Origin of the sequence: Parasphingopyxis sp. CP4, assembly GCF_013378055.1 — a bacterium.
Classification (GTDB): Bacteria; Pseudomonadota; Alphaproteobacteria; order Sphingomonadales; family Sphingomonadaceae; genus Parasphingopyxis.
This window is the reverse complement of the sequence record NZ_CP051130.1, coordinates 1135909-1248052: the sequence shown is the minus strand read 5'-3', so window position 1 is coordinate 1248052 and position 112144 is coordinate 1135909. Positions and strand designations below refer to the sequence as shown.

General features: G+C 58.8%; 117 protein-coding genes, 3 tRNA genes, 1 other RNA gene and 1 pseudogene (1 of these 122 cut by a window edge). 59 read left to right on the top strand and 63 right to left on the bottom strand.

The annotated features are described in order from the left end of the window. Positions 1-189: the final stretch of an aminomethyl-transferring glycine dehydrogenase subunit GcvPB gene (gene gcvPB / locus HFP51_RS06030; protein ID WP_176874828.1), read on the top strand. 1374 nt of this gene lie to the left of the window's left edge; 189 of the gene's 1563 nt are visible here — the last part of the coding sequence; the start codon falls outside the window, past its left edge; the stop codon is at positions 187-189. Here gcvPB and HFP51_RS06025 read toward each other — a convergent pair whose 3' ends face one another. Next, positions 190-669, bottom strand: coding sequence for an isoprenylcysteine carboxylmethyltransferase family protein (locus tag HFP51_RS06025; protein ID WP_176874827.1), 480 nt, complete (start codon positions 667-669; stop codon positions 190-192). Positions 670-832: 163 nt separating this feature from the next. On the opposite strand from HFP51_RS06025, the gene HFP51_RS06020 reads away from it, so the two are divergent. Beyond that, the gene (locus HFP51_RS06020; protein WP_176874826.1) at positions 833-1840 is read left to right on the top strand and encodes a bile acid:sodium symporter family protein; all 1008 of its coding nucleotides are present in this window, start codon (positions 833-835) and stop codon (positions 1838-1840) included. Further along, positions 1837-2454, top strand: coding sequence for a DUF938 domain-containing protein (locus tag HFP51_RS06015; protein ID WP_176874825.1), 618 nt, complete (start codon positions 1837-1839; stop codon positions 2452-2454). The genes HFP51_RS06020 and HFP51_RS06015 overlap by 4 nt, the downstream gene beginning before the upstream one ends. A 55-nt stretch (positions 2455-2509) precedes the next feature. On the opposite strand, the gene HFP51_RS06010 is transcribed toward HFP51_RS06015, so the two are convergent. Continuing rightward, positions 2510-2585 (bottom strand) — tRNA-Lys (locus tag HFP51_RS06010). 16 nt (positions 2586-2601) lie between these two features. After that, positions 2602-3105, bottom strand: a complete 504-nt coding sequence (folK, locus tag HFP51_RS06005) for a 2-amino-4-hydroxy-6-hydroxymethyldihydropteridine diphosphokinase (RefSeq protein ID WP_176874824.1) — start codon at positions 3103-3105, stop codon at positions 2602-2604. A gap of 23 nt (positions 3106-3128) precedes the next feature. Here folK and HFP51_RS06000 point away from each other — a divergent pair, with 23 nt between their 5' ends. Continuing rightward, complete coding sequence (locus HFP51_RS06000; protein WP_176874823.1) at positions 3129-3770, top strand: uracil-DNA glycosylase; 642 nt, start codon at positions 3129-3131, stop codon at positions 3768-3770. Here HFP51_RS06000 and HFP51_RS05995 read toward each other — a convergent pair. From HFP51_RS05995 to HFP51_RS05980, 4 genes are all read right to left on the bottom strand, one after another. Next, entirely contained in the window at positions 3767-4702 is a 936-nt protein-coding gene (locus HFP51_RS05995; RefSeq protein WP_176874822.1) for a class I SAM-dependent methyltransferase, read from the bottom strand. The two genes, HFP51_RS06000 and HFP51_RS05995, sit on opposite strands and share 4 nt — an antisense overlap. Positions 4703-4728: 26 nt before the next feature. Next, positions 4729-6372: a M28 family metallopeptidase gene (locus tag HFP51_RS05990; RefSeq protein ID WP_370462953.1), complete on the bottom strand. Its 1644-nt coding sequence runs from the start codon at positions 6370-6372 to the stop codon at positions 4729-4731. Positions 6373-6464: 92 nt separating this feature from the next. After that, complete coding sequence (locus HFP51_RS05985) at positions 6465-7274, bottom strand: universal stress protein (protein WP_176874821.1); 810 nt, start codon at positions 7272-7274, stop codon at positions 6465-6467. Positions 7275-7463: 189 nt separating this feature from the next. Further along, the gene (locus HFP51_RS05980; RefSeq protein ID WP_218135327.1) at positions 7464-7841 is read right to left on the bottom strand and encodes a YbaN family protein; all 378 of its coding nucleotides are present in this window, start codon (positions 7839-7841) and stop codon (positions 7464-7466) included. Between the two features lie 117 nt (positions 7842-7958). Here HFP51_RS05980 and HFP51_RS05975 point away from each other — a divergent pair, with 117 nt between their 5' ends. Together HFP51_RS05975 and HFP51_RS05970 are read left to right on the top strand one after the other, a co-directional pair. Beyond that, a complete protein-coding gene (locus HFP51_RS05975) occupies positions 7959-9938 on the top strand; it encodes a S9 family peptidase (RefSeq protein WP_176874820.1) in 1980 nt (659 codons plus the stop codon). A gap of 2 nt (positions 9939-9940) precedes the next feature. Beyond that, positions 9941-10399: a YaiI/YqxD family protein gene (locus HFP51_RS05970; protein WP_176874819.1), complete on the top strand. Its 459-nt coding sequence runs from the start codon at positions 9941-9943 to the stop codon at positions 10397-10399. On the opposite strand, the gene HFP51_RS05965 is transcribed toward HFP51_RS05970, so the two are convergent. The 9 genes from HFP51_RS05965 to rpsD all read right to left on the bottom strand — a co-directional run bounded on the left by HFP51_RS05965 (position 10396) and on the right by rpsD (position 17221). Continuing rightward, the gene (locus HFP51_RS05965; protein ID WP_176874818.1) at positions 10396-12534 is read right to left on the bottom strand and encodes an acylase; all 2139 of its coding nucleotides are present in this window, start codon (positions 12532-12534) and stop codon (positions 10396-10398) included. The two genes, HFP51_RS05970 and HFP51_RS05965, sit on opposite strands and share 4 nt — an antisense overlap. 74 nt (positions 12535-12608) lie before the next feature. Next, positions 12609-13496, bottom strand: coding sequence for a fatty acid desaturase (locus tag HFP51_RS05960; RefSeq protein WP_176874817.1), 888 nt, complete (start codon positions 13494-13496; stop codon positions 12609-12611). Then, on the bottom strand, positions 13484-13693 hold the full coding sequence (locus HFP51_RS05955) for a hypothetical protein (RefSeq protein WP_176874816.1): 210 nt from the start codon (positions 13691-13693) through the stop codon (positions 13484-13486). Before HFP51_RS05955 ends, HFP51_RS05960 begins: the two co-directional genes overlap by 13 nt. A gap of 19 nt (positions 13694-13712) precedes the next feature. Beyond that, positions 13713-14390 (bottom strand): TetR/AcrR family transcriptional regulator, encoded by a 678-nt coding sequence (locus tag HFP51_RS05950; protein ID WP_176874815.1) that lies wholly within the window; start codon positions 14388-14390, stop codon positions 13713-13715. Positions 14391-14460: 70 nt separating this feature from the next. Continuing rightward, positions 14461-15345 (bottom strand): fatty acid desaturase, encoded by an 885-nt coding sequence (locus HFP51_RS05945; protein WP_176874814.1) that lies wholly within the window; start codon positions 15343-15345, stop codon positions 14461-14463. Next, positions 15333-15590 carry a hypothetical protein gene (locus HFP51_RS05940; protein ID WP_255454913.1) on the bottom strand — a complete coding sequence of 86 codons (258 nt, stop codon included), beginning with the start codon at positions 15588-15590 and terminating at the stop codon, positions 15333-15335. Before HFP51_RS05940 ends, HFP51_RS05945 begins: the two co-directional genes overlap by 13 nt. A 59-nt stretch (positions 15591-15649) precedes the next feature. Continuing rightward, entirely contained in the window at positions 15650-16129 is a 480-nt protein-coding gene (locus tag HFP51_RS05935) for an acyl-CoA thioesterase II (RefSeq protein ID WP_255454912.1), read from the bottom strand. Continuing rightward, positions 16062-16457 (bottom strand): acyl-CoA thioesterase domain-containing protein, encoded by a 396-nt coding sequence (locus HFP51_RS05930; RefSeq protein ID WP_176874813.1) that lies wholly within the window; start codon positions 16455-16457, stop codon positions 16062-16064. Before HFP51_RS05930 ends, HFP51_RS05935 begins: the two co-directional genes overlap by 68 nt. Before the next feature lie 149 nt (positions 16458-16606). After that, a complete protein-coding gene (gene rpsD / locus HFP51_RS05925) occupies positions 16607-17221 on the bottom strand; it encodes a 30S ribosomal protein S4 (protein ID WP_176874812.1) in 615 nt (204 codons plus the stop codon). 265 nt (positions 17222-17486) lie between these two features. Here rpsD and HFP51_RS05920 point away from each other — a divergent pair, with 265 nt between their 5' ends. Both HFP51_RS05920 and HFP51_RS05915 read left to right on the top strand, forming a co-directional pair. Continuing rightward, positions 17487-19268: a hypothetical protein gene (locus HFP51_RS05920; protein WP_176874811.1), complete on the top strand. Its 1782-nt coding sequence runs from the start codon at positions 17487-17489 to the stop codon at positions 19266-19268. 62 nt (positions 19269-19330) lie between these two features. Further along, entirely contained in the window at positions 19331-19657 is a 327-nt protein-coding gene (locus tag HFP51_RS05915) for a chorismate mutase (protein ID WP_255454911.1), read from the top strand. Here HFP51_RS05915 and HFP51_RS05910 read toward each other — a convergent pair. From HFP51_RS05910 to murI, 7 genes are all read right to left on the bottom strand, one after another. After that, positions 19654-20715, bottom strand: coding sequence for a TrmJ/YjtD family RNA methyltransferase (locus HFP51_RS05910; protein ID WP_176874810.1), 1062 nt, complete (start codon positions 20713-20715; stop codon positions 19654-19656). The two genes, HFP51_RS05915 and HFP51_RS05910, sit on opposite strands and share 4 nt — an antisense overlap. Before the next feature lie 205 nt (positions 20716-20920). Then, positions 20921-21382 carry a transcriptional regulator NrdR gene (gene nrdR / locus HFP51_RS05905; protein ID WP_176874809.1) on the bottom strand — a complete coding sequence of 154 codons (462 nt, stop codon included), beginning with the start codon at positions 21380-21382 and terminating at the stop codon, positions 20921-20923. A gap of 9 nt (positions 21383-21391) precedes the next feature. Then, complete coding sequence (glyA, locus tag HFP51_RS05900) at positions 21392-22705, bottom strand: serine hydroxymethyltransferase (RefSeq protein WP_176874808.1); 1314 nt, start codon at positions 22703-22705, stop codon at positions 21392-21394. Further along, positions 22702-23172, bottom strand: a complete 471-nt coding sequence (gene rpiB, locus HFP51_RS05895) for a ribose 5-phosphate isomerase B (protein WP_176874807.1) — start codon at positions 23170-23172, stop codon at positions 22702-22704. Before rpiB ends, glyA begins: the two co-directional genes overlap by 4 nt. Before the next feature lie 104 nt (positions 23173-23276). Continuing rightward, positions 23277-23954, bottom strand: a complete 678-nt coding sequence (locus HFP51_RS05890; RefSeq protein ID WP_176874806.1) for a nitroreductase — start codon at positions 23952-23954, stop codon at positions 23277-23279. Positions 23955-24054: 100 nt separating this feature from the next. Next, a complete protein-coding gene (hemA, locus tag HFP51_RS05885) occupies positions 24055-25269 on the bottom strand; it encodes a 5-aminolevulinate synthase (RefSeq protein ID WP_176874805.1) in 1215 nt (404 codons plus the stop codon). Positions 25270-25349: 80 nt separating this feature from the next. Next, positions 25350-26147, bottom strand: a complete 798-nt coding sequence (gene murI / locus HFP51_RS05880; RefSeq protein ID WP_176876567.1) for a glutamate racemase — start codon at positions 26145-26147, stop codon at positions 25350-25352. A 194-nt stretch (positions 26148-26341) separates the two neighbouring features. Here murI and plsY point away from each other — a divergent pair, with 194 nt between their 5' ends. From plsY to topA, 4 genes are all read left to right on the top strand, one after another. Then, entirely contained in the window at positions 26342-26881 is a 540-nt protein-coding gene (gene plsY / locus HFP51_RS05875) for a glycerol-3-phosphate 1-O-acyltransferase PlsY (protein WP_370462952.1), read from the top strand. Beyond that, positions 26874-27968, top strand: coding sequence for a DNA-processing protein DprA (gene dprA / locus HFP51_RS05870; RefSeq protein ID WP_176874804.1), 1095 nt, complete (start codon positions 26874-26876; stop codon positions 27966-27968). Before plsY ends, dprA begins: the two co-directional genes overlap by 8 nt. Continuing rightward, the gene (locus tag HFP51_RS05865) at positions 27952-28650 is read left to right on the top strand and encodes a hypothetical protein (RefSeq protein ID WP_176874803.1); all 699 of its coding nucleotides are present in this window, start codon (positions 27952-27954) and stop codon (positions 28648-28650) included. The genes dprA and HFP51_RS05865 overlap by 17 nt, the downstream gene beginning before the upstream one ends. 71 nt (positions 28651-28721) lie before the next feature. Beyond that, entirely contained in the window at positions 28722-31277 is a 2556-nt protein-coding gene (topA, locus tag HFP51_RS05860) for a type I DNA topoisomerase (RefSeq protein WP_176874802.1), read from the top strand. Here topA and HFP51_RS05855 read toward each other — a convergent pair. The 8 genes from HFP51_RS05855 to HFP51_RS05820 are packed head-to-tail and all read right to left on the bottom strand — an operon-like array spanning position 31274 to position 37574. Then, a complete protein-coding gene (locus HFP51_RS05855) occupies positions 31274-31687 on the bottom strand; it encodes an MAPEG family protein (protein ID WP_176874801.1) in 414 nt (137 codons plus the stop codon). The two genes, topA and HFP51_RS05855, sit on opposite strands and share 4 nt — an antisense overlap. Before the next feature lie 12 nt (positions 31688-31699). Continuing rightward, a complete protein-coding gene (locus HFP51_RS05850; protein ID WP_176874800.1) occupies positions 31700-32062 on the bottom strand; it encodes a DsrE family protein in 363 nt (120 codons plus the stop codon). Beyond that, positions 32050-32802 (bottom strand): HesA/MoeB/ThiF family protein, encoded by a 753-nt coding sequence (locus tag HFP51_RS05845; RefSeq protein ID WP_176874799.1) that lies wholly within the window; start codon positions 32800-32802, stop codon positions 32050-32052. The genes HFP51_RS05850 and HFP51_RS05845 overlap by 13 nt, the downstream gene beginning before the upstream one ends. After that, positions 32799-33248: a dUTP diphosphatase gene (gene dut / locus HFP51_RS05840; RefSeq protein WP_176874798.1), complete on the bottom strand. Its 450-nt coding sequence runs from the start codon at positions 33246-33248 to the stop codon at positions 32799-32801. Before dut ends, HFP51_RS05845 begins: the two co-directional genes overlap by 4 nt. Then, positions 33235-34434 (bottom strand): bifunctional phosphopantothenoylcysteine decarboxylase/phosphopantothenate--cysteine ligase CoaBC, encoded by a 1200-nt coding sequence (gene coaBC / locus HFP51_RS05835; protein ID WP_218135326.1) that lies wholly within the window; start codon positions 34432-34434, stop codon positions 33235-33237. The genes dut and coaBC overlap by 14 nt, the downstream gene beginning before the upstream one ends. Before the next feature lie 37 nt (positions 34435-34471). Further along, on the bottom strand, positions 34472-35320 hold the full coding sequence (locus HFP51_RS05830) for a class I SAM-dependent methyltransferase (protein ID WP_176874796.1): 849 nt from the start codon (positions 35318-35320) through the stop codon (positions 34472-34474). Further along, positions 35311-36843, bottom strand: a complete 1533-nt coding sequence (gene ubiB, locus HFP51_RS05825; protein WP_176874795.1) for a 2-polyprenylphenol 6-hydroxylase — start codon at positions 36841-36843, stop codon at positions 35311-35313. Before ubiB ends, HFP51_RS05830 begins: the two co-directional genes overlap by 10 nt. Beyond that, on the bottom strand, positions 36840-37574 hold the full coding sequence (locus tag HFP51_RS05820) for a class I SAM-dependent methyltransferase (protein WP_176874794.1): 735 nt from the start codon (positions 37572-37574) through the stop codon (positions 36840-36842). The genes ubiB and HFP51_RS05820 overlap by 4 nt, the downstream gene beginning before the upstream one ends. Before the next feature lie 77 nt (positions 37575-37651). Here HFP51_RS05820 and mutM point away from each other — a divergent pair, with 77 nt between their 5' ends. The 3 genes from mutM to dnaA all read left to right on the top strand — a co-directional run bounded on the left by mutM (position 37652) and on the right by dnaA (position 40702). Then, positions 37652-38464, top strand: a complete 813-nt coding sequence (gene mutM, locus HFP51_RS05815) for a bifunctional DNA-formamidopyrimidine glycosylase/DNA-(apurinic or apyrimidinic site) lyase (RefSeq protein ID WP_176874793.1) — start codon at positions 37652-37654, stop codon at positions 38462-38464. A 105-nt stretch (positions 38465-38569) separates the two neighbouring features. Then, positions 38570-38833, top strand: coding sequence for a 30S ribosomal protein S20 (gene rpsT / locus HFP51_RS05810; RefSeq protein ID WP_176874792.1), 264 nt, complete (start codon positions 38570-38572; stop codon positions 38831-38833). A 441-nt stretch (positions 38834-39274) separates the two neighbouring features. Continuing rightward, on the top strand, positions 39275-40702 hold the full coding sequence (gene dnaA / locus HFP51_RS05805; RefSeq protein WP_176874791.1) for a chromosomal replication initiator protein DnaA: 1428 nt from the start codon (positions 39275-39277) through the stop codon (positions 40700-40702). 42 nt (positions 40703-40744) lie between these two features. On the opposite strand, the gene HFP51_RS05800 is transcribed toward dnaA, so the two are convergent. Next, positions 40745-41419 (bottom strand): hypothetical protein, encoded by a 675-nt coding sequence (locus tag HFP51_RS05800; protein ID WP_176874790.1) that lies wholly within the window; start codon positions 41417-41419, stop codon positions 40745-40747. A 299-nt stretch (positions 41420-41718) separates the two neighbouring features. Here HFP51_RS05800 and HFP51_RS05795 point away from each other — a divergent pair, with 299 nt between their 5' ends. Then, positions 41719-42012: a hypothetical protein gene (locus HFP51_RS05795; protein WP_176874789.1), complete on the top strand. Its 294-nt coding sequence runs from the start codon at positions 41719-41721 to the stop codon at positions 42010-42012. A gap of 75 nt (positions 42013-42087) precedes the next feature. On the opposite strand, the gene HFP51_RS05790 is transcribed toward HFP51_RS05795, so the two are convergent. From HFP51_RS05790 to secB, 4 genes are all read right to left on the bottom strand, one after another. Further along, a complete protein-coding gene (locus HFP51_RS05790; protein ID WP_176874788.1) occupies positions 42088-42729 on the bottom strand; it encodes a DUF4136 domain-containing protein in 642 nt (213 codons plus the stop codon). Positions 42730-42824: 95 nt separating this feature from the next. Beyond that, a complete protein-coding gene (gene trpS, locus HFP51_RS05785) occupies positions 42825-43823 on the bottom strand; it encodes a tryptophan--tRNA ligase (protein ID WP_176874787.1) in 999 nt (332 codons plus the stop codon). Continuing rightward, complete coding sequence (gene murJ / locus HFP51_RS05780) at positions 43823-45421, bottom strand: murein biosynthesis integral membrane protein MurJ (RefSeq protein ID WP_176874786.1); 1599 nt, start codon at positions 45419-45421, stop codon at positions 43823-43825. The genes trpS and murJ overlap by 1 nt, the downstream gene beginning before the upstream one ends. Before the next feature lie 42 nt (positions 45422-45463). Continuing rightward, complete coding sequence (secB, locus tag HFP51_RS05775) at positions 45464-46012, bottom strand: protein-export chaperone SecB (protein ID WP_176874785.1); 549 nt, start codon at positions 46010-46012, stop codon at positions 45464-45466. 139 nt (positions 46013-46151) lie between these two features. Between secB and HFP51_RS05770 the strand changes: the two genes are divergently transcribed. The 4 genes from HFP51_RS05770 to HFP51_RS05755 all read left to right on the top strand — a co-directional run bounded on the left by HFP51_RS05770 (position 46152) and on the right by HFP51_RS05755 (position 50025). Then, positions 46152-47573: a serine hydrolase gene (locus HFP51_RS05770; protein WP_176874784.1), complete on the top strand. Its 1422-nt coding sequence runs from the start codon at positions 46152-46154 to the stop codon at positions 47571-47573. Between the two features lie 92 nt (positions 47574-47665). After that, entirely contained in the window at positions 47666-48322 is a 657-nt protein-coding gene (locus HFP51_RS05765) for a Tim44/TimA family putative adaptor protein (RefSeq protein WP_176876565.1), read from the top strand. A 5-nt stretch (positions 48323-48327) separates the two neighbouring features. Further along, the gene (locus tag HFP51_RS05760) at positions 48328-49485 is read left to right on the top strand and encodes a murein transglycosylase A (RefSeq protein WP_176874783.1); all 1158 of its coding nucleotides are present in this window, start codon (positions 48328-48330) and stop codon (positions 49483-49485) included. Further along, positions 49486-50025, top strand: a complete 540-nt coding sequence (locus tag HFP51_RS05755) for a Smr/MutS family protein (protein WP_176874782.1) — start codon at positions 49486-49488, stop codon at positions 50023-50025. It begins immediately after the preceding gene. On the opposite strand, the gene HFP51_RS05750 is transcribed toward HFP51_RS05755, so the two are convergent. From HFP51_RS05750 to HFP51_RS05710, 9 genes are all read right to left on the bottom strand, one after another. Beyond that, positions 49989-50864, bottom strand: coding sequence for a RimK family alpha-L-glutamate ligase (locus HFP51_RS05750; protein ID WP_176874781.1), 876 nt, complete (start codon positions 50862-50864; stop codon positions 49989-49991). The genes HFP51_RS05755 and HFP51_RS05750 overlap by 37 nt on opposite strands. A gap of 10 nt (positions 50865-50874) precedes the next feature. Continuing rightward, positions 50875-52005 carry a succinyl-diaminopimelate desuccinylase gene (gene dapE / locus HFP51_RS05745; protein WP_176874780.1) on the bottom strand — a complete coding sequence of 377 codons (1131 nt, stop codon included), beginning with the start codon at positions 52003-52005 and terminating at the stop codon, positions 50875-50877. A gap of 7 nt (positions 52006-52012) precedes the next feature. Further along, on the bottom strand, positions 52013-52672 hold the full coding sequence (locus tag HFP51_RS05740) for a glutathione S-transferase family protein (RefSeq protein WP_176874779.1): 660 nt from the start codon (positions 52670-52672) through the stop codon (positions 52013-52015). 16 nt (positions 52673-52688) lie between these two features. Beyond that, the gene (gene yihA / locus HFP51_RS05735) at positions 52689-53324 is read right to left on the bottom strand and encodes a ribosome biogenesis GTP-binding protein YihA/YsxC (protein ID WP_176874778.1); all 636 of its coding nucleotides are present in this window, start codon (positions 53322-53324) and stop codon (positions 52689-52691) included. After that, positions 53321-55057, bottom strand: a complete 1737-nt coding sequence (gene yidC / locus HFP51_RS05730; protein ID WP_176874777.1) for a membrane protein insertase YidC — start codon at positions 55055-55057, stop codon at positions 53321-53323. The genes yihA and yidC overlap by 4 nt, the downstream gene beginning before the upstream one ends. A gap of 29 nt (positions 55058-55086) precedes the next feature. Continuing rightward, a complete protein-coding gene (gene yidD, locus HFP51_RS05725; RefSeq protein ID WP_176874776.1) occupies positions 55087-55299 on the bottom strand; it encodes a membrane protein insertion efficiency factor YidD in 213 nt (70 codons plus the stop codon). After that, positions 55296-55622, bottom strand: coding sequence for a ribonuclease P protein component (rnpA, locus tag HFP51_RS05720; protein ID WP_176874775.1), 327 nt, complete (start codon positions 55620-55622; stop codon positions 55296-55298). Before rnpA ends, yidD begins: the two co-directional genes overlap by 4 nt. Before the next feature lie 20 nt (positions 55623-55642). Further along, entirely contained in the window at positions 55643-55777 is a 135-nt protein-coding gene (gene rpmH, locus HFP51_RS05715) for a 50S ribosomal protein L34 (RefSeq protein ID WP_176874774.1), read from the bottom strand. A gap of 92 nt (positions 55778-55869) precedes the next feature. After that, complete coding sequence (locus tag HFP51_RS05710) at positions 55870-56175, bottom strand: hypothetical protein (RefSeq protein ID WP_176874773.1); 306 nt, start codon at positions 56173-56175, stop codon at positions 55870-55872. A 135-nt stretch (positions 56176-56310) separates the two neighbouring features. Here HFP51_RS05710 and HFP51_RS05705 point away from each other — a divergent pair, with 135 nt between their 5' ends. From HFP51_RS05705 to HFP51_RS05690, 4 genes are all read left to right on the top strand, one after another. Further along, positions 56311-57819 carry a YifB family Mg chelatase-like AAA ATPase gene (locus HFP51_RS05705; protein WP_176874772.1) on the top strand — a complete coding sequence of 503 codons (1509 nt, stop codon included), beginning with the start codon at positions 56311-56313 and terminating at the stop codon, positions 57817-57819. A gap of 93 nt (positions 57820-57912) precedes the next feature. Continuing rightward, positions 57913-58320, top strand: a complete 408-nt coding sequence (locus HFP51_RS05700; RefSeq protein WP_176874771.1) for a DUF805 domain-containing protein — start codon at positions 57913-57915, stop codon at positions 58318-58320. A 43-nt stretch (positions 58321-58363) separates the two neighbouring features. Further along, positions 58364-58867: a DUF805 domain-containing protein gene (locus HFP51_RS05695; RefSeq protein ID WP_176874770.1), complete on the top strand. Its 504-nt coding sequence runs from the start codon at positions 58364-58366 to the stop codon at positions 58865-58867. A 61-nt stretch (positions 58868-58928) separates the two neighbouring features. Then, a tRNA-Leu gene (locus HFP51_RS05690) sits at positions 58929-59013 on the top strand. Between the two features lie 317 nt (positions 59014-59330). Here the strand turns inward: HFP51_RS05690 and HFP51_RS05685 are convergent. The 4 genes from HFP51_RS05685 to HFP51_RS05670 form a co-directional block, all read right to left on the bottom strand. Further along, positions 59331-64451, bottom strand: a complete 5121-nt coding sequence (locus HFP51_RS05685; RefSeq protein WP_255454908.1) for a hypothetical protein — start codon at positions 64449-64451, stop codon at positions 59331-59333. 50 nt (positions 64452-64501) lie between these two features. Next, a complete protein-coding gene (locus tag HFP51_RS05680) occupies positions 64502-65605 on the bottom strand; it encodes a hypothetical protein (protein WP_255454907.1) in 1104 nt (367 codons plus the stop codon). A gap of 78 nt (positions 65606-65683) precedes the next feature. Beyond that, positions 65684-66145 carry a DUF11 domain-containing protein gene (locus tag HFP51_RS05675; RefSeq protein ID WP_176874769.1) on the bottom strand — a complete coding sequence of 154 codons (462 nt, stop codon included), beginning with the start codon at positions 66143-66145 and terminating at the stop codon, positions 65684-65686. Positions 66146-66157: 12 nt separating this feature from the next. Then, complete coding sequence (locus tag HFP51_RS05670) at positions 66158-67102, bottom strand: DUF11 domain-containing protein (RefSeq protein WP_176874768.1); 945 nt, start codon at positions 67100-67102, stop codon at positions 66158-66160. A gap of 341 nt (positions 67103-67443) precedes the next feature. Here HFP51_RS05670 and HFP51_RS05665 point away from each other — a divergent pair. After that, positions 67444-67520: transfer RNA gene (locus HFP51_RS05665), tRNA-Asp, on the top strand. On the opposite strand, the gene HFP51_RS05660 is transcribed toward HFP51_RS05665, so the two are convergent. From HFP51_RS05660 to HFP51_RS05640, 5 genes are all read right to left on the bottom strand, one after another. Beyond that, a complete protein-coding gene (locus tag HFP51_RS05660) occupies positions 67509-67718 on the bottom strand; it encodes a DUF2842 domain-containing protein (RefSeq protein ID WP_176874767.1) in 210 nt (69 codons plus the stop codon). The two genes, HFP51_RS05665 and HFP51_RS05660, sit on opposite strands and share 12 nt — an antisense overlap. Continuing rightward, entirely contained in the window at positions 67715-68284 is a 570-nt protein-coding gene (locus HFP51_RS05655) for a 5-formyltetrahydrofolate cyclo-ligase (protein ID WP_176874766.1), read from the bottom strand. The genes HFP51_RS05660 and HFP51_RS05655 overlap by 4 nt, the downstream gene beginning before the upstream one ends. Positions 68285-68302: 18 nt before the next feature. After that, a non-coding RNA gene (ssrS, locus tag HFP51_RS05650) (6S RNA) lies at positions 68303-68459 on the bottom strand. 11 nt (positions 68460-68470) lie between these two features. Beyond that, positions 68471-68776, bottom strand: coding sequence for a cell division protein ZapA (locus tag HFP51_RS05645; protein WP_176874765.1), 306 nt, complete (start codon positions 68774-68776; stop codon positions 68471-68473). Further along, on the bottom strand, positions 68769-69188 hold the full coding sequence (locus HFP51_RS05640) for a hypothetical protein (RefSeq protein WP_176874764.1): 420 nt from the start codon (positions 69186-69188) through the stop codon (positions 68769-68771). The genes HFP51_RS05645 and HFP51_RS05640 overlap by 8 nt, the downstream gene beginning before the upstream one ends. Before the next feature lie 155 nt (positions 69189-69343). On the opposite strand from HFP51_RS05640, the gene tkt reads away from it, so the two are divergent. The 6 genes from tkt (at position 69344) to thiE (ending at position 75656) form a co-directional block, all read left to right on the top strand. Next, a complete protein-coding gene (gene tkt / locus HFP51_RS05635; protein WP_176874763.1) occupies positions 69344-71314 on the top strand; it encodes a transketolase in 1971 nt (656 codons plus the stop codon). 13 nt (positions 71315-71327) lie between these two features. After that, positions 71328-72335 (top strand): type I glyceraldehyde-3-phosphate dehydrogenase, encoded by a 1008-nt coding sequence (gene gap / locus HFP51_RS05630; RefSeq protein ID WP_176874762.1) that lies wholly within the window; start codon positions 71328-71330, stop codon positions 72333-72335. 36 nt (positions 72336-72371) lie between these two features. After that, complete coding sequence (gene pgk / locus HFP51_RS05625; RefSeq protein ID WP_176874761.1) at positions 72372-73556, top strand: phosphoglycerate kinase; 1185 nt, start codon at positions 72372-72374, stop codon at positions 73554-73556. Next, positions 73553-74005 carry a PaaI family thioesterase gene (locus HFP51_RS05620; protein ID WP_176874760.1) on the top strand — a complete coding sequence of 151 codons (453 nt, stop codon included), beginning with the start codon at positions 73553-73555 and terminating at the stop codon, positions 74003-74005. Before pgk ends, HFP51_RS05620 begins: the two co-directional genes overlap by 4 nt. Before the next feature lie 112 nt (positions 74006-74117). Then, positions 74118-75011 carry a fructose bisphosphate aldolase gene (locus HFP51_RS05615; protein WP_176874759.1) on the top strand — a complete coding sequence of 298 codons (894 nt, stop codon included), beginning with the start codon at positions 74118-74120 and terminating at the stop codon, positions 75009-75011. 12 nt (positions 75012-75023) lie between these two features. After that, entirely contained in the window at positions 75024-75656 is a 633-nt protein-coding gene (thiE, locus tag HFP51_RS05610) for a thiamine phosphate synthase (RefSeq protein ID WP_176874758.1), read from the top strand. On the opposite strand, the gene HFP51_RS05605 is transcribed toward thiE, so the two are convergent. After that, complete coding sequence (locus HFP51_RS05605; protein WP_176874757.1) at positions 75653-75847, bottom strand: hypothetical protein; 195 nt, start codon at positions 75845-75847, stop codon at positions 75653-75655. The two genes, thiE and HFP51_RS05605, sit on opposite strands and share 4 nt — an antisense overlap. A 145-nt stretch (positions 75848-75992) precedes the next feature. Here HFP51_RS05605 and efp point away from each other — a divergent pair, with 145 nt between their 5' ends. The 23 genes and pseudogenes from efp (at position 75993) to HFP51_RS05490 (ending at position 96470) form a co-directional block, all read left to right on the top strand. Then, positions 75993-76556 (top strand): elongation factor P, encoded by a 564-nt coding sequence (gene efp / locus HFP51_RS05600; RefSeq protein ID WP_176874756.1) that lies wholly within the window; start codon positions 75993-75995, stop codon positions 76554-76556. A 44-nt stretch (positions 76557-76600) separates the two neighbouring features. Further along, complete coding sequence (locus HFP51_RS05595; protein WP_176874755.1) at positions 76601-77419, top strand: inositol monophosphatase family protein; 819 nt, start codon at positions 76601-76603, stop codon at positions 77417-77419. 166 nt (positions 77420-77585) lie between these two features. After that, positions 77586-77903: an NADH-quinone oxidoreductase subunit A gene (gene ndhC, locus HFP51_RS05590; RefSeq protein WP_176876562.1), complete on the top strand. Its 318-nt coding sequence runs from the start codon at positions 77586-77588 to the stop codon at positions 77901-77903. Continuing rightward, complete coding sequence (locus HFP51_RS05585; protein ID WP_176874754.1) at positions 77894-78436, top strand: NADH-quinone oxidoreductase subunit B family protein; 543 nt, start codon at positions 77894-77896, stop codon at positions 78434-78436. Before ndhC ends, HFP51_RS05585 begins: the two co-directional genes overlap by 10 nt. Positions 78437-78439: 3 nt before the next feature. Continuing rightward, a pseudogene (locus tag HFP51_RS05580) lies at positions 78440-79066 on the top strand (NADH-quinone oxidoreductase subunit C); the annotation flags it as partial. A 4-nt stretch (positions 79067-79070) separates the two neighbouring features. Then, positions 79071-80303 (top strand): NADH-quinone oxidoreductase subunit D, encoded by a 1233-nt coding sequence (locus HFP51_RS05575; protein ID WP_176874752.1) that lies wholly within the window; start codon positions 79071-79073, stop codon positions 80301-80303. Between the two features lie 213 nt (positions 80304-80516). Continuing rightward, positions 80517-80897 carry a cupin domain-containing protein gene (locus HFP51_RS05570; RefSeq protein WP_176874751.1) on the top strand — a complete coding sequence of 127 codons (381 nt, stop codon included), beginning with the start codon at positions 80517-80519 and terminating at the stop codon, positions 80895-80897. Beyond that, positions 80897-81574, top strand: a complete 678-nt coding sequence (locus HFP51_RS05565) for an NAD(P)H-dependent oxidoreductase subunit E (RefSeq protein ID WP_176874750.1) — start codon at positions 80897-80899, stop codon at positions 81572-81574. The genes HFP51_RS05570 and HFP51_RS05565 overlap by 1 nt, the downstream gene beginning before the upstream one ends. Continuing rightward, positions 81574-81783, top strand: coding sequence for a hypothetical protein (locus HFP51_RS05560; protein ID WP_176874749.1), 210 nt, complete (start codon positions 81574-81576; stop codon positions 81781-81783). The genes HFP51_RS05565 and HFP51_RS05560 overlap by 1 nt, the downstream gene beginning before the upstream one ends. Next, positions 81776-83083, top strand: a complete 1308-nt coding sequence (nuoF, locus tag HFP51_RS05555; RefSeq protein ID WP_176874748.1) for an NADH-quinone oxidoreductase subunit NuoF — start codon at positions 81776-81778, stop codon at positions 83081-83083. The genes HFP51_RS05560 and nuoF overlap by 8 nt, the downstream gene beginning before the upstream one ends. Continuing rightward, positions 83080-83451 (top strand): hypothetical protein, encoded by a 372-nt coding sequence (locus tag HFP51_RS05550; protein WP_176874747.1) that lies wholly within the window; start codon positions 83080-83082, stop codon positions 83449-83451. Before nuoF ends, HFP51_RS05550 begins: the two co-directional genes overlap by 4 nt. Beyond that, a complete protein-coding gene (gene nuoG, locus HFP51_RS05545) occupies positions 83444-85459 on the top strand; it encodes an NADH-quinone oxidoreductase subunit NuoG (protein ID WP_176874746.1) in 2016 nt (671 codons plus the stop codon). Before HFP51_RS05550 ends, nuoG begins: the two co-directional genes overlap by 8 nt. Continuing rightward, on the top strand, positions 85456-86499 hold the full coding sequence (nuoH, locus tag HFP51_RS05540) for an NADH-quinone oxidoreductase subunit NuoH (RefSeq protein ID WP_176874745.1): 1044 nt from the start codon (positions 85456-85458) through the stop codon (positions 86497-86499). Before nuoG ends, nuoH begins: the two co-directional genes overlap by 4 nt. Before the next feature lie 58 nt (positions 86500-86557). After that, a complete protein-coding gene (gene nuoI / locus HFP51_RS05535; RefSeq protein ID WP_176874744.1) occupies positions 86558-87046 on the top strand; it encodes an NADH-quinone oxidoreductase subunit NuoI in 489 nt (162 codons plus the stop codon). A 35-nt stretch (positions 87047-87081) separates the two neighbouring features. Continuing rightward, complete coding sequence (locus HFP51_RS05530; protein ID WP_176874743.1) at positions 87082-87693, top strand: NADH-quinone oxidoreductase subunit J; 612 nt, start codon at positions 87082-87084, stop codon at positions 87691-87693. Then, positions 87690-87995 carry an NADH-quinone oxidoreductase subunit NuoK gene (gene nuoK / locus HFP51_RS05525; RefSeq protein WP_176874742.1) on the top strand — a complete coding sequence of 102 codons (306 nt, stop codon included), beginning with the start codon at positions 87690-87692 and terminating at the stop codon, positions 87993-87995. The genes HFP51_RS05530 and nuoK overlap by 4 nt, the downstream gene beginning before the upstream one ends. A 4-nt stretch (positions 87996-87999) precedes the next feature. Beyond that, positions 88000-90003, top strand: coding sequence for an NADH-quinone oxidoreductase subunit L (gene nuoL, locus HFP51_RS05520; RefSeq protein WP_176874741.1), 2004 nt, complete (start codon positions 88000-88002; stop codon positions 90001-90003). Positions 90004-90032: 29 nt separating this feature from the next. Then, a complete protein-coding gene (locus HFP51_RS05515) occupies positions 90033-91580 on the top strand; it encodes an NADH-quinone oxidoreductase subunit M (protein ID WP_370462951.1) in 1548 nt (515 codons plus the stop codon). Further along, the gene (nuoN, locus tag HFP51_RS05510) at positions 91580-93022 is read left to right on the top strand and encodes an NADH-quinone oxidoreductase subunit NuoN (RefSeq protein WP_176874739.1); all 1443 of its coding nucleotides are present in this window, start codon (positions 91580-91582) and stop codon (positions 93020-93022) included. The genes HFP51_RS05515 and nuoN overlap by 1 nt, the downstream gene beginning before the upstream one ends. A gap of 63 nt (positions 93023-93085) precedes the next feature. Continuing rightward, entirely contained in the window at positions 93086-93754 is a 669-nt protein-coding gene (locus HFP51_RS05505; protein ID WP_370462946.1) for a biotin--[acetyl-CoA-carboxylase] ligase, read from the top strand. An 11-nt stretch (positions 93755-93765) separates the two neighbouring features. Further along, entirely contained in the window at positions 93766-94539 is a 774-nt protein-coding gene (locus tag HFP51_RS05500) for a type III pantothenate kinase (RefSeq protein ID WP_176874738.1), read from the top strand. A gap of 6 nt (positions 94540-94545) precedes the next feature. Further along, complete coding sequence (locus HFP51_RS05495) at positions 94546-96183, top strand: ribonuclease J (RefSeq protein ID WP_176874737.1); 1638 nt, start codon at positions 94546-94548, stop codon at positions 96181-96183. After that, complete coding sequence (locus HFP51_RS05490) at positions 96135-96470, top strand: DUF1467 family protein (protein WP_370462945.1); 336 nt, start codon at positions 96135-96137, stop codon at positions 96468-96470. The genes HFP51_RS05495 and HFP51_RS05490 overlap by 49 nt, the downstream gene beginning before the upstream one ends. Here HFP51_RS05490 and HFP51_RS05485 read toward each other — a convergent pair. Further along, positions 96467-98758: a hypothetical protein gene (locus HFP51_RS05485; protein WP_176874736.1), complete on the bottom strand. Its 2292-nt coding sequence runs from the start codon at positions 98756-98758 to the stop codon at positions 96467-96469. The genes HFP51_RS05490 and HFP51_RS05485 overlap by 4 nt on opposite strands. A gap of 99 nt (positions 98759-98857) precedes the next feature. On the opposite strand from HFP51_RS05485, the gene HFP51_RS05480 reads away from it, so the two are divergent. The 4 genes from HFP51_RS05480 (at position 98858) to HFP51_RS05465 (ending at position 103087) form a co-directional block, all read left to right on the top strand. Then, positions 98858-99184, top strand: coding sequence for an Hpt domain-containing protein (locus tag HFP51_RS05480; RefSeq protein ID WP_176874735.1), 327 nt, complete (start codon positions 98858-98860; stop codon positions 99182-99184). 109 nt (positions 99185-99293) lie between these two features. Beyond that, entirely contained in the window at positions 99294-100532 is a 1239-nt protein-coding gene (locus HFP51_RS05475) for a hypothetical protein (RefSeq protein WP_176874734.1), read from the top strand. Between the two features lie 54 nt (positions 100533-100586). Continuing rightward, positions 100587-101717 carry a DUF2336 domain-containing protein gene (locus tag HFP51_RS05470; RefSeq protein WP_176874733.1) on the top strand — a complete coding sequence of 377 codons (1131 nt, stop codon included), beginning with the start codon at positions 100587-100589 and terminating at the stop codon, positions 101715-101717. Next, positions 101714-103087: a sensor histidine kinase KdpD gene (locus HFP51_RS05465; protein WP_255454905.1), complete on the top strand. Its 1374-nt coding sequence runs from the start codon at positions 101714-101716 to the stop codon at positions 103085-103087. The genes HFP51_RS05470 and HFP51_RS05465 overlap by 4 nt, the downstream gene beginning before the upstream one ends. Positions 103088-103090: 3 nt before the next feature. Here HFP51_RS05465 and HFP51_RS05460 read toward each other — a convergent pair whose 3' ends face one another. Further along, entirely contained in the window at positions 103091-104377 is a 1287-nt protein-coding gene (locus HFP51_RS05460) for a citrate synthase (RefSeq protein ID WP_176874731.1), read from the bottom strand. Positions 104378-104390: 13 nt separating this feature from the next. Continuing rightward, positions 104391-105824: a glutamate--tRNA ligase gene (gene gltX, locus HFP51_RS05455; protein WP_176874730.1), complete on the bottom strand. Its 1434-nt coding sequence runs from the start codon at positions 105822-105824 to the stop codon at positions 104391-104393. 94 nt (positions 105825-105918) lie between these two features. On the opposite strand from gltX, the gene HFP51_RS05450 reads away from it, so the two are divergent. After that, entirely contained in the window at positions 105919-107982 is a 2064-nt protein-coding gene (locus HFP51_RS05450) for a ComEC/Rec2 family competence protein (protein WP_255454904.1), read from the top strand. On the opposite strand, the gene lexA is transcribed toward HFP51_RS05450, so the two are convergent. From lexA to trpD, 5 genes are all read right to left on the bottom strand, one after another. Further along, a complete protein-coding gene (gene lexA / locus HFP51_RS05445; protein WP_176874728.1) occupies positions 107976-108632 on the bottom strand; it encodes a transcriptional repressor LexA in 657 nt (218 codons plus the stop codon). The genes HFP51_RS05450 and lexA overlap by 7 nt on opposite strands. 72 nt (positions 108633-108704) lie before the next feature. Next, positions 108705-109892 (bottom strand): molybdopterin molybdotransferase MoeA, encoded by a 1188-nt coding sequence (locus tag HFP51_RS05440; protein WP_176874727.1) that lies wholly within the window; start codon positions 109890-109892, stop codon positions 108705-108707. Beyond that, positions 109889-110359 carry a cyclic pyranopterin monophosphate synthase MoaC gene (moaC, locus tag HFP51_RS05435; RefSeq protein ID WP_176874726.1) on the bottom strand — a complete coding sequence of 157 codons (471 nt, stop codon included), beginning with the start codon at positions 110357-110359 and terminating at the stop codon, positions 109889-109891. The genes HFP51_RS05440 and moaC overlap by 4 nt, the downstream gene beginning before the upstream one ends. Further along, positions 110352-111146 (bottom strand): indole-3-glycerol phosphate synthase TrpC, encoded by a 795-nt coding sequence (trpC, locus tag HFP51_RS05430; protein ID WP_176874725.1) that lies wholly within the window; start codon positions 111144-111146, stop codon positions 110352-110354. Before trpC ends, moaC begins: the two co-directional genes overlap by 8 nt. Then, positions 111143-112129 (bottom strand): anthranilate phosphoribosyltransferase, encoded by a 987-nt coding sequence (trpD, locus tag HFP51_RS05425; protein ID WP_176874724.1) that lies wholly within the window; start codon positions 112127-112129, stop codon positions 111143-111145. The genes trpC and trpD overlap by 4 nt, the downstream gene beginning before the upstream one ends. Positions 112130-112144 lie beyond the last annotated feature (15 nt).

The following is a 112144-nucleotide window of genomic DNA, read 5'->3' as shown; positions in this document are numbered from 1 at the left end:
GAATCCCGCGAGGCTCTGGATGAGTTTATCGGGGCGCTGCGTTCGGTGGTTGAGCGTGCCAAGGCCGGCGATGAAACGCTGCACGCCGCGCCGGTTCATGCGCCGCGGCGACGGCTGGATGAAACCGGGGCCGCGCGTAAGCCAATCCTCGTATGGAAAGAGCCCGACCAGGCCGAAGCCGCCGAATAGTCAGATCCAGCGACGGACTTTCTGGCAATAGTCGTCATACGCTTCGCCAAAGGTGGACCGCAGATAGCGTTCTTCCTTGGCGATCACGGACCGGTCGATGAGGATGATCGCAACCGGTACGAGAATAAGCACCGCAATGCTTGGCCACCAGAGCCCGAAGCCGAGCTGGATGAGTGCCATGCCCAGATACATGGGATTGCGCGTGAAGCGGTAGGGGCCTGTCGCAATGATTGTGGCGCTTGGCGTCCAGGGTTCAGGATTCTCGCCAGCCTTGCGAAACAGGCCGATGGCAGAGGCGATCAGCGCTAGCCCAGCGATCACCAGCGCGAGTCCGGCCCAGCCAACCGGTTGCGGAATGACGAGGGACGGCAGCGTAACAAATCGATCTGCGGCGAGGCCCAGCAGAATGAAGCCGATAAACACAAGCGGCGGAGGAAAGCGCACATTGGGCCGTGCTTCGTCCTGATTGGTTTCCGGCATCGGTCTGACCTCCGTTTCTGCGCTCCGTCGTGTCCGTGCGGTCTATCGTCCGCCAGGCCCGGTGCCAATGGTGCCGGCACGCCCGCAATCAAGCTCGAGATCAACGGCTTGCCATTTGAGCGCCTTACCGCCAGAGCAGCGGGCGGGGGGCAGGAGGCAATATATGATCCAGCGGCTAACGAGCCTGTTCGCCCTGTGGACCGTGTTGGGTACGGCATGGGCCTGGTTTATTCCCGAACATTTTCTGTGGGTTGTCGATGGGCGCTTTCGGCCTTTCGGCCAGCCTTTGGTGAGCGTTTTGCTCGGTGTTATCATGCTCGGCATGGGGCTCACGCTCTCATTCGATGATTTCAAGCGGATCGCGAAAATCCCCAAATGCGTGGCGGCGGGTGTCGCGCTCCAATTTACGGTCATGCCGCTGGCGGGAATAGCGCTAGCATCGGGTTTCGCGTTGGAGACAGGACTGGCGGTCGGACTCATTCTGGTGGCTTGCTGTCCGGGCGGAACCGCATCCAATGTCGTCGCCTATCTCGCCCGTGCCAATCTGGCGCTCTCGGTGACGATGACGATGGCATCGACGCTGATAGCAGTGATCGCCACTCCCATACTCACCGGTTGGTTGGCCGGAAAATATGTCGAGATTGATCGCTGGAACCTGTTTGTAAACATGGTCTCGATCGTTCTGATCCCGGTCATCGTCGGCGTGTTCCTCAATCGCTATCTGCCGCGATTGACGGCCAAGGTCTCGATCGTTTCTCCGCTCGCTTCGGTGCTGGTCGTGGTGCTGATCGTCGGCGGGATCATTGCCGCGTCCAAACCGCTGATCGAAACGCATTTCGGCGTTCTGCTGCTCGCCGTGCTGTTGCTGCATGTGTTCGGCTTTGGACTCGGCTATCTGATCACCAAGGCGCTCGGTTTCGGCGCGGAGGAACGGCGCACGATCAGCATCGAAGTCGGCATGCAGAATAGCGGTCTCGGATCGAGCCTTGCCTCGACACCGGGTTTTGCCGCGCAGTTCGCAACGCCGATGCAGGCCGCTCTGGCGCCGGTCCCGAGTGCGATCTCTGCCGTCTATCATGTCGTGATCGGCAGCTTCCTTGCCGCGATCTGGCGCCGCCAGCCGACCGAGCCGGAGGATGGCAAGGCAATGCCGGCGACCGCAAATCCGTGACGAATGCTGATGCCAAACGCCATGCGCCAGCCACGCTGCGCAATCGGGCGGCAATCACTGATGTGTTGCGCGAGGTGCTTCCAGCCCAGGGGATGATCCTCGAGATTGCCAGCGGATCTGGTGAGCATGTGGTGCATTTCGCTGATCGGTTTCCGGATATCCAGTGGCAACCGAGCGATCCGGAACCGACGGCCCTGGCATCAATCGCCTCCTGGGCGGAGGATAGCGGGCTTACCAATATTGCCCCGCCATTGGCGCTCGACGCCAGCGCGACGCACTGGCCGGTCCAGTCGGTCGATGCCATATTGTGCATCAATATGATCCATATCAGCCCCTGGTCGGCCACGCAGGGATTGATGAGTGGCGCCAGCCAGCATCTGCCGGATGAAGCGCCACTGTTCGTCTATGGCCCGTTTCGCAGGGCGGGGACGCAGACCGCGCCAAGCAACGAAGCCTTTGATGAATCGCTGCGCAGCCGGAACCCGGATTGGGGTTTGCGGGACCTTGAAGCGGTCGAAGCATTGGCTAGCGAGATGGATCTTTCGCTCGAGAGGGTGGTCGAAATGCCGGCCAACAACCTGTCTGTGGTGTTTCGGAAGAGCGGCCAAAGCTGAATCAACTAACCGGACTGGCGCCGGACAAGCCACTGTATCGAGCGTATTGAAAAGGTGGTGAGCCCTGCTGGGTTCGAACCAGCGACCTACTGATTAAAAGTCAGTTGCTCTACCAACTGAGCTAAGGGCCCAACCACCGCGAGCGACCTAGGGATGGTTGGGCTTCTGGTCAACCAGCATATTGCGCTTGAGGCGGTGAAAAAGTTGCCTGAGCGTGTAGCCCAAGACCGGATGGCGCCAGTGGGGCGCGATTTCCGCCAGCGGTTCCAGGACGAATTTACGGTTGGCAAGCTCGGGATGCGGAATGGTAAGGGTCTGGTCGTCCCAGCACCCGCTAGACCAGAGCAGCAGATCGATATCGATGACCCGGTCGCCCCAGCGGCGCGTTGACCGTCGCCCCATATTCGCTTCGATCGACTGCACCAGTTCCAGGAGTTCCTGCGGGTCCAGGTCGGTCCGGGCAAGGACAGCAGCATTGGCATAATTGCGGCTGCCCGGGCCAAGGGGAGGGGTTGTGCGGATGGTTGAACTGGCGTCGATATCGACGCCAGAATCCACCAGCGCGTCGATCGCGGTCTCGATCACGCGCCGCGGTGGTCCGTGCCGGTAGCGATTGGACCCGAGGCCGATGAGATAGCTTGTCTTCGCCATGCCGGTCCGCCTATCGCAGCGCGATGAGGGAGACCAGAGCCAAACCCGGACGCGATTGCGATCTATGTCCTCGCCTGGCTGGCTTTCGGATCGAACAACGTGACGCGCAGCCCGCCTGGTTCAATGCGCCGGTGCCTGGATTTGGAGATCCCGAAGCCTGGCTGGCGGTTGTCGGCCTGGCGCCGGGCCTCACGGGGGCCAATCGGACAGGACGCCCGTTTACGGGGGATCAGGCCGGGGGGATGCTCTACAAGGCGCTGGCCAAGGTCGGTTTGATGTCAGGCGAATATGGCGGTCATGCGGATGACGGGATCGCGCTGGATGGCGTGATGATCCTCAATGCCGTGCAATGCGTGCCGCCGCAAAACAAACCCACGGCTGCCGAGATCAATATGTGCCGATCATTCCTGGTGTCCGATCTTGATCGGCTGCCCAAGCTCACGACGATTATCGCACTGGGCACCATTGCGCATGCGTCCGTCGTGCGCGCCCATGGCGCGGTGGCGGGACATTATAAATTCGGTCATTGCGCCGCGCATGATTTGCCGGGCGGTCGCCATCTTATCGATAGCTATCACTGCTCGCGCTATAACCAGAATACGGGTCGGCTGACCGACGCCATGTTCGAAGCGGTGTTCGCGCGAGCAGTGGAGCGTCGTCCTTAGTTGGCCTTGCGGAACAGCAAGGTCATCCGGTCGCTTTCGCCGATCGCGACATATTGATCGCGATTGGCGTCGCCGAGTGCGAGCACTGGCGGCAGCGTCCAGACCCCACGGTCCCAACCGGCGGTATCATTTGGGTTGGCGTTGATTTCCGATGCCTGCACCAGCTCAAAACCATTGAGCCGGAAGATGTCGATCACATCCTGTTGGCGCAGATATCCGCGAGTGCCGTTCGATCGCGCCCAGGTCTCGTTGGACGGTGCACGATGCTGGACAACGCCAACCATGCCATCATCGGCAAGCAAATCGCGCAAACGGCGCAGCTCGCTATCCGCGATATTGTTGTTGCGCATACCGTGGAGCGAGCGGAAGATCAGGATCCGATCGACCGTGCCGGCCAGCCCTTCGGGGGCTTCGTCGCTTTCAAATGCAGTGACCAAAGAGGCGGGAATACCGGTCCATTCTTCGACATTGGCGGCCATGCGCTGCGGCCAACTATCCCGGCGGGCGCTCTGCTCGGCATTCAAATCGCGGAAGGACGAGTCTGCGTTCACCGCGATGTAGCGGCCTTGCGGTGCGATATAGGGCGCTAGGACCCGCGTATACCAGCCACCGCCCGGTCCGAACTCGGCCACCGTCATGGTTGGCTCGACGCGGAAGAAGTTCAGCGTCTCGGCCGGGTTGCGATAGCGATCTCGGGCGCGGTCATCGGCGCGATAATCGGCGGCGAGAACGGCGCTAAGCCCGGTAGGTGCTGCTGGCGAAGTCGCCGTCGGTTCAGCCTGCGGCTGTTCAGCCGGACCGAGCACGCGATCCAGGACGCGATCCAGGATGGACGGTTGGGCGGCTTCTTGCTCGCCCTGCGCCTGAAAGGCGAGGACAGGTGTTGCGATTACGGCGGTGGCCGCAATCAGGAGGGCAATCTTACGGGTCATTGTCATTCTCCCCAAGGAAGTGATTGTTATTCAGATGGCGGGCGCGACGCGTCCCGAGCGGCACGAAATTCGGCGTCCGGATACCAGTTGGGCCAGGCATCCGAATTGGCCAGCTCACGGCCAATGGCATAATAGAGCTCAAGGTCCTGGATCGCGCCGTCCCAGTTCCAGTTCGGGTCATATTCGTCTTTCGGACCATGATAGCGATTGTCGCGATAATCCATCGCGGCAGCGGCGCCCGCTTCGGGCCCACCATTGATCAGATCTTCGCCACCTTCGGCATAGATCATCGGCACACCCGGGCGAGCGAGCGCGAAATGGTCGGATCGGAAGAAATAGCCGGCTTCCGGGCTCGGCTCTGGCTCAACCACGCGACCCTGCGCTGCGGAGGCTCGGGCGAGATAGTCTTCCAGCTCCGACTTGCCATAGCCAACAACCACAACATTGCGGGTTTCGCCGAGGATGTTGAGACCATCCATATTGATACCGCCTGCCGTCTGGGCGAGTGGGAAGACCGGATTGGCGCCATAATATGCAGACCCCAACAGGCCGGATTCTTCAGCCGTGACAGCGAGGAAGACCATCGAACGCTCGCTTGGCCCGGCTGCTGCATGGGCTTCGGCTAGAGCGACAAGGCCGGCGGTGCCGGTCGCATTGTCGAGCGCGCCATTGCAGATATCGTCGCCATCGGGAGCCGGAGTACAGCGTCCCAGATGATCCCAGTGGGCGGTATGGATCACATATTCATCCGCGCGTGTCGTGCCCGGCAGAATAGCGATTACGTTGCGTGAATTTTCGCGGCGGATCGTGTTTTCGACACTGGCGCTCGCGGTGATGCCGAGTGGCACCGAGGTGAAACCCTGTTCACGCGCGGCGGCGGTCAATGCATCAAGATCCTGACCGGCAGCGGCCAGCATTGCGCGTGCGGCTTCATTGGTGACCCAGCCTTCGACCGGAACCCGATCCATATGGTCATTCTCGGCCTGGATATTGAGCTGCGGGCCGGACCAGCTGCTCTCCACAACATTCCAGCCATAAGAGGCAGGCGCAGTATCATGGATTATGATCGCACCGGCAGCGCCCTGGCGTGCAGCTTCCTCATATTTATATGTCCAGCGACCATAATAGGTCATCGCCCGGCCATCGAAGATACCTTCATTGGTGGGGCTTTCAAAGTCCGGATCATTGACGAGGATCACGGCGATCCGGTTCGTCATGTCCAGGCCTTCATAGTCGTTCCAGCCGCGTTCCGGAGCGTTGATGCCATAGCCGACAAAGACAAGCTCGGCATCGGTAACGCTGATTTCAGGAACAACGCGCGGCGTACCGATCACCATGTCGCTGCCATAGGCAAGGGACACCGTGTCGCCATTTACCGTGTAGGAGAGAGCAGCGGTCTCCGGGTTGGCATCGATTTCAACAAGCGGCACTTCCTGGAACCAGCTGCCATTGTTGCCAGGCTGGAGGCCCGCGGCGGCAAAGCGCTCGGCGAGGAGCGTAACCGTCAGCTCTTCGCCCGGCGTGCCCGGCGCGCGGCCTTCAAATTCGTCTGAGGAGAGGGTTTCGGTCAGACCGCGGACAGTCTCAACAGAGATGGCAGGCGCATCGCTTGTTTGGGCGGCCAATGGCATCGTCACGGCTATCGCGGCGGTTGCAGCCAGCATTTTCATGGTTCGAATATTCAAGTGTCTCTCCAATAGTCAGTCGCACCACATCTGTGGCGGCATTGCATGCGTGTAACGGCCCGTTGAGAGAGCCGTTCTTACTTCTGTTTGCGCACCATCAGCACATCGCTGGGCGCGCCGGTCAGCATCGTGGTTGCATTGCTGCCGATTGTTGCCTGAACAAAGCCGCTATGGCCATGTGTACCCAGGACCAGCAAATTTGCATCATGCTCGCGAAGGGATCGATACACGACCGCTTCGATCTGCCCAAATCCGATATGCGGATGGAGACGGGGACGAACGGCCTCAGGCAGAGCAGGATCAGCGAGAAACTCCTCCATCGACTCTTCGGCTTCTTCACGAATTTCGCGCTCAACATCCTCCGATTTCAGCCAGCCACTATAGGGAACAGCATAGGCGTGGACGAGGTGGATATCGGCGGTCGGAAACAGGTCTGAGGCAGCGGTGATTGCGTCAATCGAGCAGCCTGAAAAATCGGTCGCGACGACAAGGCGTTCATAGCGCGCATTGGGGCGTTTCTTGACGACCAAAACCGGCACGGTGGCGCGGCGGACGATATAGTCTACGGCGGTTCCCAGTGTGATATCGCCCAGGCTGGTATGACGGGCAACACCGGTGACGATCAGGTCAGCGCCTTCGGCCGCCGCGGCAATCGTTTTGGGCGGCGAGCCGGGTTCAACGCGGATGTCGACTGCAGCGGCGCTGTCGGGCAGGTCGGCGCGAATCTGTTCGATGACTTCGTGGGTATCTCGCTCTGCTGCCGATTTTTCGAGCACATGCAGCAGCGTGACGGAGGCGCCCATCTCGCTGCCCAACATGACAGCTCTATCGAGGGCACGATCGCTGCGTGCGGAAAGATCGCTGGCGAGCAACACAGTGTGAGGCATGATAGCAAAATCCCAAAAGCGGCATTGCGGCGAGGGCGGTCTGCGCCCGCCTTGCAAAGCCACAAAACGATATCAGTACCGGCGCAAGGCGCAAGGGATACCGGTCAGGATTTCCGTGAGATTGGTCGAAATTTGGCAGATTTCTTCGCGCTCATAGATGCGAGTGCATCTCGCAATATGCCTGGTCTATCACGCCGGTCCGCTCGGACGGCTGAGGATGAAATAGGTGACACAGCTTAAGACCAGCAGCTGGATGACAATGATCGTGGTAGATACGCCCAGCGCAATGCTGACGATCGGTGCCGCGACGATAGCGACCATGGCCGCGATCTTCGCGCGTTTGCTGATCGCACCATGTTCGCGCCAATTGGCAATGAGCGGGCCGAATTGCGGATGCTCCTCGAGCCATTTCGCCAGTCGCGGTGAAGATCGCGCAAAGGCAAAGGCGGCGACGAGCAGGAAGGGTGTGGTGGGCAGCAATGGCAACACCGCGCCGATTAGACCCAGAGCAAGCGCGATGAGCCCGCAGATCAGCCAGAACAGGCGAATGCCGAGACGTTTCTCCATAGCACCGCATAGCATAGGGCGGTCATCTTACGCGCGGGAAATTGGTTGCGTTAGTTTCCACATCGCCGGTAGAAGGTTTGCGGACCTCGGGGGACTGCGAACAACAGGGGGTTTATTATGAAGATGATGACTGGCTGCTCGATCGGCCTGTTGCTTGGCGCTGCATTGACGGTACCGGCTCAGGCGCAACAGTTGGAAAATGCTGCGGAGGCCTTTGGTCAGCGCGTTGCTGTCGGCTCCATTGCGCTGTCGCCCAGCGGAAACAGGGTGGCGTATCTCGGGCCGGGGCCAGGAGAGGAAACTCGTGCCTATGTGGCCGATGTCTCAGGCGGATCTGCCAATGTCGTGACGCTAACGGATGGCGATCCGATGGAGCTGGACTGGTGTCGCTTCGTCAGTGAGCAGCGCCTTGTCTGCCAGATCTATGCGCTGACCCAGGATGTAAATCAGATCTACCCGATTACGCGCATGTTCGCGTTGAATGATGATCGGTCCGAGGTGCGGCCGCTTGGCCAGCGCGACAATCGCTTCCGCAATAATCGGCAGTTTGATGGCGTGATCATCGATTGGTTGCCGGAAGAGGAGGACATGGTTTTGATGAGCCGGGTCTACGTCCCCGAAGGCTATCGGGGCGATACCCGGATTGTCGATGACGACGAAGGGCTTGGTGTTGTTCGCATCAATACCGTGACAGGGCGCACCAATCGCCTAGAGCCGCCTATCCGGCAAAATAGCCGCTTCATCAGCGACGGCCACGGTACCGTTCGCATGAAGTCAACGCGATCCATACGCGGTGCGACGGGCATGTCAGATTCGACCCTCAACTATTATTATCGTCTCGCAGACGACAATGAATGGCGCAATTTTGGGACCTATGATTCGCTTGAGCGAACCGGCTTTTATCCTCTGGCAATCGATCGCGACCTGAATGCCGTTTATGGGCTTGAGCCCCTCGATGGTCGCGATGCGCTGTATCGCATTACATTGAACGAAACGCTCGATCGCGAGCTGGTTTTTTCGCACCCCAGAGTCGATGTTACGCGGCTTGTGCGGATTGGACGCAATCGGCGCGTCATTGGCGTGGGGTTTTCCGAAGCTACAAGCACAATTGAGTATTTCGATTCCGATTTTGATGCGCTCCACCAAGCACTAGTGAACGCATTGCCTGGTAGTCCCAGCATCACGTTTCTGGATACAAATCTTGATGAAACCAAGATTCTGGTGATGGCCGCCAGCCCCACGGAGCCGGGCCGCTATTATGTGTTCGACCGGTCAGCCGGATCTCTGAACGAGATATTGCTCGCTCGGCCTGAGCTAGAAAATACGACGCTCTCATCCGTGCGAGCCGTAGAGTTTCCGGCAGCTGATGGCACGATGATCCCGGGCTATCTGACATTGCCGCTAGATGGCCCGCAAACAGGCCTTCCCGCCATCGTAATGCCGCATGGCGGTCCAGAATCGCGGACTTACCTGCGATTTGATTGGCTCGCTCAATTCTTCGCGCATCAAGGCTATGCGGTGCTGCAGCCCAATTTCCGCGGATCAGCCGGATATGGCGACGATTGGCTCATCACCAACGGCTTTCAGGGTTGGGAGACGGCGATTGGCGATGTGAATGATGGAGCGCGGTGGCTGGTGTCCGAGGGGATTGCCAATGCCGATCAGCTCGCGGCAGTCGGCTGGTCCTATGGCGGATATGCGGCGCTGCAATCCGGCGTGCACGAACCGGGGTTGTTTCGGGCAATCGTGGCAATTGCCCCTGTCACCGATCTTCCTGCGCTGCGCCAGGATTCCATGGCATTCAGCAATGGCCGCAACGTTTCGGAGTATCTCGGCTCTGGGCCGCATATCGCAGCCGGTTCGCCAGCGCGTCATGCCGATAGGATGACAGCGCCGGTCTTGCTGTTCCATGGCGACCAGGACATCAATGTCGATATCGGCCAGTCACGGCGGATGCACGATCGTCTCAACGATGCCGGAGCGAGCACAGAATTGGTCATCTATGAAGGCGTGGATCATGGTCTTCGGGACTCCGAGGTTCGTGCACAGATGCTGGATCGTAGCGATCGCTTTTTACGCGAAGCGCTCGGCCTATAGGTTTGGCCCAAACTCCGCACATCCTTGTCGATGCCGATGCCTGTCCGGTGAAGGAGGAGATCTACAAGGTTGCCTATCGGCATGAAGTGTCGGTGACGATTGTCAGTAACAGCTTTTTGCGGGTGCCGGATCACCCGCTGATCGACCGCGAAGTGGTGAGCGACAGCTTCGATGCCGCTGACGACTGGATCGCTGAGCGGGCGGGCGCGCATACAGTTGTGATCACGGCGGATATCCTGCTCGCTGATCGCTGCATCAAGGCAGGCGCGAGCGTGATCGGGCCGAATGGCAGGCCCTTCACCGCAAATTCCATCGGCGCTGCTGTGGCGACCCGCGCGATCATGGCGGACTTGCGGGCGGGCGGAGATGCGATTGGCGGGCCACCTCCTTTCTCCAAATCTGATCGTTCGCGCTTCCTGTCTGCGCTGGACGAAGTACTCGTCAGGCTGAAGCGCGCTTAACGCGGGCAGGGGGTCCCGTCTGCCGTTTCGGCGGTCTCGCCGGGCCGGTATGTGCAGACGATATTGGCTTCCAGATCGTCAGCATCGAACCAGGTCGGTTTCATCTCCATCGCGGCAAACATCGGTACCTGATCGGCATAGTGACGGGAGTCAGGACGCGTCGTTGCAGCTCCAAACTGATGAACGCTGCGCGCGCTCACCGCGCCTTCGCTATTCCAGGTGATTTCCATTATGTAGCTGTCGCCCGCATTGCCGACAAAGACACCATCTTGCGGCTCGCCCCAATAGACGGCGCGCAGCGCGTCCGGTCCACCGGTGATCGCCACATCGGTATCGCCACGTCTCAACCGCAAAACCTCACTCAGCGGCGGATCGATCCGACCGTGATTATCCCGCAGGAAATGGACAGCGCCGGCGAAAGTGAGCTGCGGATCGGGCAGGGGATCGCCGCGATAGGCCGCCATCATCACGGACCGCAATATCGCAGCCGCCAAAGCATCCGCCCGGCCTTCGCCATCAAGGTTCCAATCCCATTCTGCGAGCAATTGCTGCGCATCAGACATCTCTCCCGGTTCGAAATTCAGTCCGGCTATCTGGCGGAGATAGGAACCGGCAGCGGATTGCTGAGAATAGCCCATGTCATATTTGATCTCGCGCAGGGCTGGCCAATCGATCGGACCGATATCGGTCATCAGCTCGACAATCCGCATCATCCGGTTGGTCTCATTGGTCTCGATACCAAGCAGCGCTGAATAATCCGCGGGGTCGAGATTGTCCTCTGCGGCGGTCGCGATCCAGGGCGTGCTGTTCGCATCGAATATATAGCCAGCCTCCGGATCGATCAGGAACGGGATCTGTTCAAACGGCGCATTCTCGGTCCATAGCGTGTCGCTCGTGTCGCCCGGCAATACACCGCGCCAATCATAGCCTTCGGCTCGATTTGGGAAACGCGCATTGTAGAAGCGCGCGATATGTCCTTCGGCATCGGCATAGATGAAGTTGGTGGCCGGGATGGCCTGCATGCGCATCACCTCCTGCCATTCTTCGAAATTCGTCGCGCGGGTTAGCCGATAATATTGCTCGACCTGGCGGATCTCTCCAATGCCGCCATAGCGGATTGCAAAGGCGCCATTATCATTGACGATCACCGGGCCGTGCACCGAGCGATAGACGGTCTCGGGAACCGGAAGGACAAGCGGCCCCATCCGGACATGCAGCCAGATGCGGCGGCTTTCGAGCGGCAGCCATTCGCCATCAAAGCGATAGGCATCACCATCCTCGTTCAGCGTCAGTTCGTAGACATCGATCAGATCCGGTCGGTTGACTGTATTCGCCCAGCCGATCGTCCGATTGTGACCGATCAGCGGGACCGGTGCGCCAGGAAACAGGCCGCCCATCACATCGAGCCCTTCATTGCTCGTCATATGGGCTTCGTACCAGGCAACCGGCCCGGTCCATGGCTGGTGAGAGTTCACGACCAACATGGTCGCGCCATCCGGATTGCGAGAAGGCGCAACGGCAAAGGCATTGGACCCGCGCTCGTTCGCGCGCTCACCGGCGCGCGGTGGGTCTTCGCTGGCGACGAGTGCGCCAAGCGTGCGATCAATTCCGAAGAAGAAGGGAGAGGTGAAGGCAAATCCGGTGGCGATATCCTGGCCAGAGACCGGGAACAGGCCGCGCAGGCGCAGTTCTTCGGGATGCTCGGAGGCATAGAGGTTGAGACCATCGGCATAGGCCTCGATCACCGCGCGGGCCTCGGGCGAAATGTCCGTCTCGTAACGAGCTTCGACATCGGCGCTCACGTCGAAAAGATGCCAGACATAATCCTGGCCTGCGCCCGGTGCGCCGGTGAGTTCTCCAGCCCTGCCGCGGGCTGTGGCAATCAGTTCCTGGATCGTCGCGAAATCATCTTCGGCATGGGCATAGGCAAGGCCGAACGATGCATCGGCATCTGTCTCACCCAATATATGCGGTACGCCCCAGCTGTCCCGGTGGATCACAACATCATATTCAGTTTCGGGAGCCGCGATGCTTTCCTGCTGCGCCCACCATTGGCTGTTGGCGGCAATATTGATCACCGCAACCACGGCGATCACCGCCGCCAATATTCCGAGAATTTTTGCCAGACGCTTCATTATGATCGCTTGCCCTCTTGTTTCAGCAGCCCCTCATCGCGGGCGGCGGGCAGGAGATCAAGCGTTGCGCAGGGTCACAAATCGCCCAGTTCGCAGCCACGGGCTTCAAGGACTGGCTTCAGCTCGCGATAGACGGCCGGGTGCCGGGTCAGCGGGATTGTCGGGTAAAGATGATGGATCAGATGAAACTCCATGCCCAGTGAACCGATCGTTCCCAATGTGCTGCGCCAGGATCGCGTGTTGCGATAGCGGCTGGTTTCCTTGGCCGGATGATGCGGAGACCAGGAGAGGAAGAAGACAATATAGACGAGCGCAAAGTGCCGCGGTAGCCACCAGAGCAGGATCGCTTCGAGCGCAAAGCCGCTCCAGGCGAGCGCGCACAATATGCCGTAAAAGATCACCTTATAGGCGAGCGCATCAACGATCACATCCGTGCGGCCGATCCGCTGCAGCACGGCTCCATAGCCATTTAGCCCTTCGGTCGCACCAGGTTGCTGGCTCAGGATCGTGCGGCGAATAGAATCGAGCGGACCTTTGGCATGGGTACCATAATCGGCATCCAGCTCTGGATCATTGGTGTGCTTGTGATGCTCATAATGGGTGAGCCGCGCGACCCGATAAGGCAGGACCAGCGGGATCAGCGAGGCGTGGCCGATGAACTCGTTCAGCCAGCGCCACTTGGTGCCCGCCCGCCCGAAAATGTCATGCTGGGCTTCATGGGATGGCAGATAGCAGAGCGTGATATTCGCACAGGCGATCAGGGCGCCGGCCCAAAGCGGGAGAATGCCAGTCATCACCAGCGGCCAGAGCGATAGCCACACGGCCAGGTTACCAAGCCCCCAGGCCACCATCAGCCAGGGCACGCCGCCCATATATTTCTTGGCGATCGCCTGCTCCTTGCGGATCAGCTCCTTCTTGCTCATGCCGTCAAGGGCGTGTGGATCGGTGGTTACAGCGTCCATGAGATCCAGCTCCCTCTAATCTGTGCGTACAGGCCCCAGACACCGCCGATAATGAACCCCGCCATCAGCGGGCTGAGCGAGAATGGCGGTGTCCAGCCGAGCAGGGTGACAATCTGAGCAAAGGCAGGCGGGATGAACAACAGGCCGAACAACAGCGGCCCCAGTCCAAATGTCAGTTTCAAGATGCGTTCGTTCATATCGCTTCCCTTGATTCTCCTAAGCAGCCTTGGCGGACGTGTCGGTCCTGCCCAGCTGTTCGATTTTTTTCACCAGTTCTGCATGGAATTCGGGCGTCGCATCGGCGGCGAGGCAGACATAGAAGCCCTGCAACGCATTGTGTCGAAACTCGGCGATCGAGATCCTTTGATGCACCCAGTCATGCAGGCACGTGCGGTAGATAGCGTACATTTGCGAACCCAGCATATCGCTGTCGATCGTTCCCCGCAGCAGACCTTCGCGTAGGCCCGCCCGGCACGCGTTCGCAGCCATCTGGGTTGAGCGTTCGTCGATCCAATGCGCGTCGAGCCGTTCGCGGCTGTGAAAACCAACCTGCTCGCCCGCAATCATTGCGGCACGATAGAAGTTTTCGTCATCGGCAAAGATGTCGGTCGACTGGATAACAACGGCTTCGGCCTGATCGATCGCCGGAGCGCTTTCGAAATCCTCGAGCTGCTCTTCGATACGAACGACTGCGCGTTCGACCAGCGCCATCAGGACCGCATCCTTGCTGCCAATCAGATTGTAGATGGTGGGGACAGTAACCGATGCGGCGTCGGCCAGGGCGCGGAGATTGAGGGCATCAAACCCTTCATCCCCGATCACACGCTGGGCTTCGCCAAGGATAGCGTCGCGGCGGCGTTGCTTGTTTATCGATCGTGTATCCGAATCGGCCATGCGCTATAATTTACACAATGCTAAAATTTAATCAACGTGCAAATTATACAGAGCTGCAGGCTGAGCCCGGTTATAGGTCTCCTAGATCACAGCCCCGTTCTTCAAGGATCGGTCGCAACTCGCGATAGGCCGCCGGTGTCCGCGTCAACGGAATGGCCGGGTGGAGATGATGGACGATGTGATATTGCATGCCCATCGAGGCGATATTTCCGAATGCGCTCCGCCAGGCCCGCGTATTGCGATACCGACCGACCGCTTTGGCCGGATGGTGCGGCGCCCAACTCAGGAAGAATTGAACATAGGCGGTGGCGATATGACGTGGCAGCCACCAGAGCAGCAGGGCTTCGATACCAAATCCGGCCCAGGCACAGGCGCACAGGATCCCGTAAAATACGACCTGATAGATTAAACCATCGCGCACGACGTCTTCACGGCCCATGCGAATGAGCGCGTCCTTATAGCCGCGTAGGCCCCGATTGGACCGCGGCTGGCGGTTTTTCAGGCTGACCCAAATCATGTGGATGGGACCGTTGGCGCGCATCGAGTAATCCGGATCGCGCTCGGGATGATTGGTGTGCCGATGATGCGCGAGGTGCGTGAGCTTGGCGACGCGATAGGGAAGGACCAGCGGGACCGTCGAGAGATGCCCGACCAGTTCGTTCAGCCAGCGCCAGCGCGTGCCGGGTCGCCCGATAATATCATGCTGTGCTTCATGCGAAGGCAGGTAGCAAAGGATCACATTGACTGTCGCAATCAGGAACCCGGCCCAGAGCGGCAGGATATCGAGCAGGACCAGCGGCCATACGGCCAACCAGATCGCAAAATTACCAAGACCCCAGGCGACTGCAAACCAGGGCACGCCGCCCAAATATTTGCGCGCGATCGCATGTTCGCGCTGCGCCAGCTGTCGATTGGCCTCGGCGGCGACGGATGTGAGTTCGTTTAGAGCTGCCATGACAGCCAGCTCCCGCGCCATTGCGCGTACAGCCCCCAAAGACCGCCCACCACAAAGCCGGCGGCCAAAGGAGTGAGGCCGAACGGCGCAGCCCAACCGACGCCGCCAAGGATCTGAGCCGTGACGGGCGGAATGAATAACAGACCAAAAAGCAGCGGGCCAAAATCAAAGCCCGTTCTCAAAATTGTAGCCACCATATTCCCCAACCGAAGTTCTGAATGAATCAGAGTCCGTTCACCACCCATTTGGGCTAGTAATGGCTATTGTTAAATAACTGCCTAACAAGGATAAAAGTTGATTGCTGCTACCGAAAAAAGGCGATCTGGTTGGTAAGCGCAATCAATGTGCCATTTGGTGACCAAATCCGCGCTTGCTGGTCGCTCATGCCGTTCCGCACCCGATCGCTGTCACTTTCGACGAGAATAGGCGCATCGCCGATCGCCGCAAGCTCGTCTTCGGTCGCAAATAGCGAGAAACTATAGGAAACCGTAGAGCTGAACCGCGGCATGTTTCCCAAAAAGAAAGTGCGCGGCATTGGCACGTCCGAAATCGTCACCAACCCCTTGATATCGAGCGGCCTCGCGTCGGATTCGCGGATCCACACGGCACTGCGCGGCACCTCCTGGGCGGTAAATGGCGCGCCATCGGCAATGCGCTGGTCGTAGTGGCCGAACCAGCGGGGTCCCATGCCAGGAGGAAAGGCGAGGGTTGTGACCTCATTTGCCGGTTTGATGTCCGGCATTGTCGGTTTGAAATCGATATCGGTCTCGACCCGTTCGGACATGACGATGTCTGCGCTGAAGAGCAGCGCGCCATCGGCCGCATCCTGATGGATATGGACCCGAAAAAAAACCGGTGCGTTTACGCTGGCTCAACACATCGACACAGACGAAAACCGTCTCGCCCTTGATTGCCGCGAGGAAAATCGCGTTGATACTGGCAAGCGTCGCATCGGGTTGCGCTTCTTGCGTCACCGCTTCGACCGCGAGTGCCAAGGCCCAGCCACCAAAGGCGCTGTCCATATTCCAAAACACATCGGTGACGGGCCTTGAATATCGGCCATCGCCATGCGCGGTCAGCATAGTCTCTTCGTCGAGCGCAAAACCCATCATGATCTCCTGAAACGGTTGGCTATTTTCATATGCAGGAGATCGGCGTTGGACAATCACCGATGCCGCGCAGCTGATCTGCAAATATGTTGATCAGATACAAAAAGGGCGACCCGCAGGCCGCCCTTCTTGATTGGGTTTTCCTCGAAACCTTAGCGCGAATAGAATTCGACGACCAAGTTCGGTTCCATCTTCACCGGATAAGGCACTTCATCGAGTGTCGGGATCCGCGTGAACACGACCTTGGATGTGCCATCGGGCACAACATATTCCGGTGTTTCGCGTTCGTTGAGGCTCTGTGCTTCAAGAACCAGGGCCATTTCCTGGGCCTTGGAACGCAGCGTGATCTCGTCGCCAGGACGGATCCGGCGCGACGGGATGTTGCACTTGCCGCCATTGACGCGGACATGGCCGTGATTGACGAGCTGGCGCGCGGCAAAAATCGTCGGTGCGAACTTGGCGCGATACACGATCATGTCGAGACGCTGTTCGAGAATGCCGATCAGGTTCTGCGAGGTATCGCCTTTCATGGCGCTCGCTTCTTTATAGGCGCGGCGGAACTGCTTTTCGGTGATGTCACCGTAATAGCCTTTCAGCTTCTGCTTGGCGCGCAGCTGCACACCGAAGTCGGAAAGCTTGCCTTTGCGGCGCTGACCGTGCTGACCAGGACCGTATTCGCGACGATTTACCGGGCTTTTCGGACGACCCCAGATGTTTTCGCCCATCCGGCGATCGAGTTTATACTTGGCGCTTTTGCGCTTTGACATTGTCTGTCTCCAATTCGCGTTTATGTCGTTCCCGGAACCGCACCGAACAGCCTGCTGCTGAACGCGGCCACCGCTTCACCGGGGTGCAGGGCCAATTGCGAAGGCGCGCATGTGGCTGCTGAACGGGGTAAAGTCAAGGCTTTTGGAGCTACCGGAACACTACGGAATTGGCGAGAAACCGGATGTAACGCTGATGGTTCAGCATGCCCAATGGAAAAAACGCCGCACATCTGGCATATAGCTGCCGAAGAATAGGGGGCTTCCAATGAAAAAGATCTTGCTTGCGACCAGCTTAGCCGGTGTTTTTGCGGTTTCACAAAGTGCAGCGATGGAGACGCGCAGTGACGGGCCATCGGCCGAAACGCTGGCGATGCTCGATCCCGTGCGCCGCGCTGTGGCGCTATGCAGCCAACGGAGCGGCATAAGCACGCTCGATACGCGTCTGAAACTCGCCACTGCGATGACCATGGCCGACGCGGGATCCGACGTGATGCCACTGTTCGATGATCTGCCCGAATTCCAACTTTCAGCAGATTCCGAGAGCGATATGGTGCGGGGCTATTTCACCCAGGGCATCATGCTCACTTACGGCTTCAACCATCACGCCGCGATCCGATCCTTCCAGGCAGGCCAGGCACTCGAACCCGACTGTGCGATGTGCTTCTGGGGCGAAGCCTTGGCACTTGGCCCGAATATCAACGCGCCGATGATGCCAGAAGCGGTGGCGCCAGCAGTTGCCGCACTAAACCGCGCTGTCGAATTGCGGGACAACGCATCTCCGGAAGGCCAGGCGCTTATTGATGCCCTGGCCCAGCGTTATTCAGACGCGCCGGACGCAGATCGCGCCGCGCTCGATCTTGCTTATGCCAATGCCATGCTCGAGGTTGCAGCACGCTTTCCAGAGAATGATGAGATCGCTGTCTTGGCGGCCGAAGCGGCGATGGATACGAGCCCCTGGGATTATTGGGAACCGGGCGGCCAGGTGAGCCGCGGACTGGTTGGCGATGGCCTGCAGCTGATCGAAACCGTGCTCGATCGCAATCTCTCGCATCCCCAGGCGGCGCATCTTTACATCCATCTTATGGAAAATAGCGGCGATCCGACCCGGGCTGAGGCGGCTGCCGATCGCCTGGCCGAATGGATTGCGCCATCCTCCGGGCATCTCAACCATATGCCGGCGCATATCTATTATCGCATCGGGCGCTATGCCGATTCCATTCGCGTCAACATTACCGCGACGCGGGCCGATGAAGATTATCTGGCGAGCGTTGGCGATGATGGCCTGTACCGTTTCGGCTATTATCCGCACAATGTGCACTTCATTGTGACGTCCGCGCAGATGGCGGGTGACATGCCCACCGCCATACGCGAGTCGGTTCGTCTGCAGCGTGTCCTGAGCGCTGACATTGCGGCCCAAATGGCCTGGGTTCAGCCGATCCATGCAGCCCCCTATATGGCCGCTGCGCAATTTGCGACACCGGAGCGGATTTTGGAGATGCGCGAAGCGGATTCGCGCCTGCCATATGTGGTAGCGATTCGGCATTATGCGCGGGCAACAGCCTATGCGCAGCTCCGCGATGCCGAAGGATTTGCCCGCGAGCTGGAGGCGCTCAACACCATTCGGGCTGAGCATGATCTGTCGCTAATGGTCGAACAGGGGGTTCCTGGCCCTGAACTCCTGACCCTGGCCGAAGCCGTGGTGCGCGCGCGGTTCGCCTATGGCAATGGTAATTATGATGAGGCAGTCACACTATATCGGGAGGCGATCGCGCTCCAGGACGCGCTGCCCTACACCGAGCCGCCCTATTGGTATTATCCAGTAGATCAGTCACTTGGCGCGGCCCTGCATCAGGCTGGGCGGCATGATGAAGCCAAGGACGCCTTCATGGCAGCACTGGTCCGCGCACCGGCCAATGGCTGGGCGCTATATGGCCTTGCAGAGACCGAACGCGCGCTCGGAAATGAAGTCGAGGCGGCTGCCGCTGATGCAGCGCTTGAACGGGTATGGCTGGGCTCGGATAACTGGCTCAATATGGATCGGCTCTAGTCGCGCGGTTCCGTTAGAATCGCTTCTCGACATTCACTCCCGACCGGTTAGAGACGCTGCCCATGACCGATGTAAAATCTGTCGACGAGACCGTCGATCCCGCCGATACGAGCACGATGGCCGAAGTCCGGGAGGGCGTGGACGCTATCGATCGCGCACTCGTCACGCTGATGGCGCGACGCTTCGGCTATATGGATGCGGCGGCACGGATCAAACCCACGCGCGATACGGTTCGCGACGAAGAGCGGAAGGCGGATGTCATCGCCAATGTGAAGGCCTATGCGGCTGAGCTCGGCGTACCGGTACCTTTGGCGGCGGCGCTATGGGAATTGCTGGTCGAGAACTCGATCGCGTACGAATTCATACGCTACGACGATATCCGGGACTAACGCTTCTTCTCGATTGCCGATAATACCCCCCGCAAGGCTTGGACGTCCGGCGCGGTCCATTCGGGCTTGGTGAGGATCGTCCGCAAATTGCGCTTGGTCGTCGGAGTCCGATCGGGCGGGAAGAAATAGCCGGTCGGTTCCAGCACTTTTTCGAGATGTTCGATCAGCGCTTCCAGATCCTTGTGCGGCGCAGGGGGAAGGCGGTCCTTCTCGGTGGGAATGGCGAGGTCGGCGCCTTTCGACCATTCATAGGCCAGCAGGATGACCGCCTGGGCCAGGTTGAGCGACCCGAATTCCGGATTGATCGGCACGGTGACGATCGTATTGGCCAGGGCGACATCTTCGGCATCGAGGCCAGAGCGTTCCGGTCCAAACAGCAGTGCTGATGGCGCGTCGAGAGACCGGATATTGGCGGCACAGATTTCAGGCGTCACGACCGGCTTGTCGAGCCCGCGTTTGCGGACCGTTGTGGCGTAGATATGGCCGCAATCGGCCACGGAATCGGCCACGGTATCAAACAGCTGCGCATTTTCGAGCACCATGTCTGCGCCAGAGGCGGCTGGAAACGCATCGGGGTTCGGCCAACCGTCCCGCGGGCTGACGATCCGCATCTCGCTCAGCCCGAAATTGAGCATCGCCCGCGCCGCCTTGCCGATATTCTCGCCAAGCTGCGGGCGGACAAGGACGATTTTGGGGAGTGGCGACCCCTTGTGACCCGCTTGTCCCGAGCGTAGTCGAGGGGCTGGGTCGAGCGAAGCCGAGACCGTCTTCTCCCTCTCTAACGGCGGTATGGCAGCACGATTCAGCGCATCCCAATCGCCATCAATCAGCGCTTCTTTTTTTGCACGCGACCATTTTTTGATCCGAGCTTCCGCGTTTTTCGCTTCATCGCGCGACGGGAAGTCTTGAGACCATACTAATTCAACGGGAAGGCGTTCGCTGGTATAGCCTTTGAACGCGCCTGATTGATGCTCGGCGATACGACGCTCAAGATTGTCGGTGTGGCCAGTGTAATAATGCTGATCGGCGCAACGCAGGATATAGGCGTAGAAGGTCATTTGGATCTCTTGAAGATCTCGGCTTCGCTCGATCTGGTCCTTCGACTACGCTCAGGATAGGCGGGGTTGGGGCGGTCAGGATAGGCGGAGTTGGGGAGTGGCGATTGCGCACCGCCCGCTTGTCCCGAGCGTAGTCGAGGGGCTGGGTCGAGCGAAGCCGAGACCCTATCCTCCCTCTCGGACGGCGGTATGGCTGTCGAGATGCTCACTCTTCGAACAGATCTTTCACCGTGCCCGCGAACTCCTCGAAATCCTTGGCCTCGCGGAAGTCCTTATAGACGCTGGCAAAACGGATATAGGCGACGCTGTCGAGCTGTTGCAGGCCTTCCATGACCATCTCGCCAATCCGGCTGGACTGGATCTCGGTGTCACCACTGGTTTCGAGCTGGCGCTGGATACCCGAGACCAGCTGGTCGATTTGCTCCAGCTCAACGCCGCGTTTGCGACAGGCGAGTGAGACCGAGAGATGGAGCTTGTCGCGATCGAAACTTTCGCGCCGGTCCTTGCTTTTGATCACGGTCAGTTCGCGCAGCTGGATCCGCTCAAAGGTCGTGAAGCGCGCCGCGCAGCTCTCGCACTGGCGACGCCGGCGGATTGTGGCGCCGTCTTCGGTGGGCCGGCTGTCCTTTACCTGGCTGCTGTCATGGGCACAGAAAGGGCAGCGCATCGATCGGCTTTAGAGTTCGGGGTAGATCGGGAAACGATCGCACAGCGCTTCGACACGCGTGCGGACTTCGGCTTCGACGGCGGGATCGCCATCTTCGCCCTTGTCGCGCAGGCCATCGAGTACATCGGCGACCATATCGGCAATTTCGCGGAACTCGGCCGGACCGAAGCCGCGTGTCGTGCCCGCAGGCGAGCCAACCCGAATGCCGCTGGTCTTTGCCGGCGGAAGCGGATCGAAGGGCACGCCATTCTTGTTGCAGGTGATCCCGGCGCGCTCCAGTGCCTCATCGGCGTCCCGGCCGGTGACGCCAAGCGGGCGCAGGTCGATGAGCGCAAGATGCGTATCTGTGCCACCGGCAATCACATCGGCACCGCGCTCTTTCAGCCGGCTCGCCAGTGCCTTGGCATTTTCGATCACGGCTGCGGAATAGCTCTTGAATTCTGGCCGCAAGGCTTCGCCAAAGGCCACGGCCTTGGCAGCGATAACATGCATAAGCGGGCCGCCCTGTAGTCCCGGGAAGACGGCGGAATTGATCTTCTTCGCGATTGCTTCGTCATCGGTCATCACCATGCCACCGCGCGGACCACGCAAGGTCTTGTGCGTTGTCGTGGTGACGATATGGGCATGACCGAACGGTGTCGGATGGACGCCTGCGGCCACGAGGCCAGCGAAATGCGCCATGTCCACCATCAGATAGGCACCCACCATATCGGCGATTTCCCGGAAACGCGCGAAATCGATGATACGCGGATAAGCCGAACCACCGGCGATAATGAGTTTCGGCTCATGTTCCTTGGCGAGGGCCTCGACCTGATCATAGTCGATCAGATGGGTATCTTCGAGCACGCCATATTGGATGGCGTTGAACCATTTGCCTGACTGGGCTGGCTTTGCGCCATGGGTGAGATGACCACCCGCATCGAGCGACATGCCGAGGATTGTGTCTCCCGGTTTGGTAAGCGCGAGCATCACGGCGCCATTCGCCTGGGCACCCGAATGCGGTTGGACATTGGCAAAGCCGCAGCCAAACAATTCCTTGGCGCGTTCGATGGCCAGCGTCTCAACAGAATCTGACGGAGCGCAGCCCTGATAATAGCGACGCCCGGGATAGCCTTCGGCATATTTGTTGGTCAGCACCGAGCCCTGCGCTTCGAGCACTGCCTTGGAGACTATATTCTCCGACGCGATCAGCTCGATCTGCTTTTGCTGGCGGGTCAGTTCGGCTTTCAACGCGCCGGCGACGTCCGGATCACTTGCCTCCACGCGATCGGTGAAGAACCCGTCCGGCTGGACATCGTTGAGATTGGCAGGGTTGGTGCTCATGCGACTTCCTTCGAAACGGCGGACGAGGGGGTTGGGTTGGACAGCTTGTCGACGCGGCGCTGATGGCGATCGCCACCAAATTCGGTCGACAGGAATGCGGCGAGGCAGTCTTTCGCGGTTTCGATCCCGATCAGCCGGGCGCCCATGGCAATGACATTGGCGTCGTTATGCTCGCGCGACAGGCGCGCTGCGAGATTGTCGGATACGAGCGCGCAACGACAGGCCGGGTTGCGATTGACGGCCATGGAGATGCCAATGCCTGAACCGCACAGCGCGACGCCGAATTGTTCGTCGCCAGCGGCGATCGCTTCAGCAAGGGCATAGCCATAATCGGGATAGTCGACAGATTGGTGATTGTGCGGACCAAGATCCGTCACATCATGGCCCTGTTCCTCGAGCCAGGCGACAAGCGCTGCCTTCAGCTCAATGGCTGCGTGATCCGATGCGATGACAATGCTGTGCGACATACGGGGCCTCCGTCGGCGGTGCGACTGCCCATTTAGTCGTGCTGGACGATCTACGCCACCACCCATTGTGGTTTTTTCCACATGAACGCGCTGTCAGGCTGGAATTAATCCTCGAACCCGACGAAGCGCACCGTCTCGTCGAGCGGCTTGCGGTGCGAATAGACGGCATTGGCCGGGAAGTCCGGATCAGGATAGCCCATCGCGACGCAAATCATGATGACCTGGTCATCGGGCACGCCGGCATGTTCGCGGACAACCGGCGACTGCATGATGCCCTGGCTGTTGATCACGCAGCCCAAGCCCCGCGACCAGGCCGCCGTGACGAGCGCGTTCGTGACCGCGCCGCAATCGAAGGGCGCGATGTCCGATCCCAGAATCACTTTATCATATGTGACAACGACAGAGACCGGTGCATCGAACTGGCGGAAGCCGCGCAATACCCAATCTTGCCGGCCTTCTTTGTCTTCGCGCTCAATACCCATTGCGCCAAACAGCTGTTTCGCAATCTCGATCTGGCGACCACGATGTTCGTCCGGCACTTTGTTGAAACTGCGGAACTCGCGAGAATCTGGTTTGCCAGCGAGAATGCCCTCGGTGTTGCCCGTGCGGATCGCATCGAGGGGATCGCCCGTCACGACGGTGAAGTTCCAGCACTGATTATTGAAGCTGGACGGCGCGCGGCAGGCGAGCTCGATAATCTCTTCCATCGTCTCGCGCGTCACGGGCTTATCGCTGAAGCCACGGATGCTTCTACGGCCTCTAACTACCTCATCATATTCCATAAATGCGCCTCTCGCTGAACCGGTTTAGATGCTCAATGTCGTTTCTTGGGGAGAATGCAAGGACGGATTGGGAATTGGGCTACGTCCGTCAGTGACCCTTTCAGGCCGCGAGGCGCAGCTCCATCCGGTCCCAAATCTCGACCAGTGCCTTGGTGAGATCGCGCATCATTGCTTCATTATGGGTTGGCCCCGGGGTGAAGCGGAGACGCTCGGTACCGCGCGGTACGGTGGGATAGTTGATCGGCTGAACATAGCAGCCATATTCGGCGAGCAGGATGTCGCTGATCCGCTTCGCCTTGATCGGATCGCCAACCATCAGCGGAACGATATGGGTTGTCGTGTCCATCACCGGCAAGCCGGCCTCAGAGAACATTGATTTGAGCATGGCGGCAGATGCCTGCTGCGCCTCACGCTCTTCGCTCGATGCTTTGAGATGTTTGACGCTGGCAAGAGCACCGGCGACAAGAACCGGTGACAGGCTCGTCGTGAAGATGAAACCGGGCGCATAGCTGCGGATTACATCGACGATCATCTTGTCGGCCGCGATATAGCCGCCCATCACGCCAACCGCCTTGGCAAGCGTACCTTCGATAATCGTTACGCGGTCAGCGACACCGTCGCGATCCGTGATGCCGCCACCGTGTTCGCCATACATGCCGACGGCATGGACTTCGTCGCAATAGGTGAGGGCGTTATATTTGTCGGCCAGATCGCAAATCTCGGAGATCGGCGCGACATCGCCGTCCATTGAATAGACGCTTTCGAACGCGATCAGCTTGGGTGTTTCCGGATCTTCGGCGGCCAGCAACTCCTCGAGATGTTCAAGATCATTGTGGCGCCAGACATGTTTTTCGCAGCCGGCGTTGCGGATGCCCGCGATCATTGACGCATGGTTGAGTTCGTCGGAAAATACGACGCAACCGGGCAGGAGTTTGCCCAGCGTCGTCAGCGTTGCTTCATTCGAGATATAGCCTGACGTGAACAGCAGGGCGGTTTCCTTGCCGTGCAAGTCGGCCAGCTCTTCTTCCAGCTCGATATGATAATGTGTGTTGCCGCCAATATTGCGCGTGCCACCGGATCCGGCGCCCACGTCATGGAGCGCTTCTTCCATGGCTTCGATCACCTTGGGATGCTGGCCCATCGACAGATAATCGTTCGAGCACCAGACGGTAATCGGCTTGGGGCCGTTATGGCCGGCAAAGCAGCGGGCATTGGGAAATGCGCCCTTGTTCCGCAGAATATCGATGAAAACCCGGTAACGGCCTTCTTCATGAAGCCGCTCAATGGCCTTCGAAAATACGCGCTGATAGTCCAAAACGATTCCCCGCGATTGGCGTTTCGGGTGATGTAATGGCTGGAATCGGCCATTTCCAGCGCGAACGACTCGCAATAAGCCTAAAGTGTTTCGAGCCGGGTCAGTCCATATTCGGCAAGCCCGGCGCGCAGCGGCTCAATGTCGCTTCCGTCAGAGATGAATATTCCTGTGCCAGGCCGCGTTTCTGCGGGCCAGGGCTGGCCCTCGGTCAGGTGTGCGACCCGGCGGGCGATCCCATCACCGCCATGGACAAAGCGGACCGGGCGGGGTGCGGCGGCGGCAAGCTCTTCTTCGATCAGCGGAAAATGGGTGCAGGCGAGAACGATCGTGTCGATATTTTCGCCGCCAGCCTGGCTGAACAGTCCGTCCAGGACCGCCGCATAGTCGCTCGCCGGTGCTGTTTGACCGCGCAGTTTCTGCTCGGCGAGCGCAACCAACCGGTGGCTGCCGTGCCGGATCACCGTGCAATCGGCCGCAAATTCGCGGGAGAGATTGTCGACATAGGGTTGGCGAACGGTCGATTCTGTTCCGAGCACGCCAATGGTGCGGGTCTCAGACAGAGCGGCGGCGGGCTTGATCGCCGGCACTGTGCCAACGATCGGGATGGCGAGCGCGGTGCGCACGGGTTCGAGCGCGATGACCGATGCTGTGTTGCACGCGATCACGGCGAGCCGTGCATCGACATGCTCGACCAGACGACCAAGCAGAGCCGGGACGCGCGCGGCGAGTTCGGCTTCCGGTTTCTGGCCATAGGGAAAGCCGGCCTGGTCTAGCGCATAGGCAATGGGCGCATGCGGCAATAGCGCGCGGACTGGCTCAAGGATTGATAATCCTCCGACTCCTGTGTCGAGTAATAGTATAGGTTGGTCTGGCTGCATCACGCCTTGCCATATGGCGAAGCGCTCCGTGCTGCAACGCATCGAATATTGCACCGCGTTTGCGCCATGGACTCAAGATGTTATGACAATGACTTACGGCGATTGGAGAAAGAATCATTTTCGATAACGCGCTCTGGCTTGCCCCTGCATCGGCCCTGCTTTTTGGTTATCTGCTCGGTTCGATTCCGTTCGGCCTGGTGTTGACCAAAGTGACCGGGGCAGGGGATCTGCGCGCTATCGGGTCTGGCAATATCGGCGCGACGAATGTTTTGCGGACGGGGAATAAGGGCCTTGCCGCGGCAACGCTGCTGCTCGATGTCGCCAAAGGATATCTCGCTGTTACGCTGGCACCTTTGCTGGGCGCCAGTCCGGCCGACGCCATGCCGCTCGCGGCGATCGGTGCCTTTGTCGGCCATTGCTATCCGGTTTGGCTCAAATTCAATGGCGGCAAGGGCGTGGCGACATTGCTCGGCATCGCCGTCGCGTTTGGCTGGATTTATCTAGCGGTCTTTGCGACCGTCTGGCTCGGCATTGTTGCCATTTTCAGAATATCTTCGCTTGGGGGAATGAGTGCCGCCTTGGCTCTACCCGTTACGGCTATATTCCAGAACAACAGCCAACAGATGTTTCTGTTTGCTGGTCTGGCGCTGCTGGTGCTGTGGAAGCATCGCAGCAATATCGGCCGCTTGATACGGGGTCAGGAACCAAAGGTCGGCGCATCCAAGAATGAGTGACGCGGAGCGGGCGGCCAAACTCAGGCTGGCCCGCTCGCGCAATATCGGCCCGGTTACCTATCGTCAGCTGCTCGCCCGTTTTCCCTCTGCACAGGACGCGATCGAAGCGATCCCGGATCTCGCCCGGCGCGGCGGCGGGCGCGCACCGCAACTTGCCGACATGCGGTTGATCGAGGCTGAAATGGCAGAGGTGGAGCGACTCGGTGCGAGTTACTTGTTCCTCCATACGCCGCCCTATCCGCCGCCGCTTGGCGAGATTGGTGCCGCCCCGCCCGTGCTGATCGTTCGGGGCGACCTGACACTGTTGGCCAAGCCGATTGTCGGGATGGTTGGTGCGCGCAATGCTTCTGCTGCTGCCCGACGGTTTGCGCGAGAGCTGGCCTTTGCCTTGGGTGATGCCGGCTATGTCGCAGCATCGGGCCTGGCGCGGGGGATCGACACCGCAGTCCATCACGGTTCGATCGATAGCGGCACTATCGCGGTAATCGCGGGAGGGATCGACATATTCTACCCGCCGGAGAATCAGGATCTCCAGCTCGATATTGCGGAGCGCGGCGTATTGGTCGCCGAACAACCACCCGGCAGCGAACCGAAGGCGCGGCACTTTCCCTATCGCAACCGGATCATTGCCGGCCTTGGTATGGGTGTGATTGTCGTTGAAGCCGCACCCAAATCCGGATCGCTGATTACAGCGCGCCAGGCCAATGAATTCGGTCGCGAGGTGATGGCCGTGCCGGGTTCGCCCCTCGATCCCAGGGCTCAAGGATGCAACCAGCTCATCCGTGATGGCGCTAACCTGATCCAGACCGTCGATGACGTGTTGGAGATTTTGCAGCCCTTTGGCAGTGCCGGTGCCGAACAGCCCGAGATACGGTATCGGCCCGAGAAAGTGTCAGCCGATGTCGAACCTCATGAACGCTCCACGGTGACGGAACTGCTGGGCCCAGTTCCGGTGACTGTGGACGAAATCATCCGGCAGTCTGGCATTGCGCCTAATGTGGTTCAGACAGTGCTACTAGAGCTCGAACTGGCCGGACGGTTGGAGCGCCATGCAGGAGGGAAGGTGAGTCTTGAACAACAGCCATGATTCAAAGTTTGAGATTTCGGATGTCCTCGAAGACACTGTGCGACTGTTTGAGGACGGCTGGCGGGTCTTGCTCGCTGTCACTGGGATTGCTGCGATCGGATATACGCTAATCGAAGTCTCGGTCGATCCGGATGACATATTCAGCGTCCAAAACCTGTTCGGTTTCGTTGTTCTCTATTTGCAGATCTATGCGATTGTTTGGATGGCGCGTAGGCGTGGACTTCTCGACAATCGCTCGCATGACGACGGCAGCCCGACAATAGGTGCCTATTTTCGCGTGGTCGGTCAGTCGATACTTGCGTCGATTGCGATCATCTTCGGCCTGGCGCTGCTCGTCGTACCGGGTATCTGGTTGATGACAATCTGGTTTGTAATCCTGCCAATACTCTTGATTGAAAACGAACCGGTGATGGATTGCTTCGGACGTAGCCGGGAATTGGTCACCCCCAATTTTTGGAAGGTGCTGGTCCTTCTGGCCTTGTGGCTAGGGGCCTATGTTGGTGCCGCCGGCGCTTTGGTCTTCTTCGCGCCATTTCCGGAAGAATATAGTTTTACCGCGAATTTCCCGCTAAATTTTTTGGTGCAAGCTGTGACCACGCTCGGCTGGGTCTTGGCCCTTGCTGCCTATATTCAACTCACAAATCTGGCTGATGAAAACAGTGTCGAAGATGTCTTTGCTTGACGAACTGGATTTGCATCCCATCCTCGTGCGCGTATGAGAGCCCGGCCAGATTTGAGAGAAACGTCCGACCTATGAAACTTGTAGTTGTAGAATCGCCGGCCAAGGCGAAGACCATCGAAAAATATCTTGGCGGCGATTATCGCGTGCTCGCATCCTACGGCCATGTCCGGGATTTACCGCCCAAGGATGGCTCTGTGGATCCCGAAAATGACTTTGCCATGAAGTGGCAAGCCTATGGCGACAAGACCAAGCAGCTCAAGGCGATCACCGACGCGGCAAAGGATGCCGATGAACTGATTCTCGCGACTGATCCGGATCGCGAAGGGGAGGCAATCAGCTGGCATGTCCAGGAGGTCCTGCAGAAGCGCAAGGCACTGCCCGGCAAGGTCGAACGCGTTGCTTTTAATGCAATAACCAAGGCGGCCGTGCTCGATGCGATCGCCAATCCGCGCGGCCTGGATAATGATTTGGTCGACGCCTATCGCGCTCGGCGCGCGCTCGATTATCTCGTCGGCTTCACCCTCTCGCCGGTGCTTTGGCGTAAGCTTCCCGGCGCTCGCTCCGCCGGCCGCGTGCAATCGGTTGCGCTCAAATTGGTGGTCGAACGCGAGCGCGAAATCGAAGCATTCACGCCGCAGGAATATTGGTCGATTACCGCTGCCATGGAGCAGGACGGTACGGCATTCACCGCACGGCTCGTCCGCTGGAAAGGCGAGAAGATCGATCGTCTGTCGGTTAGCAGTGAAGGCGATGCGATGGCCGCCAAGGCCGATGTCGAAGCCGGCGCGTTCAAGATTGTCTCGGTTGAAACCAAGCCGCTCACACGAAATCCGCCGCCGCCATTCACCACCTCGACCATGCAGCAGGAAGCGGCGCGCAAGATGGGTTTCGCCGCGAGCCACACCATGCGGATCGCCCAGCAGCTCTACGAAGATGGCGCGATCACCTATATGCGGACGGACGGTGTGCAGATGGATGGCTCGGCCATCTCGGCGGCTCGTGGTGCGATCGCCAATCGCTATGACGCGAGCTATGTTCCGGACAGTCCGCGCGTCTACAAGACCAAGGCGAAGAACGCACAGGAAGCGCATGAAGCGATACGACCAACCGATTTCTCCCGCGACAAGGCTGGCGGCGGTGATCATGCGCGGCTCTATGAACTGATCTACAAGCGCGCGCTGGCCAGCCAAATGGCATCGGCCCGGCTTGAGCGGACCACCGTGCAGATGGAAGAGGGCACCGGCCAGACGGCCCTGCGCGCTACCGGACAGGTTGTGAAATTCCCGGGCTTCATGGCGCTCTACACCGAGGGTCGCGACGATGATGGCGATGAGGATTCAAAACTCCTGCCGATGATGAGCGAAGGCGATGCACCGGCCAAGAAGAGTGTCGATGCCGAACAGCATTTCACCCAGCCGCCGCCGCGCTATTCCGAAGCCAGTCTCGTCAAGAAGATGGAAGAGCTCGGTATCGGCCGGCCATCGACCTATGCGTCGATCCTGAAAACGCTCAAGGATCGCGAATATGTCCGGGTCGATAAGAACCGCTTCTATCCGGAAGAGAGCGGTCGGCTCGTCACTTCGTTCCTCCAGCGCTTTTTCGAACGCTATGTCAGCTATGATTTCACCGCCGGCCTCGAAGAAGAGCTCGATGATATTTCCGGTGGCCGCGCGGAGTGGAAAGAGATCCTCCAGGCCTTTTGGCAGGACTTCAAACCCAAGACTGATGAGGTAATGGAACAGAAGCCGTCGGATATCACCGCCGAGCTCGATAAGTTTCTGGAACCATTGTTGTTTCCGGAAAAAGAGGACGGATCCGATCCGCGCCTTTGTCCGCGCTGTAATGAAGGTAAATTGGCGCTACGCGGTGGTCGCTATGGCGCCTTTATCGCCTGCTCTAACTATCCGGAATGCAAATTCACCCGTCAGTTTGGTCAGCGTGGCGCGAACCAGGACGATCATGGCGCGGACGAGATCCTCGGCAAGGATCCGGAAACCGATCAGGATATCGAATTCAAGACGGGGCGATTTGGTCCCTATGTCCAACGCGGCGAAGCCAAGGAAGCCAAGCGCGCCTCCATTCCCAAGGATGTCGCGCGCGCCGATGTCGATCTGGAAATGGCGCTCAAATTATTGTCGCTGCCGCGCATCGTTGGCGAGCATCCCGAGACGGGCAAGGATATCGAGGCGGCGATCGGTCGCTATGGCCCCTATCTTCGTCATGACGGGAAATATGCAAAGCTCGAGACCACGGCTGAAGTGTTCGACATCGGGATGAATGCGGCGGTGGTGAAGATTGCCGAAGCCAAGACCAAGGGCGGACGCGGGCGCGGCCAGCGCGAACCGCTGAAAATTCTCGGCAAGCATCCGCGCACCGAAGAAGAGATCAAGCTGATGGACGGACGGTACGGTCCTTATGTCACTGATGGCACGACCAATGCGACGATCCCGAAAACGGTCGACAAGGATGAGCTCACGCTGGAAGAGGCTGCGCAGCTGATCGATGAACGCGCGGCAAAAGGCCCGGCGAAGAAGCGCAAGCGCAAAAAGGCACCGGCCAAGAAAAAGCCAGCGGCGAAGAAAAAGCCGGCCGCCAAGAAGAAACCGGCGGCTGAGGACGAAGCCTAGCTGCCGAGATTTCCCATCAGCATGTAGGCGATCCAGCCGCCAAGCGCGATGATGACAAGCCATGTCAGGATCACGCCGAGCGCGCGTGGCAAAGGCGGTCCGCCGCCTTCTTTCTGCTTCATGTAAAGCCCCATGGCGTGCATGACCCGGGCGAACAGGAACGTTCCGGCGATGATCATCAGGCCCATATGATCGGCGCGGCTCATCTCCAGTAGCGCAACCATGATGATCACGATCGGCGCATGCTCGGCGAGATTTCCGTGCGCCCTACTGGCGCTTATCAAGCGCTGATCATCACCAGTGCCAAAGGCTTGCTGGGTGCGGAAGCGCGAACGTACTGTGTCGATTGCCAGCAGCAGCAGAAGCGCGGCAAGTGCGGCGGTCAGCGCGGCGGTTACGGGTAATGTCATGGGCGGTCTCCCCTAAAAAGTGATGAGCCGATCATCCCCAAGGCCGGTCATCAGGCCGACCAGACCTCCGGCTTCAACGCCCGGGCCCAGCTGACCGATCTCCAATCCTGCCAGCGCCATCCCACCCTGACAAGCGATCAGCTTGACGCCGAGGTGGGTAGATTCCAGCCGGATTTGCGCCAATGTCGGTAGGCCAGCGGCATGGCGATCGGCATCGCCGGGCGCTCCCGACGCGTCCGCCAATTGAGCGACCGCGCGACCTTCAAAGAATATCCGCGCATCGCCACCGGTCGCTGCCTGCGCCGCTGCGATCGCCAGCGCGGAATAAAAACGCTCCGGATCGGTGCTCGCAAGGATAATGGTCAGTCCGCGCATGTCGGGCATCCTGGATCTTTGGGAAGGGACAGGGTTCGGGCCCGCAAATTGAGCGCATCGAACAGCAGCAGCTTGCCGGCCATGTCCTCGCCGAAGCCGGTAATCTGCCGGATTGCTTCCATCGCCGCCATGCTGCCCATGATACCGGCGAGCGCTCCCAGCACACCCTGGTCCGCACAGCTCACATCGGGTTGATCGGGACTGCTGCCAACGAAGCAGCGATAGCAGGGCTTGTCGGCTTCCCAGCCGCGGAACACGGCTAGCTGGCCTTCGAACTGCCCGATTGCTGCTGAAACAAGTGGGACGCGAGCCTTGAGGGCCGCATCGGCGACCAGCAGGCGCGTTTCGAAATTATCGGATCCGTCGACGATCAGCGTTGCGCCCTTGAGAAATCCTTCGATCCGTTCGTCGGTAAGTCGGGCATGGATCGGTTCGACGGTTACGTCTGGATTGAGCTTGGCTATAGCCGCACTCGCGCGGCTAACCTTGGCTGCCCCGATATCATCGCTGCCGAACAGCGTCTGGCGCTGGAGATTGGAGAGGGCGACGGCATCATCATCGATTATGCGAAGCGTCCCAACACCGGCTGCCGCCAGATACTGGATCAGGGGCGATCCGATGCCACCTGCGCCGACAATGGCGATTGTGGCTTCGAGCAGCTTCTTCTGCCCGTCGCCGCCAATTTCTTTCAGGACAATATGGCGCGCATAGCGCTCCAGCTGGTCGTCACTGAGGTTCATCGACCCGTGGAGCCGAACCCGCCAGATCCCCGTTCTGTGTCGTCGAGTTCGTCTACTTCCGTCATTACAGCACGCTGGACCGGCGCCGGAACAAGCTGGGCAATCCGCTCGCCGCGCAGCGCCGAAAACGTCTCGCTGCCAAGATTGGCGAGGATGACTTTCACCTCACCGCGATAATCGCTGTCGATCGTGCCGGGTGCGTTCAAGCATGTGATTCCATTTTTGAACGCTAGGCCCGAGCGCGGGCGGACCTGCACTTCATAGCCTTCAGGGATGGCAATGGCGAAACCGCTGGGCACCGCCATGCGCTCGCCCGGTTCGAGCGAGAAATCTTCGGCGGTCACAACATCCATGCCGGCAGCGCCCGCGCTCTCATAGGCGGGCATCGGCAGTCCGTCGCCATGGGGCAGGCGCTTCAGCTGGATGGTGATATCAGGCAAGGACATCGGCGATTCTTTCGGCAAGTTTCCGGGCGACATCGCTTTTCGGCATCTGTTCCCAACTCTCAACACCGGCCTCGGTGATGATGTGGACGCTATTGTCCGCGCCACCCATCACGTCGCCTGAAACATCATTGGCGATGATCCAGTCACAGCCCTTGCGGTCGAGCTTGGCCTTGGCGTGGCCAACAACCTTGTCGGTCTCCGCGGCAAATCCGATCAGGAGCTCGGGCCGTTTATCGCTGCGGCTAAGCCCGGCGAGAATATCCGGATTCTCGATCAGGTTGAGATCCGGCGGCCCGCCGGTCTCGCCTTTCTTGATTTTCCGCGGCGAGGCTTCAGCGCGCCAATCGGCAACGGCGGCCACCAAGATCGCCACGTCCGCCGGGAGCGCGGCATCGACAGCTGCCTCCATCTCAAGCGCCGTTTCAACATCGATGCGATTGACGCCGCGCGGTGTTTCCAGCGCTACCGGTCCGGAAATCAGCGAGACATTCGCGCCCAGCCGAGCAAGGGCACCAGCAATGGCATAGCCCTGCCGACCGGATGACCGGTTGGCGATATAGCGAACAGGATCAATCGGCTCGCGGGTCGGCCCCGCCGTGATCACGACACGCTTGCCGGCCAGCGGGTGTGCGCGATCCTTGGTCGAGCTTGCCAGCCAATGCTCGATTTCTGCGAAGATCGCATCGGGTTCCGGCAGGCGGCCTTCGCCAAATTCGCCACAGGCCATCGGGCCTTCGTCTGGATCGAGAACAATCACGCCATCATCGCGCAGTTGGCCAACATTGCGCTGCGTCGCTGCATGATCCCACATCCGAACATTCATCGCGGGAACCGCCATCACCTGTGTGTCGGTGGCCAGCAGCAGGGTAGTGGCAAGATCATCGGCGATGCCGGCGGCCATCTTCGCCATCAGGTCGGCTGTTGCCGGGCAGACCACGATAAGGTCAGCTTCGCGAGACAGCTGGATATGGCCCATCTCGGTTTCGTTCTTGAGATCCCAGAGACTAGAATACACTTCCGCCTCTGAAAGCGCGGCCAATGTCATCGGGGTTACAAACTGCGCACCGCCATCTGTGAGCACGCAGGTAACCCCGCCACCGGCCTTGCGGATCAGGCGAATGAGCTCGCACGACTTATAGGCTGCGATACCGCCGCCAATCACGAGCAGGATGCGTTTGCCGTTCATGGGCAAATATGTGCGGGTCGATGGCAGGCTTGTCCAGTCATTCGCTGCCCAGAGTTAGCCAGGGTTGGTGGGGGACAGTGTCAAAACGCAGTGGATCTTCGAGGTCGAACAACATGGTTGCGCGCTTGCGTTCAACCGATGCGCCCTTCGTTTCGGCAAGGTCGACCAGGGGCCATAGAAAATCCTCAGTGGCAGTTGGCCCGGCGGACTTGTTCAGTCCCAGGAAAAGCGTCCCCGGATAGGTGAGGTGCGTGTCGCACAGATACTCAAGAAAGGATGCCCATTCCGGCACATCCCAACGCTCTGTTCGCTTATCCGGCCAGACGTCAAAGACTTGTCCATTGATCAACACGAGGTCGAAACGACCGATTGCCGTCGGCAGAGGCTTGCCCAGCATCACACTGCCCTCGATCCGATCGATCTCAAACAGTTCCAACAAGTCGCCATAGATCTGCGGTTCCGGTTGGTCGAAGGCGAGGACCTCATGGCCATAGGCTTTGGCCACTGCCAAAAATTGGCCACCACCGGTCCCGATATCGAGGATCGAACATTTCGGCCGGGTATCGATGTCGAGCAGCCGGGCAATCCGCGAATGAATCATGAACCAAGGCGCAAGATCGAGATATTTCGTGACGGCGCGTTCGTCGTTCACTTCAATTTCAGATCGGTATTTTTCCTGCAGTGCCGCATAGGCATCGCGGTCGATCATCGTGCTCAATCGGTCATACATCGCGCGGTGACGATCATCTTCGACTACGACCCGCCAAGCGTCAAAGCGTTCGTCGAGCGGATCTAATGGTCGATAGGTGACCCCATCCTTGTCCGGACGATCTGGCCGCTTGTAGGCCTTGCGGAACCGTTTCCGAAACTTTGTAATCATAACCAATACCAAGTTCCTGCAACGCCAAGGCCTGCCCCCAAGGCCGCGACGAGCCAGTATTTCCAGCCATTTCCAAAAGTCACGACCTCGACATCGCGCAGTGGCGGGGCAGGAGGCGCGGCGCCCCTGTTTGGAATCTCCGCTTCAAGCCGCCGTACCAGCTCCGGCAGGCGCGCCAGCGTTCCAATATCTTCGCGCAGCCTGTCGGCAAGCGCCGCCTCGGGACCCAATTCGCTGCGCAACCACTCACCGACGAATGGCTTCGCCGTCTCCCACATGTTGACGTCCGGATCGAGGCTCGTTGCGACGCCTTCGACCATCACCATGGTCTTTTGCAGGAGAAGAAGGTGCGGCTGGGTCTGCATGTCGAAATCGCGCGTGATGGCGAATAGTCCGTCGAGCATCTGGCCGATCGAGATGTCTTTCACCGGCAGTCCGCGAATCGGTTCGCCAACAGCCCGAAGCGCCGTCGCGAACTCGGCGACATTGTGATAGCTCGGAACATAGCCGGCTTCGAAATGAATTTCCGCAACGCGCTTATAATTACCGGTGATCAGGCCGTAGAGAATTTCCGCCAACCAGAGACGTGCGCGCCGATCGACCCGGCCCATGATGCCAAAGTCGATTGCAGCAATCTTGCCATCCGGCAGGACGAACAGATTTCCCTGATGCATGTCGGCATGGAAAAAGCCTTCTGAGATCGCTTGGCGGAGAAAGGCGCGGACCAGTTTCCCGGCCAACGCTTTGCGATCATGGCCTGCGGCGTCTAGCGCCTCGCGATTCGATATCTTGATCCCGTCAAACCATTGCAGCGTCATGACCCGGCCACCGGTGCGCTGCCAGTCGATTTCCGGCACTACGAAATCGGGTTCCGCTTGCATGCCTTCTGCCAGCTCTGACGCTGACGCAGCTTCGCGACGCAAATCAAGTTCACGGGCCGTCCAGCGTTTGAAGGTTTCGATTGTCAGGCGTGGTCGGAGGCGCGCGAGCTCACCGCCCATGGCTTCGACTTGGGTCGCCGCCCATTCATAGGTGTCTATGTCGCGCGCAAATTCTTTTTCGATGCCGGAGCGCAAGACTTTTACGGCAACTGTTCGTCCATCTGTGGTCACAGCCTTGTGAACCTGAGCGATTGAAGCGGCGCCAACCGGCTCGGGATCGATTTCCGAAAACAGCGTATCAATCGGCTTGTCGAATGACCCGGCAATAGCCTGCTCAATCTGCTTGAACGGGATCGGGGGTAGCCGATCCTGAAGCCGCATCAGATCATGGGTTGCCTCTTCGCCGACAAGATCAGGGCGCGTGGCCAAGGTCTGGCCGAGCTTGATCGCCGCCGGTCCGATCGCCTGGAAGGCATCGGCATAGGCGGGCTGTTTCGGCACCCGCGCCCCAAACCGGGCGATGCGGATCATCCGTTTTACGGGGGGAGGCGTCAGCGGATCACGTTCGATCCCGCTGAGTGCGCCATGCCGGGCCAGCGTGCGGCCCCATTTAAGAAGCCGCCAGATATGTGTTCTAGGACGGGTCAAATGCGATAGCCGCTATGGATGGCAACGAGGCCACCGAGCATCGGTTCAACGCTGCACTGGGTGAAGCCGGCATCGGCAATCATGCCTTTGAACTTTTCCATATCGGGGAAACGGCGGATCGATTCGATCAGATAGCGATAGCTGTCTTCATCCTTGGCGAGTGCCTGGCCAATCTTGGGAACGATCTTGTGCGAATAGAGATCATATGCCTCGGCAAAACCCGGCCACAGGGTCGTAGAAAATTCGAGGCAGAAAAAACGGCCGCCCCGTTTGAGAACGCGATGCGCCTCTGCAAGAGCCTGATCGATATGGGTCACGTTGCGGATCCCGAACGCAATCGTATAGGCGTCGAAGCTCTTGTCGGCGAAGCTCAGCTGTTCGGCATTTTCTTCGGCCCAGAGCAAACCTTCTATCTTACGTTTATCGGCGCGCTCCATGCCCACCTGCAGCATCTCCGGATTGATATCGGCAACCGTAACCGATGCACCACGGCGCGCGATGCGAAAGGCGATGTCTCCGGTGCCGCCGGCCATATCGAGCACGACTTCGCCAGCCCGTGGTTTCAGCCGCCGCACGAAGCGATCTTTCCATAGACGATGCATGCCGCCCGACATTGCATCATTCATCAGATCGTAGCTGGACGCCACATTGGAAAAGACACCGCCTACACGGCGCGTCTTTTCGTCGGGGGCTATGTCTTCATAGCCAAAGGAAACTGTTTCGTCGGTCATTGATATCCCCCAAATGGGAAGGCTTGATCCTCTAGCCAAGCCTTGCCGTGCTCGCAAACGCAACTTAGCTGTTTGTGATGCCGGAACTTCCAGAAGTCGAAACGACCGTGCGCGGTCTTGAGCCTGTCTTGGCAGGTCGCCGCCTCGTCTCGGTCGAGCCGCGACGGCCCGATCTCAGGCGCCCGATACCGGCTGACCTGCGCCAACGCCTAACCGGAGCGATGGTCACCGGGCTTGGGCGGCGCGCCAAATATGGCCTGATCGATACTGACCGCGGCGATACCCTGATCTTCCATCTTGGCATGTCGGGACGCTGGCGACTCGAACCGGACGAGATCGGAAAACACGATCACCTCGTTATCCAAACCTCCGAAGGCAAAAGCGTGGCGCTTAATGACCCGCGGCGATTCGGATCACTCGATCTGATCGAGACTGCCGCGCTCGATCAATTCGCACCATTTGTTGCGCTTGGCCCTGAACCACTGGGGCCGGACTTTTCACCAGCCTATCTCAAAGGCGCGCTGACCGGTCGTAAGGGAAGCATCAAGGCATTGCTTCTGGATCAGCGCGTCGTTGCTGGGCTCGGCAACATCTATGTCTGCGAAGCGCTCCACCAATCGCATATAGCACCGGGTACGGCCGGCGGACGTATTCGGATCGCGCGGCTCGAACGGCTGGTCTTAGCGATCAAGGAAATCTTGCAGTCAGCAATTGAGGCCGGTGGTTCGAGCCTGCGCGACTATGCCCGGCCCGATGGCGAGCTCGGCTATTTCTTCAAAAGCTGGCGCGCCTATGGACGGGAAGGGGAGCCGTGTGCGTGCGGGGGCCAGATAAGACGGCGTGTCGATGGCGGTCGATCGACATTTTATTGCCCACAATGCCAGCACTGAAAACGCGCCTCTCCACTTGACCTGAGCCGCGTGTGTAGCTAGGTGCCATCCGCTTTCGGTGCGGCGCGTCCGCACCTTATTATTTTGAAATGATCGAGGTTTATTATGGCCAATACATTGCAGGCCAAGAAACGCATTCGCCGGAACAACCGGGCCGCTGTTGTAAACACCAACCGGGTGAGCCGGATTCGCACGTCCATCAAGAATGTTGAGGCGGCAGTTGAAGCGGGTGACAAGAAGGTAGCGAACGAAGCGTTGCAGGCCATGCAGCCTGAATTGGCTCGCGGTGTTGCCAAGGGAATCTTCCATAAGAACACTGCGGCACGCAAATTGTCGCGTCTGTCAAAGCGCGTCGCTGCCCTCAAATAGGCCTGTCGTCGATTTGTCATGTGACCGGTGGGCCACGCCGGTCACCGAAAAAATTTTTTTCAGAAACGTTACACTTGGAATCTCAACGAGTCGCACGATCAGCGAATCGAATGGGCTTCCATTGAAGTGGCTATAACCACTTAAAAAACAAAGCTTTACTGCGGATCACAGCAGGATTGGCAGCTCTGCGTGTCAACCCCATTTATTTCAATTTTTTGACTCTCGGCCCCCTTGCTTTGAGCGCGTTAACAATTCATCAAACAGTCTCTCGGTCGGTAGCGATTCTTCCCGACCGACACAGTCGCCAGTCACGAGTGCAATGCGAAAATCCCAATTTTCGCAGAACCCTTTTTCTGTCCGGCGCAACGGGGGGTCTAGGTGTCGCAAGCAACATCAGGCCATATTGGATGGGGTTAGAAGTCGTAAGGGGAGGTTTGTTGCGTGCGGCAGGATAATGGACTCGATGGTAGTGATTCCGATTCCAACACCGACAGCGTAGATTCACACCAGCCTTTTGAGGCAGCATGGCAGGCCATTCGAAATGGACTGCGCCGCGATCTGGGTGCGCGGACATTTGATCATTGGCTCAAGCCGATGAAGCTGATCGGGTTTGAAGAGGAAGCGGGACAGGTTCGACTCGAACTGCCATCGCATTTCATGGCGGACTGGGTTCGCGAACATTATTCCGATCGCCTGCGTTATGCATGGCGCGCCACTGTTCCAAGTGTGCGTGAGATCGATATCGTCGCTGCGGAAGGCGCATCACGTCCGGCTCTGTTCATTGTCGGTGAAGAAGATGTCCTGCCTCCGACCGAACAGCTGACCGGCACGAGTGGTGACAGCATCGGTACACCACTGGAAAATCGTTACGTCTTTTCAAACTTCGTGACCGGTACGGCCAATGAAGTTGCCTTCAATGCCGCGCGCATGATGGCCGATGTCGGCGTCCCGATGTTCAGCTCGCTCTATATCCATGCCGGTACTGGTCTTGGCAAAACGCATCTCCTGCATGCGATCGGACATGAGTTTCTTCGCCAGAAGCCGCGCTCCAATGTTCTCTACATGTCGGCTGAAAAGTTCATGTATGAGTTCGTTTCGGCGATGCGCGAAAAGGATACGATCGGCTTCAAGCAGAAGCTGCGTTCGGCCGATCTTCTGCTGGTTGACGATGTCCAATTCATCGCCGGCAAGGAAGCAACACAAGAAGAATTCTTCCATACAATCAACGAGATAATCGCAACCGGCCATCGTCTGGTGATCAGCGCGGATCGTCCGCCGCATGAACTTGGCGCCGTCGACAAGCGCATTGCCTCGCGGCTCGCCGGTGGTCTGGTTACAGATTTGCGCCAGCCTGATCTCGACCATCGTCGCCGGATTGTTTCGCACAAGCTCGGCCAGATGCCGCAGGCCGATATGCCGCGCGATGTCGCCGACTTCCTGGCCCAACGATTCTCGGCGAGCATCCGTGAATTGGAAGGCGCGCTCACGCGCGTGGTTGCATACTCACTGCTCTCCAAGCGGCCGATCGATCTTGCCTTTGCGCAGGAAACGCTCGCTGATCTATTGCGCCACTCACAGCGGCGGATCACGATCGATGAGATCCAGCGTAGCGTGTGCGAACATTATGGGATCCGCCATGCCGAGATGACATCGGCACGTCGCGCACGGGAAGTTGCCCGGCCGCGTCAAGTTGCCATGTATCTCGCCAAACGTTTGACGCCGCGATCGCTGCCCGAGATTGGCAGAAGGTTCGGGGGTCGTGATCACACCACGGTGATCCATGCGATCAAACGCATCAAGGAATTGCGCGCAGCTGATAGCGAGCTCGATTCAGATGTCCGTTCGCTGCTCCGCAAACTCGAAAACTAGTTAGCGTCTAGAGATTGTCGGCATCGCCTTTGCAGGCGTGCTCTAGTTTTCTTCGGCCCAATCCATCAGATCGTGAGCCTCGAGATAGGCTTCGGCGTTGTCGGGGTTGGAAAATCGACTCAAGATGTTGTTTGAATTGCGTTTTGCTGTCCCCCAATCGCCGAACTTCCCCGCTTCTTGACCGAGGAATTCGGCTACCCGCTCCATTCCGGCGAGAGTGCGCGCTTCGTTATATTCGAGCGTCATCGTGTCGACGCCGGTCTTTTCCAATTCGCCGTTCCAGTGCTTGTCGATCTTCCTGCGTCGGGCCAGAAACAATGAAAATTCGTCGGGAACAAAATCCACCTTGGCGCGTCGGCGTTTGGCGGGATCGATAAGTGATCCCTGGCCAGTTTTCTTTGCGATCTTGCTTGACGAATAACACGCCAGGACGTTGCTCCGATCGAGAATCAGAGTTGGCAATTTGAGATCGATAATCTGTTGCGTTGATGATCTGCCGGGTTTTCCGAAATGTTGCTTGAACCCAAAGGCTCGCTTGTCGCCGTTGAGATCCTCCAGCGTTGCCAGGAGATCATCCATTCCGGACAGCCGGCGCTCAACATCATTCCATTCTGGTGCAAGCTGCGCCAGCCTCTGGATCATTTCCGATCTCGTATTCGGGTTGTCTTCGGCCCAACGCTTCCAACCCTTCTCAGTAAAGATGGCCGGCAGGCACATTATGTCTGGATGAGTCCGAAGCATACGCACGACCATGCTTGAACCTGTACGAGGCATCGAAAGGAAAACGAACTTTTTCACACTTTGCCCCCCCCAAGGCTTCCAAGCGATATTGCGTTTCGATTATTTCTTGTCAACCAAGCGTGCTCGGCGTAACCAAATTACCAGATAGGCGCAGTTTTCATAAATAAACTGAGGCCAGATAAGCCGGGACTTCCAGAATCTTCGTATTACATTTTTGATTTTGGCCGGCGGAAAAATTCGTATTTCTTATTAAAGAGTTATAGTGGGGAAAATCAATGTCCGATGATAAGAAAAAGAAGAAATCTGATAAGCGTTCGCCAGTGGCCGATTGGGCAAAGGCGGATGACAAATCTACAATGCGCAAGGAATTCGCGCTGGAAAATACGGAAAAAGCACATCGCTTTATTCGCCGGACAACAGTCGTGTCCTCCAAGGTTGAGGTGCCGGTGACGATCGACTTTGACGGCGCCAGCAAAGTCGCGATCACCTTGCCGGTCGATGACGGAAAGCCCAGCAAGAATGCACGTGTTTTCGCGCGCAAGCTTCGCAATTTTGAAGGTAGCGTCTAGAAGATTTCTCGATCAGGGACGCTGCGGTTGCTCACAGATGATCGGATGATCTTCTGGTCGTCGTAGCCCTTCTGACTATCCGTCTTCGGCTGGCATCACCGTAATACGAACTTCTTCGCCCGAGTTCCCCGGGAACCCGGTGAACATTGCTTCGATGAGATTTGGCACCAGCTCGGTCAGCGTGTCTGAGCGGGATCGTGCGCGGGCGCGTCCTTCGAATACCGGTTCGCCGGTATCTGTCCTGTCGATCCGCATGTTCAGTTCGCTGGTGTATAAGGTGTAGCTGCGGATCTCCGGGTAGCCGAAGGCACTATCGAAGAATGGGTCATGCCAGCCATAATAATATGGCGAGCGATAGCGGAGGCGACTGTAGAATGGGCTGTAACCCCAATAGCCGCGACGATAACCCGGCGTAGTGACGACCCGCTCGCGACCATTATCAACGCCATAGTCCATCGTCACGACTAGCGTTGCGTCCTGGGCAGAGCGTGCAGCGGTGTAGCCATATTGGCTCAGCTCCGCGGTGACGAGATTGGCGTAGGTTGAAAACTCAAGGCCCGCAGCCTTTTCGGAATCATAGGGCTGGACGAAGAATGTCTGTCCTTGCGGAGCGGGCATCTGCTGGAAGCGCGCGACATCTGCCCGAAACGGGGTCGTGCAGGCGGCAACAGCGAGCAGTGCGAGCGGCGCGAAAAAGGCAAGAAATGTCCGTGGCATGACGGTTCTCCGAAATACTATCCTACCAATATATAGTATTTCGTCCCTTTATACCAAATCGCCTGAACGCGATTTGAACGCGCAAGCCGCAGAAATCAGCGACCGCTAAGCAGGCCGAGTGCGCGATAGGTGTCGGAAAGGGCAGGGGCTGCAGCGGCTGCCGCTTTCTCGCCCCCCGCCTCAAGAATCGCATCAAGTGCCGTCGTATCGTCTTTCAATTCATTAAAGCGCGCAGACACGGGCTCAAGCACCGCGACCGTGAGGTCAGCCAGAGCGGGCTTGAAATCACCAAAGCCCTTGCCAGCAAACTCGCTGAGCACATCAGCGGTCGGGACATTCGCCAGCGCTGCATAGATGGTCACGAGGTTCCGCGCCTCCGGCCGTTCGGCAAGGCCCTCCATCGTCTCGGGCAGGGGTTCGGGATCGGTGCGCGCCTTGCGGACCTTTTTCGCGATCAGGTCGCTATCATCGGACAGGTTGATCCGGCTCATATCCGACGGATCGGATTTCGACATCTTGGCCGAGCCATCCCGCAAAGACATGATCCGCGCTGCCGTCTTCCCGATATAGGGTTCGGGCAGCACGAAGGTCTCGGTGTTCGTGTCCGTATTGAATTTTTCGGCGATATCGCGAGCGAGTTCGAGATGCTGTTTCTGGTCTTCCCCAACCGGAACATGTGTGGCGCGATAGAGCAGCACGTCGGCAGCCTGGAGAACGGGATAGGCGTAGAGCGCGATGCTCGAGCCTTCCTTGTTCTTGCCGGACTTTTCCTTGAACTGCGTCATCCGGTTGAGCCAGCCCATCCTGGCCGTGCCGCTCAGCAGCCATTGCAGTTCTGCATGGGCCGGGACGCGCGCCTGGTTGAACAGTGTCGAACGATCTGGATCGACGCCGGACGCAATCAGCGCGGCGGCCATTTCGCGAGTGCTCGCGCTTAGTTCTGCTGCGTTGGTCGGCAGCGAAATAGCGTGAAGATCCGCAAGGAAGAAAAAGCAATCGCCGTCTTCCTGCATCTTAACCCAGTTGACGATCGCGCCGAGATAATTGCCGAGATGGAGATTGCCGGTGGGCTGAATGCCGGAAACGACGCGCATCAGTCAGTTGCCTTTCGCTTGAGCAGGAGAGCGATCTTGGATCGATCGATAGCGCCGGTGAGCGCTGCGACGGCGAAATAGACGAGCATGCCCGTGCTGACCAGTGCTGCAATTGAAAGAACGCGTTCGATGATGCTGCCGCCAAACCAGGCACTGAGAGGTGGAATGACAAAATAGAGCGCGCCAACCATCGCAGCGGTGGCGAGCAGCTGGCCGAACAGCCTGCCCACCAGCCCGGCATTGAGCCGATAGTGACCGCGGCGTTGCAGGATTGTGTAGAGCATAACGACATTGAGCCACGCGCCGACTGCGGTCGCTGATGCAATGCCCACAATTCCGAGGCGTTCGATCATCACTATGTTGAAGGTGATGAAGAAGCCGAGCACGATCGCTGCGGCATAAACGGGCGTGCGCGTATCCTTGCGCGAGAAGAATGCCGGCGTCAGGACCTTGATCAGGACATAGGCGGGAAGACCGGCGACCAGAGCGGCCAACACGTTGCTGGTGATGCGGGCATCCTCGGCATCAAATTGTCCGCCTAGGAAGATCGCATTCACAAAAGCCGGTGCGCAGATCATCAGCGCACCAGCCGCCGGGAACGTCAGCAGCATCGCAAGTTCGATCGCGTTGGACTGGACCTTGTCGGCCTCGGCCTTGTCACCCGATCCGATATGACGCGACAGGGCAGGGAGGATGGCCGTGCCCAGTGCAATGCCAATCACACCGAGCGGGAGCTGGTTGAGCCTGTCTGCAAAGTTGAGATGGCTGACCGATCCGCTGGCAAGCTGGGTTGCGAAGAAGAGCTGGACGAGCTGGCTGATCTGATAGACGCCCGCGCCGAAAGCCGCTGGCAGGATAATGACTCCGAGTTCTTTGACATCCTTGGTCAGGCGGGGGCGTTGGAACTTGAGCCGAAAGCCGCTGCGTTTCATCCAGAACCACAACCATAGCAGCTGTACGACACCGCCGAGCGCCACACCGCCAGCGAGGAAATAGGCGACGACGATTTCGTCTCCATCTGGCCCGCGGGCAAAATCGCCGATCAGGATCGATGCATTGTCGCCGAGTAAAAGCGCGGCGATCAGCACGATATTGAGCAGGATCGGGAAGCTTGCGCCAGCGGCAAAGCGCGACATCGAATTGAGGATCGCCGCGAGCAGGGCGACCATGCTGATCAGGAAGAGATAGGGAAAGGTGATCCGGGCCAACGCCACCGTCAGCTCGAACTTACCCGGGATCTCCTGGAAGCCACTGGCCATCAACCAGATGATCGCCGGCATCGCAATCTCGAATAGCGCCACAAACAGGATCAGCGTCGGCACAAATACCGAGACGACCTCGCTCGAGAATTTTTCAGCGGCGTCGAGCTCGCCATCCTTGCCGAGTTTGCGACTGAACAGGGGGACAAAGGCGGCCGCAAAGGCGCCTTCCGCAAAAAGTCGACGGAAGATGTTGGGCAGCTGGAACGCGACGAAGAAGCTGTCGGCCGCCATGCCTGGCCCGAGGATACGGGCCAGCAGCATGTCGCGCACAAAACCGGCGACGCGGCTGACCATGGTCAAGCCGCCAATCGTCCCGGTGGCCCGGAGCAGGTTCATGGCGTTCCGCCGGTTCCTGTCTCGGGTCCTGGCATGTTGGGGTTAGGCCTGGCCGATCTGCGAATCGATGTCGACATTGTCGGATCCGCCCTGCGCCAGCTGCGCCTTTTGCTGCATGTAGAGAGCGGCAAAATCAATCGGCTCAAGCATCAGCGGCGGGAAGTTCCCGTCACGGACAGTGTCGGCCAAAATTCGGCGTGCAAATGGGAAGAGCATCCGCGGCGCTTCAACCAGGAGGAACGGCTCGCGCTGATCATCCGGCACATTGGCCAAGGCAAACAGGCCCGCGTAGGAAAGCTCGACATGAAAGGCGGTGCCCTGTTCGAGCTGGGCGCTGACTTCCATCTTGAGCAATACTTCCCAAACGCCTTCACCGGCGGTGTCGCTGCCAATGTTGAACTGGACATCGATCTTCGGCGTTTCATTCGCCTGATAGACACCCGGCGAATTTGGGTTTTCGAACGACAGATCCTTCACATATTGCGCGAGGATGTTTGCGCGCGGGCCGTCTCCGCCCGTTGCTGTTGCTGCTGCTCCTGCTCCTGCTCCTGCTCCTGCCTGATCGGGAGTGGCACCCTGTTCGTCTGCCATAGTATCTAACCTCAAAAATTAATGTGTAGCTAAGGCGCTTGATCGCGCGGTTTCGCGATGCCCGCTAGCAGCCGGGCGCGTGCAGAGCAATGGCTAGCAATCGCTTGTCAGGGGAAAGGACTGGCGGCACAGTGCGGCCATGAGCATCTATCGCACTGCCCTCACAATCTTCGCGCTTGCCGCCACGGGCTCGGCTGTCCACGCGCAAAGTGATCCTGCGTCTCCACATGATCTCGCAATTGCTGCTGGATATAAGGCTGCCTTTCTGTGCAGCGGCATATTCAATGCCGGCCAGACGGTCGAAGAAGTAACGGCCGACGATCTCACGCGTATCTATTCGGCCTATCGCCCGATAATCGCGGATTTACCGGCCGAGATAGACCGTGAGCGGATGCGCGTAACGGTTCGCTTTGCCGATGATATGCCGCCGCGCGTGGCCCAATGGCGACCCCATCTTGGCTGTGCCCAGCTTCCAACCGGCGCAGATCCGGACGGCGAGATCCAGGTACCGCGATTGGTAGCCGAAATTCAGCTGCGCGATCTCTCCGGGATCGATGCGCAGGCCTGGCCGCGCGGCGATGGCGGTGCTGTACGCGCTCTCGAACCCGCAACCCAGGCGCGGCTCGATGCGGTGCTCGCCTCCGCACTTGATCGCAGCACCTATGGCGAAGGCACCGAAACAACGGCTGTTCTGGTGGTGCAGAATGGCACTATTATCGGCGAACAGTATCGCGAAGGCTATAATCTCCATCGCCCGCAACGCACCTGGTCGGTCGCCAAGAGCATTGCCGCGACCATCATCGGCTCCGCCGTGCAACAGGGGCTGGTCGATCTCGATCAACCCGCCCCGGTTCCCGCCTGGCAGACACCGGGCGATCCGCGCGCGGCGATCACCTGGCACAATCTGCTCCATATGAGCAGCGGGCTCTGGAGCCCTTTTGCCGGCAATCGCACCGACGACATCTATTTCGGTGGCCAGCGTGTCACCGCATCAATCCCGAGCCTGCCGCTCGAGACGGTTCCGGGCGCGCGGTGGCGCTATGCCAACAACGATACATTGCTGGCGATGCGGGCACTGCGCTCGACGCTGGGCGACGGAGACCGGGCGCTGGCCTTTCCGTTCACGGACCTGTTGTGGCGCATCGGCATGACGCGAACCACGCCAGAGACGGACTGGGAAGGTAATTTCATCCTGTCGAGCCAGGTCTGGACGACCGCCCGCGATCTGGCGCGGCTTGGGTTGCTCTACCTCAATGACGGCGTGTGGCAGGGTGAGCGCATCCTGCCTGCAGATTGGAATGATTATGTTGCGACACCGGCGCCCGACCAGCCAACGGGCCGCTTCGGCGTCGGCTATGGCGCGCAGTTCTGGCTGTTCGGTCCGGAGCAGGGGCTTCCCGCCGGCAGTTATGCGGCGATGGGCAATCGTGGCCAATATCTCATGATCGTTCCGGCGCGCAATATCGTAATCGTGCGGCGCGGATTCGATGCGGTGGGTGACGGCGAACGGTTCAATATTGCGCGCTTCAGCTACGACTTATTGGCCCAGCTGGACGAATAAGCCGGTTAAAACCGGGTAGCTTGCGGATTCCCTATTTGAATCGCACCGCGCGCGCGCCTATGTATGGGCCAGATTAGTTGAGTGGAGGCCTTGTGGTCGAGATTATCCTTCTGGCGATGGTTGCAGTTTTCGTGGGCTTGCGCCTGTTCAGCGTGCTTGGACAACGCACTGGCCATGAACAAGAACCGCGTATGCCGCGCCCCGTGGAAGCGCCGCCGAAACTGACACCCGTTCCGCAGAGCGTGCCGGATATTGCACCGGTAGCCGAACAAGAAAGCGATGGCCTTGTGGCACCCCAAGCGGCTGCAGGCATTCGCAAGATTTCGTCGGCCGATTCCTCGTTTGAGATCAATGAGTTCCTGATCGGCGCCCAGTCGGCCTATCGCATGATCCTCGAAGCCTTTTGGAATGGCAACAAGGACGATCTGTCTTTCCTCGTCAGCGATGAAGTTCGCGATTCCTTCAACGCGGCTATCGACGCACGCGAATCCGAAGGTCATGTGCTGGACAACAAGCTTATTGCGATTGAGCGCACCCAGGTTGAGAAAGCGGAATATGTGTCGGGCAATGCCCGGGTAACGCTTCGCTTCGACGCCGATATTGCCGGCGTGACTCGCGATAAGGATGGCACCGTGATTGCGGGATCGCTCTCCGATGCTGTGCAAACGCATGACATCTGGACCTTCGCTCGCGACGTGAAGGATGCCGATCCCAACTGGAAACTGGTCGAAACCGACGAGGCTGCGTGAGCCCGATGCGGAGCGTCGTTGCGCTCCTTTCGGCCTGTTCGCTGACCGCCTGTGCCGGGATCATCCCGGACGTACCCGATCGCACGTCACAGCCGCCACCACACCCGCCGACACGGCCGGCGCCAACACCTCCGCCGCCGCCTGCAATCCCAGCTGACAATGCAGCCAGCGCTGGCGTGCAGGCTGGTCCGCGCGTCGCCTCGCTCGACATAACGCGGGATCAGGCGCGCCGTGCGCTCTCCGCTTTTCGAATTTCCTGCCCGTCCGTTGTGTCCCGGGAGGATCCGAGCGGCCTGACGCGCTCCGAAGATTGGGTCGAGCCATGTGCAGCCGCTGCACAATGGCGCGATGACCCCGAGGATTTCTTCGGCGAATATTTCCGGGCGGTCGAGATAGATGGCGGCTCGGCATTTGCCACTGGCTATTATGAGCCAGAGATACAGGCCGCTCGCGAACCGGAGCGCGGGTATGAATCGCCGATCTACGCCCTGCCTGCAGATGTGCCGCCGCCCTGTGAGATCGATTGCGACGATGAAACTGTCCTCACCCGGGCGGCGATCGAAGACGGGGCGCTGGAAGGCGAGGGGCTGGCGATTGCCTGGGCGCGTGATCCGGTCGATCTCTACTTCCTGCAGGTTCAGGGGTCCGGAATCCTGCGTTTGCCGAGCGGCGAAACCATGCGGATCGGCTATGCCGGAAATAATGCCTATCCCTATACAAGTATTGGCCGATTGATGCGCGAGCGCGGCCTGCTGGGCGATGGACAGACGACCGCTGAAGGCATTGCGCAGTGGCTGCGCGATAACCCTGACGAGGGGCGGGAAATCATGCAGGAGAACCGCCGCTATATATTCTTCACAGAGCTGACTGGTCCGGGCCCGCTGGGTTCGCTGGGCAGGCCGGTAACCCCGCGCGGAACGGTGGCCGCAGACCCAGCCTTTGTTCCGCTCGGTGCGCCGGTGTTCCTCAATATGGAGCATGACGTCGCGGATGGCCTTTGGGTGGCGCAGGATACTGGCAGCGCAATTCGCGGCGCAAACCGGTTCGATACATTTTGGGGCGCGGGCGACGATGCCTATGCTATTGCCAGCGGGATGGCGAGCCGAGGCCAGGCGCTGGTGCTGATACCGGCCCGCTCGGCAGCGCGGCTGCGCGCCGATTAGATGGCGAAGTCGGGCCTCAGCGCAGACGAGCAAGCGCTTTGGAACAAGGTGATTGAGAGCGTCGAGCCGCTTGACCGCAGTCCCATGGCCGATGGTGCGAAGCCAAGTTCCAAATCTGCTGCATCAAGCCGATCCGATCTTAGCCGCTACGCGGTCCCCAAATTGCCCGAACGCAAATCTGTACGCGGACCCGGCACTACGCTTGATGCAAGTTGGGACCGGAAGCTGGCGCGCGGCAAGGCCGAACCGGATTTCACCCTTGATCTGCACGGCCACAACCTGAACTCTGCTTATGACCGGCTGGATCATGCGCTTGCCCAAGCGATTGCCTCACATGCACGCGTCATTCTCCTGATTACCGGCCATGCGCCGAAAGGACAGGGGCCGGTTACGCGCGGCAAGATTCGTGCGGCAGTGGGCGATTGGTTGTCTGCATCGCGCCATGCGCCGCATATTGCTGCGGTGCGCGGCGCCCATCCGCGCCATGGCGGGCGCGGCGCGCTCTATATCGTGCTGAGGCGGCGGGCGAGCGCTTCGTAAATTCGCTCCCCGAAATCATCGGCCTGCATCGGGTAGAGAAATGGCTCGATCAGCTCCAACTCCATCAGCATCAATGCGCCATCGTCACCCCGAACCATATCCACGCGGGCATAGAGTGGTGCGTCATCCAGCGCTTCGAGGACAGACTGGGCGACCGTAAGATCGCTGGCGGACGGGCTATGGCGTCGCTCGCTACCGCCATAGGAGGACTGGATCCGATACTCACCGTCCGCCGCCGACTTGATTAAGCCGTGGGAGAACGCGCCGTCGATGAAGATGAGGCTGAGCTCGCCCTCGCTCTGGATCGCCGGGAGAAACGGTTGGGCCATCATCGGGTCAGACAGATCGGGGAGGGGATCGCCCTTGTGCAATCGGAACTGACCTTCCGCATTGGCGCCGACCTGGCGCTTGAGGACCAGATCATCCGATCCGAGCGCATCGAACGCACCGGAGAGTGTGTTTGCATCCGGTGTGTCGAGCCATAGCGTCGGCACTGTGGCGACAGCTTTGGCTGCCAGATCTTTCAGATAAGTCTTGCGGCAGTTCCAACGGACGATTTGGCCGGGGTTGAACAAGCATGTCTGGCTTTCGATCACATCCAGCCGCGTCAGAAATGCCTCCAGATTGTCCTGATAATCCCAGGCCGATCCGATGAGCACCGCGTCATAGGCGCTCCAGTCGATATCCTCGGCATCCCAGCGGATGGCTTCAATCGACGCGCCATGCGCAGCCAAGGCCGGTGTCAGACATTCCATCATCTGATCATGCTCGAATGCATCAGGACGCCGCTCTGGCGAGTCCGCAAGTGTCAGATTACAGGCGAGAAATGCGATCCGCATGATGATCGGCTTAGCCGAGCGCGCGGCGCAAAATGCCTGCGTAGATGTCCGTCAGCTTATGAACGTCGGCCATCGCAACGGCTTCATCAAGCTTGTGCATCGTCGCATTGAGCAGGCCGAACTCGACAATCGGGCAGAGCGTGTGGAGGAAGCGCGCATCCGAGGTACCTCCGCCGGTCGAAAGCGTCGGCGTTACGCCTGTCACTTCGGTGATTGATTCACTGACCAGATCGGAGAGCGGACCGGGTTCGGTGAGGAAGGCTTCTCCCGATACCATCGCCTTGAAGCGCGCGCCGGGCGCTTCTTCGTCGATGATCGATTGCACCTTTTCAACCAGCTCCTGGCCGGTGTGGTGCACATTGAAGCGGATGTTGAGCCGGAGATGCGCTTCGCCGGGTATGACATTGGAGGCAGGATTGCCGACATCGACGGTCACGACCTCAAGGTTGGACGGCTGAAACCATTCATCGCCATCGTCGAGATCGAGTTCATGGAGCCGGGTGCCGATGCGGAACAATCGCGTGATCGGATTATCGCCCTCATGCGGATAGGCGACATGCGCTTGCTTGCCGACAATATCGATCCACATATTCACCGAACCGCGCCGGCCGATCTTGATCGTATCGCCGAGCCGATCCTGTGAGGTCGGTTCGCCGACCAGGATCATGTCCGGCTTGATGTCGCGCTCTTCCATCCGCGTCATCAGAGCGCGCGTGCCGTGGACGGCCGGGCCTTCCTCGTCGCCAGTGATAATGAAACTCAGCGTGCCGGGAAGGTCTGGTAGCTGCGAAACGGCGGCGATGAAGGCCGCTATCGAACCCTTCATGTCGACCGCACCACGGCCGTAGAGCAGGTCGCCCTTGATCTCTGCGGTGAACGGATCGCTGGTCCAGCCCTTGCCCGGCGGAACGACATCGGTGTGCCCGGCAAAGGCGAAATGCGGGCCGCCTGATCCGCGTGTTGCGAGCAGGTTGGGAACCGGGCCATGGGGTTCTTCGCCCGATACGAGCCGTTCTACCTCAAAGCCAAGGGTGGTGAGCGTTTCTTCGAGCAGTGCCTGCGCACCGCCTTCTTCGGGCGTCACGCTTGGGCAGGCGATCAGGCGCTCAAGCAGCGCGATCGGGTCGATGGCATCTGCCATGGGCAGCTCAACTCACCACTTCATATTTTTCGATGACCCAGGGTTCGTCCTGCGCGGCTTCGACCCATTCGCGGACCCAGCTATGGGCGAGCACCGCCTGGACATAGCCCTGGGCAAAAGGCGGCAGCTTGACCGAATAGGTGACGAGCCGGGTGCAGACCGGCGCATACATGATGTCGGCTGCGCAAAACTCGCCGAACAGGAACGGATTTTCGCCGCCATAGCGCGCCCGGGCCTGGGCCCAGGTTTCGAGAATGCGGCCAAGCTCCGACGCGACATCCTCGCTGATCGGCTGGGGCGGGAAGACTTTGCGGACATTCATCGGCAGGTCGCGGCGCAGATTGGGAAAGCTTGAATGCATTTCGGCAGCCATGGATCGCGCCATGCCGCGGGCGCTGTCGTCCTTGGGCCAGAACCGGTCCCGGCCGACGCGATCGGCAAGCCAGTCGATTATCGCAAGACTGTCCCAGACTACGCTGTCGCCGTCCCACAGCACCGGGACTTTGCCGGAGGAAGCCGCAAATTCATTGCCCTCGCGGCGCTGTTCCCATTCTTCATCGAACAGCGGTACGGTTACTTCTTCGAAGGCTAGGCCCGATTGCTTCATCGCCAGCCAACCGCGCATCGACCAGGACGAGTAAGCCTTATTGCCGATGATCAGTTTCATGAAATGCCTTTCCGTGTCAGCCGATCGCTTGGATAACGGCTTTACGCAATTCGTCTACACCCAATCCGGTTTCGCTCGATGTTGTGAGGATCTCCGGATGCGCTGCTGCATGGCGTTTCGCCTGCTCGGTGAGCGTTTCTGTGGTCGCGGCGAGCGCCTTGTCCTTGAGCTTGTCGGACTTGGTGAGAACGATGCGATAGCTGACGGCCGCTTCGTCCAGCATCTCCATCAGTTCACGATCGATATCCTTTAGCCCACGCCGCGCGTCGATCAGCAGCAATGTGCGCTTCAGAGTCGGGCGACCGCGCAGGAAATCGTTGATCAGGTGCCGCCAGCGCTTGGCGACCTGGGGCGGGGCCTTGGCAAAGCCATAGCCCGGCATATCGACGAGCCGGAATTGCGGCGGATCGCCGACCTCGAAGAAATTGAGTTCCTGCGTCCGTCCGGGCGTATTGGACGCACGGGCCAGGCCTTTGCGGTTGGTCAGCGCGTTCAGGAGCGTCGACTTGCCGACATTGGAGCGGCCCGCAAAGGCCACTTCGGGAAGATCCGCATCGGGCAGAAATTCGAGGGTTGGTGCCGATTTCAGAAAGTCGATGGGTCCGGAAAATGTCTTCCGGGCCATCTCTTCCAAGGCAGCCTGATCGGTCATTCCTTGGCCATCTTCGCCTGCTCTTTGAGCCGCGGATCGCGGCTATAGAGCCATTTCTGCTGCGCAATGGTCAGCAAGTTGGACGTTACCCAATAGAGCTGCAGGCCAGCTGCAAACGGCGCCATGATGAACATGAAGATCCAGGGCATGAATTCGAAGATCTTCTGCTGGGTCGGGTCCATCTGGGCCGGGTTCAGCTTGAACTGCAGATACATGGTGATGCCAAGCAGGATCGGCAGGATACCGATCGCCAGCCAGCTGGGCGGATCGAAGGCAAGCAGCCCGAACAGGTTGACCGGGGTCAGCGGATCGGGTGCCGAGAGATCCTGCAACCAGAGCGCAAATGGCTCATGCCGCATCTCCACCGATACCAGGAGCACCTTGTAGAGCGCATAGAAGATCGGGATCTGCAGGAAGATCGGCAGGCAGCCGGCCAATGGATTGACCTTCTCGCGCTGATAGAGTGCCAGCACTTCCTGCTGCATCTTCGGCTTGTCGTCCTTGTAGCGTTCTTGCAGCTCCTTCATCTTGGGCTGCACGGCACGCATGCCAGCCATGGACGAGAATTGCTTCTGGGCAATCGGGAACATCAGTCCGCGGACGATGAACGTCATCAGGATGATCGCGACGCCGAAATTGCCGACCGTCGTGAACAGCCAGCTCAGCAGATAGAAGAGCGGCAGCTCGAACCAGTAGAACCAACCCCAGTCGATCGCCCGATCAAGCTGGTTGATCCCGGCTTCGACTTCATAGCGTTCAAGGAGGTGCGTTTCCTTGGCGCCGGCGAAGAAGTGAGTATCGGCCGTCATCGCGCGACCCGCTTCGATCACGGTTGGTTGGCCAGTGAAAACAGCCTGATAGCGGCCGTCGGTAAGCGCCATGAAAGCAGCGTCTACTTGGCGGTCTCCTGCAGGTGCGAGCGCGCCGAGCCAATATTTGCCGTTAAACCCAAGCCATCCGTTTTGCAGCGCGAATCGCTCACCGGCGGAACCGGCTTCATCAAGATCGGAAAAATCGAGATCGCGATGGAGAACATCGTCCCAGAACCCATAGGGGCCCGTGTGGATAAGCCAGGTGTCAGGATCGGGCGCACCGGCGCTTTGCATTTCGCCGCGATGCATCAGCAATGCATAGGGGCGGGCGCTGATCGGTGCATCGCTCGTATTGGATACGCGCTGGCCAACCGTGAACAGGAAATCCTCGTCGACCTGCAATTCGATCTCGAAGAGCTGGCCGGTGCCGTTACGCCAGCGCATCGTGACCGGGCTGTCGGGTGCGAGGGTCTCACTATCGGCCTGCCAGATGGTATCGCCGTCTGGCATCTCGACGCCGTCACCGGCCCAACCGAAATGCGCGAAATAGGAGGCTTCGGTGCCTTCGGGCGCGAGCAGCCGGATTGGAGCCGAATCGGGTTCGTTGGTTTCAAAATGATCGAGCAGGACCAGATCATCGATCCGCGCACCACGCAGGTTGATACTGCCCTGAAGGCGCGGGGTTTCAATTGCGATGCGGGCGGCCGTGGCAGTCCCTAGTGCTTCATCGACAGTCTGCGTCACGGCCGTTTCCTCGACCGGTGCGGTCTCGGATGCGGGGAGCACGACATCGGCTTCCTCGGCCGTTTCCGGCGCGGGCGGGGGAGGCGTCGGTGCGACCTGCTCGGAGACAAAGCTCCAGCCAATCAAGACCAGCGCCGAAAGCACGATCGCCAGGATCATGTTGCGCGAACTATCCACCGCAATTCCCCATTCTCTTCAATCTCTTGTTACGGGACAGGATCATGACCGGATCCTCCCCACGGATGACAGCGCAGAATTCGCCGAAGCGCAAGCCAGCTGCCTTTGAAAGCCCCATAGCGCGACCAGGCAGTGATCGCATAGGATGAACATGACGGCTGAAATCGGCAGGTCGGTGGCAAGATCGCCGAGGGACCCATCTGCCACAGTCGAGCAAGGCCAATGAACAGCTTCGCGATCATGGCTGAACCCGCTCCAACGCCGATAGCAGATCACCGCGAAGCGATCCAAAATCGCGCTCAATTCCCGCCTTGCGCCCGATCAGGATATGATCGGCACCATGAATTCCACGTTCCGGCAGGATCTCCCGTCCGAGAGCGCGGAACCGGCGCTTCATGCGGTTGCGAACCACTGAACCGCCGACCTTCTTGGTGACAGTAATGCCAAGACGCAGGCCATCATCGCCATCTTTGCGATCATGCACCAACAGAATGAAACCGGGCATGACTGCCCGTTTGCCGCGATTGGCGGCCAGAAAATCTTTGCGTTTTCTAAGAGTCGTCAAGCCGGGCGCTGACGCCGCGGTCAGGCGGACAGCTTCTTGCGGCCTTTTGCACGGCGTGCGCGGAGCACGTTGCGGCCACCGACGGTTGCTTTGCGGGCCCGGAATCCGTGCCGCCGTTTGCGCACGAGATTGCTCGGCTGAAAGGTGCGCTTCATCGCTCATTTCCTCAAAAACTGGAACAAAAAGGGCCGCGCCTTGCGGGCGGCCTCAAATCTGATGGGCGTGCTAGTCGAAGCCCCGTACAAAGTCAATCTGCGCCTCGCTCTTCGCGCCGTCTGCGCATGCGCCGCAAAGTGCTCTTTCTGCGCATCGCCCAATCGACCCATTCACCCTTTTGCGGATGCTTGGCTTTGAGACGCGCGTAGAAGCGCCGAACTAAAGCCGAATTCTTCAACATCAGCGCAAACCCGATAGCAAAAACAAAAATGCCACCTGGACCGGGCAGCAATCCAACGATCGGCGCTGCAACAACCATGATTCCGCCAATCACCGTCAGCACAAGGCGGATTCCAGCGCGTTTGTCGCGCGGATTGGTGAAATTTGGCTCCGTCACATCACCCGAACTGGGGATGAATTGTTACATCGACAAGATGCGAACAATAAAACACATATTATCAATGGTTTATGTCGACTCCTGAAATGGCGCATGGCACATCATGGCGGAAAACGGGAAAGGCGGGAGCCGGATATGGTCGCTCATGTTGCTACGACAGCCTATCTTGGGCTGGAGGCGCGGGCCGTTGAGGTACAGGTGCAGATTGCACCCGGGGTGCCGGCCTTCAACCTGGTCGGGCTGCCGGACAAGGCGGTCGCGGAAAGTCGCGAACGAGTCCGGGCCGCGATTGCTGCGATCGGCCTTGCGCTCCCGCCAAAACGAATCACGATCAACCTCTCGCCGGCCGATCTTCCCAAAGAAGGATCGCACTATGATTTACCGATCGCGCTCGGGCTGCTCGGCGCGATGGGTGTCATCGATGCGGAAACATTGGCCGGATATGTTGTGGTGGGTGAGCTCGGGCTTGATGGGCGGGTCGCCGCATCGCCGGGCGTGTTGTTGGCGGCGCTCAACGCATCGTCACGCGAGCTCGGCCTGATCTGCCCGGCAACGCAGGGTCCTGAAGCCGCCTGGGCCGGGGATGTCGAAGTGCTGGCTGCGCCCGATCTCCTGTCGCTGCTCAATCATTTCAAGGGTACGAGCCAGCTTGCGCCGCCAGTCCCTGGCGATGTGGAAGAGCGAGCGGCCGGACCGGACCTGCGCCAGGTAAAGGGACAGGAGACGGCGAAGCGCGCGCTCGAGATCGCGGCCGCGGGCGGCCATAACCTCCTGATGTCGGGCCCACCGGGTTCGGGAAAGTCGCTAATGGCGGCCTGCTTGCCCGGAATCTTGCCGGATTTGACCGCGTCCGAGGCACTGGATGTGTCGATGGTAGCCAGCGTTGCCGGCACATTGGATGGCGGAAGGCTTGCCCGCAATCGTCCGTTTCGCGCGCCGCACCACAGTGCATCCATGGCGGCACTTGTCGGCGGAGGGCTCAAGGTGCGGCCCGGCGAGGTTAGCCTCGCGCATCTTGGCGTATTGTTCCTTGATGAGCTGCCCGAGTTCCAGCGACCAGTGCTCGATTCCCTGCGCCAGCCGCTGGAAACCGGTACGATATCGATCGCGCGGGCCAATGCGCATGTCAGCTTTCCGGCGCAGGTTCAACTAATCGCGGCGATGAATCCGTGTCGCTGCGGTCATCTTGGTGATCCAGCGCTGGCCTGTTCGCGCGCACCTAAGTGCGCCGCCGACTATCAAGCCAAGATTTCGGGCCCGTTGCTCGACCGGATAGATCTGCATGTTGATGTGCAGGCGGTTTGCGCAGTTGATTTGACCTTGCCCGCGCCGACCGAAGGCTCTGCTGAAATTGCGCACCGCGTCGCTGCTGCGCGCAATGTCCAGTTGGCGCGCTACGCTGCTGAGGCGATCCGGACCAATTGCGAGGCAGATGGTGAATTATTGGATCGTGTGGCGACACCCAACGATGCTGGGCGCAAGCTCTTGATGCAAGCGGCCGAGGCGATGCGGCTTACGGCGCGCGGCTATTCGCGCGTCCTCAGAGTGGCGCGCACGATTGCCGATCTGGCCGGCGGTGAAACCGTCGGCCGCGTCCATATTGCTGAGGCTCTCAGCTATCGGCGCCAACCGCCACGCAGCTGACCTCCCTTGCCTGAACGGCCAAATTGTCCGACCCTGTCGCCAATCGGCACAGATCGATGGGGCGTTTTTCGATACCAGGTAAGGGGAAGTTTCATGGAATATATGTTCATGCCGTTGCGACGCTATGTCGATTTCAACGGTCGATCACGGCGCATGGAATATTGGATGTTCTTTTTGTTTGTCCTGATTGTGACATTCGTTTTGACGCTACTCACGGGCACCAGCCAAACCAATTATGGCGATGGCGGCATGGGATTTTCGATGCAATCCCAGTCACCTATCGTTCTTGTTTGGGTTCTGGCCATTATCATTCCCTCGCTGGCCGTCCAGGTCCGGCGCTTCCATGATCAGGATAAGTCAGGTTGGTTTGTGCTGCTCGGGCTCATTCCGTTCCTTGGTGGTCTGATCGTTCTGGTCTTCATGTGTCTCGAAGGAACGCGGGGGCCGAATCGCTTCGGCGAAGATCCCAAGGGCGGGGTAAACGCTGACACATTCAGCTAGAGCAGTTACCGTACATATTTCTTGAAACAGAGGGGGTGAACCAATGGAATTTATGCTTATGCCGTTGCGGCGGTATGCGGAGTTCAGTGGTCGATCACGGCGCATGGAATATTGGATGTGGGCCGTTTTCCAATTCCTGATTTCGATCGTAATTCAGATACTGATATTTGCGGTTGGCGGCGGTGCCATGATGGCCACGGGCGGTGATCCGACAGCTGCGATGGCCGCTGGTGGTGCGATCATGGTCATTTTCGGCCTCGCAATCATAATCTCGCTTGCCTTCATCATACCCAGCATCGCGGTGTCAGTGCGACGACTGCACGATACCAACCGGTCCGGCTGGTGGTTGTTGGCGCCTTTGGCCGGATATGTGCTCGTATTCCTGGGCGCAGGCATGGAGTCCGGAGCGATTACCATGATTGGAATGCTGATAGCTATCGGCTTCGCAATCACGCTGATCGTGTTCTACTTCCTTGACGGAACACCCGGCCCCAATCGCTATGGCGAAGACCCGAAAGGTCGCGGCACGGCAGATACATTTGCCTAATTAGGAGGGAGCCGCTTGCGGAGTGCGCAACGCTTCGCTAATCGGCTCCCCCTGCCTGCGGGCCTCTGTGGCGGAATTGGTAGACGCGCTCGACTCAAAATCGAGTTCCTTCGGGAGTGCCGGTTCGACTCCGGCCAGAGGTACCACCGGCCCGCTTTCTCCTGTCCTACACATTGGACACCATGGCATCTTCCATGGTGAGTCGACGTGATGCGTCACGACCGCAGGAGAGCGATCACGCGCAATTTTGATGCAAAATGACGAAAAAGAACCACGGCGCCGTGTTGGGGCGTCCTGTGCCAACCAGTGTCAATTAAAGCGTTACGGCCGGGTGCGGTGACGTCACTGCGATAGGAGCGCCACCACGGGCCATTGTGCCCGGAATGAGAAAATTTGGAGTAGCGGCCCGGATCGGGCTTCGCACTGTCAACCAGTGTCAACTAACCTTGGTTGCGAAGTGGCTTTAGAAGCCGAGATCGCGGAAGGTTTGCTGGTCAAAGCGCAGGCGGAAGGTCACATAGGGCCCATCTCGGGTGTAGCGCGCGGCTTCGAAGTCACGATCTTCGAAACCGGTGATGTTATAGCCGACCGAGATCCAGGTGTTTTCGATCGGGCTGATGCCGATGTTCGGGCCGACAGACCAGGTCCAGGCGCGGCCGCCATTGCCTTCACGCACGCTGGCCGAGGCGCCGATATCGAATGTTTCGGACAGATCGAAGCGCGCATCGGCACCAAACAGATTGCTCCAGCCCTCGACATCGGCTGTGCCGAACCGATCGGAAACATAGCGTGTGCCCCAGAAGAAGCTGAACTCGCTGCGGTCCAGAAAATCCTGGCCGCCATACATGCTCAGACCCGTGCTGGTCGGCGAATAGTTCAGCGAGAAGCTGTTGACGATCCGCCGCGATCGCTGGTCGCCGGTCACGAGCAGCGGTGCGCTGCCGATCGGGCCGGGTTGGCCCGCGACAGCATTGGTGATCTCGTCACTGCGCAGCTCAAGCTTGTTGAGGAATGACCAGTCGCTGGCCATCGGGCGATGCGCGACCGAGATTTCGAGCGTGGTGATTTCGCTGGTCGCGCCGCCATCCTGTTCGGCGCGCAGCCAGGAGAATGCACCGCCGACCGCGCTGCCTTCGCCGATCTGCCTTAGCAGTGAAGTTGTGACGCCATAGCGATCTTCCCGCTCGCCATCGCGATATTCGGCGCGACCTGCCCAGCTCCAGCGGTCACCGCGATAGGTTGCGCCGGCGGTTACAGCGGTAAAGTCCTCGGTCAGGGTCGGATTCGAACCATTGCCAATGAACCCGCCGCTGGCGACCGGCTGAGCCGGGTTCAAGACAGTGTCGGGATCGATACCTCCGTTCAGCGTCTTGTTGCCGTCGAGCGAGAAATCGACCGACCAGTTTTCGTCGAGCACCAACGACTGGGCAAAGCCATAAGCGGCAAAGGTACGCGGACCGAACTCGGCAATGTCTTGCTGATTGCCAGCGAGCGAAATGCGACCGCCGGACCAGGGCTGGATATCGAAGCCGACACGGGCCGTGCGTGCGTCAACGCTATCGCCCTCGGCAATTTCATATCCGCCGACCAGGGTGATCCAGTCGGTTGCGGCAAAGCGGGCGGTGAATTGATGGCGCGCCGGGAAGTCGACGCTTTCGGCATCATCGAGCGCGAACTCGGTCTGAGCGTCGAGCGTCAGCCGGTTTTCAAACAGGCGTTGCGTCGCGCCGATCTGGAGCAAGGTCGATTCCAGTGTCGATCCGTCGCTGAGCTCGTCATTACTGTAGATGATGCCCAGCCGCGCATCGGTCGAGCCGCTATGATATTCGACCAAGGCCTGACCAGCGATCCGCCGCGCACCGCTGGTGAGGAAGTCCTCATGCCAGGCGCTCGTTGCCAGCGAGAATTGTTCGTCGATGCGGACCCGACCGTCAAAACCGAACTTGCGTGTACCGCGCTCTGCGCCACTGAGTTGGCCAACGCCAAAGTCAGATTGCTGTTCGCGGGCATAGGCAAGGATATCGAAATCGGAGCTGTGATGCTCGGCTTCGACCAACCATGCGGTGGCAGTGCCCGGATCGTCTTCGGTCGGTGCAGCGCTGGCGCCTGGATCGGTATCGCTTGCCGCAAACTCAGCGCGAACTTCGGTTGAGTCCGTCGGACGCCAGCGAATGTCGATGCCGCCCATATTCGTCTCGCGCTGGTTGTCGTCGTCGCGAATTGCGGTGACGCCGATCCGCAGACGTTGGTCGGCAGTCGCCCAGGTGAAACGGCCACCGGCATTGACCCGGCGGGCAGCAATCCCGTCGACTTCATATTCGACGATGATGAATTGCGGATTGAGTGACGAATCCCGACTGAGGATCGGCTCGCGGAAGCGGATCGTCCCGTTGAAATAGTCGACGTCATAGTCGATGTGGCGAACGAGCTGCTGGCTCGAGACGATGATGTTCGAGCGCAGACGATCGCGCACTTCGATCGTCACGCGTTCGCTATTTGCAAGCAGCTGCGTGCTGCCGATCGCATAGGGACCAGTGAGGCCGTTGCCCTGAATCTCAACCCGGCGGAACCGATGCGGTGTATCCGCGACAAATGCAGTGGCCGATACGCGATTGTTCCGGAACTCGGCGCGCACACCGTTAAAGCTGCGGTTATATTGCGTGAGCTGGGTCTCGTTAAAGTTCGTCTCATAGTCGCCGAACATCGCGTAGAATTGCGGCCGCTCAAGCCGTAGATAAAGACGGCGAACACTGGCCGCGTCAAAGCGGCGTTCTGAGCGATCTGCATAGATGGTGTAATATTGGTTCGGATCGATAACGCCCTGGAAGCGGGTATCATCCCGCTCCGCATCGCTATCGTAGGCCATGGTCATCAGCCACTGACCAGTGATCCGACCGCGTGCGTACAGGGCGACGCGGGAATCGGTGTACCAGGTCTCTTCGTCAGCCCCAATCTCTTCCAGATTTCGGTCGAGATGGTTGAAGCCAACCGTGCCAGCCGCAAAGCCGACAACAGTCCAGGGTCGATCACCAGGCTCGAGCCAGGTCTCTATCGTCTGCTCTCGGGTAACCTCGCCATCTCGGAACGGTAGGGTGACGATTAGAGTGCCACTCACCGTTGTTGGTTCGAGTTCGATATAGGCAATGCCCTCATCGCCCTCTACGCGCCATCCAGGGGCGGCACGTTCGAGGCCGGCAAGCTGGCGCGCCTGTTGCGCGTCTGCTTCGACGGCAGCCCCATAGGGGGAGGGAACGGAGAAGTCTCCGGTCAGGCCATGATGGACCGGACGGCCATCACGATCGGTAAGCCGTATCGCGATCAGAGGACGCGAAACGCCGTCGGCAATCAGCCGTGATCGATGAGGCAAGAATTCAGCCCGGATCGGTGCGTTACTGAAATGGACTGTGCGCGACAGGGTTTCGACAACCGTGCCATCGGCGTCGACAATCTGAGCGACAAATCGATTTTCGCGCTCTTCAATTCCGATACCGCGCCATTGGCTGATTGCGATCGTATTGGCCGCATTTGTCCGCAAGCCTTCAAAGGCGACCGGTGCCACTGGAGCACCGTTGATGGTCAATCGTACCGTCTGGCCCGGATAATGTTTGATGGCGACTCGCATGACGCGGGTACGCGGGTTGTGATCTTCCGCGGGGAAAATCCATTCTATTCCAGGTGTTTGGTCAGTTATCCAGTCGCGATCGGCACCCGCCGCCTCACCATCTGTGATCGGCGTCGGCCGCTCAACAGCCGGTGTGGCGGTCTCAGGAGCCGCGCGAGGCTCCACGGCCCTGACACGAAAATCAACGCGATACAGTCCGCCGCCTTGGCCCTCTACGAAGCGCGAGAATGCGCGTCCGGCTGAACGCGTGTTGCGAGCGCAATCAACCGCAGCGCGATCAAGGGGAAGAGTAGATTCATCCATCTGGACGACATGCAGTCCGGGTGTAACCGCTTCGAAATGATAGCGCCCATCTTCGTCGGTCACGGCATAACTGCCATCTTCCAGCATGATGCGCACACCAGCTATTCCAGGTGCTGTGCGCGGATCTACGCCGCAGCCACCGTCTGTAATCCGACCGATTATCGTCATTCGTGTCGCCAGGGTCTCGCGAGAAACGCGAACCGTTGCATCGGCAATATTGCTGACCTGTCCCCGATCATCGCGAACCTGTGCACTGTTGGTCGCATTGCCTGCGCGCGCCTGTGGCAGCACTTCCGTGATGTAAGACAGGATGGAGCTCGTTCCAGCCGCAAGGCCTTGTATTGAAATAGTAAATTGTCGACCATCGGCGGTAATATCGACGCCACTGGCGAGCCTTTCACCGTTCAGGCGAATGGAATCGGGCCGGAGTCGCAATTGCGCGGGAAGGCTGTCGGTGATCACCAATGGTCGCGTCGGACGCGTGGAATCCGTGCTGCTGACACGGATGTTGAAGAGAATAGGATCCCCTGGCACGGCGACCTGCCGCGATGCTGCTTTCTCGACTGTCAGAGGTGCGGTTGGCCGATCGAGTGGGATATCAATCTCGATTGCATCGATACCGCCCAGGGTGAAACTCTCACCGAACGAACCATCGACGATATCATAGGGATCACCCCTAGAATCGACGAAAGCCGCCAGTTCGGCGGGCGATGCTTGCGAGATTCCTGTATAAGGATCAGGGGGTTGGATCACCAATCGATATTCACCGGGTGGCACGACCGGGAAGAAGAAGTCTCCCGGCCCGGGTGTATATGTGAAGCCTTGGCTGTCAGTGACGGTCTGTCCGGTGGTTACGGTCGCCGGGAATGTTGAGATTCCGTCATTGCCGAAGACTTCCGCGGGTTGGCCGGTTGCTGCGTCAACGAGAGTGACCTGCGTACCGTTGATTGGCGCGCCAGTTTCGCTGTCAAACACCGTCGAACCGAAGCTTTCGAGCACGTCTACGCTCAAATCTGCAAGATCTCGCGCGCCATTTTCGCCAGTTGGCGACATTTGCAGCGCCGTGCCCGGAACAACAGACAATATGCAGTTTTCCGGAACCGGCTGGGGTGGAACAGCTGCCGTAAATATATAGCCGGCGAATACGCCGCTATCGACGCCAGTTTCCGTCAGGATTAGGTTTTCGCGATCACCATTGTCGGTTTCTATAGTAATATCATAGGTTTCCGCGACCGTTGGATTCTGGTTCGATGCAGCATGCACAACGGAAAAGATCAGAGGTTCGCCGGGGCGAATTTCCGTCGCGGTGATGACCGAAGCAGGATCCACCGGGACGCTGCCATATACCCCGCCAAGCGGCGGCGAGGTGAATGGGGGGGTGGCGACACAGCTCGTTCCGTTCAGAACGACATTGTCAGTGCCGCCACCGCCACCAGGATTAAATTGGAAAAGCCCAATTTCCGGGGGTGTCCCGTCGACGAGTTCAACATCAATATCGAGTTGATTAGACGGTTCGCGCCGCCTTTCGCCGTTTTCGTCCCATTCCACATAGGCAATGTTACTAATCGTCTGGGCGTGCGCGATCGAACCCGCTGGCGACAATAGCGCAGCGAGCAGTGCAAAAATCATTGCACATGCCAAGAGGATCGGTTGACGCATCGCGCAGAATCCTGGCCGCCGAGAAATATCTGCGGCCACGATCTAGCTACCTAGTCGATAACCGCGCGGAACGTTACGATTTCAGTCGTCCCAGCGGTAACCGTTCCCAATGTAGCCGTGACGTTACCACCACCGAAACTGCCACCTGGCGTTCCGGTGCTGTTGTCACAGCTTGTCAGCGTGTCATCACCAGGAACACCCGGTGTACCGCCATCGTCAATCACTGCCGTACCGCCGATCACGATCGACGAAGCCACAAACGTAGTGTTTGTCGGCACAGCGTCCGTAATCGTAACGTTAGTGGCATCAGCACCACCGGCAGCGTTTGTTACAGCAATGCAGTATTCGACCGTTGCACCCGGAATATTGTAGAATTCCGTAGCGCCTGTGATCGGATAGTTCGCATTGGTTACGGTGCTGCCCTTGAGCGCGCTCAGTGCGGCAGCAAGTACCGTATAGTCATCATCGTCCGAAGCGATGCCGTCATAAACGCCATCAGCGTCAGCAAAGACTGTATCGACACCAGCGGTATCGCCGCCTGTGGTCGGCGTAATCACACCGCCGACAGCGCCGCCAGTCGTTCCGCTATTACCTTCACGCGCGGTACCCGTCAGCTCAACATCGGCAACATCGTTGGTGCCAAGGCCCGTCGGAACGTCTGCAACCACAAAGATCCGGCGCGTTTCGCCATTGCCCATCTCGTCGAGAAAGGTGACTTGGCTTTCCGTGCCATCATAGCTGCCGTTGCCGGCCGCTTCATCGACATAGATTTCGACAGTCGTGACGTCGAACGTGTCAGTCCCGCCATGCGATGCGGTTCCGCCGACGATCTGCGATACCGCAAGAGCAATATCGATAAATCCGTTGGTTTCGTTCGTGACGTCGAAGGTCGTTACTGCATCTTGCTGACCTGGTGTAACCGATGTGGTCACATTGCCTACTTCAGCAACGATCACATTGATCGCCCGATCGACGACGAATGCGTCTGATGCGATCACATCGTCCTGGTCAACACCAGATACCTGGTACTCGACCGTAACGCTGTTGTTGATGGATAGTCCTGCATCCGTCCCGGCTGCATATGCCGGTGCAGCAGCAAACGCGATGAGCGTAATGCTGCTGACGGAGACAAGATAATTTGTCATGTTTTTCATTGCCTTAATCCTAGTTCCGTCAAGTTTCGAGCCATTCACCCCCCGGTCCGCTGGCTCAGTCGGCGGTTGTATTTGCGGCTATCTCACGACGCCGCGAAATCTGAGTTGCCCGGACGCGCCGGCCGCGATCGGCTCGGTGAGTGTCCAGCGAATATGTGTGACATCGACAGGCTGGGCGTCGCGTTCGACACCGCCGTCTGAAGCAACGCGCAGTTCGGTCAGCGCGCCAAAATTGTTTCCGCCATCGACCGAATAAACAGCGCCAGCATCGATCGCTTCGACGAAGACGACAGCCTCTGGCATTGGGTTGGTGACGACAAAATTCTCTGCAGCATCGGCGCCGGTGTTCTCGTAGGTTAGAACAAACACCAAGGCATCGCCCGGAACTACGCGAGTGGGCTCTTCTAGTGTTACCGTGACGTTCCCATCAGGCTGCTCTTCGCTGCGCTCGACGAAAACCGTGCTTTCAAGTGCAACCTGGTTGGCCATGACTGGGCCAACTGGCGTGATCAATGCGATCAATGCGATAAGATACTTCATCTTGCTTCTCCGTCAGTCAATAACGACTTGAAATTCAATGATATTGATGGTCCCGGCGGTCACCGCTCCCAGTGAAACCGTGATCCCGGACCCGTCGAATGAGGCGCTGTCTGCATCCACGATGTCGGTCATTCCCAAGCCATCGAGGGTGATGCTGTTGGCGACATAGGTCGTGTCAGCGGGGATCGCGTCGGTGATGACGACATTCGCCAGGGTGCCCGTGCCAGTGGCCTCAGATGTCAGCTGATAGGTGATTGTCGCACCCGGGATTTGGCTTGTGCCGCCAAATTGGTCCACGACAGTTGCGGTCTTGGTCAGGTCGAGATCTGCATCGACGATAAGATAGAAGCCACTATCGACATCTGTGGCACCAGTAGAGCCAACTACAGCGTTTGCGCCGCCTTCGCCCTGACCTGCGAAGACGGTTCCAGGGGCGCCGCTGCCAGTTGCGGCCGTGGCCGTGAGCGAGACCTCGCTGCGTTCCGTATCAGCGGCCGTGGCGGGAATGTCGCCCAAAATGAAAACGGTAATTGTCTCATCAGCGGCGAGAACCGGAGGTGTGGTGGGGTCGTATAGAGTGTCAGTACCGGGATCGTAATTGCCGTTGCCGTCGGTATCGATGAATATCGAGATGGCATCTGGATCAAAATCGTCGCCGGCAATATTGGGATCACCGGTGAGGAGCGCCGGTTCCGGGCCGTTTCCGCCATTTGTGACGGTATAGGTGAGCACGGCATTCAATTCGCCAGGTGCCGCGGTGATGTCACCAGGATCTGCCGAGGTCACAGCAATATCCAGGATTTCGTCGACCACCAGCGTTACGGTATTGGAATCTACAGTTATTGTAGTGCCGCCGTCGTCGTAGCTGGCCGAAGCGGTGTTTTGGATCGGCGTGCCGGCCGGCGTTCCGGCGGCGTGGAGGGCTGGCGCGCCAAACACGGCGGTCGCCGCGCCCATGCATAGCATGACGGTTCTGGCGATCTGACGATTTTTAACGTCTCGACAGCGCGACATATATCGCAGCCCCCCCAAGTTGAAAAAACTCTTACGAAGGGGGTGCATGAGGCATTAACGCTAATAACCCGTAAAAATCCGGGGGTTTTCGGTGCGTTCAATGCAAAAAGGGAATTTTGTTAGGGATAATCGCCGAAAAATCGGCCAACTACTAAGAAAGTCTTACCAACGCGGCTCCAAAATGGCGTATTTCCAGCCGCCGGCAGCCGGGGTGCACAAGGATCGCGTAACTTTGCTTGACAGCGCTAGGCACCTACCCTAGTTCGCGCCTCTCCAACGCCTAAGCGGGTGTAGCTCAGTTGGTTAGAGCGCCGGCCTGTCACGCCGGAGGCCGCGGGTTCAAGTCCCGTCACTCGCGCCATTTTCCAGTTTCCATCCACTGTAAAAGTGGCTTTAGCGGCAGGATCCATATGATCCCGGCGACCAGGTATATTGGTGCCTGAACCAGCGCCGGAAGCGTTCCGATCGGGCCAGACGCGCTTGCGACAATCACCGCCCAAATGATGATTATTCCAATAATTACGAATATTCCGAAGGGCTTGCGCCAACTGGGATTCATGACGTCACCTTAATCAATCGCTCTGGTGTGGCGATATAGTCGAGCGGCTCATCCCAAGGATCAGCCGGGATCTCCTCGGCTATCTGACACTCCCATGCAAGGCCGATAGTCGTCAAAGGCTGTTTCGCACGGTTTTCCGCGAGATACCGATCATAATGACCTTGGCCCTGTCCTACACGATTGCCTGCCCTGTCGACTGCCACCAATGGAATTAGAAGCGTGTTTGGGGACAATTTGGGAGCATCACCAGCCGGCTGACGGAGACCAAATGGACCGGCGGTGAGGGCCTCTCCGGTCCATTCGCGAAACTCCATTGGTGATTGCCGATCTGTGAAAAAGGGAAGGGCGACTTGGCCGCCTTTTTCGACGTAGGATTTCTGCGTCTCGAGAGGGTCAATTTCTGACGTCATGGCGGCATACCCACCGATGATTCCAGCGAGTAGCCCGGCCGCTTCTAGTTGGCGAAATAGAGCGGTATTCGCGGGCTCCAATTGTATAGAATTTGCATTAAAAACATATTCTTCCCGAACTTTTCTAAAATATGCTCTTAACTCTGGCTTGGTCATGATTTCGCCTGCTCGGGTGGCGGGGCCGCCATGGCCGTTTGCCCGAAAATCCTCTGACGCCAATAACGTCAGGTGGGCGCCATATGCGTCGGACCAAGATCCGGGCAGGGACAGCTCCCTTGGATGTTGTATCGCCTCAGGGATATTCGTAAAGGCGCGTACCGGGCAGCGCCCGCCACGGATGACTTAGGAAGCCTGGCCGCCAGTGGCAAGCTGGTCGCCAAGTGCAGATAAGCGATCAGCCAGTTCTTCGAGATGATCGAGCGACTGATCTGGAACATCTGTGGTTCGCAGCTCGTCCGCCTCGTCGGCAAGCAAAAGGGCCGCGAACAGCAAAACCCGCGCTTCACCAAGATTTCCGCCGACAGCAGCCTGCGCATCGATGGTTTTTGCGTCAACCATGGCACCAAGCTTCTGCAGTCGATCTTCTTCGCCATCGCGGCATGCAACGGTATAGCTATGGCCCGCGATAGTGAGCGTTACTTCAGCCATTATTCGCCTGCTCCGCTTGTTCGATGATGATGTCGAGATCGCTAAGCACGGTTGATGCTGCCGCATACAGACGGTCGTATTTTTGCTGAATAGCATGCAATTCGGCATCGTGCGCTGCGGTATCGATCGCACCAGTTTCATCGCTCTTTGCCTGTAGCTCAGACCTAAGTCGCTCAATTTCCTGATCTTTTAGCTTGTCGATGTCAGCGGCATCCGCGCGCAGCTTGGCGATTGCGCGATCGCGTTCATCGAGCGCAGCCGCGTGTGCGCTGTTAAGCGCTGCAATTTCTTGCCGCAGCTTTTTCTCGGCGTCCTGATCTGTAGCCGCGGAAGCGCCCGGCTGTGCTTTGGCGATCCGCACGGCCGCAGCATCGATCCGAGCGATTACCAGGGAAAGGCGGTCATTTTCCATGCTCTTTGCATAGCAGGAAAGCGCTTCTCGGCAAGACTGTGGGCGCTGCGGTTGACGATAACGGCATGACATTCCAAGTGGTCGCGCGCGCTCGCGACTCGTAGGGCTGTCCCACAGGCAGCCTGGAGCATGCCGAGCCGGACAGGGGAAACCGTATGACCGTCACCCATATTCAGCTTGCAAACGCCATCCGCGCCCTTTCGATGGACGCTGTGCAGGAGGCCAATTCTGGCCATCCAGGAATGCCAATGGGTATGGCGGACGTCGCGACGGTTCTGTTTACAAAATATCTTAAATATAATCCGCAGGCCCCTGATTGGTTTGACAGAGATCGTTTCGTTCTTTCTGCCGGCCATGGCTCGATGCTGATCTATTCGCTGCTTCACCTCACCGGATATGCGCAGCCGACAATGGACGAAATCAAGCATTTTCGTCAGTTGGGCAGCCCCTGTGCGGGCCACCCCGAAAACTTCCTTCTGCCGGGTGTCGAGGCGACGACCGGGCCGCTTGGCCAGGGCCTTGCAATGGCGGTCGGCATGGCGATTGCCGAACGCCATTTGAATGCGCATTTCGGCGATGATCTGGTTGATCACCGCACCTGGGCGATTGCGGGTGATGGCTGTCTTATGGAAGGCATCAATCACGAAGCGATAGGGCTGGCTGGCCATCTTAAGCTCGGTCGGCTGATTACGTTCTGGGACGATAACGCGATCACGATCGATGGCGGAACCGATCTGTCGTCGAGCGAGGATATCCGCGCCCGTTACGAGGCTTCGGGTTGGCACGTAACCAGCTGTGATGGCCATGATCCGGATGCGATCCGCTTTGCCATTGAAGAGGCGTTGGCCGATCCGCGACCGTCGCTGATTGCGTGCAAGACGGTGATTGGTTTTGGCGCTCCGAACAAGCAGGGAACCTCCGCTACCCATGGCGCGCCGCTCGGAGATGAAGAGATCGCAGCTACGCGCGAAGAGCTGGGCTGGGACGCTGCGCCATTTGTCATCCCGCCGGAGATTGGTGAAGTGTGGGCAGAGGCGGGTGCGCGCGGCGCTGAACCTTATAGTGAATGGACGCAACGGCTTACAAGTCACTCAGAAAAAGATGAATTTAAACGGCGCATGGCTGGCGATCTGCCGGAAGGAACCGCCATGCAATCCTATCTTGAGACGCTCGCCAGCGACCCGCCCAAGGTCGCCACGCGTAAGTCTTCGGAAATGGCCCTGACCGCAATCAACAAGGCTATTCCAGAGACAATTGGTGGCTCAGCCGACCTGACCGGCTCCAACAATACGAAGACGCCAGCGACCGATCCGCTGACCAGCGACAATTATGGCGGGCGCTATATTTACTACGGAATACGTGAGTTCGGCATGGCGGCCGCGATGAACGGCATGGCCTTGCATGGCGGCGTGATCCCCTATGGCGGAACATTCCTTATCTTTTCAGACTATTGCCGCCCGGCGATCCGGCTTTCGGCGCTTCAACAAGTGCGCGCCGTCTATGTAATGACGCATGACTCGATCGGCCTGGGCGAAGATGGGCCGACGCATCAGCCGATTGAGCAGCTGGCCAGCCTGCGCGCCATGCCCAATCTTGCTGTTTACCGACCGTGTGATGCAATAGAAACCGCAGAATGTTGGGCTTTATCGCTCAAACGTAAGGATGGGCCATCACTGCTGGCGCTCACCCGGCAGGGCCTGCCGCCCATGCGCAGCGATGTTGCCGAAAATCAATGCGCCAAGGGCGCATATCGTTTGAAAACGGCAGAAAATGATCGGCGCGTCGTCCTCATGGCAACCGGATCTGAGGTTCACCTCGCGGCAGAGGTTGCTGAGAAGCTCGAGGCCAAGGGCTTTGGCACCGATCTGGTCTCTGTCCCGTGCTGGGAGCTGTTTGACGCTCAGGACGCGGCCTACAGAGCCGATATTCTTGGTGGAGACGATATTTTGCGCGTTTCTATCGAAGCTGGCGCGACTTTCGGTTGGGAACGCTATACCGGCACTGATGGACTGAATTTTGGTATCGATCGCTTTGGCGGTTCGGCGCCGGCGAATAAATTGTTCGAATATTTCGGGCTGACAGAAGCGGCAATCACTCCGCAGATCCTGTCAGCACTCAAGAATTAAGGAGACTGACCCCATGGCTGTCAAAGTAGCGATTAATGGTTTCGGACGGATTGGACGCCTGGTTGCCCGGGCAATGCTCGAACGCGACGATCATGATTTCGAACTGGTTGCGATTAACGATCTCGCCGATGCGAAGGCTAACGCCTTGTTGTTTCAATATGATTCAACGCATGGCCGTTTCCCGGGCACAGTCTCAGCGGGTGATGACAGTATTACTGTGAACGGCAAGACGATTGCCGCGACGTCAGAGCGCGATCCTGGCAATCTGCCGCATGCCGAGATGGGCGTCGATATGGTGTTGGAGTGCACGGGCTTTTTCCAGTCGCACGAAGCCTCTGAGCCGCATCTCAATGCGGGCGCCAAGCGCGTGCTGATTTCAGCGCCGGCCAAGAATGTGTCGAAGACAGTCGTTTACGGCGTCAATCATGACAGCCTGACGGCCGAAGATGTCATCGTCTCAAATGCGAGCTGCACAACCAACTGTCTGGCTCCCGTTGCCAAGGTGCTGAACGATACGGTGGGCATTGAGCGCGGGTTCATGACCACGATCCACAGCTACACCAATGATCAGCGCATGCTCGATCAAATGCATTCGGATATGCGCCGGGCCCGCGGCGGTGCGCAAAATATGATCCCGACTACGACGGGCGCAGCTCGTGCCGTCGGCCTGGTATTGCCGGAGCTGAACGGCAAGCTCGACGGCAGTTCGGTTCGCGTTCCGACGCCGAATGTTTCGCTGATCGATCTCGTCTTTACGCCGGGACGCGATACCTCGGCTGAAGAAATGAACGCAGCGCTCAAGGCGGCCGCTGATGGCCCGATGAACGGTGTGCTTTACTATACCGATCAGCCGCTGGTTTCTTCGGACTTCAATCACTATCCGGCAAGCTCCACGATCGACAGCCTCGAGACAGCTGTGCTCGAAGGCAAGCTCGCCCGTGTGGTTAGCTGGTATGACAATGAGTGGGGCTTTTCGAACCGTATGATCGACACGGCAACCGTTATGGCAGGCTTGCTCTAGGCCGCAGATTTCAGCGGATAAGAAAGGGTTGGCGTCATGACGTCATTTCGCACGTTGGACGATATCGAAGCGGTTCGCGGCCAGCGCGTGTTGGTCCGCGTCGATATGAATGTACCGATGGCGGATGGCGCGGTGACAGACGATACGCGGCTGCGTGCACATGTCCCGACGATTACCGAATTGTCGGATGCCGGTGCCAAGGTTCTGCTGCTCGCGCATTTCGGCCGGCCCAAGGGAGAATATCGCCCCGAATTCTCGCTCGAACCTGTCGTGCCGGTGCTGGCAGATGTGCTCGGCCGAGACGTAATATTCATGCAGCGACCAGACAATGATGCGATCGATGCTCTTCCCGACGGCGCGATCGTCGTGATCGAAAATACACGCTTTGCCGGGGGTGAAGAAAAGAATGATCCAGGTATGGCCAAGGCGATCGCCTCGTTCGGCAATGCCTTTGTCAGCGACGCGTTTTCGGTGTCGCATCGTGCGCATATGTCGACCGAAGGGATAGCGCATCATCTCCCGGCATATGCTGGGCGTGCAATGCAGGCAGAACTCGACGCCCTGGAAGCTGCGCTCGGCAACCCGGAGCATCCGGTTGCCGCAGTCGTCGGGGGCGCGAAAGTCTCCACAAAGCTTGCTGTGCTCGAGCATCTCGTCACCAAGGTCGATCATCTGATTATTGGCGGCGGTATGGCGAACACCTTTCTCGCCGCACGGGGTGTGGATGTCGGGAAATCGCTGTGCGAGCATGAATTGACAGATACCGCGCTTGCTATCCTCGAGGCCGCTGATCGTGCCGATTGTACGGTGCATTTGCCCTATGACGTAGTCGTGGCGAAGGAATTCGCACCCAATCCGCCGACGCGCACGGTAAATGTCCATGAAGTCGCGGAAGACGAGATGATCCTCGATATCGGCCCCGCAGCCGTTGAGGCGTTAGCCGACGCACTAAAGACCTGCCGGACGTTGGTGTGGAATGGACCGTTGGGTGCCTTTGAAACGCCGCCCTTTGACACCGCTACAGTGGCGCTGGCGCAGACTGCTGCTGCGCTCACCCGCGAAGGTTCGCTGACATCTGTCGCGGGGGGCGGGGACACCGTTGCCGCGCTCAACCATGCGGGCGTCGCCGGTGATTTCACCTTTGTGTCCACCGCAGGCGGCGCCTTCCTCGAATGGATGGAAGGCAAGGAATTGCCAGGCGTTGCGGCGCTTAGCACATGAGCGAGAATGACGGCGTCGGATCCGATAGCGGGCTAGTTCCGATCATCGAGGGCGAATGGGCCGGCTGGTCTACATGGCCCGGTGATTCTTTCGAGCAATCGAGCGGACCATTTTACGAACGTATTGGTGATGACGGTCGGCCGGTAGCCGCTTTCCGCGCTGAGGACCGTCATATGAACGGCGCCGGCTTTATGCATGGCGGTTGCCTGATGACTTTCGCCGATAGCGCGATCTTCACGATTGCCCATGAAGCGATGGGCGACAGCCATGGCGTCACGCTCAGTCTCACCGGAGACTTTCTGGATCCCGTCAGCGAAGGCCAGTTTCTTGAAGCTCGTGGTGAGGTTGTGCGAGCTGGCGGCAAGACGATATTTATCCAGGGCCTGATTACCGCCGACGGCAAACCGGCGCTCCGCTTTAACGCGATCATTCGCAAAATTCGAAGTTGAAGACTGCGCGCCCGACTATGCACGATGCGCGGCGGCTGACCGTTGCCGATACCAACGGCCTTGATTATCAGACGCGTGAGATTCGCGCGAACCAAAGAGGAACCCAGAGGCGATGGCTAATCCCGAGATGATGCAAAAGATCAAGACTGGCGAGGGCTTTATTGCAGCGCTGGATCAGAGCGGTGGCTCAACCCCGAAAGCACTCAAGGGTTTCGGTATCGGAGAGGACGCCTATTCCAATGAGGACGAGATGTTCGCCCTCATCCACCAGATGCGCCAGCGGATCATCACGGCACCATCCTTTGGTAATGGCAAAGTGCTCGGTGCGATCCTGTTCGAAATGACGATGGACGGCGATGCGGATGGCAAGCCGGTTCCGACATTGCTTTGGGAACGCGGCGTGGTGCCGTTCCTCAAGGTCGACAAGGGCTTGGAAGACGATGCCGACGGCGTGCAGGTCATGAAACCGATGCCGGAGCTCGATGCCCTGTGCAAACGCGCGGTGGGCAAGGGTATCTTCGGCACCAAGATGCGGTCGGTCATCAACATGGCTTCACCAACCGGCATTGCGGCCAATGTGACCCAGCAATTCAAGGTCGCAAACCAGATCATCGATCATGGCCTGATGCCGATCGTTGAGCCGGAGGTTTCACTCAAAAGCCCGGAACGCGCCGAAGCGGACGCAATCTTGCAGCAAGAACTCACCAAAGCGCTCGATGCGCTGCCCGATGATCGCCAGGTGATGTTGAAACTCTCGATACCGGTCCAGCCGGGGCTCTATGATTCCATTGTTGCGCATCCACGCGTTGCCCGAGTGGTCGCCCTGTCCGGCGGGTATTCGCAAGATGATGCCTGCACAGAACTCGCCAAGAACCACGGCATGATTGCCAGCTTCTCGCGCGCGCTGCTGCAGGATCTGCGGCATGACATGGACGATGCCACATTCGACGGCACGCTTTCAGCGGCGATCGACAAGATCCACCAGGCATCGACTGCCAAAGTCTGATCTGCAAACATCATGGCCGAGGCCGAAACCGATTGTCAGCTCTACCTGATCTCACCGCCCGAACTCGGCGATGATTTTCCAGAGCGACTGTCGCGCGCTTTGGCCGCCGGTCCGGTTGCCGCTTTCCAGCTTCGGATGAAGGATGCGGAGGATGCCGCAATCGTGGCAATGGCCGAGCAATTGATGCCGATCTGTGCGGAGCATGACTGCGCCTTCATAATAAACGATCGCGCGGATCTCTGCGGCGAGTTGGGCGCAGATGGCGTGCATCTGGGGCAGCGAGATGGGGATATTGCGGATGCGCGGGCGCAACTGGGACGTGACGTCCAGATCGGTGCGACCTGCCATGACAGTCGCCATCTCGCGATGGAGGCGGGGGAGGCGGGCGCCGACTATGTCGCCTTTGGCGCATTCTTCGGCAGCAACACAAAGGAAACGACCCATCGGCCTGATCCTGAGATACTCTCCTGGTGGTCGACAATGTTCGTTCTGCCATGCGTTGCGATTGGCGGGATCACGCCGGACAATGCCACGCCGCTAATCGAAGCGGGGGCAGACTTTATTGCGGTAAGTGGTGCCGTCTGGAACCATCCGGAAGGCGAAGTGGCTGCTGTTAAGGCGTTTGGGGAGCTGCTGGCTGTCTAAGCTTCAGTGTCGCGCCGCGTGCGGCGGCCCACGGTGAAGTTCACGGCGTTTTTGAGCAGCATCTTGCGATAGCTTTCGGCGCTGGGAACGTCCGCCGCGCCATGCGCTGTTTCGCCCTTGCGATTTGGAATTCGCACGATCCGGCCGAAAAGACCGGCGGCGCGTGGGAAATGACCTTTGCTCGGTACCATTTTCTGTGCCTCTCGCTGGTGATGGGAGAGATACCGGTTCCGCGATTCGCTGTATTGGACGGAAGCGACAGGGCTTCGCCGCTTGTGGCCCGGGCGCTTGGCTGTTAGAGGCCGCGCCGGCTCTTTCAAAACAAGTGAGACACCCATGAAGATCAGCGGCGTGGATATTCGTCCCGGCAATATCATCGAATATGAGGGCGGCCTTTGGAAGGCTGTGAAGATCCAGCATACCCAGCCGGGCAAGGGCGGGGCCTATATGCAGGTCGAACTCAAGAACCTCGTCGATGGGCGCAAGAACAATGTCCGCTTCCGGTCAGCCGAGACCGTGGAAAAGGTCCGGCTCGATACGCGGGACTATCAATTCCTGTTCGCCGACGATGAAATGCTGACGTTCATGGACAAGGAAAATTACGAGCAGATCGCGCTGTCCAAGGACATGTTGGGCGAAGCCGCCGCTTTTCTCCAGGACGGCATGGATGTAATGCTCGAACTGTATGAAGAGAAACCGATCTCGGTTCAGCTTCCTGATCATGTCGAAGCTGAAATTGTCGAAGCCGATGCGGTCGTCAAAGGCCAGACGGCATCCTCCTCCTACAAGCCTGCAATCCTCGATAATGGCGTACGCGTCATGGTGCCGCCGCATATCAGCGCCGGTACCCGGATCATCGTTGACGTCTATGCGCAGGAATATGTGAAAAAGGCCGATTAGGCTCCCCTCGATTTGCGCGCTCGGTTAGGGCGCAGGAAACCATCATGCCATCCCGTTCCGCCATCATTACCGTTATGGATCGCGCCGCCCGCAAGGCCGGACGCAGCCTCGCTCGTGACTTTTCTGAGGTCGAGCATCTGCAAGTCGCGCGCAAAGGCCCGGCCGACTTTGTCTCGAAAGCCGATATGCGGGCCGAGCGCATCCTGTACGACGAGCTGTTGGCAGTTCGACCGGGTTGGGGATTCTTGCTGGAAGAGGGTGGCGAGATTGAAGGTGAAGAAGGCATGCCGCGCTGGGTGGTCGATCCGCTCGATGGCACGACGAACTTCCTCCATGGCATTCCGCATTTTGCAATCTCGATTGCAGTCCAGGAACCCAGGCTCGACGGCGGCTGGGGCGAGATCAGTGCGGCGATGGTGTATCAGCCGATAACCGATGACCTGTTCTGGGCCGAACGACATCGCGGGGCGTTTCTGCATGACCGCCGGCTGCTTGTGTCGGGACGTCGCGATCTGAGCGAATGCCTGATTGCGACAGGTGTGCCGTTCAAAGGGCATGGGGATATCGATCAGTTCAACACGATTTTCAATGCGATTGCTCCGAAAGTCGCAGGGATCCGGCGCTACGGCTCTGCAGCTCTCGATCTCGCTTGGCTGGCCGCCGGGCGTTACGATGGATTTTGGGAAGCCGATCTCCAGCCCTGGGACGTCGCCGCCGGTATTTTGATCGTCCGCGAAGCCAAGGGTTTCGTCACCGATTTTCGCGGTGGAAGCCAGCCGATGGAGCGCAGCGAATTTCTTGCGGCCAATGATGCGGTCCATTCCAAGCTGCACAAGATCGTTGCAAGCGCGCTGCGCGGATAGAATAACCCGCAAATAGGCGGGCTTCCGGCCTTGCCCCTTGGTGCGCATCCTCCTAAAAGCGCCCCAGATTCCACGCAGACCGCGAGTCCTTCCTGTGCCCGAGACGATTGCCGTCGATCTGACCCAATATCTGCCGATCCTGTTGTTTCTCGGGATAGCGCTGCTGATGTCACTGGCCTTTGTCGTTTTGCCGATGATCGCGGCAAAATTCACTGGCGCTGCCAATCCATATCCGAACAAGCTCACCGAATATGAATGCGGCTTTCCCGCGTTTGAAGATTCACGAAGCCAGTTCGACGTACGCTTCTATCTGGTGGCGATCCTGTTCATCATCTTCGACCTGGAAGCGGCATTCCTGTTTCCCTGGGCCGTCACGGTGTTTGACCTTGGCTGGGTGGCCTGGATCGCGATGATGATTTTCCTGATCGAGCTGGCGATCGGCCTGGCCTATGCCTGGAAAGTGGGGGCACTCGAATGGGAGTAGATCTCAACACGACACCGCCACCACCCGGCACGCTTCCGGACCCGGACTTTTTGAAGGACATCAATGCCGAGGTGGCCGACAAAGGCTTTCTCGTCACCTCGACCGAAGAACTGTTTCAATGGGCGCGGACTGGTTCGCTCTGGTGGATGACGTTCGGCTTGGCCTGTTGCGCGGTCGAGATGATCCAGGTGAATATGCCGCGTTATGACATGGAACGGTTCGGCGCCGCGCCGCGCGCAAGCCCGCGCCAGTCCGATGTGATGATCGTTGCCGGCACGCTGTGCAACAAGATGGCACCGGCTCTGCGCCGCGTTTATGACCAGATGGCCGAACCACGTTATGTGATTTCGATGGGCAGCTGCGCCAATGGCGGCGGCTATTATCATTACAGCTATTCAGTGGTTCGCGGATGCGATCGCATTGTGCCCGTCGATATCTACGTCCCGGGGTGCCCGCCTACCGCAGAAGCTCTGCTCTATGGCGTGATGCAGCTCCAGCGGAAAATTCGCCGCGTTGGCACGGTGGAGCGTTGATCGATGGCATCGCCGGCTCCTGTAATCGCCTCAAATGAAGGCGTGATTGACGCGATCAGCGCCGCGCTTGGCGATGATCTGCTGCATGCTGAAGAGGCCGTAGACGAGATTTCGGTAACGGTGCGTCGGGAGGCGATTAACGCTGTGATGGTTACGCTGCGCGATACTGAAGGCCTGCATTACCAGCAGCTGATGGAGATCGCCGGTGTCGACTATCCGGAGCGGCCCGAACGCTTCGATGTCTGCTATCACCTGCTGTCTTTGACCCGCAATCATCGCATCCGCGTCCGCGTGACGACCGACGAAGAAACGCCGGTTCCGACGATCACCGATATCTGGCCGGTGGCCGGCTGGCTCGAGCGCGAATTGTTCGACATGTATGGCGTATTGTTTGACGGCAATCCTGACCTTCGCCGTATCCTCACCGATTATGGGTTTCGCGGCCATCCGTTCCGCAAGGATTTCCCGCTCACGGGCTATGTCGAGATGCGCTATTCCGAAGAGCATAAGCGGGTGATCTATGAGCCCGTCGAGCTCGCTCAGGATTTCCGGACATTCGATTTCATGAGCCCATGGGAAGGGGCCGACTATATTCTTCCGGGTGATGAGAAAGCGGATGGGGAGGAGGCTCCCAATGGCTAATTATCTCGAAGAAATTCAGGGCAAGACTGACGAGGTTGATCCGACCATCGGCGATGTCGAGATTTCCAACTACACGATCAACTTTGGTCCGCAGCATCCTGCAGCCCATGGTGTGCTGCGCATGGTCATGGAGCTGGACGGCGAGATTGTTGAACGCGTCGATCCGCATATCGGGCTGCTCCATCGCGGCACCGAAAAGCTGATCGAGCACAAAACCTATTTACAGGCGCTGCCCTATTTCGATCGGCTCGATTATGTCTCGCCGATGTGCATGGAGCATAGCTATGTGCTGGCGATCGAGAAGCTGCTCGATCTCGAAGTGCCGCTCCGCGCCCAATATATCCGCGTGCTATTTGCCGAGCTCACTCGCATCCTCAATCACTGCCTGAACCTGGGCGCCCATGTGATGGATGTTGGCGCGATGACGCCGAATATCTGGCTCTTCGAAATCCGTGAACAGGCGATGGCCTTTTATGAGCGCGCATCCGGCGCGCGCATGCATGCGGCCTATTTCCGGCCCGGTGGCGTACACCAGGACCTGCCACCCAAGCTGATCGCCGATATGGCCGACTGGCTCGATACGTTTCCGACGCTCTACGAAGACGCGATGAGCCTTGTCGTCGACAATCGCATTTTCAAGCAGCGCAATGTCGATATCGCGGTCGTTTCCAAGGATGATGCGGTAAAATGGGGCTTTTCCGGCCCGATGATCCGCGGCTCGGGCATTCCCTGGGACCTGCGCAAGTCGCAGCCTTACGATGTTTATGATCGGATGGAGTTTGACGTACCCGTGGGCACCAAGGGCGATTGCTATGATCGCTTCATGGTCCGGGTCGAAGAAGTTCGTCAGTCCGCGCGCATCATGCGCCAATGTATCAACGATATGCCAGAAGGGCCGATTGCCAGTCTTGATCGCAAGATTGTCCCGCCGAAGCGCGGCGAAATGAAGCAGTCGATGGAAGCGCTCATCCATCACTTCAAACTCTATACCGAAGGTTTCCACGTCCCGGCGGGCGAAGTCTATGTCGCCACCGAAAGCCCCAAGGGTGAGTTTGGCGTCTATCTGGTCAGTGACGGCACCAACAAGCCGTATCGTTGCAAGATCCGCCCGACAGCGTTCAGCCATCTCCAGGCGATGGATTTCATGTGCAAGGGCCATATGCTCGCCGACTCCACCGCAATCCTCGGCGCGATCGACGTCGTTTTCGGGGAGTGTGACCGGTGAGGCAGTTACGGTTCGCGATATTGTGCCTCTCGGCGGCCACGTTGATAAATGGGGCGATCTTGTTCATAATCGAGAGCTTTTTCTGGAGTGACGTCAGCAAGAGCATTCATTTGTTGCTTGGGCTGATCTTTATGGGCTTGCTAGCGATGACTGTGCTTTTTGCCGCAGTGGCAATCACCATACGGTTGTGGCCGGTTGTAAAGTCTTGGCGGAATGGGGCTGCTCGTGGCTGATTGTTGCCCCATCAACCTCGCCGACAAGCTCTCGCAGTTTTCAGACCATTGGAATCCGCGGATTGCGGCCAGCTACAATGACAATGAAGTCCGCCTCGCCAAGCTTAAGGGCGATTTCGATTGGCATAGCCATGCGGACACCGATGAGCTGTTCCTCGTGATCGAAGGCGCACTGGGCATCGAGTTTCGCGATGGCGTCCAGCACCTGGAGCGCGGCGAAATGATTGTTGTGCCCAAGGGCGTCGAGCATCGACCGTTCTGCGAGAATGAGGTGCATGTGATGATCATGGATCGTGAAGGCGAGCCCAATACAGGCGTCAATCCGTCCGCACGGACCCGCGAAACATTGGAGGCGATCTGATGACGATCCTTCCCGACGATAAACTCTCCCAGTCCTCCACGGACACGGCTCTCGAAAATGCCGAGATCCGTGAACGGTGGGGCAACTTCGCCTGGACTGATGAAAATGCGGAGAAGGCGAAAGAAATCATTGCGCGCTATCCCGATGGACGCCAGGCTTCGGCGGTGATGCCGCTCCTTGATCTGGCGCAGCGCCAGGTGGGTGCGGATACCAATACGCAAGGCTGGCTGCCGGTACCGGTGATCGAATTTGTCGCGGCGCAATGCGACATGCCCTATATGCGCGCCTATGAGGTAGCGACCTTCTACACCATGTATAATCTGGTGCCCGTCGGTCGGCATCATGTGCAGCTATGCGGTACCACGCCATGCCTGTTGCGCGGGTCTGACGATGTCATGGCCGCGTGCAAGAACAAGGGCCTGGTGAAAGGAAAGACGACCCCGGACGGCATGTTTACGCTGACCGAAGTCGAATGTCTGGGCGCCTGTGCCAATGCGCCGATGGTCCAGATCAACGACGATAATTTCGAAGATCTCGATTATGACAGCATGACCGATATCCTCGACAAGCTCAGCAATGACGAAGCAGTGACGCCGGGGCCGCAGATCGATCGCCAGACCAGCTGTCCAGAAGGCGGACCGACAACTCTCAAAGACATGGCCGAGGCGACCGAGTGATGGCGACGCGCGGACCCTTTTCCTCGATGACGCTTGTCCAGGCGACAATCACCTTTGTGGTTGCCTTCATGGCGATCAATATTCTGATCGATGTCTTTGCCTTCGGTTTCGAACCGACCCGCAATATTGTGCGCCATGTCGTCGCTGCGATGATCGCGGCGCCAATCTGGTATCTGTTCATTCGTTGGATGAGGTCGCGCAATGCTTGACGACAAGGATCGCATCTTCACCAATATCTATGGCTTCCAGCCATGGGAAATCGACGCGGCGATCAAGCGTGGCGATTGGGACGGCACGAAGAAGCTGCTGGAAAAATCGCAAGACGATATCATCGAAGAGGTGAAGGCATCGGGCTTGCGCGGTCGCGGCGGCGCGGGCTTCCCGACAGGCCTCAAATGGTCCTTCATGCCGAAGGAATCCAAGGACGGCCGGCCGAGCTTCCTCGTCATCAATGCCGATGAATCCGAGCCGGGCAGTTGCAAGGATCGCGAGATCATGCGGCATGATCCGCAAAAGCTGATCGAAGGTGCGCTGATCGCCGGTTACGCGATGCGCGCGCGCGCCGCCTATATCTATATTCGCGGCGAATTTATCCGCGAAGCCGAAACCCTCTTTGCGGCTGTGAAACAGGCCTATGACAAGGGCTTTATCGGTAAGAATGCCTGTGGTTCCGGTTATGATTTCGACGTTTTCGTCCATCGCGGCGCGGGCGCATATATCTGCGGCGAGGAAACCGCGCTGCTCGAAAGTCTCGAAGGCAAGAAGGGCCAGCCGCGTCTGAAGCCGCCATTCCCGGCTGGTGCGGGCCTCTATGGCTGCCCGACGACCGTCAACAATGTCGAGAGCATTGCGGTGGTGCCGACGATCCTGCGCCGCGGTCCGGGCTGGTTTGCCGGCATAGGTCGCGAAGGCAATCAGGGTACCAAGCTGTTCCAGATTTCCGGCCATGTCGAAAAGCCGTGCGTTGTCGAAGAGGCAATGAGCGTTCCGTTTCGCGATCTGATCGAAAAGCATGCGGGCGGCATTACTGGCGGTTGGGACAATCTGCTCGCCGTGATTCCGGGCGGCTCGTCCGTGCCTTTGGTGCCAGCCGAAGAAATTATGGACGCGCCGATGGATTTCGACGGGCTCAAGGATCTTGGCTCGGGTCTCGGCACGGCAGCGGTAATCGTCATGGACAAGTCGACGGATATTGTCCGCGCGATCAGCCGCATCTCCTATTTCTACAAGCATGAAAGCTGCGGTCAGTGCACGCCGTGCCGCGAAGGGACCGGCTGGATGTGGCGCATGATGGAGCGGCTGCGCGAAGGTAAAGCCGATTTCTCCGATATCGACATGCTTCAAGAGGTTACGAAACAGGTCGAAGGCCATACGATTTGCGCGCTGGGCGACGCAGCCGCATGGCCGATCCAGGGCCTGATCCGCCACTTCCGCCCCGAACTCGAACGCCGCATCCGCGAATATGCAAGCCGCAGCGATGGTGGCGAAATGATGGAGGCGGCAGAATGAGCGCAACACCAACACCGATCCGGAACCTGAAAGTGATTGTCGGGATAATTGCGCTCGCATGGGTCGTGGTGATGATCGCCTTCTTTCTCGCCATGAACGAGAAGGGCGATTGGATGGAGGATACGGCGTCCTTCTATGCCTTTATCTGTGGTTTGGCGGCGATGGTCGGCGCGATCTTCACCTATTTGCGCAAGAAATGGGCTGTCCTTGTCTATTTGCTCGCCAGTCTCGCATTGGTGCTGACACCCTTTATGCAAGGCACTCTGGACCTGCCTTTCACCATGGACTGGGGCTATCTGGCGCTGCTCGGGGTCTATCTCATTGCCGTGATACCGGCGTGGAAACATCTGGGGAGCGGCGATGCCTAAGGTCACCGTAGACGGCACCGAGATCGAGGTTCCCGAGGGCGCAACCGTCCTTCAGGCGTGCGAGCTTGCCGGTAAGGAAATCCCGCGTTTCTGCTATCATGAGCGACTGTCGATTGCCGGCAATTGCCGCATGTGCCTCGTTGAAGTGAAACCCGGACCACCCAAGCCGCAGGCGAGCTGTGCGCTGCCGGCCGCAGAGGGTCAGGAAATCTCGACGCAGAGCGAAATGGTTAAAACCGCGCGCGAAGGGGTGATGGAGTTTCTCCTCATCAACCATCCGCTCGATTGTCCGATTTGCGATCAGGGTGGCGAATGCGACTTGCAGGATCAGGCCATGGCCTATGGCAAAGGCCATACCCGCTATGAAATGAACAAGCGCGCGGTGACTGAGAAATATATGGGGCCGGTGGTCAAGACGATCATGACGCGATGCATCCATTGCACGCGCTGTGTCCGCTTTGCGCAGGAGGTTGCCGGCGTCGAAGAAATCGGTGCGGTGGGCCGCGGCGAGAATATGGAGATCACTACCTATCTCGAACATGCCGCCGAGAGTGAGCTCTCTGGCAATGTCGTGGATCTCTGTCCGGTTGGTGCGCTGACCGCACGGCCCTATGCGTTTGAAGCCCGGCCCTGGGAATTGCAGAAGACGCCGTCGATTGATGTGATGGATGCCGTGGGCACCAATATCCGGCTCGATAGCCGGGGCAGGGAAGTGCTCCGCGCCCTCCCGCGCATCAATGAAGACGTGAATGAGGAATGGGCGAGTAACAAGACGCGCCACGCAGTCGACGGTCTTTACAAGAACCGCCTCGATACGCCCTGGATTCGCAAGGACGGCACGCTCGAAAAAGCGAGCTGGAGCGAAGCCTTTGCGGCTATCGCCGATGCGGCGCAGAAAGCCGGCAGCAAGGTTGCTGCAATTGGTGGCGATCTCGTTGAAATCGAAGCGCTTTATGCCGCGCAGAAGCTTCTCGAAGGTCTTGGCTCCAAGCTGATCGAGGGCCGCCAGACCGGCATGGATTACGACGCGAGTAATCTTGCCGCGGTGAATTTCAACACGACGATCGCTGGCATCGAAACCGCTGATGCGATCCTGTTGGTCGGAACCAATCCGCGCTGGGAGGCCCCGCTGGTCAACACGCGGATCCGCAAGGCCATCAAGGCCGGCGCGAAGGTCTTCGCGATCGGCCCGGAAATCGATTTGACCTATCCGGTCACCTGGCTTGGCGATGATGCGGCGCTTTTGTCGAATCTTCCAAGCGAAGCCGCTGATGCGCTGAAAAATGCCGAGCGTCCCGCAATGATCCTGGGTGGCGGTGCGCTGATGGTGCCGGGCGTCCATGCCACATCGCTGGCGCTTGCCGATACGCTCAATCTCGTACGAGACGGTTGGAACGGATATAATGTGCTGCACTTCTCAGCCGCACGGATGGGCGGGTTGATGCTTGGCTGGGCACAGCCCGGCGGTGTTGCTGATCTTGCTGCTGCCAAGCCGGAACTACTGTTGTTGCTGGGTGCGGATGGCGTTGATTTCGGTGCGTTCGACAGCGCGTTCACTGTCTATGTTGGCCATCATGGTGAACAGGGCGCCGCGCATGCCGATGTCATCCTTCCGGGTGCGTCTTATGCTGAGAAAAGCGGCACCTGGGTCAATCTTGAAGGTCGCGTGCAACGTGGCAATCGCGCCATATTCCCGCCGGGCGATGCGCGCGAGGATTGGACGATCTTCCGGGCGCTGTCCGATGCGCTCGGGGAAGCGCTGCCGTTCGATACGCTGGACGAATTGCGCGATGCGATTGCGGCCGATTTCCCGGCGCTCGCCGACGAAGGCCTGGCGGACTATGAATGGGCACCGCCCAAGCTGTCCGCAGATGCACCAAGCGGTACCATCGCTCTGCCGATTTCTGATTTCTACCTGACCAACGCTATCTGCCGCGCAAGCGAGACGATGCAGCGCTGCTCGGCGGAACTGATCCATGGCGAAACATTCGCGGAGGCCGCCGAATGACCGCTTGGTTCCAGGAACTACTCGGCCTTGGCTTTGGCTGGTTTGTCGGGACGACCATCCTGATCCTGCTGATCGCGTTGCCGCTGCTGCTGGTCGTCGCAATGATCGTCTATGCGGATCGCAAGATCTGGGCGGCGATTGCGCTGCGTCGCGGGCCCAATGTGGTCGGGCCATGGGGCGTGCTGCAAAGCTTTGCGGATGGATTGAAAGTCTTCCTCAAGGAAACGATCATTCCGACATCGGCGAACAGGGGCCTGTTCCTGATTGCGCCGATCATCACATTCACGGTCGCGCTGATCTCATGGGCGGTGATCCCGTTCGGGCCGGACATGGTGTTGGCCAATATCAATGTCGGTCTGCTCTATATTCTCGCGATCAGTTCGCTGGGCGTTTACGGTGTCGTGATTGCCGGCTGGGCATCCAACTCCAAATATCCCTTCTATTCGGCGATGCGCGCCGCAGCCCAGATGGTGAGCTACGAGGTCTCGATCGGCTTTGTGCTGCTCGCCGTTGTGATGTGGGCGGATACGTTTAACCTGCAGGATATTATCCTTGCGCAACAAGCGCATGTGCTGGGTTTCATCAACGGCTTTGCCTTTAATCCGTTGCTTTTCCCGATGGCCGTGGTGTTCCTGATTTCCGCCTTGGCCGAAACGGCGCGCGCACCCTTTGACCTTACCGAGGCGGAATCCGAGCTCGTTGCCGGCTACCAGACCGAATATTCATCGATGAGCTTCGCGCTCTACTGGCTGGGTGAATATGCCAATGTCATCCTGATGTGCGCACTGAATGCCATTCTGTTCTGGGGTGGCTGGCTCCCGCCGGTGGATTGGGAGCCGCTCTATGCGGTGCCCGGCATTGTCTGGCTGTCCATGAAGATACTGATCTTCTTCTTCATCTTCAGCTGGGTGAAGGCGACCGTGCCGCGCTACCGCTATGACCAGTTGATGCGGCTGGGCTGGAAAGTCTTCCTGCCGCTGTCACTCATCTGGGTCGTGCTGATCTCCGGCTATCTCATGCTGACGAGGTATGGCCTGTGATCCCCGCAATCATCATCAATTCGATCGCAGCTTCGCCTGCCGAGGGAGGGATGCCGTCATGAGCAGCATTGCCCATTACATCAAATCCTTCACGCTCTGGGAAATCGTCAAGGCGCATGTCCTGACGCTCAAATATTTCTTCAAGCCCAAGGCGACGATCAACTATCCCTATGAGAAGAACCCGATCTCGCCGCGCTTCCGCGGGGAGCATGCGCTGCGCCGTTATCCCAATGGTGAAGAGCGCTGCATCGCCTGTAAGCTTTGCGAAGCCGTTTGCCCGGCCCAGGCGATCACGATCGAGGCCGAGCCGCGCGAAGACGGCAGTCGCCGCACGACGCGCTACGATATCGATATGACGAAGTGCATCTATTGCGGGCTGTGCCAGGAAGCATGCCCGGTCGATGCTGTCGTCGAAGGTCCAAATTTCGAATATGCAACAGAGACGCGGGAGGAGCTTCTCTACGACAAGGATAAATTGCTGGCCAATGGCGACAAATGGGAGCGGGCAATTGCCGCTAACCTTGCCGCCGATGCGCCCTATCGTTAAGCCGCAGCCGATTTCTACAGGGGTCCCAAGATAACGTGATTCAGGCCTTCGCCTTTTATATGTTCGCAACCGTCGTCATCGCCTCTGGCGTGCTGACGATCCTGTCGCGCAATCCGGTTCATTCGGTCCTCTGGCTGATCCTGGCATTCTTCAACGCTGCCGGCCTGATGGTCATCATCGGGGCTGAATTTATCGCGATGCTGCTGATCCTCGTTTATGTTGGCGCGGTCGCGGTGTTGTTCCTCTTTGTCGTGATGATGCTGAATATCGATTTTGCATCCTTGCGCACCGGTCTCGCGCGCAACCTGCCATTTGGCTTACTGATTGCCGCAATCCTGTTGGCCGAGATGATCCTTGCGGTTGGGGCTTGGTCCTTTGCCGATCTTGGCCCGGACACGCGCATGGCGACGATCAATCCCGATGTTCCCAATGTCGAAGCCATCGGCCGCGCGCTCTATGATCGCTATCTGCTGGTCTTTGAAGGGGCTGGCATCGTCCTGCTGATCGCCATGGTCGGTGCGATCGTGCTGACCCATCGCGAACGCAGCGGGACACGACCGCAAAATGTGTCGCAACAGATTAAGCGTCGCCCGGAAGATGCGGTGCGCAAAACCAATCCTGAAATCGGCAAGGGGGTCGAGCTATGATCGGCCTGGGCCATTATCTCGTCGTCAGCGCGATCCTGTTTGTGATCGGCGTGCTGGGGATCTTCATCAATCGGCGCAACATCATCATCATCATGATGGCGATCGAGCTGATCCTGCTCGCGGTGAACATCAATCTCGTCGCCTTCAGCGCCTATCTTGGCGATGTTGTCGGCCAGGTCTTTGCGATGTTCGTGCTGACAGTTGCAGCCGGTGAAGCTGCGATCGGGCTTGCCATCCTAGTTATCTTCTTCCGTGGTCGCGGCAATATTGCTGTTGACGACGCCAACCGGATGAAGGGCTGACACCATGATCCAGCTCATCGTCTTTCTGCCGTTACTCGCGGCGATCATTGCCGGTTTGGGCAATCGCGCGCTTGGCAATTTCACCGCGAAGATCCTCACGACGGGCGTGCTGTTTGCGGGCTGCGCGCTCAGCTGGATCATCTTCATGCAATTCATGGCCGGTGGGCAGGAAGCCTATGTCGCGCCGGTGTTCGACTGGATCCGGTCTGGCGATATGGATGTCGCCTGGAGCCTGCGTGTCGACACACTGACCGCGGTCATGCTGGTCGTGGTGACTACAGTATCGGCGCTCGTGCACCTTTATAGCTGGGGCTATATGGCCGAAGACCCGGATCAGCCGCGCTTCTTCGCCTATCTCTCGCTCTTCACCTTCGCGATGCTGATGCTCGTAACGTCGAACAATCTAGTGCAGATGTTCTTCGGTTGGGAAGGCGTGGGCCTCGCTTCCTATCTGCTGATCGGTTTCTGGTACAAAAAGCCAAGCGCCAATGCGGCGGCGATCAAGGCCTTTGTCGTCAACCGGGTCGGCGATTTCGGCTTCTCGCTCGGTATCTTCGGAACCTTCGTGGTGTTCGGCACGGTGTCGATTCCGGAAATCCTCGAAGCCGCACCCGCCATGGCGGGATCGACGATCGGTTTCCTCGGTTATCGCGTCGATACGATGACCTTGCTCTGCCTGCTGTTGTTTGTGGGCGCCATGGGCAAATCAGCACAGTTTGGCCTCCACACTTGGCTGCCCGATGCCATGGAAGGTCCGACACCGGTTTCCGCGCTGATCCATGCGGCAACGATGGTAACCGCTGGCGTTTTCATGGTCTGCCGCCTCTCGCCAATGTTCGAGACGAGCGACGTCGCGCTAACGGTTGTGGTGTTCTTCGGAATGCTGACGGCCTTCTTCGCAGCGACGGTTGGTACCGCTCAGATGGATATCAAGCGGGTGATTGCCTATTCGACCTGTTCACAGCTCGGCTATATGTTCGTGGCCGCAGGGCTGGGTGCCTATGGCATCGCCATGTTCCATCTTTTCACCCACGCCTTCTTCAAGGCGCTGCTGTTCCTCGGCGCGGGTTCGGTCATCCACGCCATGCATCATGAGCAGGACATGCAGCATTATGGCGCGTTGAGAAAAGAGATCCCGTTCACCTTCTGGGCGATGGTCATCGGCACCTTGGCGATCACCGGGGTTGGCATTGTTGGCGTGTTCGGATTTGCCGGCTTTTATTCGAAGGACCTGATCATCGAAGCGGCATTTGTGTCCGATTCTTCGCTGGGCGGCGTGGCCTTCTTCACGCTGGTATTCGCTGCGCTGCTAACCAGCTTCTATAGCTGGCGGCTCATTTTCATGACCTTCTTCGGCAAGGCGCGCTGGATCACGTCCGAGCATATTCAGCATGCCGTGCATGATCATGGCGATGACAGTCATGATGACGCGCCCGAAGGTACGGGCGGCTATCATCCGCATGAGAGCCCATGGTCGATGCTGATTCCGCTCGCCGTGCTGTCGATTGGTGCGATCTTTGCCGGTTATCTGTTCTACTATCCGTTTGGCTATGCCGAGCAGGGCGAGATCTTCTGGGCTGGCAGTATCGCGCTCGACACGCATCTGCTGCACGCGATCCATGAAGTGCCAACCTGGGTGAAATATGCGCCGGGCGCTGTGATGCTAACAGGCCTCGCAATCGCCTGGCTCGCTTACATTCGCTACACGGATTGGCCGCGCCGCTTTGTCGATCAGTTCCGCGTGCTGCACGCGTTCCTCTACAATAAATGGTATATTGATGAGCTGTACGATGTGATCTTTGTGCGCCCGTCCTTTGCGATCGGTCGCTTCTTGTGGAAGCGCGGCGACAAGGGCTTTATCGACCGGTTCGGGCCGGACGGCGTATCGGGGCTCGTTGCTGTCGGCAGCGGTTTCGCGCGGCGGTTCCAGAGCGGATATCTCTATAGCTATGCGCTGGTGATGCTGATCGGCATTGCAGCGGCGACAACCTGGGCGATCACGCGGTGAACCAGCTCGATTTCCCCATACTCTCGCTGATGGTCGCCTTGCCGCTGATCGGTGCGCTGCTGTGTCTCGTCTGGCCGGGCAAAGGTGACGACAAGGCGCAGATGGCTCGGGTGCTGGCGCTTGTGACCACCCTGGGAACGTTCGCCCTCGGTGTCCTGCTGTGGCTGACCTATGAAATTGGCGGTGCGCAGTGGCAATTTGTTGAAAGTTATCCGATCTTTGGCCGCTTCGCCTGGGCGCTTGGCATCGATGGCATCGCCCTGATGCTGATCATGCTGTCGGTATTCCTGATGCCGATCTGCATTATCGCCAGCTGGCAATCGATCAAGACGCGCGTGCCCGAATATATGGCGGCATTCCTGCTGATGGAATCGCTTATGATCGGCGTGTTTACGGCGCAGGATATCTTCCTGTTCTACATATTCTTCGAGGCTGGCCTGATCCCGATGTATTTGATTATCGGCATCTGGGGCGGTCAGGATCGGATCTACGCAAGCTACAAATTCTTCCTCTACACATTGCTCGGATCGGTGCTGATGCTGATCGCGATGCTGTGGATGGTGCAGGAAGCCGGCACGTCAGACATCCCCTCGCTGATGGCCTATGATTTCCCGGCCAATATCCAGAATTGGTTATGGCTCGCCTTCTTTGCGAGCTTTGCGGTGAAGATGCCGATGTGGCCGGTGCACACCTGGCTGCCCGATGCGCACGTTCAGGCACCCACGGCGGGATCCGTGATCCTCGCCGGGGTGCTACTGAAGATGGGTGGCTATGGCTTCATCCGCTTCTCGCTTCCAATGTTCCCGGAAGCCTCGGCGGAACTGGTTTGGATTGTCTTCGGCCTCTCAATGGTCGCGGTTGTTTACACCTCACTCGTCGCCCTGGTGCAGCAGGATATGAAGAAGCTGATCGCTTATTCTTCGGTTGCGCATATGGCCTTTGTTACGATCGGTCTCTTCGCGTTCAACCGCCAGGGCATCGAAGGTGCGATGATCGTCATGCTCTCGCATGGCCTTGTCTCCGGCGCGCTCTTCCTGTGCGTCGGCGTGATCTATGATCGCCTCCATACGCGTGAGATTGACCGCTATGGCGGGCTCAGCACCAACATGCCGCGCTATGCGATACTGTTCATGCTGTTCACCATGGCATCGGTTGGCCTCCCAGGCACGAGCGGATTTGTCGGTGAGTTCCTGGCTCTGGTTGGCGCCTATGAAGCCAATAGCTGGGTTGCCTTTGTCTGCACCACCGGCATCATCCTTGGTGCGGCCTATATGCTCTATCTCTATTGGCGGATTTGCTACGGCGAACTTGAGAAAGAAGATGTGAAGGCAATGCCTGATCTTTCGATCCGCGAATTTGCGACACTCGGTCCAATCGCTGCTGTTGTTCTGTGGATGGGTGTCTATCCAGAAAGCTTCCTCGCCCCGATCCGCGACGATGTCGGTACGCTGCTCGAACGGATCGAGCGCGCCAACCCACCGGGTGATGCACAGCTTATTATGGGTGCAGGCATGGCAGAAGGTACCGATCATGGCGATGCCCATGGTGGCGGCCATGACGGGGAGGGCACGCACTGATGACTACGCTTGAGAGCCTCCTCGTCGTATTGCCGGAGCTGATCCTGACGCTCGGCGCGACGGATCTGTTGCTAGTCGCCGCGTTCAGCAAGAAAGTGGACAAGGCACGCCGTGTCAGCGTCTATGCGGTGCTGATGCTGATTGGGTGTGGACTTGCCTTGCTGGGTCCGGCGAGTGACGGCGGCGCTGTCTTTGGCGGATTATATGTCGCCGATGCCTTCTCGACCTTTACCAAAGTGCTGATCTACGCCGCGGCCGCGATCGCGATCCTCATGGCACCGCGCTTTTTCGACAAAGCCGGGGAAATGCGCGCGGAATATCCTGTCCTGATCCTGTTCGCCGTGCTGGGCATGGGCTTCATGGTCTCATCCAATGACCTGATGATGCTGTATATCGGCCTCGAGATGCAGAGCCTTGCGGCTTATGTGTTGGCAAGCTTCATGCGCAAGGATCTGCGCTCGGCTGAAGCGGGTCTCAAATATTATGTGTTGGGCGCTCTGGCGAGCGGGATCCTGCTTTACGGTATCTCGCTGCTCTACGGTTTTACCGGCACGACCACCTATGACGGCATCGCGATCGCGATGGCCACTGGCATGTCGACCGGCGAACTGTTTGGCCTCGTATTCGTGCTGGCTGGCTTGGCCTTCAAGATCAGCGCGGTGCCGTTCCATATGTGGACGCCGGATGTCTACGAAGGCGCGCCGACACCGGTGACCGCATTCTTCGCCTCTGCACCGAAAATCGCCGCCATCGCCTTGTCGATGCGCGTGATGTTTGAAGCGCTCGCACCGGCCACCGATGCCTGGCAGCAGATCGTGATCTTCGTGGCCTTGGCGTCAATCGCACTGGGTGCGGTCGCGGCAATCGGCCAATCCAATATCAAACGCCTGCTGGCGTACAGCTCGATTAACAATATCGGCTTTGCCTTGATCGGCGTAGCGGCCGGCACCCAAGCAGGCGTTGCTGCCACCCTGTCCTATATGGCGATCTACGTCGCGATGACCTTGGGTAGCTTCCTGTGCGTCTTGCAGATGCGCGATGAGAATGACCGCGCGGTCGAGGATATCGAAAGCTTGGCGGGATTGTCCAAATCACGACCGGGACTCGCCGCAGCGTTCGCAATCTTCATGTTCAGCCTGGCGGGTATCCCGCCGCTATTGGGTTTCTGGGGCAAGTTCCTGGTCTTCGATGCGGCTGTGGCTGCCGGCCTGTTCCCGCTCGCGGTGATCGGTATCGCGCTGTCGGTAATCGGCGCCTATTATTATCTGCGCATCATCAAGACGATGTATTTTGACGATCCGGCACCGGCATATGCGCCCGCCAATTCGGTCGTCGAGAATGGGTTGATCGCGGTAACCGCGGTTGCCGTATCGCCGCTCGGTTACCTGCTGGTGCCGTTTCTGGCGCTTACCGCGGGCAATGCCGCGGCCGCCTTGTTCTAGGCCGAGCACCCCCTGGCTATCCGCATCCAGACCGTCGCCGAAACCGGCTCCACCAATGATGACATGATGGCGCTTGCCCAGTCCGGCGCAGAGGAAGGCAGCTGGCTGCGCGCCGAACGCCAGACCAGTGGGCGCGGACGCCAGGGCAGGGCATGGGACTCTCCCAGCGGCAATCTCTTTGCGAGCACATTGGTGCGGCTGCGGCCTGATGATCCACCGCCAGCGACCTTGGCCCTCGTGGCATCGCTGGCGCTCTACGAGGCCGTGTCAGCATTTCTTCCAACGGATGCTCATGATGAGTTGAGCCTCAAATGGCCGAATGACTTGCTCCTTCGACTGGCAAAGCTTTCCGGCATCCTTTTGGAACGTAAGGATGATGCAATCGTCATCGGCATCGGCGTCAATCTCGCCAGCCATCCGGACAGTCTGGATCGAGTGACTATCAGCCTGTCAGCCTATGGACCGCCGCCGGCTCCGGATATTTTCTTAATCGAACTTGCGGACCGCTTTGCCGACTGGGTTGTTAGTTGGCGCGCAGACGGGCTCGATCATATCCGCACCAGCTGGCTGAAGCGTGCGCATGCTAAGGGCACTGCATTGAGTGTGCACGACCCGTCGGGCGAGCGTATCGACGGGAGTTTTGACGATATCACCCGCGATGGTGCGCTATGCCTGCGCTTGGCGGATGGGTCTGTCCGTGTCATGCATGCGGGCGATGTTTTCCTTGTTTGAGGACTGATGCGATGCTGCTCGCTGTCGATGCCGGTAATACCAATGTTGTCTTCGCTCTCGTCAAGGAGAGTGAGATCGTCGCGCGCTGGCGGATCGCGACCGATCCGCGGCGTACCGGCGATGAATATGCTGTTTGGCTGCACAATCTCATGGCGCTTCAAGGATTTGATCCCGGCGACGTAGAAGCGGTGATCATCTCTACCGTGGTACCGCGCGCGCTCCATAATCTGCAGGTTCTGGCATCAAAATATTTCGATGTTGAGCCATTGGTTGCTGGAGAGGCGCCCGTCGAATGGGGGATCGCACTCGATATTGATGAGCCCACCAGCCTGGGCGCAGACCGCGCAATCAACGTTATCGCTGCCCACGCGCTGCACCCCGAAGATCTGATCATTATCGATTTCGGTACGGCAACCACCTTCGATGTCGCCGACTATAAGGGTGCGTACAAAGGCGGTGTGATTGCTCCCGGTATCAACTTGTCGCTCGATGCGTTGGTCGGAGCTGCGGCCAAACTCCCGCGCATCGCAATCGAAGCACCGCGCGATAACTCGGTGATCGGCACCAATACCGAAGATCAGATGCATATCGGCGTCTATTGGGGCTATATCGCGATGATCGAGGGGCTGGTTGAGCGGACCCGCGCTGAAATCGGTCGACCCGCGAAAGTGGTGTCCACGGGCGGGCTGGCCAGCCTTTTTGATGAGCATACGGACATATTCGACATTATTGAGCCCGATCTGACGATTCAGGGGCTGGCGATGCTCTACCAAAGGTCTAGATAGACCAGCATGACACCCAAAAACGAATTGCTTTTCCTCGCGCTCGGCGGGTCGGGCGAGATTGGCATGAACGTCAATCTCTACGGTACCCAGGGCAAATGGGTCATGGTTGATTGTGGCATGACCTTTGGCGATCCCTATTATCCCGGCATCGAACTCGTCCTGCCTGAGCTGGAGTTTATCGAAGACCGCGCGGATGATCTGCTCGGCATCGTGCTGACCCATGGCCATGAAGATCATATCGGTGCGATTCCCTATCTGGCAGCCGATTTGGGCGTTCCGCTTTATGCGACCGCATTCACGGCGGGTCTGATCTATCGGAAACTCGAAGAGGCGAGTCTCACGGAACAGGTCGAACTGAACGTTATCGAGCCGGAAACTGATTTTGAGCTTGGCCCCTTTGGTTTTCGGTACATCCCGCTTGCTCACTCGATACTTGAGGGCAATGCGCTGGTCATTGAGACAGACCATGGGCGTGTGTTCCATACCGGCGATTGGAAGCTCGATCCCGATCCACAAACCGGCACGCCGACCAGCCCGGAAGAAATGAAGGCGATTGGTGATACTGGAATTTTGGCGCTGGTCTGCGATTCGACCAATGTTTTCAATCAGAAAGACTCTGGCAGCGAAGGCGCGGTCAAGGCTGGACTTGGCGAGATTATCAGCGAGGCAACCGGCCGCGTACTCGTAACAACCTTTGCATCCAATGCAGCGCGACTGCAGACGCTGGGGCGGATCGCGAACGAAACCGGGCGCAAAGTCTGCGTCGCCGGGCGCTCGCTCAATCGGATTATCGATACCGCCAAGGCAGTCGGCTATCTGAAGGATTTTCCGCCGACCATCGATTTTGACGAAGCCATGCGCATTCCGGCGCGCGAGCTGCTGATCATTGCCACAGGTGGGCAGGGGGAATCCCGTGCCGCGCTGGGGCGGATTGCCGAAGATAATCATCCGTTGACCCTGGACAGCGGAGATTTGATCATTTTCAGCTCCAAGCAGATACCCGGCAACGAGCTCGCCATCGGCCGCATTCAGAATGCGCTGGCAGAGAAACAGATACCGATCATCACGGATCGCCAGGCCATGGTGCATGTATCCGGGCATCCGGGTCGTCCCGAGCTCGCAAAAATGTACGAGTGGATTCGGCCGGAGATATTGGTGCCCGTACATGGCGAAATGCGCCATATGGCGGAGCAAGCGCGGTTCGGCGCGTCGCAGGGGATTCCCAAGACCATTGTTCAGCAGAATGGCGATGTGGTCCGTCTTGCGCCCGACGGCCCCAAAATAATCAGCCATGAGCGAGTGGGGCGTCTCGTGCTCGACGGGGATACGATTGTTGCGGCGGACGGCGAGGCGATGAACGAGCGACGCCGGATCGGCCAACGTGGCTTGATCGCCGTGACCGTGGCCTTTGGCGCAGATGGCAAGATGCGCGGCAGTCCATCCTTCTCAATGGCCGGCATTCCGGTCGAGGAAGATCGTGAGACATTTATCGATGAGGCGATTGAGGCCGCTGCCAATGCGGCGCGCGCCGGCGCTAGCGATCCCGAAAAACTGCGTGAGGCTATTCGATTGGCCGTGCGGAGAATGGCCACGCATTGGACCGGCAAGAAACCGGTGGTCAATGTGTCCCTGATGGAGGTTTAGCCATGGAGCCAATTTCTGCTCTGGCGATCTATTTTCTTTTCTGGTTTCTCTCGCTTTTCATCGTTCTGCCCTTTGGTGTGCAAACGGATCGAGAAATGGGTGTGGAACCGGAACCGGGTCACGCAGAAAGCGCCCCGCATCGATTTCGTGCTGGCCGGATAGTGGTGCGCACAACCTTGGTTGCGACTATTTTGTTCGCGTTATTCTATGCAAATTACAGCTATGGCTGGATTGGCACGGACTTTCTCGATTTTCTAAAACCGGAGTCGATGCGCAACAGCTCTTAGCGCAGGCGTTCGATCGCCTGGGCGAGCGCAACATAGAGCTTGCCATTATCCGAGGATAACAGTGTCACAGCGAGCGGCGCCCCATCGCGTGCAGTCAGAACCCGGCGGAGCATCGCTTCAAAGTCGTGCACATAGCGATTGACCTGCTCGCGGAAATCGCTGTTATTTTCATATTCAGCAACGATTTCACGGGCTTCACCCGTATCCAGTAAGCGTACAGCGCGGCGCGAAAAGATACCGCGATCGCCTTTGAGATAAGCGGCCCAAGCGGTGTCGGTGACCTCATTGGAGAGGATCTTGCTGACATCGATTGCTGTTGAGTTCAGTGATTCAATCAACAGCGTCACGCTGCGAGCGAAACCGTCGAGCGTCGCCTCTTCAGCGCTTGCCTCCGTTTCTCTGAGTTGCTGCTGGACCGACGAATTCCTGCTCTCAATCTCGGCAATCTTTCTGTCGAGATTTGCGATTGCAGTAGTCGCAGTTTCGGCTGCCCGTTCGGAAGCGGCTGTTAGCTCGGCAATGCGCGCTTCGACATTTTCACCAAGAGCATCCGTCATCGCTGCCTGAGTGGCCTCGGTCAGAGCCGCCGCACTTTGTGGGATAACTTCGCCAAATGCGGCCCGTGCTTTCTCGGCTGCCTGATCAGCGGTTTCACGAACCTGCATCAGTGTTTCGATCAACCGAGGCGCAGCGCCATCGGCAATACTTTCGGCCTGTTCCGACGAATGGGTGAGAGCGGCCTCGATGCTATCAATATCTGTCCGCATGGCGGTAATACGATCACCGACCCTTTCGACAAATACGCCGACCTGACTCCGCTGATCTTCCAAACTTTCGCCGGTCACGCTGATGAAGCTGCTTGTATCGTCTGCAAGTTTCTGCAGCGTCTCGAGTTCGGGGGCCAGATCGGTGATCGCCTCTTTCAGGTGCACAGCGCGTTCTTCGGTGGCTGCAAACGCCTCCGGAAGCGCATCGCTTAGCGAGGACGCACTGAGGTCCAGCGCTGCCTTCACCTCTGCGGCGCGGGCGATCAGGCGTTCTGTTGCCTCATCATTGCCGCCAATGCTCTCGCCTAATGCGGCCATCTCCCGACCCAGGCTATCTAGTTCTTCGCCGAGTGCCCGGGCATGGGTTGCACCATCTTCAGATAGGCTGGAGATGCGACCTTCAATATCGCCAAGCCCTGTGCCCAGATCACCGAGCGTCGCGGATGTCGCTGTCCGGTGTTCGTCCAAGCGATTGCTGAATGCTGAAAGTGCGGCATCCGTTGACGCGATGCGCTCATCAAGCGCGGCGGCTGCCTCTTCGCCTTCCTTGCTAAAGCTGGTGCGGGCATTTTCGATCATTGCGGTTAAGGCAGTGCCGATTTCGTCGACGACTGTACGGGTGTCTTCTACTGCGCCACTGGAACGATCGAGGGCCGCATCGACGGTTGAATTGATCAGATCTCCGGTGCTTGTCAGTTTTGCCGCGGCAACTTCTGCAACACCTTCAATGCGCGCGAGATTTGCAGCCAATGATTGGGCCGCGCCGTTCGCCACCTCATTGGCCTGCTCTCCGCGAGATTTGAGGGTCAGCATCTGCGTATCAAGTGCGGCTGCTTGCTCATGCGCATTAATGCCGGCTTCGCGCAGTCCAGTGCTAACCGCCCGGGCCTGTTGTTCAGCACGTGGAAGATCGTTCATCAGGACTTCGACATCTTCGCGTGCCGTTTTCGTTGCCTTTTCCATGACGCTGGATTTTTGCTCGATCGACTGACTGGCCTCGCCAATCATGTCGCTTACGGCGCGCATACGACCTGCAGCATCATCGCCAAGCGTCAGCAGGCGATCGGTTTCACCCGAAACGCCTTCGCGAACTTCTGCTAGCTGGGCAGATATGACGGCCATTGCATTGTCGAGCCGACGAGCCTCAGCACGAAGGGCCTCTGACGTGCGCCCAAAGCGGATCGCTTCGCGGCGGCTTGTGCGTTGGGTTAGCAGCCAAGCGACACCAAGGAGCGCCAGCGGCACGCTTGCAATGGCAACCCAGTTTGCGATCTGTGTCAAAGTCGGTGCTTCGTCGGCAATGCTCGAATAAGCGGCCCAACCGACAAATCCTGTCCAGGCAAGAGCAAGCAATGCGATGATGATTGTCGGCACCCGTTCCGCAAAAGAAGGCGCCTCGAGATCAAAATCCCATTCCTCTTCGTCGATCCATTCGCTGGTACCGGCGTTTGTGCTGATATGCGCGGACAGCGCCTCGGCATTACGTTCGAGATCCGTCACGTCATTTGCAGGTTCGGCCATCGCATTTCCCTCTCGGTTGGGCGTATTTACCATGTTTTAGGCCCGTCGGAAGCCCGGTTTGGCAACGGAGCGTTAACGGCGATGCGTTAGGGCCACACTATGGCATATGATCCAGGCGCCCTTGATAAAACGCTCGCCGCCGCTGTCGGCGACGATCCGACGCTGATTTCGGAACTTCGTTCTGCGTTTGTTCAAAGCGCGCAACGGCAGGTTTCTGCGCTTCACAACGCTGTTAACGATCAGCAATGGCAGGTGGCCGCATGGCGGCTTAAAGGCCTTGCTGCAAGCTTTGGTGTGACCGATTTGATGGTCCTCGCCAATCAGGCCGCAGAGGGCGCCCCATTTGATCAAATGCTGCTTCATCGCATCGATAAGTCGCTTGCCGGCTTTTCGAACAGCTTCGATTTTGGCGACGAAAGCGAATAATTGACGTTCGCCGCGCAGGCGAAAAATCCCCCGATTTGCAGTCCAGATGCCTTTCCAAGCAAGGCTTTGTAAGCCTATTCCGTGGGCGGATGGCAGCGGAACGGAACTTATGGCTTTTGCGGCGCTAATCGCGGCCTATCAGGAAGCAGAAGACGGCGCTGCCGGGCTTCGGGCAATGCTGCCAATGGCTGGTCGCAGCCTTTTGGAGCATCAGGTTCGCCGGGCGATTGAAGCGGGCGCGAGCCATGCTGTCGTGCTTGTTGAGCGGGTACCCGCCGAACTCAGTGCCGCACTTGATCGATTGAAGCGCGATGGAATTGCGGTCCGGCTCGCCCGCGATCCAATGGATGCCGCCGATCATTTTCATCCCGAGGAAGCTGTGCTGCTGGTCGCTGACGGGTTGGTGGCGGCACCAGATTGTTTTGAGGCGATGGCAGCGCGGACAGCGCCGACCATTTTGGTTGTCGCCGACACACCAGACAATACGGAGTTTGAGCGCGTCGATGCCAGCCACCGATGGGCGGGACTTGCGCTGACGACGGTCGAGAGCGTTGCCGCGACGGCGCAGATGCTCGGTGAGTGGGATCTGCAATCAACCCTGATGCGGAGGATTGTTCAGGGCGGAGCAGACTTTCTGCCAGTAGATGGCGATGCCGGTGTTGTCGTCGACGCGAGTGAAGCCGTCCTGCTGGCCGAGGGCAAGGATGATAGCCGCGATGCCGGGCATACCATGTTGCGGCGAAACAGCGTCCAGGTTGAAAGTTGGCCCGAGCGGTTTCTCTATGGCCCGATTGCGATACGCGTTGCGCCGATGCTTCTCGATCGTCGGTTGGACGCGATTTGGCTTCGCGGCTTCGCGATCCTTCTTACCGCGGCAGGGGCAGCGGCAATCTGGATGACGTGGCTTTGGACCGGGCTGATCTTGCTGCTGCTCGCCGGTCCGATTGATGCCATTGCTGGCCGTATCGATCTCGCCCAGCTGCGCGATTATGAGGGCAGCTGGGAGCTGCGAGCGGTGCGCGGCTTTGCCCAGGCGACCGCGATGTTGGCCATGGGCAGTCTTGCTTGGGCCGAAACAGGAGAAGCAGCCTATCCAGTGATGGCAATCATGGCGATCTTGCTGCTCGTTCTGGCACGACGTGCGAGCGTTCAGATCCGCAAATTTCCCAATTTTGAGAGCCGTTTGATGCCCTGGCTGGCCGACGGAAACGCGGCGATTTGGCTGATAATTCCATTTGCCGCAGCTGCTCTCTGGTATTACTGGCCTATCGCGGTCGTAATTTATGCCTATATCACACTGATATTACAGCAAAATATCATCAGAGAGGGCGTTCGCAACCGAGACTGAGCTCCTGAAACAAGATTAGCACGGTCTTAACGACGTTTCGGCTATGTCTCTGCCATGTCTGATCCGGCCAATTCTGCCCCGGAAACTGCCGACGAGCGCGCTGCTGCGTTGCTCGCGGCGGCCGCGCGCGCGTCCTATGGCCGATCATTTAGTGGGTATTTGTCCATTGCGGCCCTGATGCGGCCAGAGGTTGTGCGGCTCAGCGAAGTCGAACGCCGGGTAATTCGGGAGATGCTGCTCGGCTTGGTCGAACAGATCGAGCAAGAGCTGCGCGCCCGTATCTTGGCCTCACCCGATTTGGAGACCGTTGAAGAATTCACCGCATCGTTGAGCGCACCCCATATCGCAATTGCCTGGCCGGCGCTTTCGGCCGCCGAGCTGCCTGATGACACCGAACTGGCCAAGCTACTGGTGCAGCGTGCCCGAGCCTATACGATCATCCGTTACTTGCGACGCTTCGGGAGTGTCGCCGAAGACTCAGTAATCGAGCAGCTGACCGAACACACCGAACCTGCAATCTCGGCAAGCGCAATGAATCTATTGATTGCTGAGAGTCGATCCAATGATCGCTTCGATGACCCGCGTCTTGGCCGGGCTGATTTACCTGAGCCTGTTGCCCGTCGGTTGATATGGACAATCGCTGCGGCAATTCGCGATTATGGAAAGCGGTTTGACGAGCTCGATCAGGCGCGGCTTGAAACCGTTGTTACCTTGGTGGCGGGCGCAATGGTTGCCGAGCATGATGACACTTCAGCGCTTGCCGTCGCTGCCGAAACACTTGCGACTGCGTTGCAAGATGCTGGATCTGTCGATCCCTCACTATGGGTTGAAGCCGTGCACGGGGCGCGGCTGCATCTCTATGTCGCGATGGTGGCCGTGCGTGCTGAGATTGAGTTCGAAGCGGCCTGGGACATGATATCCATGCCCGATGTGGCGACGCATATGGTTTTGCTCAAATCCATCGGTGTCGATCGCGATACCGCTTCCCAGTTAGTGACCATGATAAGCAGGGCAGTTTCGCAAGACGAAGCTACGGCCGACAATCACGCCGCGGCGTGGATCGAAACATATGATACGCTGGACGCGACGAATGTTGAGGAGGCGATGCGGGCATGGCGGGTAGATCCGGCCTATCGCAGTGCCCTGTCGTACCTCTCGTCCGCCAATCGAGGCGCATCGTCATGACGGATTTCGGAGCCTCAAATGCCGTGTCCGTTGGACGGGTCGACAATCAGGGATGCCTTGTTGCTGCTGATCCCCTGTTGGAAGATCTTCACGAGGGTGCAGGCGGAGTGCCGGGTGGCAGCCTCGCAATTCCGCAAATTGCGGCTCTTGCAAAACTAGCGGAAAGGCTGGGCGTCGCCGTGTCGCGCAGCGTCATTGCGGCGAAGGGTGATCGCGATGTTGAGCTACACATTCAAGCCGAGCCCGATAGCGAAGGGGTTAAGCTCGCGATTGGCGGATGGGTCGAGCGGGACCCAATCTCACCTGAGGGCGGCAATGACGGCTTGCGAGACCATGATTTTTTGCGGGCAGATGCAGATTGGCTTTGGGAGACCGACCATGCGTTGCGACTGACGGCGTTGTCACCGGATGCCGAGGCCGCATTAGGGTCGCTCGATCCCTATATTGGCCAACCGCTTACCGGGCTGTTTCGCTTTGTCGAAGGCGTTGATGGCGCGCTCCCGATTCTCAACGCCCTGGCTGAGCATCGTCGGTTTGCGCGGCAAGAGGCAGTGCTTCGCCCCGATGGAGATCAGCGGGTTGAGCTGACGGCGGTTCCCTTGATTGACGGAGCTGGACGCTTTGGAGGATTTCGCGGTACCGCAACTGCGCAGGCTGCAGAGGCTGTTGCCGTTCAACCTGCCGCAAATGATGCCGAAATTCCGGATGCCTTCGGGCGCCAGATCGACCGCGCGCTGCGGGCGCCGCTCGACCGGATCGTGGCCAGTGCACACAGTATCGAGGCGCAGCTCGAGGGGCCGATCCGTGGCGACTATGCCGAATATGCGGGCGATATCTCGCGCGCCGGACGCCACTTGCTTGGGCTGATCGATGACCTTGTCGATCTCCAGGCTGTTGAGCGACCAGATTTTACGCCCGAAGTGCAAGATATCGATCTCGCCGATATCGCTCGTGATGCCGCCGGCTTGCTTTCGGTGCGCGCCAGCGAAAAGAAAATCCGTATCGACCAACCGGCAGATGACGAATCTTTGCCGGCACGCGCTGACTATAAGCGGGTGCTCCAGATTTTGGTGAACCTGGTGGGCAATGCTGTGCGCTTTGCCCCGGAGGATAGCCAGGTCTGGATCCGATGCGAGAGCGAGGGCGATCTTGCAGCGGTGATCGTTGCTGATCAGGGACGCGGAATATCGGCTGAGGATCAGCCTCGCATTTTTGAGAAATTCGAACGGCTATCGGCCAGTGAACCGGGCACCGGGCTCGGTCTTTACATTGCGCGGCGACTTGCGCGCGCAATGGGCGGCGATATCGATGTCGATAGTGCCCGCGGACAGGGCGCCCGCTTTGTGCTGACCCTGCCAGTCGACGCTTAGAGTTTAGCGGCTGCCAATCGGCACATAGTCGCGCTGTTCCGGGCCGGTATACAGCTGACGCGGGCGACCGATGGTTTGTGCGGGATCCGAGATCATCTCGTTCCACTGCGCTACCCAGCCAACCGTGCGGGCAAGTGCAAACAGCACCGTGAACATCGTCGTCGGGAAGCCGATGGCTGACAGGATTACACCCGAATAGAAATCGACATTCGGGTACAGCTTCTTCTCGATGAAATAATCATCTTCAAGCGCGATTTTCTCAAGCTCGCGCGCTACATCGAAGATCGGATCGTCGACGCCCAAAGTGTCGAGCACTTCAGTGGCCGTCTTCTTCATGACCTTCGCGCGCGGATCGAAATTCTTATAGACGCGGTGGCCAAAGCCCATCAGGCGGAACGGATCGTCTTTGTCCTTGGCGCGCTTGATATATTCCGGAATACGGTCTGGCGTGCCGATTTCGCGGAGCATGTTGAGCGCCGCTTCATTGGCACCGCCATGAGCGGGACCCCAGAGGCAAGCGATGCCGGCAGCAATACACGCGAAGGGATTGGCACCTGACGATCCGGCCAGGCGGACTGTCGAGGTGGATGCATTCTGCTCGTGATCGGCATGCAGGATGAAGATCTTGTCCATCGCATCTTCGATGATCGGATTGACCTCATATTCTTCAGCCGGAACGCCGAACGTCATGCGCAGGAAATTGCCGGTGTAGGACAGGTCATTATCCGGATAGAGGAATGGCTGACCGATCGCATATTTATAGGCCATCGCCGCAATCGTCGGCATTTTTGCGATCATCCGATGCGAGGCTATAGTGCGCTGCTCAGGGTCGGAAATATCTGTCGAATCGTGATAAAATGCAGATAGCGCACCAACGACACCGCACATGATGGCCATCGGGTGAGCATCGCGGCGGAAGCCGTTATAGAGCGTCTTCAATTGCTCATGCACCATCGTGTGCAGCGTGATCGTCCGCTCGAAATCGACAAATTCTTGCTGTCCGGGAAGCTCGCCGTTGAGGAGCAGATAGGCGACTTCCATGAAGCTCGACTGTTCGGCGAGCTGTTCGATCGGATAGCCGCGATGGAGCAGGATACCCTTGCCACCATCGATATAGGTCAGACCGGATTCACAACTGGCAGTCGATTTGAAGCCGGGATCGAAGGTGAACAGGCCTGTCTCGGCGTAAAGCTTGCGAATATCGACGACGTCCGGGCCGACCGTGCCCGAATCCACGCTATATTCATGCTCATTGCCATTAACCGAGAGTTTAGCGCTGTTGTCACCCATATATTCGCTCCTGCTATGCCGCCTGATCGGCGATCCGCGCCAATGACTCCTCACGACCGAGGAGCAAAAGCACATCGAAAATTCCCGGCGATGTCGCACTTCCGGTCAGCGCCGCGCGCAGGGGTTGCGCAACCTTGCCCAGCTTGAGTTCGCGGGCGTCGGCAAAGTCCCTGACGGCGGTATCCAGCCTGTCTTCCGACCATTCCGCCACCCCTTCAAGATGTGGCAATAGATCGGCGAGCAACGCCGGCGCCTCATCCTGTAGCAGCATTTGAGCCTTCTCGTCCAGATTTAGGGGGCGAGTGCGAAATAAAAATGTCGCACTGGCACCCAAATCGGCGACAGACTTGGCCCGAGGCTTGATGCTTTCCATGCTGCGTTGCAGCAATTCAAGCTCTTCATCGGTAATATCACGGCCCAAATCGGCGGCAATTGCCGGTGTTGCCAGATCAGCAAGCCGGGCATTGTCGGACTCTCGAATATAGTGGCCGTTGAGGTTCGTTAGCTTCTTTACGTCAAACCGCGCTGCAGACTTGCCGACCCCATCAAGATCAAACCATTCGATAGCCTGTTCCTGACTGATTATCTCGTCATCGCCATGGCCCCACCCGAGGCGCAGGAGATAGTTGAAAACGGCTTCTGGCAGCATTCCCATCTCATCGCGATAGGCTTCAACACCCAGAGCGCCGTGGCGCTTGGATAGCTTGGCGCCATCGGGACCGTGGATCAGCGGCACATGGGCGTAGATCTTTTGGGGCCAGCCCATCGCATCGATCAGCGCGCGTTGACGGAATGCATTGTTGAGATGATCGTCACCACGGATCACATGGGTGACGCCCATGTCATGATCATCAACGGCAACCGCGAGCATATAAGTTGGCGTTCCGTCGCCGCGTAGCATGACGAAATCGTCGATCTCCTGGTTGCGGACTTTCACCCGGCCTTGCACCGCGTCTTCGATTATCGTTTCGCCTTCGATCGGCGTCTTGAGGCGAATAACGAACGGCGCGCCGTCAGGGGCTTCCGATGGATCGCGATCCCGCCAACGATTATCATATCGGATCGGTTGTTTCGCCGCGCGCTGTTGCTCGCGCATCTCCGCCAGTTCTTCCGGCGTCGCATAGCAGCGATAGGCATTGCCGCTTTCGAGCAGCGCGTTGGCAACTTCGACATGCCGGTCCGCGCGGGAGAATTGATAGATCTCGTCGCCGTCCCAATCGAGGCCGAGCCAACGCATACCATCGAGAATCTTCTCGATCGCATCATCGGTAGAGCGTGCCTGGTCCGTATCTTCAATGCGCAGCTTGAACTGACCGCCATGGTGGCGGGCAAAAAGCCAGTTGAAAAGGGCGGTTCGCGCACCGCCAATATGCAAATATCCGGTTGGTGAAGGGGCGAAACGGGTCACAACACCTTCATTATTAACGGCTTTTTCTATTGCGCTCATGGGCGCGATCTCCAAGACTGCTATTATGCGGGGAATATTGGGAGCGCGGACTAGCATAGCCCCTGCCGGGCGACAATCGGCGCTGGTGCGTCTGGTGTCCGGAATAGAAGATCGATTGCAGCTTGAGCGCGACCAGATACCGCTTTGGCTGCCAGTGGCTTTAGGGTGTGGAATTGCCAGCTGGTTCGCGCTGGCTGACCGTTCGGCCTGGATTGCATTCATCATGCTCGCATTGGCTGTTGCCTGCGCTTGCTTTGCGTTGGGACAGGGATTGCGGATTGTGCGGATCGCCGGGATTGCGGCGATGATGATGGCGCTGGGCTGTATCCTCATCTGGATACGCGCTGAACGGACCGACACCGAAACGCTTGGCCGGCCAGTGGCGAGCGACTTCACCGCCCAGGTTGTTTCCGTCGAGCATCTGCCCGCGCGCCAGAGCATACGCCTGCGACTTAGATCTCCGAGCGACACATCCCTACCGGTGCAGTTTCGCGTGAATATTGATGAAGATGCAGCACCGGACGGGCTGGCGGCGGGCGCATGGGTTGCGCTTGAGGCGCGCTTGATGCCGCCTCCGCGCGCGGCAGTTCCCGGAGCCTATGATTTTTCCCAGCGCGCCTGGTTTGATGGGATCGGCGCGACGGGCCGCGCATGGGGCGACGTGCGGATCGTCCGGGAAGCCGAGGGCGGCAGCTGGCGCGGTTGGTTGGAAGCGCAACGCACGCGGCTCGCTGCGCATGTTGCGGACCGCGTTGGGGGGCGAGAAGGTGCAATCGCCGCGACACTGGCCACCGGCGATCGCGGACGGATTGCCGAAGAGGATGCGGATGCGATGCGGCGCAGTGGCCTCGCGCATCTTCTGGCGATCAGCGGACTGCATGTGACGGCGGTGATCGGTGTGGCGATGTTGTTGGTGCTCAAGACATTGGCTCTCAGCCCAAGACTGGCGCTGAATCTACCTCTTATCGTCATCGCGGCGGGGGCAGGAGCCTTGGCAGGCCTTGCCTACACTCTGTTCACCGGGTCTCAGGTGCCGACCGTTCGCGCCTGCATCGCAGCCATGCTGATACTCATCGGGGTGGCGATGGGGCGGGATGCGATTACCTTGCGCCTGGTGGCGACGGGCGCGCTGATTGTGCTGTTGCTTTGGCCGGAGACGTTAGTTGGGCCAAGTTTCCAGCTGAGTTTTGCGGCCGTGACTGCGATTGTCGCTTTGCACGAGCATCCGCGTGTAAAACGGCTCCTGTCGCGGCGTGATGAACGGTTTTTCGCCAAAGTGGGGCGTTTCACGCTCGGCCTGTTGCTGACCGGCATTGTCGTTGAGATCGCTCTGATGCCGATCGCCTTGTATCATTTCAACAAGGCTGGCCTGTATGGCGCGCTCGCCAATATCATCGCCATTCCATTGACGAGCTTCGTGATCATACCATTGGAGGCTCTCGCGCTGTTCCTCGATATGTTTGGCCTTGGCGCGCCGGTTTGGTGGATCGTGGGACAAGCGCTCAGCCTGCTCATGACCCTGGCCCATTCAGTATCCGAGACGCCCGGCGCAGTGGCTCTGCTCCCGTCGATGCCCATCACTGCCTATGTGGCGATGATCATTGGCGGGCTCTGGTTCCTGCTCTGGAAGAGTGCGTGGCGGTACTGGGGGTTGCCTATAGTTATGTTCGGCGGCGCTTGGGCGTTAGTTTCGCCAGCACCGGACATTCTCGTCACCGGCGATGGTCAGCATATGGCGATACGGCAAGCGGATGGGCGTCTTGCACTATTGAGGCCGCGCGCTGGCGATTATGTGCGCGACATCTTCAACGAAACATCGGGTCTGGAGAGCGAGGCTGGAGCGCTCGACGATCTACCGACCGCCTGGTGCAATCCCGATAGCTGCCGTACCACGATATGGTCAGGCGGACGCCAGTGGAGGATCTTTGCCACGCGCAGCAGCTATTATCTGCCCTATCCCGAACTCATGGCGGAATGTTCAGCTGCGGATATCGTGGTGAGCGATCGGCGTATGCCGGACGGGTGCACGCCGCGCTGGCTGCTCGCCGACAGGGGCTTTCTGCAGGAGGCAGGAGGCCTCGCGATCCGGCTTTCGCCGGCACATATTGAAACCGTCCTTACGCCCGGCGACGATCGGCCGTGGCGGAGATCTCAGTAGCGGCGCAGCAAGCCCGCGAGAGTTCCCTGAATCGCAACCTGTTCCGGCGCATAACGCTGCGGTTCGTAGTTGCGGTTGGCAGGATCGAGCCGCACCATCGAACCTTCGTGACGGAAGGTTTTCAACGTGGCTTCGCTCTGGTCGATCAGGGCGACAACAATCTCGCCCTCGCGCGCCGTGCTCACCTTGCGGATCAGCGCATAATCGCCGTCTAGAATGCCTTCGTCGACCATCGAGTCTCCGGCAACTTCGAGGGCATAATGCTCCCCGCTACCGAGAAAGGCGGCCGGTACACTCAAGCTTTCCTGGCCTTCAATGGCTTCGATCGGCTGACCGGCAGCGATCCGTCCATGGAGGGGCAGATCGAGCACGTCATTCGCCGCGACCGGCATGAGCTTCGGAGCGGCGGAAATTGGCGTGACAGCAGCACCCGATTGATCCGGCATGCGGACAATTTCAAGGGCGCGCGCGCGATTGGGAAGACGACGAATAAACTCTCGTTCCTCAAGCGCCGAAATTAGCCGATGGACACCCGATTTTGATTTGAGATCAAGCGCATCCTTCATTTCCTCGAATGAGGGAGAAATGCCGGTTTCGGCCAAACGGTCGTGGATAAACATCAGCAGCTCATGCTGTTTCTTTGTCAGCATTGCCTTCGTCTCCTCCATTTTTGTTCCATTATGGAACGAACGGGGAACGTGTAGGAAACAAAAGATTCGCTGTCAAGCGAGCGGAAGGATGTCCACTGGATGACCTGGCTCGGCAGCTTCACCGTCCGCAGGGCGGCGGATCAACAGTTCGGCCTGGGCGAGCGCATTCAACGCTGCGCTACTTTGCTGATCGAGCGGGCGTACCCGCCCACCATCCCAGCGACCGCGGACGAATTCCGTTCGCTTTCCCACCGCCGGCATGGCTGCACCCAGCGTTGCCGACTGAAGCTGGGGAAGCGGACTGGACGCACCAGACAGATGCGCAATCATTGGCTCAAGGAAGAGCTTGGCCGTGACAAATGCCGAGGCGGGGTTGCCGGGCAGGCCAAGTACAACCGAACCATTTAGCGTGCCGGCCATGAGCGGCTTCCCGGGCTTCATCGCGATGCGCCAGAAATCGATCGATGCGTCTGCTGCTTCAAGAACGGGCCGGACCAGATCATGATCGCCAACCGATGCCCCGCCGATGGTCACGATGATGTCCGAACCGGATGCCGCGTCCAGCGCGTCCGATAGTGCCTCACGCGTATCAGCGACGATACCGAGATCATTGATTGTTACAGGCAGACCGCCGAGCTGCGCGACGAGCATCGGTCCGTTCGATGCGGGCAGCTGGGCGGCACTGGTGGATACGCCAGCGGGAACCAGCTCATCGCCAGTCGAAATCAACGCCACGCTAATAGGGCGGCGAACGGCGAGTTCCCCATGCCCGCCGGCAATCGCCAATGCGAGCGCCGGAGATGTCAGCCTGACACCCTGTTGGAGCAATATGTCGCCATCGGCGAAATCGCGACCCGCACACCGCACATTGCCGCCCTGTCCAGACGGACCTTCGCCGGTCATGCGGAGAGTGTCGCCATCGCGGTCGGCTTCTTCTTGCACGAGCACAGTGTCAGCCCCCGCGGGCATGGCCGCGCCAGTAAAGATGCGGGCAGCTTCTCCCGGCTCCAATGTCTGGTCGAACGGCCGGCCTGCCGCGCTCTCACCGACGACTGTCCATGGACCCGGGCGTTCATCAAAGCGGATCGCATAGCCGTCCATGGCTGACAGATTGACCGCCGGCTGCGTCCGCCGAGCGACAATACTTTCCGCTAGCCAGCGGCCCGCAGCAGCGGCAATCGGCACAGTTTCGGTCTCTACAGGTGCGGCCAGCGCAAGCAGGCGCTTTTGTGCGTCCTCAACGGGAAGCAGGCCGCTCATTCGGCCGTCCAGTCGCCCGATCGGCCTCCGGACTTGGCGAGCAGCCGCGTTTCGCCGATCACCATGCCCCGATCCAATGCCTTGGCCATGTCATATACTGTGAGGAGCGCGACCGACACGGCGGTAAGTGCTTCCATCTCGACGCCGGTTCGGTCGGTTGTTTTGACCGTGGCGGTGGCTGTGACGCTGGCCTCGTCGAGCGCCAGATCAAGCGTGACGCCAGACAGTGCCAAAGGATGGCAGAGCGGGATCAATTCGCTCGTCTTTTTGGCGGCCATGATCCCGGCCACGCGTGCCGTACCGAGAACATCGCCTTTCTTTACATTGCCGTCGCGAATGGCAGACACCGCCTCGCTCGACATGGTGATACGCCCGGTCGCCGTCGCTTCGCGCGCCGTGCCGGACTTGTCGGACACGTCCACCATGCGAGCCGCGCCGCTTTCATCAATATGCGTCAGATCAGCCATGGCCGGTCAATAGCATGCGAGTGGCACTTTCGACATCCGCCTGTCGCATCAATGATTCACCAACCAGGAAAGCGCGAATGCCGCTCTCGGCCAGCCGATCGCAATCCTCCTTCGTCGCAATGCCGCTTTCGGACACGAGGAAATGCGTATCCGGAACGCGGGCGGCCAGCCGTTCGCTCGTCGAGAGATCGGTGGTGAACTGTTTGAGGTCGCGATTGTTGATGCCGATCAACGTCGATTGCAGGGCCAGAGCGCGATCAAGTTCGGATTCGTTATGCACTTCCACCAGCACATCCATGCCAAGATCCAGAGCGGCATCTTCGATCTCAGCCATGGCCGCATCATCAAGAGCGGCCACAATGATCAGGATCGCATCGGCACCAAGCGCGCGTGCTTCGGTAACTTGCCAGGGATCGACCATGAAATCCTTGCGCAGGGCAGGGAGGGTGCAAGCCGATCGTGCAGCAATCAGATAGGCATCCGATCCCTGGAAATAGGCTTCGTCTGTCAGCACGGAGAGACAGGCCGCACCACCGGCTTCATAGGCAGCAGCATGGGACGGCGGATCGAAATCTTCGCGGATGAGCCCTTTGGACGGGCTCGCCTTCTTCACTTCCGCGATCAACGCATAGCCAGTATCAGCCTTGGCCTTGAGTGCTAGCAAGAAACCACGGGGGCTATCCTGCCCAGCCGCTTGCCGTTCCATATCCGCGAGCGAAACTGCGGATTTACGGCGCGCAACCTCATCCCGCTTCACGGCGCAGATTTCGGCTAGCTTGTCGCTCATCGATAGTCGATCCAGCGGTCGAGCAAATCTTTGGCGGCACCATCGTCGATGGCCGTCGCCGCTTTTGCGACACCATGTTCCCAGCCACCTACCTGTCCGGCCACGAGCAATGCGCCTGCTGTGTTCAGGAGTACAGCGCTCCGATAACCGCCATCTTCACCATCCAGCAATCGACGCAGGGCCGCCGCGTTAAACTCGGGATCGCCGCCGCGAATGGCTTCGATTGGATATTCGGCGAGTCCCGCAATGTCGGGCGTGACGCTGTCTCCAACATCGACCCCGCCAAAGCTGCGGATCCGGCTCGGGCCCGAGATGGAAAGCTCGTCCAAACCTTCTTCGCCGGACACTACCATCGCGCATTCAGCGCCCAGTTGGCGCAACGCTGCCCAGTAAACCGTGACATAGTTAGGGCGGGCAATACCGATTAGCTGTCGTTTCACGCCAGCCGGATTGGAGATCGGACCCATAAGGTTGAAAATCGTGCGCTTGCCAATGCGTTTGCGGATCGGAGTAATTCGGCCCATCGCCGGATGATGGTTCGCCGCATGGAGAAAGCAGATGCCTAGATCGGCAAGACTGCGCTCTGCGACCTTACCGGCATGATCGAGATCGATGCCGAGGGCCTCCAGCGTGTCGGATGCACCCGCCTTGCTTGATGCAGCGCGATTGCCGTGCTTTGCTACCGGCACGCCGAGCGACGCGACCAAGATCGATACGGCAGTAGAAACGTTCAACGTATGCTGGCCATCACCGCCGGTACCGCACACATCGATTGCGCCTGGCGGTGCGTTGATCGCAATCAGGCGCTCGCGCATCGCGGTCGCAGCCGCCGCAATCTCAATCGCGGTTTCATCGCGCTCGGTCATCGTGGTGAGGAAATGCTCGATTTCCTCTTCGCTTGGCTTGCCATCCAGCATGTCTGCAAAGGCCTGGTAAGCATCGTCTTCGGAGAGCGGCTTGGTGGGATCGGGCAAAATGGTCATGGGGCGGCCTCAAAG

Bases quoted from the DNA above. Each gene is read 5' to 3' on its own strand.
- HFP51_RS05680 (WP_255454907.1), bottom strand. From the start codon at position 65,605: ATGAAAAACATGACAAATTATCTTGTCTCCGTCAGCAGCATTACGCTC.
- HFP51_RS05515 (WP_370462951.1), top strand. From the start codon at position 90,033: ATGGTCGCCTTGCCGCTGATCGGTGCGCTGCTGTGTCTCGTCTGGCCG.
- secB (WP_176874785.1), bottom strand. From the start codon at position 46,012: ATGGCAGACGAACAGGGTGCCACTCCCGATCAGGCAGGAGCAGGAGCA.
- nuoN (WP_176874739.1), top strand. From the start codon at position 91,580: ATGACTACGCTTGAGAGCCTCCTCGTCGTATTGCCGGAGCTGATCCTG.
- HFP51_RS05480 (WP_176874735.1), top strand. From the start codon at position 98,858: ATGGCATATGATCCAGGCGCCCTTGATAAAACGCTCGCCGCCGCTGTC.
- HFP51_RS05975 (WP_176874820.1), top strand. From the start codon at position 7,959: ATGAAGATGATGACTGGCTGCTCGATCGGCCTGTTGCTTGGCGCTGCA.
- coaBC (WP_218135326.1), bottom strand. From the start codon at position 34,434: ATGAACGGCAAACGCATCCTGCTCGTGATTGGCGGCGGTATCGCAGCC.
- HFP51_RS05950 (WP_176874815.1), bottom strand. From the start codon at position 14,390: ATGGCCGATTCGGATACACGATCGATAAACAAGCAACGCCGCCGCGAC.
- trpD (WP_176874724.1), bottom strand. From the start codon at position 112,129: ATGACCATTTTGCCCGATCCCACCAAGCCGCTCTCCGAAGACGATGCT.
- trpC (WP_176874725.1), bottom strand. From the start codon at position 111,146: ATGAGCGACAAGCTAGCCGAAATCTGCGCCGTGAAGCGGGATGAGGTT.
- HFP51_RS05615 (WP_176874759.1), top strand. From the start codon at position 74,118: ATGGCTAATCCCGAGATGATGCAAAAGATCAAGACTGGCGAGGGCTTT.
- HFP51_RS05495 (WP_176874737.1), top strand. From the start codon at position 94,546: ATGACACCCAAAAACGAATTGCTTTTCCTCGCGCTCGGCGGGTCGGGC.
- folK (WP_176874824.1), bottom strand. From the start codon at position 3,105: ATGGCGAAGACAAGCTATCTCATCGGCCTCGGGTCCAATCGCTACCGG.
- efp (WP_176874756.1), top strand. From the start codon at position 75,993: ATGAAGATCAGCGGCGTGGATATTCGTCCCGGCAATATCATCGAATAT.
- nrdR (WP_176874809.1), bottom strand. From the start codon at position 21,382: ATGCGCTGCCCTTTCTGTGCCCATGACAGCAGCCAGGTAAAGGACAGC.
- HFP51_RS05645 (WP_176874765.1), bottom strand. From the start codon at position 68,776: ATGGCTGAAGTAACGCTCACTATCGCGGGCCATAGCTATACCGTTGCA.
- HFP51_RS05920 (WP_176874811.1), top strand. From the start codon at position 17,487: ATGAAAAAGATCTTGCTTGCGACCAGCTTAGCCGGTGTTTTTGCGGTT.
- yidD (WP_176874776.1), bottom strand. From the start codon at position 55,299: ATGATCGCGAAGCTGTTCATTGGCCTTGCTCGACTGTGGCAGATGGGT.
- HFP51_RS05505 (WP_370462946.1), top strand. From the start codon at position 93,086: ATGATGGCGCTTGCCCAGTCCGGCGCAGAGGAAGGCAGCTGGCTGCGC.
- HFP51_RS05440 (WP_176874727.1), bottom strand. From the start codon at position 109,892: ATGAGCGGCCTGCTTCCCGTTGAGGACGCACAAAAGCGCCTGCTTGCG.
- HFP51_RS05955 (WP_176874816.1), bottom strand. From the start codon at position 13,693: ATGAACGAACGCATCTTGAAACTGACATTTGGACTGGGGCCGCTGTTG.
- HFP51_RS05660 (WP_176874767.1), bottom strand. From the start codon at position 67,718: ATGAATCCCAGTTGGCGCAAGCCCTTCGGAATATTCGTAATTATTGGA.
- HFP51_RS05915 (WP_255454911.1), top strand. From the start codon at position 19,331: ATGACCGATGTAAAATCTGTCGACGAGACCGTCGATCCCGCCGATACG.
- dprA (WP_176874804.1), top strand. From the start codon at position 26,874: ATGAGTGACGCGGAGCGGGCGGCCAAACTCAGGCTGGCCCGCTCGCGC.
- glyA (WP_176874808.1), bottom strand. From the start codon at position 22,705: ATGAGCACCAACCCTGCCAATCTCAACGATGTCCAGCCGGACGGGTTC.
- pgk (WP_176874761.1), top strand. From the start codon at position 72,372: ATGACGTCATTTCGCACGTTGGACGATATCGAAGCGGTTCGCGGCCAG.
- HFP51_RS05655 (WP_176874766.1), bottom strand. From the start codon at position 68,284: ATGACCAAGCCAGAGTTAAGAGCATATTTTAGAAAAGTTCGGGAAGAA.
- HFP51_RS05755 (WP_176874782.1), top strand. From the start codon at position 49,486: ATGGCGAAGTCGGGCCTCAGCGCAGACGAGCAAGCGCTTTGGAACAAG.
- HFP51_RS05705 (WP_176874772.1), top strand. From the start codon at position 56,311: ATGGTCGCTCATGTTGCTACGACAGCCTATCTTGGGCTGGAGGCGCGG.
- dapE (WP_176874780.1), bottom strand. From the start codon at position 52,005: ATGGCAGATGCCATCGACCCGATCGCGCTGCTTGAGCGCCTGATCGCC.
- HFP51_RS05585 (WP_176874754.1), top strand. From the start codon at position 77,894: ATGGGAGTAGATCTCAACACGACACCGCCACCACCCGGCACGCTTCCG.
- HFP51_RS05595 (WP_176874755.1), top strand. From the start codon at position 76,601: ATGCCATCCCGTTCCGCCATCATTACCGTTATGGATCGCGCCGCCCGC.
- gltX (WP_176874730.1), bottom strand. From the start codon at position 105,824: ATGAGCGCAATAGAAAAAGCCGTTAATAATGAAGGTGTTGTGACCCGT.
- HFP51_RS05795 (WP_176874789.1), top strand. From the start codon at position 41,719: ATGTCCGATGATAAGAAAAAGAAGAAATCTGATAAGCGTTCGCCAGTG.
- HFP51_RS05960 (WP_176874817.1), bottom strand. From the start codon at position 13,496: ATGGACGCTGTAACCACCGATCCACACGCCCTTGACGGCATGAGCAAG.
- lexA (WP_176874728.1), bottom strand. From the start codon at position 108,632: ATGCTGACAAAGAAACAGCATGAGCTGCTGATGTTTATCCACGACCGT.
- moaC (WP_176874726.1), bottom strand. From the start codon at position 110,359: ATGGCTGATCTGACGCATATTGATGAAAGCGGCGCGGCTCGCATGGTG.
- rpsT (WP_176874792.1), top strand. From the start codon at position 38,570: ATGGCCAATACATTGCAGGCCAAGAAACGCATTCGCCGGAACAACCGG.
- HFP51_RS05470 (WP_176874733.1), top strand. From the start codon at position 100,587: ATGTCTGATCCGGCCAATTCTGCCCCGGAAACTGCCGACGAGCGCGCT.
- rpsD (WP_176874812.1), bottom strand. From the start codon at position 17,221: ATGTCAAAGCGCAAAAGCGCCAAGTATAAACTCGATCGCCGGATGGGC.
- HFP51_RS05565 (WP_176874750.1), top strand. From the start codon at position 80,897: ATGACGATCCTTCCCGACGATAAACTCTCCCAGTCCTCCACGGACACG.
- murJ (WP_176874786.1), bottom strand. From the start codon at position 45,421: ATGAACCTGCTCCGGGCCACCGGGACGATTGGCGGCTTGACCATGGTC.
- rpiB (WP_176874807.1), bottom strand. From the start codon at position 23,172: ATGTCGCACAGCATTGTCATCGCATCGGATCACGCAGCCATTGAGCTG.
- HFP51_RS05750 (WP_176874781.1), bottom strand. From the start codon at position 50,864: ATGCGGATCGCATTTCTCGCCTGTAATCTGACACTTGCGGACTCGCCA.
- HFP51_RS05965 (WP_176874818.1), bottom strand. From the start codon at position 12,534: ATGAAGCGTCTGGCAAAAATTCTCGGAATATTGGCGGCGGTGATCGCC.
- HFP51_RS05620 (WP_176874760.1), top strand. From the start codon at position 73,553: ATGAGCGAGAATGACGGCGTCGGATCCGATAGCGGGCTAGTTCCGATC.
- nuoG (WP_176874746.1), top strand. From the start codon at position 83,444: ATGCCTAAGGTCACCGTAGACGGCACCGAGATCGAGGTTCCCGAGGGC.
- HFP51_RS05575 (WP_176874752.1), top strand. From the start codon at position 79,071: ATGGCTAATTATCTCGAAGAAATTCAGGGCAAGACTGACGAGGTTGAT.
- HFP51_RS05700 (WP_176874771.1), top strand. From the start codon at position 57,913: ATGGAATATATGTTCATGCCGTTGCGACGCTATGTCGATTTCAACGGT.
- HFP51_RS05935 (WP_255454912.1), bottom strand. From the start codon at position 16,129: ATGTCCGAACGGGTCGAGACCGATATCGATTTCAAACCGACAATGCCG.
- HFP51_RS05465 (WP_255454905.1), top strand. From the start codon at position 101,714: ATGACGGATTTCGGAGCCTCAAATGCCGTGTCCGTTGGACGGGTCGAC.
- HFP51_RS05500 (WP_176874738.1), top strand. From the start codon at position 93,766: ATGCTGCTCGCTGTCGATGCCGGTAATACCAATGTTGTCTTCGCTCTC.
- yihA (WP_176874778.1), bottom strand. From the start codon at position 53,324: ATGACCGATCAGGCTGCCTTGGAAGAGATGGCCCGGAAGACATTTTCC.
- HFP51_RS05570 (WP_176874751.1), top strand. From the start codon at position 80,517: ATGGGGCTGCTCGTGGCTGATTGTTGCCCCATCAACCTCGCCGACAAG.
- HFP51_RS05995 (WP_176874822.1), bottom strand. From the start codon at position 4,702: ATGACCCGTAAGATTGCCCTCCTGATTGCGGCCACCGCCGTAATCGCA.
- HFP51_RS05740 (WP_176874779.1), bottom strand. From the start codon at position 52,672: ATGAAACTGATCATCGGCAATAAGGCTTACTCGTCCTGGTCGATGCGC.
- HFP51_RS05760 (WP_176874783.1), top strand. From the start codon at position 48,328: ATGCGGAGCGTCGTTGCGCTCCTTTCGGCCTGTTCGCTGACCGCCTGT.
- HFP51_RS05985 (WP_176874821.1), bottom strand. From the start codon at position 7,274: ATGCCTCACACTGTGTTGCTCGCCAGCGATCTTTCCGCACGCAGCGAT.
- HFP51_RS05890 (WP_176874806.1), bottom strand. From the start codon at position 23,954: ATGGAATATGATGAGGTAGTTAGAGGCCGTAGAAGCATCCGTGGCTTC.
- HFP51_RS05460 (WP_176874731.1), bottom strand. From the start codon at position 104,377: ATGGGTGACAACAGCGCTAAACTCTCGGTTAATGGCAATGAGCATGAA.
- trpS (WP_176874787.1), bottom strand. From the start codon at position 43,823: ATGCGCGTCGTTTCCGGCATTCAGCCCACCGGCAATCTCCATCTCGGC.
- nuoF (WP_176874748.1), top strand. From the start codon at position 81,776: ATGCTTGACGACAAGGATCGCATCTTCACCAATATCTATGGCTTCCAG.
- mutM (WP_176874793.1), top strand. From the start codon at position 37,652: ATGCCGGAACTTCCAGAAGTCGAAACGACCGTGCGCGGTCTTGAGCCT.
- HFP51_RS05910 (WP_176874810.1), bottom strand. From the start codon at position 20,715: ATGACCTTCTACGCCTATATCCTGCGTTGCGCCGATCAGCATTATTAC.
- HFP51_RS06025 (WP_176874827.1), bottom strand. From the start codon at position 669: ATGCCGGAAACCAATCAGGACGAAGCACGGCCCAATGTGCGCTTTCCT.
- nuoK (WP_176874742.1), top strand. From the start codon at position 87,690: ATGATCGGCCTGGGCCATTATCTCGTCGTCAGCGCGATCCTGTTTGTG.
- tkt (WP_176874763.1), top strand. From the start codon at position 69,344: ATGACCGTCACCCATATTCAGCTTGCAAACGCCATCCGCGCCCTTTCG.
- HFP51_RS06020 (WP_176874826.1), top strand. From the start codon at position 833: ATGATCCAGCGGCTAACGAGCCTGTTCGCCCTGTGGACCGTGTTGGGT.
- HFP51_RS05940 (WP_255454913.1), bottom strand. From the start codon at position 15,590: ATGGGTGGTGAACGGACTCTGATTCATTCAGAACTTCGGTTGGGGAAT.
- HFP51_RS05695 (WP_176874770.1), top strand. From the start codon at position 58,364: ATGGAATTTATGCTTATGCCGTTGCGGCGGTATGCGGAGTTCAGTGGT.
- HFP51_RS05930 (WP_176874813.1), bottom strand. From the start codon at position 16,457: ATGATGGGTTTTGCGCTCGACGAAGAGACTATGCTGACCGCGCATGGC.
- topA (WP_176874802.1), top strand. From the start codon at position 28,722: ATGAAACTTGTAGTTGTAGAATCGCCGGCCAAGGCGAAGACCATCGAA.
- HFP51_RS05945 (WP_176874814.1), bottom strand. From the start codon at position 15,345: ATGGCAGCTCTAAACGAACTCACATCCGTCGCCGCCGAGGCCAATCGA.
- HFP51_RS05675 (WP_176874769.1), bottom strand. From the start codon at position 66,145: ATGAAGTATCTTATCGCATTGATCGCATTGATCACGCCAGTTGGCCCA.
- HFP51_RS06000 (WP_176874823.1), top strand. From the start codon at position 3,129: ATGAGGGAGACCAGAGCCAAACCCGGACGCGATTGCGATCTATGTCCT.
- HFP51_RS05770 (WP_176874784.1), top strand. From the start codon at position 46,152: ATGAGCATCTATCGCACTGCCCTCACAATCTTCGCGCTTGCCGCCACG.
- HFP51_RS05855 (WP_176874801.1), bottom strand. From the start codon at position 31,687: ATGACATTACCCGTAACCGCCGCGCTGACCGCCGCACTTGCCGCGCTT.
- nuoH (WP_176874745.1), top strand. From the start codon at position 85,456: ATGACCGCTTGGTTCCAGGAACTACTCGGCCTTGGCTTTGGCTGGTTT.
- thiE (WP_176874758.1), top strand. From the start codon at position 75,024: ATGGCCGAGGCCGAAACCGATTGTCAGCTCTACCTGATCTCACCGCCC.
- HFP51_RS05475 (WP_176874734.1), top strand. From the start codon at position 99,294: ATGGCTTTTGCGGCGCTAATCGCGGCCTATCAGGAAGCAGAAGACGGC.
- HFP51_RS05820 (WP_176874794.1), bottom strand. From the start codon at position 37,574: ATGACCGACGAAACAGTTTCCTTTGGCTATGAAGACATAGCCCCCGAC.
- HFP51_RS05560 (WP_176874749.1), top strand. From the start codon at position 81,574: ATGGCGACGCGCGGACCCTTTTCCTCGATGACGCTTGTCCAGGCGACA.
- ndhC (WP_176876562.1), top strand. From the start codon at position 77,586: ATGTCACTGGCCTTTGTCGTTTTGCCGATGATCGCGGCAAAATTCACT.
- nuoI (WP_176874744.1), top strand. From the start codon at position 86,558: ATGAGCAGCATTGCCCATTACATCAAATCCTTCACGCTCTGGGAAATC.
- HFP51_RS05850 (WP_176874800.1), bottom strand. From the start codon at position 32,062: ATGCGCGGACTGACCATTATCCTTGCGAGCACCGATCCGGAGCGTTTT.
- dut (WP_176874798.1), bottom strand. From the start codon at position 33,248: ATGTCCTTGCCTGATATCACCATCCAGCTGAAGCGCCTGCCCCATGGC.
- gap (WP_176874762.1), top strand. From the start codon at position 71,328: ATGGCTGTCAAAGTAGCGATTAATGGTTTCGGACGGATTGGACGCCTG.
- HFP51_RS05640 (WP_176874764.1), bottom strand. From the start codon at position 69,188: ATGGAAAATGACCGCCTTTCCCTGGTAATCGCTCGGATCGATGCTGCG.
- HFP51_RS05980 (WP_218135327.1), bottom strand. From the start codon at position 7,841: ATGGAGAAACGTCTCGGCATTCGCCTGTTCTGGCTGATCTGCGGGCTC.
- HFP51_RS05845 (WP_176874799.1), bottom strand. From the start codon at position 32,802: ATGAACCTCAGTGACGACCAGCTGGAGCGCTATGCGCGCCATATTGTC.
- HFP51_RS05485 (WP_176874736.1), bottom strand. From the start codon at position 98,758: ATGGCCGAACCTGCAAATGACGTGACGGATCTCGAACGTAATGCCGAG.
- HFP51_RS05800 (WP_176874790.1), bottom strand. From the start codon at position 41,419: ATGTGCCTGCCGGCCATCTTTACTGAGAAGGGTTGGAAGCGTTGGGCC.
- HFP51_RS05685 (WP_255454908.1), bottom strand. From the start codon at position 64,451: ATGCGTCAACCGATCCTCTTGGCATGTGCAATGATTTTTGCACTGCTC.
- nuoL (WP_176874741.1), top strand. From the start codon at position 88,000: ATGATCCAGCTCATCGTCTTTCTGCCGTTACTCGCGGCGATCATTGCC.
- HFP51_RS05990 (WP_370462953.1), bottom strand. From the start codon at position 6,372: ATGAAAATGCTGGCTGCAACCGCCGCGATAGCCGTGACGATGCCATTG.
- HFP51_RS05670 (WP_176874768.1), bottom strand. From the start codon at position 67,102: ATGGGCGCGGCGACCGCCGTGTTTGGCGCGCCAGCCCTCCACGCCGCC.
- HFP51_RS05605 (WP_176874757.1), bottom strand. From the start codon at position 75,847: ATGGTACCGAGCAAAGGTCATTTCCCACGCGCCGCCGGTCTTTTCGGC.
- rpmH (WP_176874774.1), bottom strand. From the start codon at position 55,777: ATGAAGCGCACCTTTCAGCCGAGCAATCTCGTGCGCAAACGGCGGCAC.
- HFP51_RS05550 (WP_176874747.1), top strand. From the start codon at position 83,080: ATGAGCGCAACACCAACACCGATCCGGAACCTGAAAGTGATTGTCGGG.
- murI (WP_176876567.1), bottom strand. From the start codon at position 26,147: ATGCAGCCAGACCAACCTATACTATTACTCGACACAGGAGTCGGAGGA.
- HFP51_RS05790 (WP_176874788.1), bottom strand. From the start codon at position 42,729: ATGCCACGGACATTTCTTGCCTTTTTCGCGCCGCTCGCACTGCTCGCT.